This is a genomic window from Corynebacterium tuingiense (genome assembly GCF_046718165.1).
In the GTDB taxonomy this organism is placed as follows: domain Bacteria; phylum Actinomycetota; class Actinomycetes; order Mycobacteriales; family Mycobacteriaceae; genus Corynebacterium.
On record NZ_CP177101.1, the window covers coordinates 1 to 114,959 of the forward strand.

100 protein-coding genes, 4 tRNA genes and 7 pseudogenes (1 of these 111 running past the window's edge) are annotated in these 114,959 nt (G+C 59.1%); 60 read left to right on the forward strand and 51 right to left on the reverse strand.

The features are described from left to right. The 5 genes from dnaA to gyrB all read left to right on the forward strand — a co-directional run bounded on the left by dnaA (window position 1) and on the right by gyrB (window position 7,496). Window positions 1-1,701, forward strand: coding sequence for a chromosomal replication initiator protein DnaA (gene dnaA, locus ACLI1T_RS00005; protein ID WP_349886869.1), 1,701 nt, complete (start codon window positions 1-3; stop codon window positions 1,699-1,701). Window positions 1,702-2,320: 619 nt separating this feature from the next. Further along, on the forward strand, window positions 2,321-3,502 hold the full coding sequence (gene dnaN, locus ACLI1T_RS00010; RefSeq protein ID WP_239275422.1) for a DNA polymerase III subunit beta: 1,182 nt from the start codon (window positions 2,321-2,323) through the stop codon (window positions 3,500-3,502). Continuing rightward, entirely contained in the window at window positions 3,502-4,692 is a 1,191-nt protein-coding gene (gene recF, locus ACLI1T_RS00015) for a DNA replication/repair protein RecF (protein ID WP_023024609.1), read from the forward strand. Before dnaN ends, recF begins: the two co-directional genes overlap by 1 nt. After that, window positions 4,689-5,258: a DciA family protein gene (locus ACLI1T_RS00020; protein ID WP_023024611.1), complete on the forward strand. Its 570-nt coding sequence runs from the start codon at window positions 4,689-4,691 to the stop codon at window positions 5,256-5,258. The genes recF and ACLI1T_RS00020 overlap by 4 nt, the downstream gene beginning before the upstream one ends. Window positions 5,259-5,426: 168 nt before the next feature. Further along, window positions 5,427-7,496 (forward strand): DNA topoisomerase (ATP-hydrolyzing) subunit B, encoded by a 2,070-nt coding sequence (gene gyrB / locus ACLI1T_RS00025; RefSeq protein WP_411702706.1) that lies wholly within the window; start codon window positions 5,427-5,429, stop codon window positions 7,494-7,496. A 93-nt stretch (window positions 7,497-7,589) separates the two neighbouring features. Here the strand turns inward: gyrB and ACLI1T_RS00030 are convergent, their stop codons facing one another. The 4 genes from ACLI1T_RS00030 to ACLI1T_RS00045 are packed head-to-tail and all read right to left on the reverse strand — an operon-like array spanning window position 7,590 to window position 10,074. Then, a complete protein-coding gene (locus ACLI1T_RS00030) occupies window positions 7,590-9,089 on the reverse strand; it encodes an MFS transporter (protein ID WP_411702707.1) in 1,500 nt (499 codons plus the stop codon). A 60-nt stretch (window positions 9,090-9,149) separates the two neighbouring features. Continuing rightward, entirely contained in the window at window positions 9,150-9,587 is a 438-nt protein-coding gene (locus ACLI1T_RS00035) for a DUF6918 family protein (protein WP_411702708.1), read from the reverse strand. An 11-nt stretch (window positions 9,588-9,598) separates the two neighbouring features. Continuing rightward, window positions 9,599-9,856, reverse strand: a complete 258-nt coding sequence (locus tag ACLI1T_RS00040; RefSeq protein ID WP_023024620.1) for a hypothetical protein — start codon at window positions 9,854-9,856, stop codon at window positions 9,599-9,601. Next, complete coding sequence (locus ACLI1T_RS00045) at window positions 9,853-10,074, reverse strand: hypothetical protein (RefSeq protein ID WP_005276020.1); 222 nt, start codon at window positions 10,072-10,074, stop codon at window positions 9,853-9,855. The genes ACLI1T_RS00040 and ACLI1T_RS00045 overlap by 4 nt, the downstream gene beginning before the upstream one ends. Window positions 10,075-10,152: 78 nt before the next feature. Here ACLI1T_RS00045 and gyrA point away from each other — a divergent pair, with 78 nt between their 5' ends. From gyrA to ACLI1T_RS00075, 6 genes are all read left to right on the forward strand, one after another. After that, entirely contained in the window at window positions 10,153-12,708 is a 2,556-nt protein-coding gene (gene gyrA / locus ACLI1T_RS00050) for a DNA gyrase subunit A (RefSeq protein WP_005280481.1), read from the forward strand. 3 nt (window positions 12,709-12,711) lie between these two features. Then, complete coding sequence (locus ACLI1T_RS00055; protein WP_005280482.1) at window positions 12,712-13,050, forward strand: DUF3566 domain-containing protein; 339 nt, start codon at window positions 12,712-12,714, stop codon at window positions 13,048-13,050. Between the two features lie 173 nt (window positions 13,051-13,223). After that, window positions 13,224-13,300: transfer RNA gene (locus tag ACLI1T_RS00060), tRNA-Ile, on the forward strand. A gap of 9 nt (window positions 13,301-13,309) precedes the next feature. Next, a tRNA-Ala gene (locus tag ACLI1T_RS00065) sits at window positions 13,310-13,382 on the forward strand. A gap of 231 nt (window positions 13,383-13,613) precedes the next feature. Then, window positions 13,614-15,755 carry a heavy metal translocating P-type ATPase gene (locus tag ACLI1T_RS00070; RefSeq protein ID WP_411702709.1) on the forward strand — a complete coding sequence of 714 codons (2,142 nt, stop codon included), beginning with the start codon at window positions 13,614-13,616 and terminating at the stop codon, window positions 15,753-15,755. Window positions 15,756-15,877: 122 nt separating this feature from the next. Beyond that, window positions 15,878-16,363, forward strand: coding sequence for a MarR family winged helix-turn-helix transcriptional regulator (locus tag ACLI1T_RS00075; protein WP_005276035.1), 486 nt, complete (start codon window positions 15,878-15,880; stop codon window positions 16,361-16,363). Here the strand turns inward: ACLI1T_RS00075 and ACLI1T_RS00080 are convergent, their stop codons facing one another. Together ACLI1T_RS00080 and ACLI1T_RS00085 are read right to left on the reverse strand one after the other, a co-directional pair. Beyond that, entirely contained in the window at window positions 16,364-16,912 is a 549-nt protein-coding gene (locus ACLI1T_RS00080) for a DNA-3-methyladenine glycosylase (RefSeq protein ID WP_411702710.1), read from the reverse strand. It abuts the gene before it with no gap. Next, window positions 16,912-17,814: a polysaccharide deacetylase family protein gene (locus ACLI1T_RS00085; protein ID WP_411702711.1), complete on the reverse strand. Its 903-nt coding sequence runs from the start codon at window positions 17,812-17,814 to the stop codon at window positions 16,912-16,914. The genes ACLI1T_RS00080 and ACLI1T_RS00085 overlap by 1 nt, the downstream gene beginning before the upstream one ends. Before the next feature lie 168 nt (window positions 17,815-17,982). Here ACLI1T_RS00085 and ACLI1T_RS00090 point away from each other — a divergent pair. Then, window positions 17,983-18,055 (forward strand) — tRNA-Ala (locus tag ACLI1T_RS00090). A 53-nt stretch (window positions 18,056-18,108) separates the two neighbouring features. Here ACLI1T_RS00090 and ACLI1T_RS00095 read toward each other — a convergent pair. From ACLI1T_RS00095 to ACLI1T_RS00105, 3 genes are all read right to left on the reverse strand, one after another. Next, a complete protein-coding gene (locus ACLI1T_RS00095; RefSeq protein WP_411702712.1) occupies window positions 18,109-18,582 on the reverse strand; it encodes a GNAT family N-acetyltransferase in 474 nt (157 codons plus the stop codon). A gap of 35 nt (window positions 18,583-18,617) precedes the next feature. After that, window positions 18,618-18,821, reverse strand: a complete 204-nt coding sequence (locus tag ACLI1T_RS00100; RefSeq protein WP_005276046.1) for a hypothetical protein — start codon at window positions 18,819-18,821, stop codon at window positions 18,618-18,620. A 119-nt stretch (window positions 18,822-18,940) separates the two neighbouring features. Continuing rightward, entirely contained in the window at window positions 18,941-19,681 is a 741-nt protein-coding gene (locus ACLI1T_RS00105) for a hypothetical protein (protein WP_411702713.1), read from the reverse strand. 284 nt (window positions 19,682-19,965) lie between these two features. Here ACLI1T_RS00105 and ACLI1T_RS00110 point away from each other — a divergent pair, with 284 nt between their 5' ends. From ACLI1T_RS00110 to ACLI1T_RS00120, 3 genes are all read left to right on the forward strand, one after another. Continuing rightward, entirely contained in the window at window positions 19,966-20,898 is a 933-nt protein-coding gene (locus tag ACLI1T_RS00110) for a methylenetetrahydrofolate reductase (RefSeq protein WP_284850441.1), read from the forward strand. Then, window positions 20,885-23,155: a 5-methyltetrahydropteroyltriglutamate--homocysteine S-methyltransferase gene (gene metE, locus ACLI1T_RS00115; RefSeq protein ID WP_411702714.1), complete on the forward strand. Its 2,271-nt coding sequence runs from the start codon at window positions 20,885-20,887 to the stop codon at window positions 23,153-23,155. Before ACLI1T_RS00110 ends, metE begins: the two co-directional genes overlap by 14 nt. Window positions 23,156-23,275: 120 nt before the next feature. Continuing rightward, window positions 23,276-24,913, forward strand: coding sequence for a dihydroxyacetone kinase family protein (locus tag ACLI1T_RS00120; RefSeq protein ID WP_411702715.1), 1,638 nt, complete (start codon window positions 23,276-23,278; stop codon window positions 24,911-24,913). Here ACLI1T_RS00120 and ACLI1T_RS00125 read toward each other — a convergent pair. Further along, window positions 24,873-25,538, reverse strand: coding sequence for an HAD family hydrolase (locus ACLI1T_RS00125; RefSeq protein WP_411702716.1), 666 nt, complete (start codon window positions 25,536-25,538; stop codon window positions 24,873-24,875). The genes ACLI1T_RS00120 and ACLI1T_RS00125 overlap by 41 nt on opposite strands. A gap of 70 nt (window positions 25,539-25,608) precedes the next feature. Between ACLI1T_RS00125 and ACLI1T_RS00130 the strand changes: the two genes are divergently transcribed. The 3 genes from ACLI1T_RS00130 to ACLI1T_RS00140 all read left to right on the forward strand — a co-directional run bounded on the left by ACLI1T_RS00130 (window position 25,609) and on the right by ACLI1T_RS00140 (window position 28,608). Next, the gene (locus ACLI1T_RS00130) at window positions 25,609-26,139 is read left to right on the forward strand and encodes a peptidylprolyl isomerase (protein WP_005280498.1); all 531 of its coding nucleotides are present in this window, start codon (window positions 25,609-25,611) and stop codon (window positions 26,137-26,139) included. 99 nt (window positions 26,140-26,238) lie between these two features. Next, window positions 26,239-26,886: a rhomboid family intramembrane serine protease gene (locus ACLI1T_RS00135; protein ID WP_411702717.1), complete on the forward strand. Its 648-nt coding sequence runs from the start codon at window positions 26,239-26,241 to the stop codon at window positions 26,884-26,886. Window positions 26,887-27,192: 306 nt separating this feature from the next. Continuing rightward, window positions 27,193-28,608 (forward strand): phytoene desaturase family protein, encoded by a 1,416-nt coding sequence (locus tag ACLI1T_RS00140; protein ID WP_411702718.1) that lies wholly within the window; start codon window positions 27,193-27,195, stop codon window positions 28,606-28,608. Here ACLI1T_RS00140 and ACLI1T_RS00145 read toward each other — a convergent pair. Both ACLI1T_RS00145 and ACLI1T_RS00150 read right to left on the reverse strand, forming a co-directional pair. Further along, window positions 28,598-29,200, reverse strand: a complete 603-nt coding sequence (locus ACLI1T_RS00145; RefSeq protein WP_349852954.1) for a hypothetical protein — start codon at window positions 29,198-29,200, stop codon at window positions 28,598-28,600. The two genes, ACLI1T_RS00140 and ACLI1T_RS00145, sit on opposite strands and share 11 nt — an antisense overlap. A gap of 352 nt (window positions 29,201-29,552) precedes the next feature. Beyond that, window positions 29,553-29,861, reverse strand: coding sequence for a hypothetical protein (locus ACLI1T_RS00150; RefSeq protein WP_411702719.1), 309 nt, complete (start codon window positions 29,859-29,861; stop codon window positions 29,553-29,555). A 312-nt stretch (window positions 29,862-30,173) separates the two neighbouring features. On the opposite strand from ACLI1T_RS00150, the gene ACLI1T_RS00155 reads away from it, so the two are divergent. The 3 genes from ACLI1T_RS00155 to nagE are packed head-to-tail and all read left to right on the forward strand — an operon-like array spanning window position 30,174 to window position 34,268. After that, a complete protein-coding gene (locus ACLI1T_RS00155; protein ID WP_411702720.1) occupies window positions 30,174-31,349 on the forward strand; it encodes an N-acetylglucosamine-6-phosphate deacetylase in 1,176 nt (391 codons plus the stop codon). Window positions 31,350-31,359: 10 nt separating this feature from the next. Beyond that, a complete protein-coding gene (gene nagB / locus ACLI1T_RS00160; RefSeq protein WP_411702721.1) occupies window positions 31,360-32,124 on the forward strand; it encodes a glucosamine-6-phosphate deaminase in 765 nt (254 codons plus the stop codon). Window positions 32,125-32,180: 56 nt separating this feature from the next. Further along, complete coding sequence (nagE, locus tag ACLI1T_RS00165; protein ID WP_411703321.1) at window positions 32,181-34,268, forward strand: N-acetylglucosamine-specific PTS transporter subunit IIBC; 2,088 nt, start codon at window positions 32,181-32,183, stop codon at window positions 34,266-34,268. Between the two features lie 67 nt (window positions 34,269-34,335). On the opposite strand, the gene crgA is transcribed toward nagE, so the two are convergent. The 8 genes from crgA to ACLI1T_RS00205 all read right to left on the reverse strand — a co-directional run bounded on the left by crgA (window position 34,336) and on the right by ACLI1T_RS00205 (window position 43,604). Beyond that, complete coding sequence (gene crgA / locus ACLI1T_RS00170) at window positions 34,336-34,608, reverse strand: cell division protein CrgA (protein WP_284864825.1); 273 nt, start codon at window positions 34,606-34,608, stop codon at window positions 34,336-34,338. Between the two features lie 64 nt (window positions 34,609-34,672). Next, a complete protein-coding gene (pknB, locus tag ACLI1T_RS00175; protein ID WP_411702722.1) occupies window positions 34,673-36,646 on the reverse strand; it encodes a Stk1 family PASTA domain-containing Ser/Thr kinase in 1,974 nt (657 codons plus the stop codon). Between the two features lie 3 nt (window positions 36,647-36,649). After that, window positions 36,650-38,149 (reverse strand): serine/threonine-protein kinase, encoded by a 1,500-nt coding sequence (locus ACLI1T_RS00180; RefSeq protein ID WP_411702723.1) that lies wholly within the window; start codon window positions 38,147-38,149, stop codon window positions 36,650-36,652. Beyond that, window positions 38,149-39,579, reverse strand: a complete 1,431-nt coding sequence (locus tag ACLI1T_RS00185; protein WP_411702724.1) for a peptidoglycan D,D-transpeptidase FtsI family protein — start codon at window positions 39,577-39,579, stop codon at window positions 38,149-38,151. The genes ACLI1T_RS00180 and ACLI1T_RS00185 overlap by 1 nt, the downstream gene beginning before the upstream one ends. After that, complete coding sequence (locus ACLI1T_RS00190) at window positions 39,576-40,928, reverse strand: FtsW/RodA/SpoVE family cell cycle protein (protein WP_411702725.1); 1,353 nt, start codon at window positions 40,926-40,928, stop codon at window positions 39,576-39,578. Before ACLI1T_RS00190 ends, ACLI1T_RS00185 begins: the two co-directional genes overlap by 4 nt. Window positions 40,929-40,931: 3 nt before the next feature. Beyond that, on the reverse strand, window positions 40,932-42,296 hold the full coding sequence (locus tag ACLI1T_RS00195; protein WP_298695347.1) for a PP2C family protein-serine/threonine phosphatase: 1,365 nt from the start codon (window positions 42,294-42,296) through the stop codon (window positions 40,932-40,934). Next, on the reverse strand, window positions 42,293-42,745 hold the full coding sequence (locus ACLI1T_RS00200) for an FHA domain-containing protein (protein WP_239269696.1): 453 nt from the start codon (window positions 42,743-42,745) through the stop codon (window positions 42,293-42,295). Before ACLI1T_RS00200 ends, ACLI1T_RS00195 begins: the two co-directional genes overlap by 4 nt. 25 nt (window positions 42,746-42,770) lie before the next feature. Then, the gene (locus ACLI1T_RS00205; RefSeq protein ID WP_005276103.1) at window positions 42,771-43,604 is read right to left on the reverse strand and encodes a DUF3662 and FHA domain-containing protein; all 834 of its coding nucleotides are present in this window, start codon (window positions 43,602-43,604) and stop codon (window positions 42,771-42,773) included. A gap of 208 nt (window positions 43,605-43,812) precedes the next feature. Here ACLI1T_RS00205 and ACLI1T_RS00210 point away from each other — a divergent pair. Further along, window positions 43,813-43,897, forward strand: a tRNA-Leu gene (locus ACLI1T_RS00210). 524 nt (window positions 43,898-44,421) lie between these two features. Here ACLI1T_RS00210 and ACLI1T_RS00215 read toward each other — a convergent pair. Continuing rightward, complete coding sequence (locus ACLI1T_RS00215; RefSeq protein WP_046648644.1) at window positions 44,422-44,787, reverse strand: VOC family protein; 366 nt, start codon at window positions 44,785-44,787, stop codon at window positions 44,422-44,424. Window positions 44,788-44,905: 118 nt separating this feature from the next. Between ACLI1T_RS00215 and ACLI1T_RS00220 the strand changes: the two genes are divergently transcribed. Continuing rightward, entirely contained in the window at window positions 44,906-45,871 is a 966-nt protein-coding gene (locus ACLI1T_RS00220) for a helix-turn-helix transcriptional regulator (protein ID WP_046648642.1), read from the forward strand. A gap of 396 nt (window positions 45,872-46,267) precedes the next feature. Continuing rightward, window positions 46,268-47,603 (forward strand): annotated as a pseudogene (locus ACLI1T_RS00225) (IS256 family transposase). Between the two features lie 725 nt (window positions 47,604-48,328). Here the strand turns inward: ACLI1T_RS00225 and ACLI1T_RS00230 are convergent. From ACLI1T_RS00230 to ACLI1T_RS00270, 9 genes and pseudogenes are all read right to left on the reverse strand, one after another. Beyond that, window positions 48,329-49,545 (reverse strand): IS3 family transposase gene (locus tag ACLI1T_RS00230; RefSeq protein WP_411702629.1). Its coding sequence is split into 2 segments (ribosomal slippage): window positions 48,329-49,284 and window positions 49,284-49,545, totalling 1,218 coding nucleotides; the frame shifts between segments, so codons are not numbered across the junction. 325 nt (window positions 49,546-49,870) lie between these two features. Continuing rightward, a complete protein-coding gene (locus tag ACLI1T_RS00235) occupies window positions 49,871-51,115 on the reverse strand; it encodes an IS256 family transposase (protein ID WP_049377104.1) in 1,245 nt (414 codons plus the stop codon). A gap of 85 nt (window positions 51,116-51,200) precedes the next feature. Next, window positions 51,201-52,448 carry a hypothetical protein gene (locus ACLI1T_RS00240; RefSeq protein WP_411702726.1) on the reverse strand — a complete coding sequence of 416 codons (1,248 nt, stop codon included), beginning with the start codon at window positions 52,446-52,448 and terminating at the stop codon, window positions 51,201-51,203. Continuing rightward, a complete protein-coding gene (locus ACLI1T_RS00245) occupies window positions 52,445-52,993 on the reverse strand; it encodes an AAA family ATPase (protein WP_411703322.1) in 549 nt (182 codons plus the stop codon). Before ACLI1T_RS00245 ends, ACLI1T_RS00240 begins: the two co-directional genes overlap by 4 nt. Then, window positions 52,990-54,185: pseudogene (locus tag ACLI1T_RS00250) on the reverse strand (IS3 family transposase). The gene ACLI1T_RS00245 and the pseudogene ACLI1T_RS00250 overlap by 4 nt, the downstream one beginning before the upstream one ends. A gap of 42 nt (window positions 54,186-54,227) precedes the next feature. Then, entirely contained in the window at window positions 54,228-54,947 is a 720-nt protein-coding gene (locus ACLI1T_RS00255; RefSeq protein ID WP_411702727.1) for an AAA family ATPase, read from the reverse strand. A gap of 446 nt (window positions 54,948-55,393) precedes the next feature. After that, window positions 55,394-56,103 (reverse strand): annotated as a pseudogene (locus ACLI1T_RS00260) (IS6 family transposase). 267 nt (window positions 56,104-56,370) lie between these two features. Next, a pseudogene (locus tag ACLI1T_RS00265) lies at window positions 56,371-56,984 on the reverse strand (YdhK family protein). Window positions 56,985-57,031: 47 nt separating this feature from the next. Next, a pseudogene (locus ACLI1T_RS00270) lies at window positions 57,032-59,057 on the reverse strand (copper-translocating P-type ATPase). Window positions 59,058-59,066: 9 nt separating this feature from the next. Here ACLI1T_RS00270 and ACLI1T_RS00275 point away from each other — a divergent pair. Beyond that, a complete protein-coding gene (locus ACLI1T_RS00275) occupies window positions 59,067-59,312 on the forward strand; it encodes a hypothetical protein (protein ID WP_411702728.1) in 246 nt (81 codons plus the stop codon). Window positions 59,313-59,318: 6 nt separating this feature from the next. Here the strand turns inward: ACLI1T_RS00275 and ACLI1T_RS00280 are convergent, their stop codons facing one another. From ACLI1T_RS00280 to ACLI1T_RS00290, 3 genes are all read right to left on the reverse strand, one after another. Next, complete coding sequence (locus ACLI1T_RS00280; protein ID WP_005276120.1) at window positions 59,319-59,645, reverse strand: heavy-metal-associated domain-containing protein; 327 nt, start codon at window positions 59,643-59,645, stop codon at window positions 59,319-59,321. Between the two features lie 114 nt (window positions 59,646-59,759). Next, window positions 59,760-60,887, reverse strand: a complete 1,128-nt coding sequence (locus ACLI1T_RS00285; RefSeq protein ID WP_323463010.1) for a HAMP domain-containing sensor histidine kinase — start codon at window positions 60,885-60,887, stop codon at window positions 59,760-59,762. Continuing rightward, the gene (locus tag ACLI1T_RS00290) at window positions 60,884-61,606 is read right to left on the reverse strand and encodes a response regulator transcription factor (protein WP_284852601.1); all 723 of its coding nucleotides are present in this window, start codon (window positions 61,604-61,606) and stop codon (window positions 60,884-60,886) included. Before ACLI1T_RS00290 ends, ACLI1T_RS00285 begins: the two co-directional genes overlap by 4 nt. A 402-nt stretch (window positions 61,607-62,008) precedes the next feature. Between ACLI1T_RS00290 and ACLI1T_RS00295 the strand changes: the two genes are divergently transcribed. From ACLI1T_RS00295 to ACLI1T_RS00320, 6 genes and pseudogenes are all read left to right on the forward strand, one after another. Then, window positions 62,009-62,584, forward strand: coding sequence for a CueP family metal-binding protein (locus ACLI1T_RS00295; RefSeq protein ID WP_070767875.1), 576 nt, complete (start codon window positions 62,009-62,011; stop codon window positions 62,582-62,584). 71 nt (window positions 62,585-62,655) lie between these two features. Further along, window positions 62,656-64,136: pseudogene (locus tag ACLI1T_RS00300) on the forward strand (multicopper oxidase family protein). Window positions 64,137-64,208: 72 nt separating this feature from the next. Next, window positions 64,209-64,407, forward strand: a pseudogene (locus tag ACLI1T_RS00305) (hypothetical protein). A gap of 179 nt (window positions 64,408-64,586) precedes the next feature. Beyond that, window positions 64,587-64,949 carry an IS3 family transposase gene (locus ACLI1T_RS00310; protein WP_349887040.1) on the forward strand — a complete coding sequence of 121 codons (363 nt, stop codon included), beginning with the start codon at window positions 64,587-64,589 and terminating at the stop codon, window positions 64,947-64,949. Beyond that, window positions 64,861-65,142 (forward strand): DDE-type integrase/transposase/recombinase, encoded by a 282-nt coding sequence (locus ACLI1T_RS00315; protein WP_411702729.1) that lies wholly within the window; start codon window positions 64,861-64,863, stop codon window positions 65,140-65,142. The genes ACLI1T_RS00310 and ACLI1T_RS00315 overlap by 89 nt, the downstream gene beginning before the upstream one ends. Further along, window positions 65,024-65,494 carry an integrase core domain-containing protein gene (locus ACLI1T_RS00320; protein ID WP_411702730.1) on the forward strand — a complete coding sequence of 157 codons (471 nt, stop codon included), beginning with the start codon at window positions 65,024-65,026 and terminating at the stop codon, window positions 65,492-65,494. Before ACLI1T_RS00315 ends, ACLI1T_RS00320 begins: the two co-directional genes overlap by 119 nt. Window positions 65,495-65,542: 48 nt before the next feature. On the opposite strand, the gene ACLI1T_RS00325 is transcribed toward ACLI1T_RS00320, so the two are convergent. Genes ACLI1T_RS00325 through ACLI1T_RS00335 form a run of 3 tightly spaced genes read right to left on the reverse strand, consistent with a single transcriptional unit; the run spans window position 65,543 to window position 67,527 of the window. After that, complete coding sequence (locus ACLI1T_RS00325) at window positions 65,543-65,734, reverse strand: hypothetical protein (protein WP_411702731.1); 192 nt, start codon at window positions 65,732-65,734, stop codon at window positions 65,543-65,545. 49 nt (window positions 65,735-65,783) lie between these two features. After that, window positions 65,784-66,365 (reverse strand): LURP-one-related/scramblase family protein, encoded by a 582-nt coding sequence (locus ACLI1T_RS00330; RefSeq protein ID WP_005280529.1) that lies wholly within the window; start codon window positions 66,363-66,365, stop codon window positions 65,784-65,786. Window positions 66,366-66,393: 28 nt separating this feature from the next. After that, window positions 66,394-67,527, reverse strand: a complete 1,134-nt coding sequence (locus tag ACLI1T_RS00335; protein WP_411702732.1) for an HNH endonuclease signature motif containing protein — start codon at window positions 67,525-67,527, stop codon at window positions 66,394-66,396. Window positions 67,528-67,754: 227 nt separating this feature from the next. On the opposite strand from ACLI1T_RS00335, the gene ACLI1T_RS00340 reads away from it, so the two are divergent. From ACLI1T_RS00340 to ACLI1T_RS00350, 3 genes are read left to right on the forward strand one after another with little or no spacing between them, the layout of a single operon-like run. After that, window positions 67,755-68,096, forward strand: coding sequence for a heme transporter (locus ACLI1T_RS00340; RefSeq protein WP_349887036.1), 342 nt, complete (start codon window positions 67,755-67,757; stop codon window positions 68,094-68,096). Then, window positions 68,096-68,926 carry a hypothetical protein gene (locus tag ACLI1T_RS00345; RefSeq protein WP_239269685.1) on the forward strand — a complete coding sequence of 277 codons (831 nt, stop codon included), beginning with the start codon at window positions 68,096-68,098 and terminating at the stop codon, window positions 68,924-68,926. The genes ACLI1T_RS00340 and ACLI1T_RS00345 overlap by 1 nt, the downstream gene beginning before the upstream one ends. Then, window positions 68,904-69,209: a CHY zinc finger protein gene (locus ACLI1T_RS00350; protein WP_239269684.1), complete on the forward strand. Its 306-nt coding sequence runs from the start codon at window positions 68,904-68,906 to the stop codon at window positions 69,207-69,209. The genes ACLI1T_RS00345 and ACLI1T_RS00350 overlap by 23 nt, the downstream gene beginning before the upstream one ends. Window positions 69,210-69,225: 16 nt before the next feature. Here ACLI1T_RS00350 and ACLI1T_RS00355 read toward each other — a convergent pair whose 3' ends face one another. Next, a complete protein-coding gene (locus ACLI1T_RS00355; RefSeq protein WP_237792259.1) occupies window positions 69,226-70,533 on the reverse strand; it encodes a M20/M25/M40 family metallo-hydrolase in 1,308 nt (435 codons plus the stop codon). Between the two features lie 77 nt (window positions 70,534-70,610). Between ACLI1T_RS00355 and bioB the strand changes: the two genes are divergently transcribed. The 4 genes from bioB to ACLI1T_RS00375 all read left to right on the forward strand — a co-directional run bounded on the left by bioB (window position 70,611) and on the right by ACLI1T_RS00375 (window position 74,130). Continuing rightward, a complete protein-coding gene (gene bioB, locus ACLI1T_RS00360) occupies window positions 70,611-71,591 on the forward strand; it encodes a biotin synthase BioB (RefSeq protein ID WP_005276160.1) in 981 nt (326 codons plus the stop codon). Then, entirely contained in the window at window positions 71,591-71,854 is a 264-nt protein-coding gene (locus ACLI1T_RS00365) for a hypothetical protein (protein ID WP_023024778.1), read from the forward strand. The genes bioB and ACLI1T_RS00365 overlap by 1 nt, the downstream gene beginning before the upstream one ends. Window positions 71,855-72,074: 220 nt before the next feature. Next, window positions 72,075-73,196 carry an ATP-binding protein gene (locus ACLI1T_RS00370; RefSeq protein WP_139027178.1) on the forward strand — a complete coding sequence of 374 codons (1,122 nt, stop codon included), beginning with the start codon at window positions 72,075-72,077 and terminating at the stop codon, window positions 73,194-73,196. A gap of 10 nt (window positions 73,197-73,206) precedes the next feature. Further along, window positions 73,207-74,130: a Sir2 family NAD-dependent protein deacetylase gene (locus tag ACLI1T_RS00375; RefSeq protein WP_411702733.1), complete on the forward strand. Its 924-nt coding sequence runs from the start codon at window positions 73,207-73,209 to the stop codon at window positions 74,128-74,130. On the opposite strand, the gene ACLI1T_RS00380 is transcribed toward ACLI1T_RS00375, so the two are convergent. Continuing rightward, the gene (locus ACLI1T_RS00380; protein ID WP_411702734.1) at window positions 74,131-75,144 is read right to left on the reverse strand and encodes an esterase/lipase family protein; all 1,014 of its coding nucleotides are present in this window, start codon (window positions 75,142-75,144) and stop codon (window positions 74,131-74,133) included. Window positions 75,145-75,584: 440 nt separating this feature from the next. Between ACLI1T_RS00380 and amn the strand changes: the two genes are divergently transcribed. The 6 genes from amn (at window position 75,585) to ACLI1T_RS00410 (ending at window position 80,887) form a co-directional block, all read left to right on the forward strand. Continuing rightward, complete coding sequence (amn, locus tag ACLI1T_RS00385) at window positions 75,585-76,988, forward strand: AMP nucleosidase (RefSeq protein WP_237792262.1); 1,404 nt, start codon at window positions 75,585-75,587, stop codon at window positions 76,986-76,988. 72 nt (window positions 76,989-77,060) lie between these two features. Further along, on the forward strand, window positions 77,061-77,573 hold the full coding sequence (locus ACLI1T_RS00390; RefSeq protein ID WP_005276176.1) for a phosphoribosyltransferase: 513 nt from the start codon (window positions 77,061-77,063) through the stop codon (window positions 77,571-77,573). Window positions 77,574-77,594: 21 nt separating this feature from the next. Continuing rightward, window positions 77,595-79,076: a SulP family inorganic anion transporter gene (locus tag ACLI1T_RS00395; protein ID WP_411702735.1), complete on the forward strand. Its 1,482-nt coding sequence runs from the start codon at window positions 77,595-77,597 to the stop codon at window positions 79,074-79,076. 285 nt (window positions 79,077-79,361) lie between these two features. Then, a complete protein-coding gene (locus tag ACLI1T_RS00400) occupies window positions 79,362-79,850 on the forward strand; it encodes a ferritin (RefSeq protein ID WP_005276181.1) in 489 nt (162 codons plus the stop codon). 74 nt (window positions 79,851-79,924) lie between these two features. Beyond that, a complete protein-coding gene (locus ACLI1T_RS00405) occupies window positions 79,925-80,278 on the forward strand; it encodes a hypothetical protein (RefSeq protein ID WP_349837042.1) in 354 nt (117 codons plus the stop codon). Window positions 80,279-80,290: 12 nt separating this feature from the next. Beyond that, entirely contained in the window at window positions 80,291-80,887 is a 597-nt protein-coding gene (locus ACLI1T_RS00410) for an HAD-IA family hydrolase (RefSeq protein ID WP_284831726.1), read from the forward strand. On the opposite strand, the gene ACLI1T_RS00415 is transcribed toward ACLI1T_RS00410, so the two are convergent. Next, entirely contained in the window at window positions 80,870-82,003 is a 1,134-nt protein-coding gene (locus ACLI1T_RS00415) for an ROK family transcriptional regulator (RefSeq protein ID WP_411702736.1), read from the reverse strand. The genes ACLI1T_RS00410 and ACLI1T_RS00415 overlap by 18 nt on opposite strands. A 108-nt stretch (window positions 82,004-82,111) precedes the next feature. Between ACLI1T_RS00415 and ACLI1T_RS00420 the strand changes: the two genes are divergently transcribed. Together ACLI1T_RS00420 and ACLI1T_RS00425 are read left to right on the forward strand one after the other, a co-directional pair. Continuing rightward, the gene (locus ACLI1T_RS00420) at window positions 82,112-82,681 is read left to right on the forward strand and encodes a TIGR00730 family Rossman fold protein (protein WP_034653731.1); all 570 of its coding nucleotides are present in this window, start codon (window positions 82,112-82,114) and stop codon (window positions 82,679-82,681) included. A 71-nt stretch (window positions 82,682-82,752) separates the two neighbouring features. Next, window positions 82,753-84,423 (forward strand): DUF885 domain-containing protein, encoded by a 1,671-nt coding sequence (locus ACLI1T_RS00425; RefSeq protein WP_411702737.1) that lies wholly within the window; start codon window positions 82,753-82,755, stop codon window positions 84,421-84,423. A gap of 22 nt (window positions 84,424-84,445) precedes the next feature. Here the strand turns inward: ACLI1T_RS00425 and ACLI1T_RS00430 are convergent, their stop codons facing one another. Then, complete coding sequence (locus ACLI1T_RS00430) at window positions 84,446-85,552, reverse strand: AbrB family transcriptional regulator (protein ID WP_411702738.1); 1,107 nt, start codon at window positions 85,550-85,552, stop codon at window positions 84,446-84,448. 58 nt (window positions 85,553-85,610) lie between these two features. Here ACLI1T_RS00430 and ACLI1T_RS00435 point away from each other — a divergent pair, with 58 nt between their 5' ends. After that, the gene (locus tag ACLI1T_RS00435; protein ID WP_411702739.1) at window positions 85,611-86,381 is read left to right on the forward strand and encodes a TSUP family transporter; all 771 of its coding nucleotides are present in this window, start codon (window positions 85,611-85,613) and stop codon (window positions 86,379-86,381) included. 1 nt (window position 86,382) lies between these two features. On the opposite strand, the gene hrpB is transcribed toward ACLI1T_RS00435, so the two are convergent. Both hrpB and ACLI1T_RS00445 read right to left on the reverse strand, forming a co-directional pair. After that, window positions 86,383-88,653, reverse strand: a complete 2,271-nt coding sequence (hrpB, locus tag ACLI1T_RS00440; protein ID WP_411702740.1) for an ATP-dependent helicase HrpB — start codon at window positions 88,651-88,653, stop codon at window positions 86,383-86,385. Further along, on the reverse strand, window positions 88,654-89,319 hold the full coding sequence (locus ACLI1T_RS00445) for a sugar O-acetyltransferase (RefSeq protein WP_239269670.1): 666 nt from the start codon (window positions 89,317-89,319) through the stop codon (window positions 88,654-88,656). It lies immediately after the preceding gene. Between the two features lie 45 nt (window positions 89,320-89,364). On the opposite strand from ACLI1T_RS00445, the gene ACLI1T_RS00450 reads away from it, so the two are divergent. The 3 genes from ACLI1T_RS00450 to ACLI1T_RS00460 are packed head-to-tail and all read left to right on the forward strand — an operon-like array spanning window position 89,365 to window position 91,388. Next, complete coding sequence (locus tag ACLI1T_RS00450; RefSeq protein WP_411702741.1) at window positions 89,365-90,054, forward strand: alpha-ketoglutarate-dependent dioxygenase AlkB family protein; 690 nt, start codon at window positions 89,365-89,367, stop codon at window positions 90,052-90,054. Between the two features lie 38 nt (window positions 90,055-90,092). Then, on the forward strand, window positions 90,093-90,632 hold the full coding sequence (locus ACLI1T_RS00455) for an NADPH-dependent FMN reductase (RefSeq protein ID WP_411702742.1): 540 nt from the start codon (window positions 90,093-90,095) through the stop codon (window positions 90,630-90,632). A gap of 36 nt (window positions 90,633-90,668) precedes the next feature. Beyond that, a complete protein-coding gene (locus tag ACLI1T_RS00460; RefSeq protein ID WP_411702743.1) occupies window positions 90,669-91,388 on the forward strand; it encodes an SDR family oxidoreductase in 720 nt (239 codons plus the stop codon). 68 nt (window positions 91,389-91,456) lie between these two features. Here the strand turns inward: ACLI1T_RS00460 and ACLI1T_RS00465 are convergent, their stop codons facing one another. Then, window positions 91,457-93,034, reverse strand: coding sequence for an aldehyde dehydrogenase family protein (locus tag ACLI1T_RS00465; protein WP_411702744.1), 1,578 nt, complete (start codon window positions 93,032-93,034; stop codon window positions 91,457-91,459). 58 nt (window positions 93,035-93,092) lie between these two features. Continuing rightward, window positions 93,093-95,333 (reverse strand): choline BCCT transporter BetT, encoded by a 2,241-nt coding sequence (gene betT / locus ACLI1T_RS00470; RefSeq protein WP_411702745.1) that lies wholly within the window; start codon window positions 95,331-95,333, stop codon window positions 93,093-93,095. Between the two features lie 333 nt (window positions 95,334-95,666). Here betT and betA point away from each other — a divergent pair, with 333 nt between their 5' ends. The 8 genes from betA to ACLI1T_RS00510 all read left to right on the forward strand — a co-directional run bounded on the left by betA (window position 95,667) and on the right by ACLI1T_RS00510 (window position 101,661). After that, on the forward strand, window positions 95,667-97,439 hold the full coding sequence (gene betA / locus ACLI1T_RS00475; RefSeq protein ID WP_349852990.1) for a choline dehydrogenase: 1,773 nt from the start codon (window positions 95,667-95,669) through the stop codon (window positions 97,437-97,439). Between the two features lie 28 nt (window positions 97,440-97,467). Continuing rightward, window positions 97,468-98,151 (forward strand): LysE family translocator, encoded by a 684-nt coding sequence (locus ACLI1T_RS00480; protein ID WP_411702746.1) that lies wholly within the window; start codon window positions 97,468-97,470, stop codon window positions 98,149-98,151. Window positions 98,152-98,257: 106 nt separating this feature from the next. Beyond that, entirely contained in the window at window positions 98,258-98,905 is a 648-nt protein-coding gene (locus ACLI1T_RS00485) for a LysE family translocator (RefSeq protein WP_232208541.1), read from the forward strand. 9 nt (window positions 98,906-98,914) lie between these two features. After that, on the forward strand, window positions 98,915-99,244 hold the full coding sequence (locus ACLI1T_RS00490; RefSeq protein ID WP_005276253.1) for a YbjQ family protein: 330 nt from the start codon (window positions 98,915-98,917) through the stop codon (window positions 99,242-99,244). 57 nt (window positions 99,245-99,301) lie between these two features. Continuing rightward, window positions 99,302-99,583: an RNA-binding S4 domain-containing protein gene (locus ACLI1T_RS00495; protein WP_411702747.1), complete on the forward strand. Its 282-nt coding sequence runs from the start codon at window positions 99,302-99,304 to the stop codon at window positions 99,581-99,583. Further along, window positions 99,584-100,411, forward strand: coding sequence for a VOC family protein (locus ACLI1T_RS00500; RefSeq protein ID WP_411702748.1), 828 nt, complete (start codon window positions 99,584-99,586; stop codon window positions 100,409-100,411). A gap of 20 nt (window positions 100,412-100,431) precedes the next feature. Next, window positions 100,432-100,740 carry an MGMT family protein gene (locus tag ACLI1T_RS00505; protein ID WP_411702749.1) on the forward strand — a complete coding sequence of 103 codons (309 nt, stop codon included), beginning with the start codon at window positions 100,432-100,434 and terminating at the stop codon, window positions 100,738-100,740. Window positions 100,741-100,857: 117 nt separating this feature from the next. Further along, window positions 100,858-101,661: a hypothetical protein gene (locus ACLI1T_RS00510; protein WP_232208537.1), complete on the forward strand. Its 804-nt coding sequence runs from the start codon at window positions 100,858-100,860 to the stop codon at window positions 101,659-101,661. A 20-nt stretch (window positions 101,662-101,681) separates the two neighbouring features. On the opposite strand, the gene ACLI1T_RS00515 is transcribed toward ACLI1T_RS00510, so the two are convergent. The 3 genes from ACLI1T_RS00515 to ACLI1T_RS00525 all read right to left on the reverse strand — a co-directional run bounded on the left by ACLI1T_RS00515 (window position 101,682) and on the right by ACLI1T_RS00525 (window position 104,599). Then, window positions 101,682-103,013 (reverse strand): septum formation initiator, encoded by a 1,332-nt coding sequence (locus ACLI1T_RS00515; RefSeq protein ID WP_349887013.1) that lies wholly within the window; start codon window positions 103,011-103,013, stop codon window positions 101,682-101,684. Window positions 103,014-103,165: 152 nt separating this feature from the next. Beyond that, on the reverse strand, window positions 103,166-104,017 hold the full coding sequence (locus ACLI1T_RS00520; RefSeq protein ID WP_411702750.1) for a PrsW family intramembrane metalloprotease: 852 nt from the start codon (window positions 104,015-104,017) through the stop codon (window positions 103,166-103,168). Next, window positions 104,018-104,599 (reverse strand): hypothetical protein, encoded by a 582-nt coding sequence (locus tag ACLI1T_RS00525; protein ID WP_023024872.1) that lies wholly within the window; start codon window positions 104,597-104,599, stop codon window positions 104,018-104,020. It lies immediately after the preceding gene. Window positions 104,600-104,641: 42 nt separating this feature from the next. Here ACLI1T_RS00525 and ACLI1T_RS00530 point away from each other — a divergent pair, with 42 nt between their 5' ends. Beyond that, a complete protein-coding gene (locus ACLI1T_RS00530) occupies window positions 104,642-106,576 on the forward strand; it encodes a M13 family metallopeptidase (RefSeq protein WP_411702751.1) in 1,935 nt (644 codons plus the stop codon). A 57-nt stretch (window positions 106,577-106,633) separates the two neighbouring features. Further along, on the forward strand, window positions 106,634-107,512 hold the full coding sequence (locus ACLI1T_RS00535; protein WP_411702752.1) for an alpha/beta hydrolase: 879 nt from the start codon (window positions 106,634-106,636) through the stop codon (window positions 107,510-107,512). Window positions 107,513-107,549: 37 nt separating this feature from the next. Here the strand turns inward: ACLI1T_RS00535 and ACLI1T_RS00540 are convergent, their stop codons facing one another. The 4 genes from ACLI1T_RS00540 to ACLI1T_RS00555 all read right to left on the reverse strand — a co-directional run. After that, window positions 107,550-110,996: an arabinosyltransferase domain-containing protein gene (locus tag ACLI1T_RS00540; protein ID WP_411702753.1), complete on the reverse strand. Its 3,447-nt coding sequence runs from the start codon at window positions 110,994-110,996 to the stop codon at window positions 107,550-107,552. 75 nt (window positions 110,997-111,071) lie between these two features. Beyond that, entirely contained in the window at window positions 111,072-113,048 is a 1,977-nt protein-coding gene (locus tag ACLI1T_RS00545; RefSeq protein ID WP_411702754.1) for a galactan 5-O-arabinofuranosyltransferase, read from the reverse strand. A gap of 132 nt (window positions 113,049-113,180) precedes the next feature. Next, on the reverse strand, window positions 113,181-113,939 hold the full coding sequence (locus tag ACLI1T_RS00550) for a decaprenylphospho-beta-D-erythro-pentofuranosid-2-ulose 2-reductase (protein ID WP_411702755.1): 759 nt from the start codon (window positions 113,937-113,939) through the stop codon (window positions 113,181-113,183). A 33-nt stretch (window positions 113,940-113,972) separates the two neighbouring features. Beyond that, a protein-coding gene (locus tag ACLI1T_RS00555) for an FAD-binding oxidoreductase (RefSeq protein WP_023024884.1) crosses the window boundary here: on the reverse strand, window positions 113,973-114,959 show its 3' portion. It continues 429 nt past the right edge of the window; the window shows 987 of its 1,416 coding nt (coding positions 430-1,416); its start codon lies beyond the right edge, outside the window — the gene reads right to left on this strand; it ends in the stop codon at window positions 113,973-113,975.

Genomic DNA, 114,959 nt, shown 5'->3' on the forward strand with positions numbered 1-114,959 from the left:
GTGACTGAACCACAAGCGAACCTAGAAGCTGTCTGGCGCGCGATCGTCGATGATCTGCTCGCGCAATCCGAGCAGCCCAACTCTGAGGTCCCGAGCTTTTCGCATACGCAACGCCTCTACCTGCAGTTGGTTCGCCCGATCATGATGGTGGAAGGCTACACGCTGGTCGCAGCGGAAAATGTCAACGCCAAAGAAGTTGTAGAAAATGAGCTCGGCGGATACATCTCCAAGGCCCTTACCCGCCACCTTGGCCGCCCGTGTTCCTTCGCCGTCACCTTGGCTACCCCGCAGGAGCCGCAACCCCCGGCTAACCCGTCGAATTCGCAACCGGCACCGGGAGGGGCATCGCCAAGCGGGCAGGCTCCTTCTTCCCAGCCCGACCCGCAGGCACAGCACATGCCGCCGGCACAGACTGATACTTCTTCCGCGCAAAATTACGTCTCCCGCCCCCAACAAACGGATGCGGCGGCAGCCCGCGGAAACAACAACCCCACCGCAGGTCAGGCCCCGCCTAATTGGCGCTCCAGCCATGCCCCGGCAAGCCTGGATGAATTGGCGGAGCACTACACCAGCCAGCAGGACTATAACCGCCAGCAACCAGAGTTCGGCGGATCTGCGAATGCCGCGCGCATTCCGCGAGAGGCCCCAGCGCACGATCCCAACCGGGAGACCTCGCTAAACCCGAAGCACACTTTTGAAAGCTTCGTCATCGGCTCTTCGAATCGTTTTGCCAATGGCGCGGCGGTGGCGGTGGCGGAAAATCCCGCCCGCGCCTACAACCCGCTCTTTATCTGGGGTGGTTCTGGTCTAGGAAAAACGCACCTTTTGCATGCCGCGGGCAACTACGCACAGGTGCTGCACCCAGGGCTGCGCGTGAAATACGTGTCCTCGGAAGAATTTACGAATGACTATATTAATTCCTTGCGCGATGACCGCCAGGAATCCTTCAAGCGGCGCTACCGCAACCTCGATATCTTGATGGTGGATGACATCCAGTTCTTAGAGGGCAAGGAATCCACGCAGGAGGAGTTCTTCCACACCTTCAATGCGCTACACCAGGCCAATAAACAAATCATTTTGTCCTCGGACCGCCCGCCAAAACAGCTCACCACGCTGGAGGATCGCCTGCGCACCCGCTTTGAGGGCGGGTTGATTACGGATATTCAACCGCCCGATCTGGAAACCCGCATTGCCATTTTGATGAAGAAGGCCGCCGCCGATGGCACTGAGGTGGATCGCTCCGTCCTGGAGCTCATCGCTTCGCGCTTCGAGTCTTCCATTCGCGAGCTTGAGGGCGCGCTCATTCGCGTATCCGCCTACTCGTCCCTGGTCAATGAGCCGATCAACGTGGAAATGGCAGAAATTGCGTTGCGCGATCTCGCGCCGGATTCTGCTGACCGGCAAATTACCGCAGCCTCCATCATGGAGGTCACCGCAGAATACTTCGATATTGATGTTGAAACCTTGCGCGGTGCCGGCAAGAAGCGCGCGGTGGCCCACGCCCGCCAGCTGGCCATGTACCTCTGCCGCGAATTGACCGAGCTATCGCTGCCCAAGATTGGCGAGCAATTCGGCGGCAAGGACCACACCACAGTGATCTACGCCGATCGCAAGATCCGCAAAGAGATGACGGAAAAGCGCAATACCTACGACGAGATTCAGTCCCTGACCCAACGCATCAAGAATCGCGGTCGCGGCTAGCGCAAACAAAACCACCCGGTGGCGTCTTCCTTAAATAACAGGAAGGCGCCATTTTTGTAAGCAGGCGGTGCGCTTGCCGATGCCCCCACCTTCCACCACCTCCTACCAGCGCCTATGTCCAGGTGAAGACCGCATAAACAGCTATCCACAGAGTTATCCACACCTGTGTAATTTCACGGATGTAATTTGTAGATTTTGCTCACAGTTTTAAATTCCACAGGCCCTATCCAGCACAGACGCGCCTGTGATCAGCACTGTGTGCAGATCCGTGGATAACTACTACAGGCTGTGGATAAAACGATGACCCGCTTATTTATCCACACTCCGGGCCAATTGATCACAGCAAGATCACAAGAATTGGCACACCCCGGATCGCCGCGCTGAACTAGTCATTTACCCCGTTGATCACAGATCCCACAGCGCTTATTACTACTACTAAATTATTTCTCTGATCTTGTAAGTAGAAAGGGGATGTGTGGAATTGTGCTCCGCCCCGAGCGCGCGGCGCTGGCTCGGACCGGCGGAGGGAAAATTACAAGGTTCACCGGATGCGGTAAGTTGGAAGCCAGCTTTTGAAAGTTACACATTCCTACCCCGCCTAAGAGGAGCTCTTCGCACCATGGATGAAGCCGTGTCATTTCGCGTTGCCAAAGATGACCTTGCCAACGCCGTAGCGTGGGTTGCCCGCAGCCTGCCTTCCAAGGTCACCCAGCCAGTGCTGCGCGCAATGCTCATCACCGCTGATGACAACGGCTTAGAGTTCACCGGCTTTGATTACGAGGTTTCTACCAAGGTGCGCATCGCCGGCATGGTGGATGAGCCCGGACAGATCGCCGTCGCCGGTAAATTGCTCTCAGATATCGTGGCTACCTTGCCCAATAAGGAAGTTGAGATCTCCCAGGTAGATTCCAAGGCTTTGGTTGCCTGTGGTTCCTCCCGCTTCGAGCTACCACTCATCCCGCTCGATGATTACCCGCAATTGCCGGTCCTGCCTGAGGTCACCGGCACGATCCAACCGCAGCTCTTCGCAGAGGCCATCCAGCAGGTGGCATCCGCCGCCGGCAAGGATGACACCCTGCCCATGCTCACTGGCGTACACATGGATATCCACGGCAAAGATATTGAGATGACGGCTACGGACCGCTTCCGCTTGGCCATGCGCACCCTAGAGTGGGAACCGGCTGCTGAGGACGTTGAGGCTAAGCTCCTGGTCCCGGCAAAGACCTTGCAAGATACCGGCCGCAGCCTGGATCCACACTTGAATATTCCCATCGAGATCGCGGTGGGCTCCGGCGATAATATCGGCGCCGATGGCCTCTTTGGCCTGCACGCGGATAACCGCGAAACCACCACGCGCATGCTGGATGCGGACTTCCCAAACGTCCAGCCTTTGCTTCCCAAGTCGCACACGAATATTGCCTCGGTTGAGGTGGCGCCGCTGCAAGAAGCCATTCGCCGCGTTTCCTTGTTGACGGATCGCAATGCGCAGATCCGCATGGAATTTGCCGATGGCCAGGTCACCCTGTCCGCCGGCGCCGATGCCGGTAATGCCACCGAGACCCTTCCGTGCGCATTCCACGGCCGCGATGAATTCTTGATCGCCTTCAACCCGGGCTATCTGAAGGACGGCCTAGCGGTCATCAACACCGACCGCGTGGTCTTCGGATTCACGGAGCCTTCCCGCCCCGCCATCATGATCCCGGAGCCAGAAGAGCTGCCGGAAGCCGATGAGGATGGCAATTTCCCCACGCCGCAGACCAACTTCACCTACCTCTTAATGCCGGTTCGCCTGCCAGGTTAATGTTTATACGGGATCTCGATGTTCGGGATTTTCGCTCATGGCCCGAACTAAAGCTTGAGCTGGGCCCGGGGATCACTCTGTTTGTGGGCCGCAATGGCTTTGGCAAGACCAATATCGTGGAAGCCGTGGGCTATACCGCCCACCTGTCTTCCCACCGCGTCTCCCATGATTCGCCGCTGGTGCGCCAGGGCGCGCAGAGCGCGCGGGTGTCCCTTACTGCCGTGAACCAGGGGCGCGAATTAACCACCCACCTGCTGATAAAACCCCATGCCGCAAACCAGGCGCAGATTAACCGCACGAGGCTGCGCAGCCCGCGCGAGTTGCTCGGCGTGGTGAAAACGGTGCTGTTTTCCCCTGAGGATTTGGCCTTGGTGCGCGGTGAGCCCGCGGGGCGCCGCGCGTATCTCGATAGCATCATCGCCTCGCGCACCCCGCGCCTAGCTGGGGTTAAGGCGGATTATGACAAGGTATTAAAGCAGCGCAATGCGTTGTTGAAGTCGGCATCGGTAAGCTTGCGGCGCGGCTATGGCGATAGCGATGGCGCCTCGGCGCTATCGACGCTGGATACGTGGGATGCCCAGCTCGCGCGCTTAGGCGCACAGGTCATTGCGGCGCGCTTGGCGCTTGTCGATGCCCTCTTGGACCACATTCCCGCCGCCTATGCCGGCCTCGCACCGGAGTCGCGGCCTGCGCACGTGGAGTATAAATCCACCATTGATACCTCTGACCGCGAGGTGCTGGAGGCGGTCATGCTGACCGAGCTGGCTAATGCGCGGCAGCGCGAGATCGAGCGCGGAATCTCTTTGGTGGGCCCGCACCGCGATGACCTCGTGCTCCACCTGGGGGATCAGCCAGCCAAGGGTTTTGCCAGCCACGGCGAAACCTGGTCTTATGCCATCGCCCTGCGCTTGGCTGAGTTTGAGCTACTGCGCGAGGAGGGGGGATCCGATCCGGTCCTCATCTTGGATGATGTCTTTGCCGAGCTCGATGCCAAGCGCCGCACCCAGCTGGTTCACCTGGCCGCCACGGCAGAACAGGTGCTAATTACCGCCGCGGTGGATGAGGACTTACCGGATAACCTGGAGCCCATCGTGCGTTACCGGGTAGGAGTGGAAGATACGGACCAGGGGCGCATTTCCACCCTGCACACGGAAGAAACCGCGGGAGAGGATAGCGAGGAAGAGGCATGAGTGAGGAAGAAGGGGAAACCGGCACGCAGCGCACGGATCCCGTCACCCAATACTTCCGCTTGGTGCGCTCTACCTCGAAGAACCCGCCGAAGCTTACGCGCCCGGTGCCGAAGATGCCGGTGCCCTCCTTGGAGGATGCCCAACAGCAGAACTATCGCGGCTACCAGGTAGGCAGGCCTACCGGCGCCGATGGCAGGAGGCCGCGGCGAAAGATCGACGTGCCGAGCCTGGGCGCACAGATTAAAAAGGAGATTTCCCACCGCGGCTGGGAGCATGAATTAGCGCACGGCTGGGTGATGGGAAATTGGGAAAACCTGGTGGGCGAGCGCATCGCCGCCCATACGCAGCCGCAAAAAATCAAGGACAAGATCGTCTACATTTCCTGCGATAACTCCACCTGGGCCACGGAATTGCGCTACCTGCAGCGGGAAATCCTGCGCAAAATTGCGGACCGGCTCGGCCCCGATGTCATCGCTGAACTGCGGATCCATGGCCCGCGGCAGCAGCGCAATTACGAGGGGCGGCAGTGGGTGAAACCGCAGGGATCGCAAGATACCTACGGCTGATAAGTGGCTGATAGGCGCAGGTTAGCTCTGCCCTTTAAAAGATAAATAACCACAGAGCGCGCCACATAGCTACCTCTGGCCGGTGTGGGGTGTCATTCAGTAGGGGGTATGCGTGTAGAATAGTGAAAGTCTTAGAATTAGCTATAGCCAAAAGGAGAGCACGAATCCGTGGCTGAAGAACACGCATATGATGCTGGATCAATTACGATCCTGGAAGGTCTAGAGGCCGTCCGCAAGCGCCCCGGTATGTACATCGGTTCTACCGGATCGCGCGGTTTGCACCACCTTATCTGGGAGATCGTCGATAACTCCGTCGATGAGGCCATGGCAGGCTTCGCGGACAAGGTCACCGTCAAGCTTTTGGAAGACGGCGGCGTCGAGGTCATCGATAATGGCCGCGGTATCCCGGTGGAGATGCACGCCTCCGGTGCGCCGACCGTCCAGGTGGTCATGACGCAGCTGCACGCCGGCGGTAAATTCGACTCCGATTCCTATGCCGTTTCCGGCGGTTTGCACGGCGTCGGCATTTCCGTGGTCAACGCCCTGTCCACCCGCGTGGAGGCGGAGATCAAGCGTGAGGGCAAGCACTGGTACCAAAACTTCCAGAACGCCATCCCGGATGACCTTGTAGAAGGCGGCAACGCCCGCGGTACCGGTACCAAGATTCGCTTCTGGGCGGACCCGGAGATCTTTGAAACCACCGAGTTCGACTACGACACCATTGCGCGCCGCCTGCAGGAGATGGCCTTCCTGAACAAGGGCCTGACCATCGAGCTTATTGATGAACGCGTGACCGAAGAGCAGATCGAGCTCGAGGAAATCGCGGATGCGGAATCCGGTGAGGCGAGCGCGGATGAGACCTCCTTTGATGATGTCCCCGATGCCGGCGATACCTTCAACGAGGAATCCGACTCCAAGAACGTCACCAAGGCCGATAAGAAGCGCCGCAAGAAGATCACCTTCCACTACCCGGAGGGCCTGACGGACTACGTAAAATTCCTCAATAAGTCCAAGAGCGCAATTCACCCCACCATCGTGTCCTTCGAGGCAAAGGCCGAGGACCACGAGGTCGAGGTGGCCTTGCAGTGGAACCAGGGCTACAAGCAGTCCGTGCACACCTTTGCCAATACCATCAATACCCACGAGGGCGGCACGCACGAAGAGGGCTTCCGCGCAGCTTTGACCTCCTTGATGAACCGCTATGCCAAGGAGCACAAGCTCATTAAGGACAAGGACGGCAACCTTTCCGGCGATGACTGCCGCGAAGGCTTGGCCGCCGTCATTTCGGTCAAGGTGGGCGACCCGCAGTTCGAGGGCCAGACAAAGACCAAGCTGGGCAACTCCGAGATCAAGGGCTTTGTGCAGCGCTCGGTCAACGAGTACGTCAACGACTGGTTTGATGCCAACCCGGCAGAGGCAAAGGCCATTATCAATAAGGCCGTCTCCTCGGCGCATGCCCGCATGGCAGCGCGCAAGGCGCGCGAGATGGTGCGCCGCAAGTCCGCTACCGATCTGGGCGGATTGCCCGGCAAGCTCGCGGATTGCCGCTCTAAGGATCCGCGGAGTTCGGAGCTTTATATCGTGGAGGGTGACTCTGCGGGCGGTTCCGCGAAGGCCGGCCGTGACTCCATGTTCCAGGCCATCTTGCCCCTGCGCGGCAAGATCCTGAACGTGGAAAAGGCCCGCATGGATAAGGTCCTAAAGAACGCCGAGGTCCAGGCCATCATCACCGCGTTGGGTACCGGTATCCACGAGGAATTCGATATCAAGAAGCTGCGGTACGACAAGATCGTGCTGATGGCGGATGCCGATGTGGACGGCCAGCACATCGCCACGCTGCTGTTGACCCTGCTCTTCCGCTTTATGCCGCAGCTGGTTGAGGATGGCCACGTGTACCTAGCTAACCCGCCGCTCTACAAGCTGAAGTGGTCCAAGGGTACGCCTGGTTACGCCTTCTCTGATGACGAGCGCGATAAGCTGCTGGCGGAAGGCCTGGAGCAAAACCGCAAGATCAACAAGGATGACGGCATCCAGCGCTACAAGGGCTTGGGCGAGATGAACGCCTCCGAGCTCTGGGAGACCACCCTGGATCCCTCCACGCGCCTGTTGCGCCGCGTGGACCTGGAAGACGCACAGCGCGCCGATGAGTTGTTCTCCATCCTCATGGGTGATGACGTGGCCGCCCGCCGCTCCTTCATTACCCGCCGCGCGAAGGATGTCCGCTTCCTGGATATCTAAATCGCTGGCCTAGCCCTGTGTGTGCAGTGGCTAGAGCAATAGAGCCCACCGTGAATAATTCCACGGTGGGCTCTAGCTATGGGGTGAGGAAATTTAGCTGCGGGAAGAGTGCTGATCAGCAAACCCAAAGCTCAAGGACACCAGGCAAACGGCGATGATGACGCCGAAGCCGGTCATGATGGATACGGGCCAATCTCCGGAGGTGCTTTGGAGCATGGCAAAGACGATGGCGGTAATGACGGCCAGGCCAATGGCGGTGCCGATGCGCTGGCCGGTTTGCAGGACCGCGCCGGAGGAACCGGCGTAGTTGTCTGGTACCTGCGCCAAGGTCAGGGTTTGGTTAGGCGAGACCACGGCACCCTGGCCAAGCCCGATAAATGCCAAGGAGAGGATGAGCCACCATTCGCTTATTCCCCAGTGCGTGGTGCCCCAGACGAGTGCCACCGTGGCGATGAGGCCAAAGATCGTGGTCAGCATGCCGATGATGACCACCATGCGCCCGTAGCGCGAAATCTTGCGGCCCGCGATGGTAGCGGTAATGGAGTTGAGAAGCGCGGATGGAATGCCCACCGAGCCGGCCGCCAGGGCGGAGTAGCCCAGGCCATTTTGGAAGTACAACGCAACGAGCACCCAGATGCTGGTAATGCCCATAAACCACAACGTGGCGATGATGGTGCCATTGCGGAAGCTCGAGGTGGCAAAGATATTGAGATCCACCATCGGCGGGTGGCCGGTGGCCTTGTGGTGGCGCTCCCACAGCACCCACACGCCAATAAGCACGGCACCCGCCAGAAGCAGCCACCACACGGCAGGGGAACCAGTGGAGTCCATGAAGGGAAAGAGGATGCACCAGACCGCGGCACCAAGGATGAGCGCGCCGATGGGATCCAGGGTGGCCAGCGCCTTGAAGATGCCCAGCTTATTGCCCGCGGCATCGCGGACGCGTGAAAACAGCGGGCGTGGGAACCACATGAGGCCCAAGATGATGGCCAGCAGGCCGATCGGGGCATTGACCAGCATGGTCAGCCGCCACCCGTGGTCAGGGCCGCCGATCTTGATGAGGAAGCCACCCAGTACCGGGCCGATAGCCACCGCGATTCCCACGGTGGCGCCAAAGTATCCAAAGGCGCGGCCGCGCTCTTCCCCGCGGAAGTATTGCTGAATCATTCCCACGCCTTGGGGGTTCAGCAACCCGGCACCAACACCCTGCACAAAGCGCGCGATATTCAGAGAATGCGCATTCGGCGCGAAACCCGCCACGGCGGCGCTGATGGTGTAGACGGCGATGCCGAGGAGGAAGATGCCCCCGCGCCCCACGAGATCGCCGGCGCGCCCGGCGGCGACGAGGACCACGCCGAAGGTAAGCGCATAACCAGATAGGACCCATTGCACATCCGAATCCGTGGCACCAAGCCCAGACTGGATCGACGGCAGCGCCACGTTCACGATGGACACGCTAATTAGTGACATGAACACCGTGACCAGCACAATAATAAGAACCCGCCAGCGGGCGGGGTCTTGGCCGGCGGGGTAGTCGGTACGGTTTGCTTCTGATGCCGACGATTTATGATGCGGGGAATAAGTCACTTCCACACTTATACTCCGCAGCCCAGATAACCTTCAACCGCAGGAAAACCGGTGGAAATTATTTATTTACATGTGCTTTTGCACGACGCGGCCGAATGCAGGAACTTCCGGGCTTAAGATCTTGGTGGCCTTGCCGCGCAGGGAATTATAGGGCTTGCGCAGTGCGGCGGAGTTTACCTTTTCCACGTGCTTATCTGCGATATTCATAATCTCATCGCTGACCTCTTCCTGGTGCGGTTCAAGGAAGGCGCCGAAATCCTCCTTCCCGCTTTCCACAAAGTCCTGCCACCGTTGATCCAGGGCATCGAGGACATCCGGCAGGATCCGCTCCAGCGCCTTGGGGACGACATTGGCATCGGCCTTTTTGGCGGCGGCCAATCCGCCTTTAATGGCCATGCCGGAAATGCCGGATTGGGAGGCGGCGACTTTTTCAACGAGATCCCCGCACTCGGCGATGAACTCGGTGCGGGTGGATCCATGCATCAAGGTCGAAAGGTGAGACATGGTGCCATACTTTACGCGAATTTAGTGGCCATATAGACGCGGGCGCAGTACTGCGCGAAGGTCTGGTTTCCAGCATTTAACGCTGGCACCTTTTCTAAAACCTCCGCCATGGCTTGAGCTGCCTGCTGCTCATCGCCGTGAATGGCTATGCCCTCCAAGCGCGCGGTGCTGGCAGCCGCGGCGGCCACCAAGGCGGAGTAATTGATGATGCGGAGCTTAAAGCGGGCACAAAACTCTTGGGCCACTAGGTACAGCTGTTCGGGGCTCATGACTGGGTCTTCCGCGCCCTGCGGATTTCTGCTTCTAGGTCCGCGCGGCCGGGGAGGAGATCGCGGGCGGTGGCTTGCACGTGGGCATCGGCAAGCGTGCGCGAGGCCGCCGCCACGATGGCACGCACCACCGCCTCGTGCTTGGAGGTCCCTTGCGCGGAGGCCAAGAGGGTAAGGGCGTGATCTTGTTCTGCGGTGAGCCGCAATGTCATTGCCATGCCTCAGTGATACCACAGTGATACCACCGGTGCGGCAAATAAGGCCGATAAAGCCCGGAGAAGGTAGAATTTGGCCTTATGAGTGACAATAACGACGATCTTTTTGATCGGATTTTTCCCATTGACATTAATGAGGAGATGGAGTCGAGCTATATCGACTACGCCATGTCCGTCATTGTGGGCCGCGCGCTGCCTGAGGTGCGCGATGGCCTAAAGCCGGTGCACCGCCGCATTCTCTACGCTATGTTCGATTCGGGTTACCGCCCCGAGCGCGGCTACGTGAAGTCCGCCCGCCCGGTCTCTGACACCATGGGTCAATTCCACCCGCACGGTGACTCGGCCATCTATGACACCTTGGTGCGCTTGGCGCAGTCCTGGAATATGCGCTACCCGCTTGTCGATGGCCAGGGTAACTTCGGTTCCCGCGGTAACGACGGCCCCGCCGCAATGCGTTATACCGAGTGCAAGCTCACCCCGTTGGCCATGGAAATGGTCCGCGATATCCGCGAAAATACCGTGGACTTCTCGCCCAACTACGATGGCAAGACCAGCGAGCCGGACGTCCTGCCGTCCCGCGTGCCTAACCTTTTGATGAATGGTTCCGGCGGAATTGCCGTGGGCATGGCCACCAATATCCCGCCGCATAACCTCAATGAGTTGGCTTCGGCCATCTATTGGTTGCTGGAGAACCCAGACGCGGACGAGGATGCCGCGCTCGCGGCCTGCATGGAACGCGTGAAGGGCCCGGATTTCCCCACCGCCGGCCTCATCGTGGGCGATCAGGGCATCAAGGATGCATATACCACCGGCCGCGGCTCCATCCGCATGCGCGGTGTCACCTCCATCGAGGAATCCGGTTCCCGGCAGACCATCGTGATCACGGAGCTGCCGTTCCAGGTCAACCCCGATAACCTCATCTCCAATATCGCGGAGTCCGTAGCCAACGGCAAGATCGCCGGCATTTCCAAGATCGAAGATGAGTCCTCTGACCGCGTGGGCATGCGCATTGTTGTGACCCTGAAGCGCGATGCCGTCGCCCGCGTGGTGCTCAATAACCTGTACAAGCACTCCCAGCTGCAGACCTCCTTCGGTGCGAATATGCTTTCCATCGTCGATGGCGTACCGCGCACCCTGCGCCTGGATCAGATGCTGAGCAATTATGTTGCGCACCAGATTGAGGTCATCGTTCGCCGTACCCAGTACCGCCTGGATGAGGCCGAAAAGCGCGCGCACATCTTGCGCGGCTTGGTCAAGGCGCTGGATATGTTGGATGAGGTCATCGCCCTGATCCGCCGTTCGCCCACCGTTGATGAGGCGCGCGAGGGCTTGAAGGAGCTTCTCGATGTCGATGATATCCAGGCCGATGCCATCCTGGCGATGCAGCTGCGCCGCCTGGCCGCCCTGGAGCGCCAAAAGATCGTCGATGAACTGGCAGAAATCGAAGAGGAGATCGCAGACCTCAAGCACATCCTCGCCCACGAGGAACGCCAGCGCCAGATCGTCCACGATGAGCTGGAGGCGATCGTCGAAAAGTACGGCGACGAGCGCCGCACCGAGATCCTGCCTGCCTCCGGCGAGGTCACCGATGAAGACCTCATTGCCCGCGAAAACGTCGTGGTCACCATCACCGCTACCGGTTATGCCAAGCGCACCAAGGTCGATACCTATAAGTCACAAAAGCGTGGCGGCAAGGGCGTGCGCGGTGCGGAGCTCAAGCAAGATGACATTGTGAAGAACTTCTTCGTCTGCTCCACGCACGACTGGATCCTGTTCTTTACCAACTTTGGCCGCGTCTACCGTCTGAAGGCCTACGAGCTACCAGAGAGCGGCCGCGCCGCCCGCGGTCAGCACGTGGCCAACCTGCTGGAATTCCAGCCGGAGGAAAAGATCGCCCAGGTCATTCAGATCCAGTCCTACGAGGATGCGCCATACTTGGTCCTGGCCACCCAGCAGGGCCGCGTGAAGAAGTCGCGCCTGACCGATTACGAGTCCGCTCGTTCCGCAGGGCTTATCGCCATCAACCTCAACGAGGGCGATGCGCTCATCGGTGCCCAGCTCGTTTCTGAGGGCGATGACATCCTGCTGACCTCTGAGCAGGGCCAAGCCATCCGCTTTACTGCCGATGACGACCAGCTGCGCCCCATGGGCCGCGCTACCGCCGGCGTGAAGGGGATGCGCTTCCGCGGCGATGACCAGCTGCTGGCGATGTCCGTCGTCCACGACGGCGAGTTCCTACTCGTTGCTACCTCGGGTGGCTACGGCAAGCGCACCGCCATTGAGGAATACACCCCGCAGGGCCGCGGTGGCTTGGGTGTCATGACTTTCAAGTACACCCCGAAGCGCGGCAAGCTCATTGGTGCCATTTCCATTGACAAGGACGATGAAATCTTTGCCATTACCTCTGCCGGAGGGGTTATTCGCACCGAAGTAAACCAGATTCGTCCGTCCTCGCGCGCCACGATGGGCGTACGCTTGGTTGACCTTGCCGATGACGTCGAATTGCTTGCCATCGACCGCAATGTTGAAGAAGATGGTGAGGAAGACGCGCAGGCTGTGGCCAAGGGCGAAAAGACCGTCGATGAGGTCCAGCAAGAGCACCACAAGGTAAGCGATGCCTCCAAGGATGAGGAGTAGGGCATGGAACGACGAGACGTAACCATCCACCACATCTCGCCCACCTCGGCGTTTCGCGTTGGTCTGGCCCTGTCACTCGTCGGACTCATCGCGTGGTTGCTGGCCGTGTGCCTGTTGTACATCGGTTTGCACCAGGTGGGCATATGGGAGTCAGTCAATAGCCTTGTTGGTGGCGTCGGCGGCGGCTTTGAGGTCACCTTTGGCGTGGTGATCGCAGCCAGCGCGCTGATTGGCGTTATTTTCGCCGTCCTGTTCACCTTGCTCGCACCGCTGATGGCCGTCATCTATAACGCCATCGTGGATGTCTTCGGCGGACTCAAAGTTAGCTTGGATGATATCTAGGACACTGTGAGTGGGAGACAATGCCGGCAGCACACGTTGCCGGCATTTTCTGGTTTTAAGCGCGAAGTAGCGTACTCATTAGGCCCACGAAGCGTGCCTCTGAAAACCTCTTTGAGCTGCCGATTTGTGTTCTTTCCGGGGTAGTATGTAAAGTTACATCTCGTTCCGCTAAAGGGCCTATAGCTCAGTCGGTTAGAGCGCATCGCTGATAACGATGAGGTCGCTGGTTCGATTCCAGCTAGGCCCACCACGGAACAATGGGGCATTAGCTCAATTGGTAGAGCATCTGCTTTGCAAGCAGAAGGTCAGGAGTTCGATTCTCCTATGCTCCACAGTATTAGTCCGGCGCTTCCTTAAGGGAGCCGGACTTTTTCGTGTGTCCAAGTCGGTGCCATTAGGCGGGGAGGCCTTTTCGGCAGCTCCACTTCACCTCTCATGCGAAAAGGGCTCCTTTCGTCCTGTAAATATACCTCCCCGGGGTATATGGTGGGGAGAGTAACCATCACTGTGTTCCACCGACGCTAGGACTCCTCTCGGTGCAGGGAGGAGAAGAAAGGAATTTTATGAGTACTTCCCACCAACACGGTGAGCATTCCGGTGCTCACCAGGCCGCGGAAGCGGATCATACGCAACACACAGATCATGGCGGCCACGAAGGGCACTCTCACGGTGACCACCACGGTCACGAGCACGGGCATGGCCACGGTCACGGCGATCACGCGGCGATGTTCCGCAGCCGCTTCTGGTGGTCGCTGCTGCTATCGGTACCGGTCGTCATCTTCAGCCCTATGGTCGCAGACTTGCTCGGCTACGGCGTACCCGAATTCAATGGTTCATCCTGGATTCCCCCGGTGCTTGGCACCATCATCTTCATTTATGGAGGCACGCCATTCCTGCAAGGCGGCTGGTCGGAACTGAAATCCCGCCAGCCCGGGATGATGCTGCTTATCGCCATGGCTATTACCGTGGCGTTCGTCGCCTCATGGGTCACCACCTTGGGGATTGGAGGATTCGACCTAGATTTCTGGTGGGAGCTGGCCCTCCTGGTCGTCATTATGCTGCTGGGCCACTGGTTGGAGATGCGCGCACTCGGCGCGGCCTCCTCCGCTTTGGACGCCTTAGCAGAACTTTTGCCTGACGAAGCCGAGAAGATCATCGATGGGCAGGCCCACACCGTGCCAGTCTCTGAGCTGGCGGTGGATGACATAGTACTGGTCCGCGCTGGAGCGCGGGCGCCTGCCGATGGCACCATTGTTAAAGGCTCAGCCGAATTCGATGAATCCATGATCACCGGTGAATCCCGCCCAGTCTACCGCGATAAAGGTGAGCGCGTGGTCGCCGGTACGGTGGCCACCGACAACACCGTCCGCGTCCAGGTAGAAGCCATCGGAGGAGATACGGCCCTGGGCGGTATCCAAAGCATGGTCGCCGAGGCGCAGGAATCCTCCTCCCGCGCCCAAGCTCTTGCCGATCGCGCCGCAGCGTTGCTCTTCTGGTTTGCGCTAATCGCAGCCCTCATTACTGCGGTGGTCTGGGCCATTATCGGGAGCCCAAGCGACGCCGTGGTGCGCACCGTTACCGTGCTCGTCATCGCTTGCCCCCACGCCCTCGGTTTGGCTATCCCACTGGTCATTGCGATCTCTACCGAGCAGGCCGCACAGTCTGGGGTACTCATCAAGGAACGTATGGCGTTGGAGCGCATGCGCACCATCGACGCCGTCCTCTTCGATAAGACCGGTACCCTGACCGAAGGCGCTCATGCCGTTACCGGTGTCGCAACCGTTGAGGACATCAGCGAGGGGCAGCTGCTAGCAGTGGCCGCCGCGGCCGAGGCCGATAGTGAACACCCGTTGGCCCGCGCCATCGTCAAGGCAGCCGAAGACCACGCGGAAGCATCCCAGGAGCAGCTGCACAGCACCGATTTCAGTGCTGCCGCCGGCCGGGGAATCCAGGCCACCGTAGATGGGGCAGAGGTCCTCGTCGGTGGACCGAATATGCTGCGCGAGCTAGAGCTTGCCACCCCTGGGGTGTTCGATGCGCAGGTTGAAGAGTGGTCCCAGCGCGGCGCAGGTGTCCTGCACGTCGTGCGCGATGGTCAGATCATCGGCGCTCTCGCGGTTGAAGACAAGATTCGTCCCGAATCCCGCGCGGCCGTACAGGCCCTCCAAGAGCAGGGCGTTAAGGTTGCGATGATCACTGGCGATGCCACGCAGGTCGCCGAGGCCGTTGGCGAAGAATTGGGTATTGACGAGGTCTTTGCCGAAGTCCTGCCGCAGGACAAGGACTCCAAGGTCACCGAATTACAGGAGCGCGGCCTGGCAGTGGCTATGGTTGGCGATGGCGTCAACGACGCCCCAGCCTTGGCCCGCGCGGAAGTCGGCATCGCCATTGGCGCCGGTACCGATGTCGCCATGGAATCCGCCGAGGTGGTGCTCGCCAGCGATGACCCGCGGTCGGTGCTTTCAATGATCAGCTTGTCGCGCGCTAGCTACCGCAAGATGATCCAAAACCTTATTTGGGCATCTGGCTACAACATCATTGCCGTGCCCTTGGCGGCAGGCGTACTCGCACCCATCGGTGTCGTGCTCTCCCCGGCGACCGGTGCGGTATTGATGTCGCTATCGACCATCGTGGTGGCATTCAATGCGCAGTTGTTGCGCCGGATCGAATTGGACCCAGCTCGCTTGGCACCCACGAGCCAGTAGGCGGAAGAGACCATGCTCGGATCGCCTGTCCCCGTCGGTCACCAAATTCCGGATAACTGGCACTGGAATCCGGATACTTGGGATTATTTTAGAATTGAAGTCCAGTTGCTAAAATAATCCTCATGACCGAGCGGGACGACTTTTGGCTGGAAGAGGATGAACTAGCAGCATTCATGTCCCTGATGAGCGTGAATGTCCGGCTCACCAATATTCTGGACGCGCAGCTGCGCGATGATGCCAAGCTAAGCTTCTTTGAATATACGGTGCTCTCACGCCTATCAGAGGCCGAGAACCATGAAATGCGCATGCGGGATCTTGCGATTACCGCAAATGGCTCGCTGTCCCGCCTGAGCCAGGTCGTCACCCGCCTGGAGCGCCAGGGCTGGGTCGTGCGGCGTCCTTGCCCCAATGATGGGCGGACGACGATGGCGCACCTTACCGATAGTGGCTGGGACAAGGTAGTAGAAACCGCCCCAGGCCACGCTAAGCAGGCCCGCCGATCCGTTATCGATAACCTGACCCGCGCGCAGATCCATCAGATGACCCAAATTAATGAGCGCATCATCAAAGCCATCGAAGCCGACGAACGTTACGGCGGCCGCTATTAATTACTTCTTGGGATAGCCGCGGCGGCCGGAGACGGTCTTATCAAAGGGAATCCAAAACCGCAGGGCTGCATCCTGGTTTTTAGAGATGCCAATGCGCGGGCCGCGCACCCATTCCGGTGCAGAGTCGCGGCCGGAAAGCTGCACTGGCAGGTGATTATCTTCCAGCGTTGCTCCCAGAGCTTTTCCAAGGTTCCCAGGGCCGCGGGCTAGGTTATGAAAATCGCTGGTGCCGCGGCGCTCGAATGCAGTATCGATCCCGGATAGCACCTCACCGCCGCGCAGAAGGCACCCTTGACCCACGCCCTCGGGTGCGCACACGATATTGACATTGCGGTGGATGCCGTAGGAGGCGTACACGTACAACCGGCCCGGCGGGCCGAACATAGCGGCATTGCGCGGGGTTTTCCCACGAAAGGTATGGGCGGCGGCATCGTCTGTGCCCAAGTAGGCCTCGACCTCCGTAAGGCGAATGCTCACCCCAGCGTGCGTGATGACGCAGCCAAGGAGTTGCGGCGCTACGACATCAGCAGTGTGGGAAAAGTCAATCATTAACGGGAGTAGTAGCGCTTTCCGTCTACCGGGGTGCGCAGCAACTCATCGAGGCTGACCGGCTCCAAGCCCTTGGCGCGCAGGCCATCGATAATGCACTCGGCCGCATTGACGGTGGTCGGGTGAATATCGTGCATCAGGACGATGGAACCTGGGTTAGCATCCTGGACGGCGGCATTGCAGACGTGCTGCGAGTCGCGGATCTTCCAGTCCAAGGTATCCACGTTCCATAGGGCCTGCGACAAGCCCTTATCCCTGGCTACCTGGTCAACCGTCTCATTGGTGGCACCGTAGGGCGGGCGCAGCCACTTTGGATTCTGCCCGGTGGCATTGCGGATCGCTGCATTGCCGGCGTCTATTTCTTGGGCAATATCGCCGTAAGCTAGTTGGTTGAGCTGGCGATGGGTCTTGGTGTGATTGCCAATGGTGTGACCTTCTGCCTGCATGCGCTGGAGCGCCTCGGGGTATTGGTAGGCGTGATCCGCTAGCACCATGAAGCTGGCGTGAGCGTTTTTTGCCTTAAAGGTATCCAGGAGCTGGTTGGTATAAGGACTTGGGCCATCGTCAAAGGTAAGGGCCACGCAATTCGGGCAATCGACGCCATTGCCCTGTGGCTGCGGGGCTGGTTGCGGTGCGGCCCCAGCTTGGGGATCCGGTGCGGGTGCAGCCTCATTCTGCGGCTCGTCTTGTGGCGCTACCGAGGAAACAAGATCCTGTGCCTGCGCGCGGGTGCTGTCGATGCGACTTTGAATATCGGTCTGAATCTCAGAAACCGCGGATTGGATATTTGGTTCTGAGGACCCAGCTACTTTCCGGGTGCCTTCGAGGAATTGCGCATTGGCGCAGGCAGGAAGGGCAGCGGTGGCGAGCACGGTGAGCGCAGAGGTAAGAAGACGATGCATACTTTTCCTAGGAACGAGGACAGATGGGCACGACTAGCCAGCCTACTCCACTGCGAAGGGAATTATGGATTAAACGCGTGTGATAAATGTGATAGAAGTAAATCACTGTGCCGCGGTGTCTTCGGCATTTTTGGAATGAGCGGCTGCAGTAGTAGAGTACAAGCCACTGGGGCATTAGCTCAATTGGTAGAGCATCTGCTTTGCAAGCAGAAGGTCAGGAGTTCGATTCTCCTATGCTCCACAGGAAAAGTCCGGATTCTGGTCAAAGAATCCGGACTTTAGTCATGCATAGGGTTATAAAAAGCGTTTGACCATGATGTGATGCTCGGCGTAAACACCTACATGCTCGAAGCCCAAGCGTTCATAAAGCCGTAGCGCACGCGGATTATCGGGGTGGACGGCCAAGGAAATACCGGGCGCTTTGAGGGTGCGGGCGAGGGAAATGGCGGCATCGATAAGCGCGGTGGCAATGCCCTGGCCCGCAAAGCGGCTTTCTACCGCGATGGCAAATTCTGGGATGGCCGGTTCCACGAACCCGTAACCGTGATTGTCCTCGGTGCCCCAATTGAGCCACACCCCGCCGGCGGGCACGAGGTCCTCCCAAGCAATGAAACCTCCCTGGTTGGGCTCCCAATTTTCCACGTAAAAGGAAAAATCATCGGCAAAACCGGAAGAAAGCTCGCCTCGTTCATCACCGAAGGTATCGGTCAGGAAGTTGAGGCGAGCTATATAAGTGCGATCGGATTCTTGTGTCGCGCGAATTTCCATAATCCCCAGGATATATGAAGAATCCGCCGGGCTAGTTAAGCCAAGTGGTAGTTATGCACGTCCGCGCCGTTGAATTCGCGCATTTCACCGGATTCGTCAACGGAGCGGAAGGTAGCGCCGTTATCGATGGCAAAGCGGAGGTTATCCACGCGCGGGGAGGGATCATCGGTTACTGGGCCTGCGGGGAAATAGTACGTTGAACCGTCTTTGAGCTTGACGGTGAGAGACTCAAAGCTCATTGTTTATCTCCTTGTAGAAAGCCTTAATGGGTGAATTCAAGCAGGAGATTTTTGATTAGGCAAAGCAATGAGATCTAGGCAACGCCTACTGCACCCCCACCGCGGGGGTGCGAAAGGAACTACTGCTCGTCAGATTGCAGGCGGTGCTTGCCCTCGCTCTGGTGATCATCGGTGATGCGGGTGGTATCCGCTTCCTCCGCGGCGGCTTCTTCTTCCTCGCGGTGCTTGGCCAGCTGCTCATCGATGGAACCCAAGAGCTCCTCATCGCGCACGGCACCCTCTTCAGCGAGGTCCGAATCGTTTTCGGGCTTAGCTTCACTGGTGGAGGTGTAGACCAAGGTAGATTCTGGGGCGGTGTTTTGGGTGTTACCGCGGTAGTCATCTACGCGCGGTGGTGTCTGAGAAGGCTTGTCATTGGAGCGCAGCCAAGCGTAAATCGCACCGGTTGCCGCGGCGAGCAGGGCAACGATTCCGGCAACGGTCCAGAACTTGGAAGACTTCTTGTCCTTCTTGGTCTGCTTCTTTGCAGCCTTGGTGGCCTTCTTCTTGGCCTGCTTGCGGGCCTTCTTTGCCTTCTTGGTGGCTTCCTTTTTGGCCTCATCGAAACGCTCGACGGCGTCTTCGCGGTAGTTATTGAAGTCCTCTAGTGCGCGCTCGAGGCGGGAGTGTGCGGCCTGGGTAACGGCGCCTGCCTGCTTGCGGGCCTCATCGAAGGCGTTGTTGTCTTCCTTTTGCATCTGTTGGGCAGCCTCTTCGAGGGCGGTATAAGTTTCGCGGGACTTTTCTTGCCGGTAATCGCGCAATTGCTTCCACATATTGGAACCGGTCTTGAACGCCATTTTCACTACGGTGGGGTTCATTGGTGCAGGTGCTCCTTAGGTGAGATTTATTTGTCTTTTCCATCCAGCATAGTGGTCAGCCTGACACCCCACCACTGTTTTGGCGGGGGATTCAGGGGTGGAAACAACCGTAAAATAGACCGCTTGGTTCAGAATGGAGGATTAATATTCACGTCGATTTTGGCTAACCGCGCTGTTTATGGGCCTGCAAAGGTAATACCATTAGCGTCGCGCTACCCCGCAAACTGAACAGCTTGGTACGTTTTCCTCCAGACAGCAATTGAGATCGGGAAAAGGAGGTGACTATGAGCCCGCGATTTTCGGCGTCAGCACCATTGGATTCCATAAGTGAAGAAGAACTGATGGTGCCGGAGCGTTTGGCCCTATCTTTCGAGGTAATTCCACCGCGCCATGACGCCGATGAAGCCAAAATCGACCGTTTGCTGGAAACCTTGGAAAGCTACCACCCGGATTATATTGCGGTGACAAGTTCCAAACGGTCCGGTTGGCTCGAAGGGACGACGGCCTTTATCGAGCGGATTTCGCGCACCACCTCGATGCGCCCGCTTGCGCACTTGGCCTGCACGGCTGGTTCGCGCACGGAACTAATCGGTTGGATCAACCGCTTGGTCGATGCCGGTGTCCGCGGCCTGCTGGCCCTGCGCGGGGACCTGCCAGAGGAAGGTTTGCCGGAGTACTATCCGCAGCATGCCGATGAATTGATAAGCCTCATCCGGCAATTGGAAAGGCAACAAGCCGCGCGGTTCGCCGCTGGCCGCCTGGCCGTCGGAGTCGCGTGCTATCCCAGCGGGCACGTCGAATCTAAAAACGAAGATGAAGATTTTGACGTCTTGCTCAAAAAGCAACGCCTCGGCGCGGACTTCGCCATTACCCAGCTATTCTTCGATGCCCAGGATTACCTGCGCTTTACCAAAAAGGCCCAACTGGCCGGGGTGCATATTCCCCTTATTCCGGGAATCATGCCCATGACCAGCCTGCGCCGGGTGGAGCGAATGGGAGAGCTGTCCGGGCTCGCCGTGCCCGAAAGGGTGCGGTCGGCGCTCGCGGCAGCGACAACCCCAGAAGAAGAATACGAAACCGGCATGGAACTGACCGCCGAACTAGCCCGCGACATCGTGGCTGGTGGGGCGAGCGGGCTCCATATATATACCCACAACAACCCCGACAATACTCACGACCTACTAACCCGAATCGGAGTAGACAATGACCAACGCTAATTTCCCCAAGGCGACAATTGAGGGCTATCCCCGCATTGGCGCCAACCGCGAGTTGAAGCGCGCGCTCGAGTCCTACTGGGCGGGCCGCATCGATGCGGAGACCTTCGAGTCCGCCGCACACTCGCTGCGCCTGGATACCTACAACCGCCTGCGCGACCTCGGTCTGACCGAGGACTACGCCATCCCGGCGGACGTCGCTTACTACGACCAGGTTCTCGAAACCGCACTGACCGTCGGTGCCGTTGCCGGTGAAACCCTGGATGATGAGTTCACCTTGGCCCGCGGTAATAAGGACACCGCGCCGCTGGAGATGACCAAGTGGTTCGACACCAACTACCACTACATCGTGCCGGAAATTGCTGATGACCACGCTTTTAAGGCGCACCCACAGCGCATTATCAAGCTGGTAGAAGAAGCCCGCGAAGCAGGCCACACCGTGCGCCCGTACCTCGTTGGCCCGGTTACCCTGTTGGCCCTGTCCAAGCAGACCGAGGGTGCTGTCAAGGCCCCGCTTGAGCGCCTAGATGATGCCGTTGCTGCCTACCAGGAGGTCCTGGCGGAGCTGCACAAGGCAGGCGTGGAGTGGATCCAGTTGGCAGAACCTGCCCTCGTTGCAGACCTGACCAACGCCAGCGATGAGGACTTGGCTGCATATACCAAGCAGGCTTACTCCGCCATCCTGGGTGCAGAAGAGCGCCCACAGGTTTACCTGACTACCCCGTACGGCTCTGCGCGCAAGGGCCTCGATGTCATCGCAGAGCTCAAGCCAGAGGCCGTCCAGGTTGACCTTTCTGTCGGCACCCTGGCCCTGGATGAGGGCTACCTCGAGCGCGTCAAGAACCTGAACACCCACGTCGTTGCCGGCCTTGTCGATGGCCGCAATGTCTGGGCCGCCAACCTGCGCGACCTGCGCTCCAAGTACGAGGACCTGGCCGGCAGCATCGATGAGCTGTCCGTATCCACCTCCGTGTCCTTGCAGCACGTGCCGCACTCCGTCGAGGCAGAATCCAAGCTGCCTGCCGATGTCGCCCCATGGTTCTCCTTCGCCAATGAAAAGGTCAAGGAAGTCGTCGCCCTGGTACAGGGCCCAGAGGCAGCCGAAGAGGCTTACAGCGTCAGCGACCGCGCTGTTCGTACCCGCGCCGAGTCCGAGCGCATCAACAACGCCGCCGTGCAAGAGCGCATCTCCCAGCTGCCGGAAGGCGAGGTCAAGCGCGAGCCGGCCTTCAACGAGCGCAAGGAAGCACAGAAGGAGCTCGGCCTGTCCGAGCTGCCGACCACCACCATCGGTTCCTTCCCGCAGACCAAGGAAATCCGCCAGGCGCGTGCCGCGCACCGCAAGGGCGAGCTTTCTGATGCTGACTACAACTCCGCCCTCAAGGACGAAGTTAAGTCCGTCATCGAACTGCAGGAGCGCCTCGGCCTGGACGTCCTGGTTCACGGCGAGCCGGAGCGCAATGACATGGTGCAGTACTTCGCGGAGCTGCTCGATGGCTTCGTCACCACCGAAAACGGCTGGGTACAGTCCTACGGTTCCCGCTGCACCCGTCCGCCAATCGTTGTGGGTGACATCTCCCGCCCGGCTGCCATGACCACCGAGTGGTCGAAGTTTGCACAGTCGCTATCGGAGAAGCACGTCAAGGGCATGCTGACCGGCCCGGTCACCATCCTGGCGTGGTCCTTCGTCCGCGATGACGTGCACCAGTCCGTATCCGCGGACCAGCTGGGCGTGGCCTTGGCAGACGAGGTCCGCGACCTGGAGGAAGCCGGCATCGACATCATCCAGATCGATGAGCCAGCCCTGCGCGAGCTCCTGCCGCTGCGCGAGCAGGACCGCAAGGCCTACCTCGACTGGGCAGTGCGTTCCTTCCGCCTGGTAGCCCTCGAAGCCAAGCCCACCACCCAGATCCACACCCACCTGTGCTACTCGGAGTTCGGCCAGATCATCGACGCCGTCGCCGGCCTGGATGCAGACGTCACCTCCATTGAGGCAGCACGCTCCCGCATGGAGCTGCTGGAGGATATCGATGAGACCTTCCACTCTGAGATTGGACCTGGCATCTACGATATCCACTCCCCGCGCGTGCCTTCCGTGGAGGAAATGGCAGAGCTTATCCGCGCCGCACTCAAGAATGTGCCGCTGGATCGCCTGTGGGTTAACCCGGACTGCGGTCTGAAGACCCGTGGTTACGAGGAGACCGAAACCTCCCTGCGCAACATGGTGGAAGCCCGCGATGTGGTGCGCAACGCCCTCTAAATAGAACCTGAGAAATTCTAGGTTCTGAAAGAAAACGCTATGCAGCCGGTCTGCATAGCGTTTTCGTGATCTTGTACCCACCCGCGACGCTATGGCCGGAACCGGATTACCGTGGGCGCCATGAAGCACTCAGCATTTCGCAATAGCCAAGAATCCTTCCTGTCTGATTCCCTTGCCGGGTTCATAGCCCAGCATCCCGATGCCACCTGGCACGATGCGGGCTTCATTGGACGCAGCACCCCGCTGCGCACGGCCGATGATAAACCGGCGGTTGCGGTCATCTCCGGTGGCGGATCCGGCCACGAGCCCATGCACGCCGGCTTCATTGGGCAAGGCATGCTCGCCGCAGCCTGCCCGGGCCTGCTCTTTACCTCCCCGAATGCGGTCCAAGTCAGCGAAGCCACGCAGTGGGCCGACCAGGGCAGGGGAGTGCTGCACATTGTGAAGAACTACACCGGCGATGTCATGAACTTCACCGTGGCCCGCAACGCGGCAGAGGCCGTGGATACGCGTTCCGTCTTGGTTGCCGATGATATTGCTACCGAAGGCACCGGCGAGGGCCCAGGACGGCGCGGTACCGGCGCCACGATCTTGGTGGAAAAGGTGGCAGGTGCCGCGGCGTATCGCGGCGATGACCTGGACCAAGTAACGGAGCTAGCGGAGAGGACCGCGGATAAGTCCCGCAGCATGTCCGTGGCACTGGGATCCGGCTTTTTGCCCACCACTGGGCGCGATACCTTTGATTTGGACGACGGGCACATGGAAGTCGGTGTGGGCATCCACGGCGAGCCGGGCACGCACACGGAAAAGGTTGATAATGCCCATGCCATCGTCGCCACCGTACTGGAAAAGCTGGGTGCTGCCCTTGATATCAACAGCGGCGATGAGGTGGTGTGCCTAGTCAATGGTTTGGGCGGCACCACGCCATTGGAGCTGAGCCTGGTCTTCGGCGAGGCTTCCGCGCAGCTAGCGGAGAAGGGAATTACGGTAGTGCGCTCCATGGTGGGCAACTACGTCACCGCGGTCAATATGCACGGCGTATCCATCACGCTGCTCAAGGCGGACGATGAGCTGCTCGAGCTTATCGATGCCCCAACTTCAGCCCCCGCCTGGCCCCATACCTTGGGCGGTGCCAAGCAGGTGGAATCGGCGCGGATTACCTTCGAGGATGAACTGCCCTCCGAAGGCGCAGAAAACGAGTGGTTAAGCGACTTCGTCGGCCGCGTGCAATCCTCCATCGAGGAGTTGACCGAGCTTGACCGCAAGGCCGGCGATGGGGACTTTGGCACCAATATGGAGGCGGCGCTTGAAAGCATTAAACTGCCGCTGCGCGGCTCGGATGATGAGATTTTCACCGGCTTGGCCAAGCGCTTCCTCGTCCTGGCGGGCGGAACCTCGGGCGCGGTTTTCGGCAGCTTCTTCAACGACATGGCCCGCGCGGAGACCTTAGCGGAAGGTTTGAGCAGCGCGGCAGAGTTCATTCAAGAACTGGGCGGCGCGCAGCGCGGGGATTGCACCATGCTGGATGCGCTCATTCCGGCCGCGGAGAAGGCGCAAGAAATCGGCGCCGAGCGCCCAGACGAGCAAACGCTCCAGGCCCTGTACGAGGCCGCACGGGAGGGTGCGGAAGAAACCGGAAAGATCGCCGCCAAGAAGGGGCGCGCGTCCTATCTGGGCGATCGCAGCAAGGGAGTCATTGATCCCGGTGCTCTCGTGGTTAGCTGGCTATTTGGGGGACAAGCCTTGTCAGCTGACTAAGGGAAGACACATCGCCCTCTCCCTTTCCGGACCTGTCGAGGTACACAGCGCGCAGGCCCGCCCTGCGCGCACCGAGCACATCATTTTCCAGTGAATCGCCCACCATGAGCGTTTCCGCGGGCGTGACATCGAGCCGTTCGCAGGCGGCCAGGTAGGCCTGGCGCTGCGGTTTGGGGTATCCGAGTTCGACGGTGGGGATAAGGGGGACATCGGCAAGCGCGAGGCCTCCCGCCTCCAGTTTTGCCTGCTGCATCTCGCGCTGGCCATTGGTGAGGATGCCCACCCGGAAGCCGGATGCGAGCGCCCACTCGAGGGTGGGGCGGGCATCGGCAAAGGCGCGCCACTGGCTCTGGTAGGCGGACAAGTAGCCGTCGTAGGCGGCAAGGGCTGCGGCATCGTCCATGTCCTCGCCCAAAAATTCACGGCAACGGGCGATGCGCTGGCCTTGGTGGGATACCTCGCCGCGCTCATAGGCGGTAAACCACTTGCGTTCAATGGCGGCAAAACGCTGGTGCTGCCCAGTATTTAGCCCGCGCTGCCGGCACCATTCATCCACGCCGGCCCGCGCTGCGGCGGTGTGATCCATCAGGGTGTCATCGAGGTCGAAGAGCAACGCGCGAATCATAAGGATAACGATAGCGCGATCGCTGAGAGCGTTATGTCTTGCACAGCGGAGAGGAAGTAAATTCTTTACAATGGCTGGCATGACTCAGAAGACCGCAACTGCAACGATGCATACCAACTACGGCGATATTGTTATCGATCTCTTCGGTAACCACGCACCGGTAACCGTTGAAAACTTCATCGGTTTGGCCAAGGGCGAAAAGGACTACTCCACCCAGAACGCAAAGGGCGAGCAGTCCGGCCCGTTCTACGATGGCGCCATCTTCCACCGCATCATCGATAACTTCATGATTCAGGGCGGCGACCCCACCGGCACCGGCCGCGGTGGCCCGGGCTACCAGTTCCAGGACGAGTTCCACCCAGAGCTGCAGTTCGACCGCCCATTCCTGCTGGCCATGGCGAATGCCGGCCCAGGCACCAACGGCTCCCAGTTCTTCATCACCGTGGCGCCGACCCCGCACCTGAACAACCACCACACCATCTTCGGTGAGGTTACGGATCCGGCTTCGCAGGAAGTCGTCTCCAAGATTGGCAAGGTCGACACCGACCGCATGGACCGTCCGCACGAGGACGTTGTCATCGAGTCCATCGATATCGCCTAAGCGTTTTCCTCGCTCCGCGCCCGGCACCACACTCCTTCCTGTGGTGCCGGGTTCGTTTAGTTTTTATCCGATTGCCAACAAAGGGTCAGCTTTCACACCATGGTGAAAAATTATTTGCGCACCGCCCCCGTTACCTCGACTATTGCCGCGATCTGCATCATCGCGTGGTCAATTACCGCTGTACAAGCTCGAACTTTGGGCGAGACCTTCTTTCGCTCGACGCTGAGTCAAGACTGGGCCCTGTGGGGCCCGCAGTACGCCGATGCGCCGCTTACGGCGCTGTCCTCGGAATTCATGCACTTGGACGGCGGGCACCTCGCGGTCAACATGGTGGTGCTCCTGCTTATAGGTAGGGAAGTAGAGCGCGCCCTCGATACTGGGCTATACATCGCCGCGTACCTGGTTTCTTGTCTGGGCGCTTCCGCCATGGTGCTGTGGTTCGATTTTGGCACTCCCACGGTAGGGGCCTCCGGGGCGATCTTTGCGCTGATGGGCATGCTGGTGGGCGCCTTCCGGCAACGCGGGATGGATCTGCGCGCGCCCATCGTCCTCTTATTGGTCAATGTGGGCTATACCTTCGTCGCAGAGGGTGTCTCCCTGTGGGGGCATCTTGGTGGCTTGTGCACCGGCATCATCTTGAGCTTGTTCCTCTTCCATCGAAACAATTCCGTGCGCTGGGCGGGTGTCGCTCTCACCGCTGCGGTCATCATTGTGTTATTAGCCCTGCGAGCTGGGGTTTGGGGATAACTGTGGAATTTGATCACCGGAATGGGTGTGCGAAAGAAATCCACAATAGTTATCCACATTGTGGATAACCACATTCTTGTAATTTACCGAACGCTTTTCCGGAGTTTTCCCTGATCACACAGGTTATAGCGGTATCGGCGGCCGAAAAATCACCTGTGGAAGCCCGTGAAAACACTTATCCACAGGGTGGGGATAAGTCTGTGAAATAAATATTCCACAGGTTTCTTCCACAGCCTGTGGATAACTTTGTACCCATCGTGTGGGCGAATAGGTAGATTGGGGCCACTGACCTGCACAAGGAGGACTGTGGATAAACAACCGCATGCTGTGATCGTCGGCGCAGGGCCCAATGGGCTGACCGCTGCGGCCCGCCTCGCTACAGCCGGTTGGCGCGTGGATGTGTATGAGCGCGCCAGCCACCCGGGTGGGGCAGCGGCATCGTCGACGGAGATCTTTCCGGGCACCATCGTTGATCTTGGCGCGGCCGGTCACCCCTTCGGCATCGCGAGCCCGGCCTTCCGCGCACTCGATCTGGAATCCCACGGCCTGCGCTGGCGCCATGCGCGCTATCCCATGGCCCATCCACTGGAGAGCGCGCCGGCGGGCATTCTCCACACCTCCCTCGAGGAAACCGCTGCGGGGCTCGGCACCGATGCCCGGGCGTGGACCCGCCTGCACGGCCACGTGGTGCGCAATATCGACGCACACGTGAATAACGCGCTCACCCCGCTGGTGCGCTGGCCCGAGCACCCGGTCCGCTTGGCGCAATTCGGCGCGCCGGGCCTGCTTCCGGCGAGCGCGCTCGCGCGGGCGGCGTTTTCTTCCCCGCAGGCCCGCGCCTTATTCGCCGGTAGCGCGGTACACGCCATTACCTCGCCTACCAGGGCTTTTACCTCCGCATTCGGCCTGCTCTTTGGTGCGCTCGGCATGACCCGCGGTTGGCCAGTGGTGGAAGGCAGTACGCAGGCGCTTGCCGATGCTCTCGTCTCCCTCCTCCGCTCCCACAACGCCCGCATCCACACCGACGCCGACATCACCGATGTGCGCAGCCTGCCCCGCGCCGATGCCCTTATCCTCAACCTCACCCCGCGTCAGGTTCTCGGGCTGGGCGGGCTCGACCTTCCTGCACGGACCCGGCGATCCCTGGGGCGCTGGCGCTATGGCAGCGCGGTCTACAAGGTGGGCTTTCACTTAAGCGAACCCGTGCCGTGGGCCGATCCCCGCGTGGGCCAAGCGGGCACCGTCCACGTGGGCGGCAGCGTGGAGGAGATTGGTGGGGCGGAAAGGGACATCGGTAAGCGCCGCATGCCCGAACGCCCCCTAGTCATGGTGTGTCAACAGTACGTGGCCGACCCGTCCCGTGGGCTTGTGCTGTGGACCTATGCGCACGTGCCGCGCGGCTATGAGGAGCGTTATCCGGGGGAGGTGGCCGGACTCATCGCGTGGCAGATCGAGCGCTTCGCACCCGGTTTTCGCGATACCGTCCTGGCCACCCACACCACGAGTCCGGCCGATCTGGAACGCTGGAACCCCAACCTGGTGGGCGGCGATATCGCCGGTGGCGCGATGACCGGGCTGCAGACCGTGCTGCGCCCGCGCCTCTCCGCGCACCCGCACCGGCTCGCGCCGGGAATATTCATGGCTTCGGGGTCCACCGCGCCCGGGGCCGGCGTCCATGGCATGCCCGGCTGGTGGGCCGCGGGGGATGTGGCTACCCCTTAATAGGAGCCCGGCGTTCACAGTAGAGGAATACCGCACCGATCATCCACAGCGTTACTGCGGCTAGATATCCAGGGGTGGTCGTGGTCTGCGGCTCGATACTATTGCCGGGAATGAGGCCGGTGACTAATGGCTCCAGTACGAAACCGAGCACGGCAACGTAATCTAGCCAGCCCAACCTGTGGGAAAATGCCCCCGCCGCGCCGAAAAGTGGCCCGGCGATAAGGGCAAAGAGGAACCACGCGGCATTGGAGGAAAAGGCCGTCTGCCAGTCGTAGATGCCAAAGGCGAAAAGCAGCCCGTAGTGCACCGCCAACATGAGCAGGAGTATGCCGGCTCCTGCGAAAAAGGCCGTGGTCCACCGGTGGGAGCACGCCTTGCCCATGAGGTAAGCAAATAGCGCCCACACCATGCCAGAGCCCAGCACTGGGCCAAGGTAATTGCGTAAGGACAGGCGCGCGGGTGCGGTGCCTTCGATCAGGGCGGGATCAGAAAACGCGATATGGACGACGGCATAGGCCACCGAGACGGCTAAGCCGGCCAAGAGAACGTACTGGGACCGGTGCCGCGGCGGTGCGGGTGAACGACTGGTCATGGTGTGCTCCTTGAGATGAGGATCCCGCCATGTCCGAGGCGAGTACTTGTGAAGGACATGAAACGGTTATAATTTCAATAATAATAATTGCATGCGCGATATCGCGGAAGAGCACTCTTAGTGGTCATTTAGACAGTAGATCGCACCCAATTTATCCCTGCGCTTTTGCAGGGTAGCTGCTTGATGACAAAACCGGAGGGTCCAGTTGAGCAGACTGATTATCAAGGCAATGAGCATGGATATGTCTCAAAATGCACATATAGGGCTAGTCATGAAGCAACAACCACAGTGCTAAGGGCTACGTAACTTAAAGGAGATACGTGGTCAGTTTTCATCTCTATTCTTCCGTAGGTCATTCATTGGTCGGGCGCATAAAGATATCCATCATCGAGAAGATGGGATCTGACGAGGCAAAGATCCGGTCTGTTATATCACGCGGCGACCAGCTATCAGGGAAATCCTTGAACTCATTTGTGACAGTTCCGAGGGCCAAATCGGGACTATTTTTAACAGCAGTGAGGATGGTGAAGACCTCGTTAGGGGTGGCGTAGGAAGCATTTATGTCATTAGCGCCGGTGGCATCAGCAATGCTGGCCCAATCATTTACTTCCGCAATATCGCTTAAAATATTAGAAACAATAGTTTCTGGTTTTAAATCCATATTTACGTTCTCCTGACGTGATGCGGTGGTTGGCGTTGGCAGCGCGCTTGCTCGAGAGAAACCGAGGGTAGAGGTGGCATCGGCAAGCGATACTTCCTAAAGATCAGTGTAGTCCAGTGGCTGGTGCGGATCTATGGCTAAACGAAGTTGAGCATCACAGTCGATAGGCCTCGACAATCTCACATAAAAAAGCGAACGTGACGTCATTGACATCGGCTTATGGTACCGATAGGTTATAACATAGTTCTGCGCTGGGATATCGGCGCTATTTTGGGACGGTGCCTGCCCGGACAAAAGATAAGTGAATGACATATGCAGACACAGACGAAGGGCCACGTAGAAGGCCTGTACATCGACGAGAACGTCGAGCTGGGCGCTGGTGCGCTGAACTTTGGCGGGCGCATTGAAGACATCTCGCTTGGCGATGTCCCCGCAGCGCACGCGGCCTGGCAATCCGGTGACCCAAACGTTTTGCTGTGGGTCCCAGGTTTTGTGGACCTGCACAATCACGGCGGCAATGGCGGAAGCTTTCCTAATGGTGATTATGACCAGTGCCGCGCCGCCGCGCGCTTTCATCGCGCCCACGGCACCACCACCCTGATAGCCAGCATGGTTTCTGGAACGCAGGCGGAGCTGTGCGCGCGTGCGGAGTTGCTTGCCGCGCTGGCAGATGAGGGGGATATCGCTGGCATCCATATGGAAGGCCCGTTTATCGCCGCGGCCAAATGTGGCGCGCAGGATCCATCGCGCATCGTGCCAGGGAACCCAGACTTTTTCCGCGCGGTGATCGATGCCGCCCGCGGCCACCTGCGGTCCATTACCTTCGCCCCAGAAACCCAGGCCGCGGCGGAGCTCCTCGAGGTTTGCGCAGAGCACGATATTATCGCCAGCCTGGGCCATACCGAAGCTGATTACGAGACCACGTTGCGAGTCATGGCGCAGGCGAAAGACTTGGGCGTCACCGTGACCGGCACCCACCTTTTTAACGCCATGCCGCCCATCCACCACCGTGCACCCGGCACGGTGGCCGCGCTCCTTACCGGCTCGAAGGCGGGCGATGCGGGAGTAGAGCTCATTGCCGATGGCGTGCATCTTGCCGATGGCACCGTGGATATGGCCTATAACCGCCGCTCCTTTGCGGTCACCGATGCGATGGCCGCTGCCGGCATGGCCGATGGCTCCTATGAGCTGGGCTCCCTGCCCGTTACCGTGACCGATGGTGTGGCGCGGGTGGACAGTGGCGCCATCGCCGGTGGAACCTCCACCTTGGCGCAGCAATTTGCGCGTTTTGCCGCGCGCCACGGCGCAGAGGAGGCGGTTCGGTTTACCTCCACCACGGCCGCAGACGTGTTGGGGGATAAGGACGTGGGCCGTTTGGCTCCCGGCAAGCGCGCCAACCTCGTGGGCCTGAATGCACACTTCGAGCCCGTACGCGTCATCGCTGATGGTATCGACGTCACCGACGCGGCAGATACTGATTCACGTTAGGAAATACTGCATGGACATCCTCATCCGTTCCACACCAGCAGAGGTGGCTACAGCCGCCGCCGACATCTTCGTCCGTTATGCCAATGCCGGGGCAACCTTGGGCCTGGCCACGGGTTCTACTCCGGTCGCGATGTATCAAGAACTCACCGCCCGCTGCGAGCGCGGGGAGGTGAGTTTCGCTCGCAGTCGCGCCTTCCTCCTAGATGAATACGTGGGGCTAGATCGCTCCCATGAGCAATCGTATTACTCCACCATCCGGCGCATATTTACCAGCCACGTCGATTTCATTGATGAGTTAGTACAGAGCCCGGAGGGCGATGCCGCGGATCCGAACCGCGCCGCAGCAGCCTATGACCAGGCTATTCGCCATGCCGGCGGCATCGACATCCAGCTGCTTGGCATCGGTGGCGATGGGCACATCGGCTTTAATGAGCCCTCTAGCTCCTTGCAATCGCGCACCCGCCTGGAAACGCTGCACCCACGGACCGTGCAGGATAATGCCCGCTTTTTCGAGAACACGGATAGCGTTCCTCGCTACGCGCTGACCCAGGGGCTCGGCACGATCAGCGAGGCCCGCCACCTATTGCTGCTGGCCACCGGGACCGAAAAGTCCACCGCGGTCCGCAACATGGTGGAGGGTCCGCTATCCGCGCACTGCCCGGCCTCAATCCTCCAGCTGCACCCGCGGGCCACGGTGATTCTCGATGAAGATGCGGCCTCCCAACTGGAGGATCTCGAGTACTACCGCTTCGTGGATGAGCACCGTCCGCACTAAATCCCTCTTTACTTCTTTACGCCTTTGAAAGGACTCCTGCCGTGAAACTTAATATTATGGGGCCGCTGCAGCGGCTCGGAAAGGCGCTGATGGGCGCCGTGGCAGTGCTGCCTGTCGCGGCGATCCTCGGTGGCGTTGGCTACTGGATAGCCAGCGTTGCTGGCCAGGATAACGTGGTCGCGCAGCTACTCGTCAGCTCCGGTGGCGCCGTTCTGGATAACCTTGGCTGGATCTTCGCCGTCGCCATCGCCTTTGGCTTGGCCAAGGACTCCAATGGTGCCTCCGCGCTGTCCGGGTTCCTCGCCTATGCCACCTTCATGAAGCTCTTGGGCCCCGATGCCGTTGCCGGTTACCGCGGCATCGAAGATCCCGCGGCGCTTACTGGCGATGACGCCGTGGAATGGGCTGCCGAGGGCTGGAATGCCGTCGGTGACGGCAACGTTCTTTTCGGCATTCTCGCCGGCGTCATGGCCGCGATGGTCTATAACCGCTTCCACGGCACCAAGCTGCCGGACTTCCTGGCCTTCTTCTCCGGCCGCCGCCTCGTTCCCATCCTCACCGCGCTTTTCGCCATCGTGGTCTCCGCCATCCTCTACTTTGTATGGCCCTTCATCTACCACGCGCTCTTCAATTTCGGTACCTCCATCCAGGGCCTTGGCGCCGCGGGTGCGGGCATCTACGGTGTGGCCAACCGCCTGCTCATCCCGACGGGCCTGCACCACGCGCTGAACTCCGTCTTCTGGTTTGATGTCATTGGCATCAATGACATCGGTGAATTCCAATCCGGCCAATCCACCATCGACGCGGCCGCCGCGGCCACCTCCGCCGCAGAGTGCCCCGGCATCTGGGAGAACGGACAGTGCACCGTGGATGGCGTCGTTGGACGCTACCAGGCAGGATTCTTCCCGGTCATGATGTTTGGCCTGCCAGGTGCCGCCCTGGCTATGTACCTGCGCGCGGATAAGGGCCGGCGCAAGGTCATCGGCTCCCTCATGGCCGCCGGCGCCCTGGCTTCCTTCTTCACTGGCGTGACCGAGCCGCTGGAATTCTCCTTCATGTTCGTCGCCCCGCTGCTCTACGTGGTGCACGCGCTGCTGACCGGCCTCTCCGTCTTTATCGCCGCCGCGATGGAATGGACCGCGGGCTTCGGCTTCTCCGCAGGTTTCGTGGATATGCTGCTGTCCTCGCAAAACCCGCTGGCCAATAAGTGGTACATGCTGCTTCTCATGGGCGTTATTTTCTTCGCCCTCTACTTCGTCATCTTCTACTACCTCATCGGCTGGTTTAACCTGAAGACCCCAGGCCGCGGCGATGACGAGGGCGCTCCTGAAGAAGACGATTCCGCCACGGGCGATGATAAGACTGCGGCTTCCGCCGCCCGCATCATCGAGGGGCTCGGCGGCAAGGACAATATCGATTCCCTGGATTACTGCACCACCCGCCTGCGCGTGGGCGTGAAGGATCGCGCGCTTGTCGATGACCCCACTATCAAGCGCGCCGGCATATCCGGCGTCATCCACCCCTCCGAAAAGAACGTGCAGGTCATCGTGGGGCCTTCCGTGCAGTTCATGTTTGATGAGGTCAACCACCAGCTGCGCACCGGCTCCGCATCGGTAGCTACGGCCACCGCGAAGCCCAGCGAAGACTCTCGCCCTGCAGAGAAGATCGGCACCGATGTCGAGCTTCACGCCCCATTCGAGGGAACCGTCGTGCCGCTTTCTGAGGTTCCCGATGAGTCCTTTGCCCAGGGCATGGTGGGTGAAGGCTTTGCCGTTATTCCTACCGTGATCGATGCCTTCGATGTCTGCGCCCCTGTCGATGGCACCATCACCATGGTCTTTAAGACCGGCCATGCCTTCGGCATGCGGACCGAAGAGGGCCTCGACCTGCTCATCCACATCGGCATCGATACCGTGGAACTGAAAGGCGAGGGCTTTACCAAGCTCGCGGCTAAGGGCGACGTCGTCCGCGCCGGGGCCCCCATCATCGCTGTGGAGTCAGAGAAGCTGCGCGAACGCGGCATCAACCTGATTACCCCGGTGGTCTGCCCCACGGGAAAGCAGATCGCTGGAGTGGACATTGAACACGAGGGTGGCGCTGACCAGAGCGTTGCCGTCGCCCGCGTGCGGCCGGCTGAACACTAAGGTCTAAGCACGAGAAACCCTCGCGGTCACCTTGCGGTGGCGGCGAGGGTTTCTTTTTGGCGGCGGTCTAGCGCCAGCCCATGGTCATGAGCAAACCAACAAGGGCGAGGCCGAAGCCAATCCCGTAGTTCCAACCGCCGAGCTCTGCCATGAATGGGATGGATTCACCGGCGAGGTAATTGACCACGAGCCACAGCAGGCCGAGGACCATCAGGCCAAGCATGATGGCCACGTACCACTTCGGGGTGCCTTCAGAGTTGATTTTGACCGGAGTGCGATTCGCCCCGGCAGAGCTCGATACCTGGGTGGCAGAGCTCTGGGTGATCTTTGACTTTGGCATAAGAGACCTTCTCTAGATTTCAGTTCTTATCTCAGTGCTTACTGATGAATTACGATACCAGTAGCTATGGCTGCGGCAGTAGCGCCGAGGCTTCGAATTTCCAGATGCGGACCTCCACGTCCTGATCCTTGCGGATGGTATCGCCAGGATTAATAGACGCCCAACCGATCTTATTGCTATCGACCAAGGCGCCGGTAGGAATGGGCTCGCCCACGCGCAGTTGGCCATCCCAGCCCGCCTGGCGCAGGGCATTTTCGGCTTGTCCTTGATTCTTGTGCATGACCTCGGGTGCCTTCATGAGCATTCCATTGGATACCTCAATGGTGACAGTCTGGCCTTTTTCCAGCTGCGCGCCCTGGTTGGAGACGCTTAGCACTGTTCCTTCCGGCTCTAGGGAATCGACTTCGCGGACATTGACGTCGAAGTCATTGGCTTCGAGGCGGCTGCGCGCATCCTCCTCGTTCAAGCCGGAAACATCAGGAACGCGCTTCTTTTCGATGCCCTTAGACACCGTCACCCGGACCTTCGAGCCCTTGGACAATTGCGTACCACCTGCGGGGTTCTGCTGGATTACCTGACCGGCGGGGGCTTCATCGTTGCGCTCAGAAATATCTGAGTTCAGCTCCAGGCCGGCCTCTTCCAAGACCTGCGCCGCCTGATCCAGGTTCATGCCGGTGATATCGGGGACATCGATGATTTCCTTGCCGGAGGAAACGGTCAGGGTCACCGAGGCATTCTTCTGCAATTCCGAGCCAGGGGCCGGATTGATGCGAATCGCGTTATTGCGATCGATATCCGGGTTAGCCTCTTCGTTCACGGTGACGAGAAGCCCCAAGTCCTCGAGTTCTTTGACCACTTCATTGCGCGGGCGGTTTTCTACTTCCGGCACGATGACGCTATTGTGCTCGGCTACCTCGGTTTGGTTCCGGCCGTCCCTATTCTTTTCATCGTCGCTACGCCAGAAATCCCAGGCAAAATAGCCCAAGATGGCGACCAACAGCGCGACGAGAAGCAGCGCGAGCCACTTCATCCAGCCGCCGCCCGCTTCCTCTTCGGTTTCTCCGGTAGGGCGCGTCGATTCGATCGGTGCCCGGTGGGACGCAGCCGCAGGGGCAGCAGCAGTGGCGGTCGCCGGCGCGGGCATCGCCGTTGTGGCTTCATCCTCGTTGACGTGCATGCGGGCAGCTTCGGTGACCTGGCCCGTGCGCAGGCGATCCAAATCGCCGGCCATCTCCCAGGCGGACTGGTAGCGGTCCGCGGGGTGTTTGGCCATCGCTGTCAGTACCACCGCATCGATATTGACCCGCTGGGTGGGGGTCAACGAGGGGTCATCGATAAGCTCCGAAGGCGGGGCCGGTTCTTCCTGCACATGCTGGTAAGCCACGGCAAAGGGGGTTTCGCCTTCGAATGGGGTGCGGCCGGTGAGTACCTCGTACATGACGCAGCCCAGCGCATAGACATCAGAACGCGCATCGGCGTTCTTGCCGCGCGCCTGCTCCGGGGAAAGGTACTGGGCGGTACCGATAACGGCAGAAGTTTGGGTCATCGCCGAGGTCGAATCATCCAATGCACGGGCGATGCCAAAGTCCATCACCTTCACCTGGCCGGTATTGGTGAGCATGATATTCGCCGGCTTGATATCGCGGTGAATGATTCCCGCCTCATGGGATGCCTGCAAGGCCTCAGCGACCGGCTTGAGGATCTCCGCCGCCTCTTGGGCAGGCAGCGGGCCATCTTCGCGAATAATATCGCGCAGCGTAGCCCCATTGACCCGCTCCATGACGATATACGGGATGGTCATGCCATCCACCTCGGTCTCGCCGGTGTCATAGACCGCCACGATATTGGGATGGTTTAGCTTGCCGGAGTTCTGCGCCTCGCGGTAGAAGCGCTCGCGGAAGTTGATATCGCGAGCCATCTCCGTGCGCAGCATTTTTACCGCTACTTGCCGGCCTAAAGTGGTGTCTTCTGCGGCAAATACCTCGGACATGCCGCCGGAGCCGATGATCTCACCGAGCCGGTACCGGTCATTGACCATGGCTTAGTCACCATCCTGTCTTAATAAATCAGATAAATCCCCAGGAAGTTCATCGGGCTGTGAGTTTACTGTGTTGTTTTGCTCAGGTGTATTTTCGACGTGCGTCTGCTGGGGTTGGCGTTGCTGCGTCGGAGTATTCGGACGCTGCTGGTTTCGCGTCGGAGCCTGCTGGTTCGGGGTCTGCTGCTGCCGGCGATTATCACGCGGTGCCTGATTGCCCTCCTGATCAGTAGGCTCCGTCTCCGTTACCGTCACTTCCTGCGGCGTCTCATTCGTACCTTCGTCCTCCTCCAGGGTTTCTACCTGCGTGGTCGTGGGATCCCGGTACTCGGTGACCACGGAAGTTTCCTGGGTAGACGAAGGCTCGCTGTCGCCACCCTCGCTACTCATGAGGTTCATAATGGCGTAGCCGCCCGCGGCAAGCACGGCGATGGCCGCGACGATACCCAAGCCCTTGAGGAAAGACTTCCCACCCTTCGAATCATTGCCCGGAGCTGGTGCTGCCTTGCGTTGCGGCGCGGGAGCACTCGCCGCCGTCCCCGCCGCCGGATGAATGGTGGTGGGCTGGGCGACATCGGCAAGCATCTCGGTCGATGCCGAAGGCGAAGGCTCTGGGGCCTGCTGGTGGGGCGGAATGGACTTCGGACGCGGCGGGCGTTTGCCCAAGCGCACATCGGATACCGCGACCGTGAATTCATTGCCATCGGCATAGCGGGTATTGGGATCCTTGCGCAGCGCGATGCGGATGAGCTCGCGCGCCGGGGCGCTAATCGTGGTCGACAGCGGTTCTGGCTCCTGGTTGATGTGGGCAAGAGCAATGGACACGGAGGAATCGCCCGAAAAGGGACGCTTGCCGCCGAGCATCTCGTAACCCACGACGCCGAGCGAATAGATATCTGAGGCAGGGGAGACTTCCTTGCCCTGTGCTTGCTCAGGCGAAACGTACTGAGCGGTCCCCACCACCATGCCGGTGCGCGTGAGCGGTACCGCGGCGGCGGCCTTGGCGATGCCAAAGTCCGTAATCTTTACCTGCCCATTTTGGGTAATCATCAGGTTGCCGGGCTTAATATCGCGGTGCACCAAGCCCATCCGGTGGATAATGGATAGGCCGTGGCCCGCCTGCTCAAGCACGTCCAGCGCGAGTTCTTCCTGCAAGGTGTTCTCGCGCGCAAGCAGATCCGCGAGGGATTCGCCCCGCACGTATTCCAAGGCCATGAAGCAGAATTTGCGGCCATTATCTTCCAGCTCGCGGTAGTCATAGGTGGCCACCACGTTATCGGACTGGATAGATTCAGCGGATTCCGCTTCATTGCGGAAGCGGGAGAGGAATTCCTGGTTATCGGAAAACTCTGGCCGCAACACCTTAATGGCTACTTCGCGGTCATTACGAGTGTCATCGGCAAGCCACACCGTGGACATGCCACCGTGGCCAATGATCCACTGCAGTTCGTAGTCGCTGCCGATGAGTTCCTGGAGATGGTCTTTGTTCTCGGTATTCTTCATTACTGTTCCCCCTGGTATGCGCTCAGGATGGCACGACCAATTGGGCCAGAGACTCTGCCGCCCGTTGCGGATTCGCCCAAGTTACCGCCATTCTTAACGACGACCCCGACGGCAATATCGCGGTCCGGGTCAAAGGCGACGTACCACACGTGCGGAGCCAAGCCTTCGCCGTGCTCGGCGGTACCGGTCTTGGATGCGAAGCCATTGCCGTCGTAGCCCCACGAAGAACGCTCGGAGGCAAACATCAAGTCCTTAATGGTCGATGCAGTCTCTTCCGTGACGGCCTCGTCGGCCTTCTTGGGCTTCGTGGTGCGGATTTCCTTCATCTGGGCATCAGTAATGCGATTGACTAGGTAAGGCTCCATGCGCGTGCCCTTATTGGCCACGGTGCCGGCCATGACTGCCGCTTGCAATGCGCTCATGGTGACATCGCGCTGGCCGATGGCCGATTGCGCCGTCGCCGCACCATCCGGAAGGTCACCCAAGGTGCCTGCGGAAGAAGAGACACCCAAGTCGTACTTCTTGCCGATGCCGAAAGCCTCCGCGTACTTGCGCAACTCATCCGCGCCGATCTGCTCAGACATCTGCACAAATGCGGTATTGCACGACAGTGCAAAGGCGGTCTGCAGGGTCACGGAATCCTGGCCGTTGCACTTTTCATTGCCGTAGTTCGTCAGCTCCGTGACGGTATCCGGCAAGGTAATCACGTTGGAACCGGTCAGGCTCGACGAGGGATCGAACCCATTATTCAATCCGGCCGCAGTCGTAATGATCTTGAAAATAGATCCCGGCGGCAAGGTATCCGCCGCTGCGTGATTGACCAGTGGCTGACCGGCCTGTTCCTGCAAACCTGTCCAGGCCTCATCAGCGGACTCGCCCACCAGTGAATTTGGGTTAAAGCCTGGGTTGGAGGCCATGGCCAAGATCTTGCCCGTCGACGGCTGGATGGCCACAGCCGAACCTTCGTATCCGGGACCCGCCAACTGGTCATATGCGGCCTGCTGCAATGCCGGATCGATGGTGACTTCTACATTGGCTCCCTTGGTGGGCTTATTCGCAATGGTATCGAGCCAGTGCTGCTTGAACAGGGAATCATCCGTGCCATTGAGAATTTCATTTTGCGAAGATTCCAATTCCGAAGCACCAAATTGGCTGGACAAGTAGCCAGTGACATTGCCAAAAGCGGGCGAATCGATGGGATAAGATCGGGAGTAGGTCTCATCAGGATTTTCCGTGGATTGCGCCAGCACCGTATTTCCGGAATAGATCTGGCCGCGCGGGGTGTTCTGCAGCTCAATGAACCCGCGCGAGTTCTTAGCATTATGTGCGTATTTATCGTCCGAAAATGCCTGAATGACCGTCAGGTTCACCAACAGAACCGCGGTCAAGATGATGGCAAATAGGGATACTAGGCGGATGGATTTGTTCATCGGTAAGCCTCCTGAACCGACGGGAACATGGAGGTGTCACTCGGAGCATTGCTCGAGTTCTCCTGCATGGGTCGGCGAGCTGCGTTAGAGATCCGCAGCAAAATCGCCAACAGTACATAGTTAGCCATGAGAGAGGAACCACCGGCGGACATGAAAGGAGTGGTCAAGCCGGTCATCGGCAGCAGGGCGGAAATGCCACCGGTGACGACGAAGACCTGTACCGCCAAAGTAAGAGAAAGGCCTGAAGCGACCAGTTTGCCGTACGTATCGCGGGTACGCAACGCGGTATTGAATCCGCGGGTCACCAACATGCCAAAGAGGATCAAAACGGCAGCTAGACCAATCAACCCCAATTCCTCACCGATGGCGGCAAGGATGAAATCTGAGTGTGCCACCGGGACCAATTCGGGGTGTCCTTGGCCCAGGCCGCTGCCGGAAATGCCGCCGGATGATAAGCCAAAGAGGGACTGGGACAGTTGGAAGCCGGTGACATCATAATTAGCTAGCGGATCCAAGAAGTTGGAGAAACGCTGCTGGATCTTTTCAGAAACTTGGTAAATGCCAAAGCCGCCGATACCGACGAGGATGAGGCCGATAAATAGCCAACTGACCCGGCCGGTAGCCATAAATAGCATGCCCAGCACCGTGCTGAAGAGCAGCAGCGCCGGACCAAAGTCATTGGAAATTCCCATGATGATGATGGCGATGGCCCACACGATGAGAATGGGGGCGAGGTCGCGCAAGCGGGGCAGGGAAATCCCTAGGAAGCGATACCCAGCCACAGTAAAGAGGGATCGCTTCTGCGTCAGCAGCATGGCAAAGAATAAGATCAGCATGATCTTGGAGAACTCACCCGGCTGGATGGAAAAGGGCCCGAAGTTCAGCCAAATGCGAGCTTCAACGTCATCAGGTTGTGGCCATACTAACGGCAGCGCCAACAGTACGAGGCCAGCCGCGCCCAAGATATAGGAATAGCGGGTGAGTGACCGATGGTCCTTGACAACCGCCAGGACCAGCACAAAGAGCACGAGGCCAACGACGGTCCACATGACCTGGCGGACCGCGAGTCCCCGGTCATTGACCAAATCCAGGCGGGCCAAAACGATAAGCCCAATGCCATTAAGGATGGCAACGATAGGCAACATGATCTGGTCCGCGTAGGGCGCCAAGAAGCACATTGCCAAGTGGGCAATGGTAAAGACACCAATGAATCCACCGATGAGGTAGATCAAGTCCGTCGTGAGCGCATTATCCTGCGACAGCTCCAAACTGACCAAGGTAATGGCAAAGACGACCGCGGCGAGAATAAGGAGGCCGAGTTCGATTCTTCGGCTAAAAAACTTCTGCATCAGCTACACCTCCCTACAAGTGACCCCAGGTTTGTTTTCCTTGGTGTCTTTATTATCTTTTTGGCTCGGCGCAGTGATACATGGCTTGAGTGCCTTTTCACCCAAGTCATTAATCTGATCCTGAACCTCGCTCAGGTCACCGGCGGAAATGTGGTTTACCGCGCCGCGCTCAGACTCGGGCAGGTCAGAGACCTTCAACGGGGTGAAGTCTCCCTTGCACTTCTGTGCAGAAAACAGCAAGGAGTTCTTGTCATTAATGCACACGTATTGGTGCGTGGAGCTTAGATCCTTGCCAAATAGGGAATAGTCCGCGCCTTTGAGGATGGTGATCTCTTGTGCGTCGTTGGTCTCGGCATAATAGTTATTGGACAAGAAATTCTTGACCCACAGCCCTGCGCCGATAACGAGCGCCAAGATGATGATGAGGGCGATGAGGACCTTCCACCCAATTTTTCGTCGAGGGGGCTCGTCCTCTGCCTCTTCTTCATCGGAGTCCGAAGCCGCGTTGTCTTCATCGGCCATAACGGCCGGCGGAATCACCTGGGGTTTACGGGTGAGTTTGGCGGCGCGTGATGCAGAAGAATCCGGGTGAGTGGGCTCTTCTACCGAACCCGCCAGCGCACCAACGCGAAAAGGCTCGTGGGTGGCGGGTTTTTCTTCCGTAACCTCACCGATGACGACCGTGACATTGTCCGGTCCGCCCGAACGTATGGCGAGATCCACGAGGGTGGAGCCCGCCTGTTCGATGCTTCCCTGGCCAAGGGCGGTTTCAATAGTGGAAGCCGTAACCGGGTCAGACAGTCCATCCGAGCACAGCAGGATGCGGTCACCCGCCTTGGCTTCGAACGTGAAGAGCGTCGGCTCCACCGCACGGCCGGTATAGGCCTTCAAGATGAGGGACTTTTGTGGGTGGGAAGAAACATCTTCTGCAGCCAGCTCCCCCTTATCCACCAAGGACTGCACGTAGGTATCGTCCTTGGTGATTTGCTCGAGCTTGCCATCGCGCAGCAAATAAGCGCGCGAATCGCCCACATGGCAAACACCAAAGGTGGTGCCATTGAACAGCATCGTGGACAGCGTCGTGCCCATGCCTTCGGTCTCAGGGTGGGCGGTGACGTGCTCGCTGATGGCCTCATTGGCGTCATCGGCAGCAGCCGCAAGGAGCGCCTCCGTGTCCTCCTTACCCGGATCCTGATCCAAGATTTCGAGGTGGTTGACCATGAGTTGGGAGGCGACCTCACCCGCGGCATGCCCGCCCATGCCATCGGCCAAAATCAGCAGGTGGGATCCGGCGTATCCGGAGTCCTCATTATTTCCGCGGATAAGCCCGCGGTCCGACTTGGCAAAAAAGTTTAGCTTCAGTGTCATGCGTTCAACCTCACGGTAGTGCGGCCTAGCTTAATTTCGGAGTTCGCGCCGACTACCTCAGGTTGGTCGATGCGCACACCATTGACGAGGGTTCCGTTGCGCGATTCCAAATCCTCCACTACCCACTCGCTGCCGCGGCGAAATAGGCGTGCATGATGGCCGGAGGAGTAATCATCCCCAGTGACAAAATCACAGTCGGCGGCACGTCCCAAGGTACATTCCTCGAGCGTGCCCAAATCCATGTGGGATCCCTGCAAGGGGCCCTCCACAATAGAAAGCTGCTTTACCGCAGCGTGACTGCGCGGGGACGCACCCATTTTTGACGACTGTGGCATAGCACCTGCGGATTTATTGGTATCCCGCCGCATGGCATTCAAGGCCACCAGGACAAATACCCACAAAAGAGCCAATAAGCCGATGCGAAGCGCCAGCATGATGACTGCATCCATGGCGGCCTCCCTTCCTCAGTGTGAATTAGTAACTATGCGAATCAAGGCCCGTAATGCGGACCTCGACGTGGGAATGGCCCATGGTGATCACATCGCCATCGGCAAGCAGCCAGTTATCAATAGGAGTGTCATTGACCGTGGTGCCATTGGTGGACTGCAAATCCACCAATACGGCATCTTCACCGTTCCACGTGATTTCCGCATGCTGGCGGGACACGCCCGTATCCGGCAGGCGCAAATCCGCATCATTGCTGCGGCCAATAATATTTGACCCTTCCTGCACGTGGTAGACGCGGGAAGAGCCATCCTGCAACATCAAATTGACAGCGGGGCCCTGCGTTTGCGGCGCGGGTTGGTCATCTTGCGCAATGAAAGCGGTAGTAGCTGCGTCATCCGCATTATTTTCGTGCGGGTTGGTCATCTGGTCCTCCTGACCATCAAAGTCGTGGAAAATCGCCTCGAAACCGGTCTCTTCTGTGGGCTCGTGATCTATAAACGAGGACACACGAAGTTGGCCCGTGCGCAGGCCCGATTCCTCCGCTATCCGCACAATGACGGGACCAGCGAGGGACCATCCGTTATTGCGGATAAAGCGAGATAATTGGTCTGCGCAATCGGCAGGCAAATCGGGGTCTTGCGACAAGTTCTCCAAATCCTTGGAGGAGACACCTACAGTCATGACATTGGGACTATAGAGTTTGTCATCGTCCCCGTGGCCGAGATTGTCCTGGGCTTCTTGCTTCAAAAGCTCATCAATCTCTGCAGGAACGACCTTGCCGCCGAAGACAAAAGCCATGCCGTTATCAAGGCCGCGTTGCATAGCGGAATCGAGCTTCGCCAGCCTTTCTAAAAACGCCACGAATTTTGCTCCTTTCCGCTATACAGCGATCAGTAGTGATCAGTAGTAGCCATTATAGTTTGTACACCCCTTTCAAACGTAGACGGCGGCGCGAAAGTTCCTAGATTTTCGCCTTTAAATGCGCAAAATAATCCGCTTTTCCTGCTGATTTGTAATTGCACGTGCTTCCTGTGCTATCTTTATCTAGTCGCACTGACAACCACACCCTGCCCGGGTGGCGGAATTGGCAGACGCGCTGGCTTCAGGTGCCAGTGTTCGATAAGGACGTGCGGGTTCAAGTCCCGCCCCGGGCACAATGAGCAGTTGAACAAACTGCGACACCGGAGGTAACAAACTCGAAAGGGTTAGTGACCTCCGGTTTCTTTCTTTTTCTGAACTTTAGTGGTCGAGGATTGTAAGTGTGGGGATTTACATCCTAAATCCCGCCCGAGCCGGTCGACACGTCTTTCGAATTTTGTTTTCGATGGTGTCAACAAGTCATCTTGATCTGACACCCTTCTTTTGAGTTTCGGTTTATTGTGTAGGCAGTCAGTCCGAGGCTTGATGTTTGCTTAGGTTTGGTTGGCAGGGTCGAGAGGATAATAGTTTTATTGCATGATCTCGATCTCGTAGTTCGATTTGGGACCGGGCCATTACTTTCGGTGGATCTCTGCTGCGCCCATAGGCCAAGCAGTTTTAGGGGTTCGTTGTACGGGAAAGCTGGTGTGCCTAAACCATCCTTGATTTGAGATCCTACTTAGGGTCACTTGGAATCCTCCAACTGAGGTGTTTCCCGGGTGTTGGAGGATTTCCTAGTCGTTGAATCCTGATCTAGGAGTTAATCGACTGGGCTGACGCGGATAAGGTTTCCATCAGGGTCGGCAACAACGAAGGTGCGGCCGAAGACATCATCGTAGGGTGGCTGCACAATTTGGATTCCTTTCGATTTCCATAGACGGTATGTCTCATCGATGCGGCTTGCCGGTCCATCCAGCATCAAACCTATTTCGCTCGTTCGCGGTGTCTGTTTCTCCATGTGGGTGTTATGGCCGGTCCACACAGCAAACAGGACATCCTTTGAAATCTCGAATGCTACATATCGAGGACTGATGAACGATGGCTGCATATCGAATAAGTCGCTGTAGAAGGCAGTCGAGATCTCTGTATCGGAGACATAGGTTAGGAAAAGATTGGGGGTTGGCATCGCCATTCTCCTTTCGGTGAGTGGTGTTGTTTACGTGGACGCAGTGCATTGGAGCAAACAAACCTGACAAGGAGTGTCATATTCCGGAAAATATTGTGGTTCCAGTGATAATTACGGCATGAGATCGGCGCGCTTGTTGTCTATGCTCTTGCTATTGCAAACCCGAGGCCGTGCTACGTCTGCCGAGCTGGCTTCGCATTTTGAGGTTTCCCAGCGCACAATACTGCGTGACGTTGATGCACTCTCGGCCGCAGGAATACCTGTTTATACGGAGCAAGGTATGCATGGTGGGATTGTGCTCGATAGGCGCGCTCGATTGAACGCTTCTCGATTGGATCCGACTGAGATTCAGCTGATGAGGATTCTTGGCGTCGGGGCAGATTCACTCGCACACTTGGGTTTTGGCCAAGACATCGCCCTGCTGCAGAAGAAAATGAACGCAGTCTCATTCTCTAAAGCGTCCGATACTCATAATTTGGAAGAAAAGGTCCTACTTGATTCCAGTGGCTGGTTTAGCAATGAAACCCAAAACGACTTAGAAGAGTTGCTAGAGGCTGTACGGAAAGAAGCTCGAATTGAGGTGTCCTATCGCCGAAGCGGGGACAAGAAGCAACAACGTGCTGTGGCTGATCCTTATGGGCTTGTACACAAGGGTAGAAGTTGGTACTTGGTCGTCGATATCGATGGGGAACCAAGGATGTTGGCAGTCTCGCGTTTAGAAACCTTTCGCGTTTTAGGTCAAGCTGCTCAGCTTCGTCCAGGGCAAAGTTTGGCAAGGGTGTGGGCGCAGCTCGTTGAGCAATTAGAAGAAGACATGCCAGTTCGAATCACCGCACTTCTTCGAGCGACTCGGCTTGATATGGCATCTCGTATTTTGGGATCACGGCTTATCCATTATGAACCCGTGGACGAAAACTTTGTCCGTATCGTGGTGGGATATGCGGATATTCAGGGGGTAAGGCAATTGCTTCAGTTTGGGGATCACATCTGGGTCACCGATCCCCCGGAAGCAGTAAAAATCACTGCTGATCTAGCTAATGAACTTGCGAAACGACATAGTGGGACCACAAATCCTGAATCGTAGAGACCGAAGATGGGCACTGGGATGCCGTCGTAACAGGCCTGCTGAAAACGGTAAGAGGTGCGCTAACAATCTAGGAGCTCTCGTGGATCTTATGATTGGAGAAAAGTAAGTAACGATGGCTTTCGCTTCACTCGCAGGGTGGTGGAGTAAGGGCTTTGGAGGTTCAGAGCGCCTTCAAGGCGGGCGAGGGCTTCTTACCACTGGTGAAGCCGCAGCGTAGTGTGGGCATCTTAGCCGGTCTACAATCTTCCCACTTCACATTGAGGGTCTTTACCATGACGATTCTGTGTGTTCTACCAAGGGTGTGAGAGCAGGTTTACATGTCACTCAGAGAGTGTCTAATGGTTTGTGTGTGGGAACCTAACCCGCATAAGGAGATGAACCAGAATGACTACTATGGCGAGACGAGATCCGGCTGATAAGGCCAAGGTTGATGCGATTGAAAAGAAGCTGCTTGCTAACCCAGAAATCGCGAAACTGATTGATGAGCTAGGCACGTCCACCACGGATGCCAACGACCTAGTTCGGGGCATGTTGCAAGCCTCAATTACCCGGGGTTTGAATGCTGAAATGGATGCCCACCTAGGCTATGAGCCCGGCGATAGAGCAGCTAAAGCTACTGCTGAAACAGACAATCACCGCAACGGCACCTACCCGAAAACCGTGGATTCTAACTACGGGCCAGTAAACATTGATGTTCCACGAGACCGGGCCGGGACGTTTATCCCAACCATGGCCCCTCAAAGGCTCTAGGCGGCTAACAGATGTTGACGATATGATTGTCAGCTTATATGCCGGCGGAATGACCATCCGGGATATCCAGCACCATATGGCAACTGCGATGCGGGTTGATATCTCCCATGAGACGATTTCGGCGGTTACAGACGCAGTCTTGGATGAGGTCATGATCTGGCAAAACCGCCAGTTAGACGAGTTCTACCCCGTGATATTCCTGGATGCGTTGCGCATTAAAGTCCGCGACGGCGGCCGGGTAGTTAACAAGTCTGCGTACATGGCAATCGGGGTGGACCTCGACGGGATCAAGCATATTTTGGGATTGTGGATTGCCAAAGAAGAAGGTGCTTCCTTTTGGGCACACGTGTGCGCCAACTTATCTAACCGCGGGGTCAAAGACGTCTTTATCGTCTGCTGTGACGGGCTGAAAGGCCTACCAGAGGCAGTGGAGGCAACCTGGCCGAATTCCATGGTACAAACCTGCATCGTGCACCTGATTCGCGCCGCGAATCGGTGGGTGGCCTACGGGGATCGCCGGGCTGTATCAGCCGCGTTGAAGAAGGTTTATACGGCTACTGATGAATCCACGGTAGAAGCAGCGTTGAAGGAATTTTCCGAGTCTGAACTGGGTGTGAAGTATCCTCAGTCGGTCAAGGTCTGGCAGGATGCATGGGATAGATTCGTGCCATTTTTGCAGTTCCCACCAGCAGCAAGGAAGGTCATCTATACAACGAATTCCATTGAATCGTTTAACAACCAGCTGCGTAAAGCCACCCGCAACAGGGTGCAGTTCACTAACGATGAATCCGCGCTCAAGACGCTGTGGTTGATGATCTGCAACATTGAAGACAAACGAGCCGCAAAGAGAGCGAAACAAGGCAAACGAGCCTCGGCTACCGCCAGCAGGCTCGTGGAAGGAGCCCGAGTTTCCGGCTGGAAACAAGCCATCAACCAAATGGCCGTGGCCTTTCCCGCCCGCTTCGACAAATACCTATAAACCTAGCCCCACACACAAACAACTTGACACGCTCGTCACTCATGAGAATTCAGGTGAGCACGACTTAGAGGTTGAGGTACGCAAAATATTTCGGCCACAGTGTTGCGGATTATGCGCCCTTATCAGATTGTGGCCACTGAGCGCATTGCCACCAAGGTGCTAGCCGGTATCCACAACCACAAGTTGCTCGGCACGGTTAACGCTGGTGGCTATATTTGGCACACGACGGGATCAGGAAAACACAGACCTCGTTTAAGACGGCGCAGTTAGTAGCGCAGTATCACTTCACTTCCCCGAGGATTAATGCTGGCATGAGCAAAACGACCACAGCGACAAGGTGCGTCGTGGCTGCTGTTTCCCAGCGCTCGTGCGCGATAAAATATATCCCCATGCGGTGAATGCTATTGCCGTGGGGAAGAGCCCAAGGTATATGACTCCGAAAGAGGCGGATGCGGGCGCGGTCGATAGGTCATATATCAGTGTGTTGGTCCAAGGTGACAGGCCTATTGTCCCTGCAGCGGCTCCAGTTATGCTTGTGCTGTCTGTGTCTTGTAGGAGACGCTTTGTAAGACTGTTGCTCCGCTATAGAGGAAGGCTCGATTTTCTCACGTGTGGGGAGCGCGGTGCGCGCTTTCTGCCGTGACTGAGGAAGTAGCCCTCATACGCAAAGCTTCCGATCTGGGGTTGCCCGCAAATCGTGGACACCTAGTCAAGCTACCTAGTGGTTAGGCAGCTATTTCTTCTTCGTTTCTGGTTTGGGTGGTGTGGTTTTCGAAATCGACGGGGCTGACCATCCCGAGGGCGGAGTGCCGGCGGCGACGGTTGTAGACCACTTCAATCCAGTAGGCAACGGCCTTGCGGGCAGCATCGCGGGTTGGCCAGCGCTTCCGGTCGTAGAACTCGGTTTTCAGCGTCGACCAGAACGACTCGGCCATCGCGTTATCGAAGCACACCCCGGTACGCCCCACAGACTGAACAACACCTAGGTTGCGGCACACCTCCCAGAGCTTCTCACTGGTATATTGCGTCCCCCGGTCAGCGTGAAACACCAGCCCGTCAGGAACATCACCGCGCAGCGTATGCGCCATCCGCAGTGCTCGTTCGACCAAACTTGTATCTTGCACGCTATCCATAGCCCAGCCCAGTACCCTGCGGGAATGGCCATCGCGAACTGCGCATAAGTACAACCAACCCTCGCCGGTGCGCAGGTAGGTAATGTCCGACATCCATACCCGGTTGAGTTCGCCGGTATCAAACATGCGCTTTACCAGGTCAGGAAGACTCGACTTACGTTTAGATTGAATCGTTGTCACGGGCACAAAAGCACGCGGTGAAATCCCTTCAATTCCCATCAGGCGCATCCGCTTAGCCACAGTCTTACGATTCACACTGATCTGGTAGCGATCGGCGAGTTCTGCGGTAATCCGCGGAGCACCATAGACCTCATCGGAGTCTTTCCAGATCTGATGAATCTTACGATCAACATCATCGTAAAAAGATGTCCGATCATCATTACCGGATAAGCGTTGCTGCTGCATATGGGCCCATTTGTAGTATCCAGACCGAGATACCTTCAACAAGCGCGCCATGCGCTTGATACTGAAATTCGCCTTCTCCTGCTGCATTAACTCGAACTTTTCTGATCGCGTTGCTTTGCGGCGAAGAAGGCTGTCGCTTTTGACAAAAACTCGTTATCCATCTTGGCTTCTGCCAGCTCACGACGCAGACGAGCGTTCTCAGCACGAAGATCCGCCTCGCTTAGCCCATCAGAGGATCCTCGGCGTTGACGCTCATTTTTCACCCACCGGCCTAAAAGGCCAGGTGCGACACCAATTTCTTTGGCTACATGAGCAATCGGGCGTTCTGACTCGATTACTAGGTTTGCGGCTTCACGCCGGTACTCAGGCGTGTATTTCTGGCGTTGTTGACTCACAATGAACATCCTCTCCTACGGACACAAAATCCGCACTAATCGGGTGTCCACCAAACGAGGGTAACCTCAGATCCCTCTCTTGCGAATGACGGTGAAATAGTCACTACGGGTTAAATAGTCTTTACCAGTACAGAGCGATGATATCGCCTACCAAATAGAGATCTGAATCATCGTTCGGTGGGCGTAAGACGTTTTCCCCGCTCTTTAGTGGAGCTCCGGTTCCTCGGCCTAATTTAAGGTCAAGTCCTGGGTAGTGGTGTATCTGTTTTCGAATCTGGGGTTAGTTTCATGGCGGTGGTTTAGGGGCCATCTCGGGGATAAGGGGTGAGGGTATTCACGCGGCGATCTCCTGGTTGTTGTCGCGGTCCTCGTCGATGACCCCAGCGGCGATGATCTCTTTGGTCTGTGCCAGGCTGGTCAGTGACATATAACGCTTCTGTTGGATCCAGTCATCGTGCTGTTCGGCCAAAACCGCCCCAACAAGGCGCACAACAGCGTCTCGGTTTGGGAAGATTCCTACGACATCGGTACGCCGGCGGATCTCCCTATTGAGCCGTTCAGTGGGGTTATTCGACCAGATTTTGGTCCACACCGCTCTCGGCGCAGCGGTAAACGCCAACAGCTCGTCGAGACACTCCTCGAGGTAGGTGGCAACGTGAGGGAATTTCTGCTGGCAGAATTCAATAACCTCACGAGCTTGGGCCCACACACTAGCGGCATCGGGTTGCTGAAAGATTGTGTGAAACATCGCTGACAGAGTCGGCCATTGGGTTTTGGGAACCTGGGCCGAGAGGTTCTTCGCGAAGTGTGTTCGACACCGCTGCCAACTAGCCTGCGGCAGGCAGTCACCCACGGCTGCTTGAATACCAAGATGGGCATCACTAGTAACGAGGAATACCCCGGTCAGGCCACGGGCGATGAGGTCCCGAAAGAACCCGGTCCACGACGCGGTAGATTCCGCGGTGGCAACCTGCATGCCCAAAAGCTCTCGGTAGCCGTCAGCGTTGACACCTGTGGCCAGCAACACGCTGGTCTTTACGACACGTCCGCCTTCCCGCACCTTCATTGTCAGCGCGTCGCAGGAGACAAAGTGGTAGGGGCCTTGGTCAAGCCGGCGGGTGCGGAAGTCATCGACCATGTCATCGAGTTCTTTGGCCATCTGGCTGACCTGAGACTTCGACAAGTTGTTGATCCCAAGGGTGGCCACCAGGTCGTTCATCCTGCGAGTGGAGACTCCTTTCAGGTAACAGGTGGCGATGACTGTGGTCAGGGCACGCTCGGTGCGGCTGCGGCGCTCTAGCAGCCAGTCAGGGAAAAATGCGCCGGTGCGTAGCTTCGGGATTGCCACATCAATGCTGCCGACTCGGGTATCAAGTTGGCGATGACGGTAGCCATTACGTGTGTTGGTGCGCTCGGCTGACACGGTGGCGTAATCAGCCCCGCAGACGGTGTCTGCTTGGGCGGAAAGAATCTGGTTGATGAAGTCAGTGAGCATTTGGCGCATCAAATCTGGGGACGCTTGAGTCAGTAGCTCTTCGAGATACGCGGTCGGATCGATATGATGAGGGTCAGCGGCCATCGCAGGGTACTTCCTTTCGAGGATAGGTAAGAGTTGATTCGAAAGGTACCCGCGATGGTCGCCTTCATGCACACCGGCACAAGACTTACCGCGGGCTACAGATACACCACGTTAGGGGACGCAACCCTAATTTAATTGCCTTGCTTCGCAAGTTTCCGATCTCATCGGGAGTGGTTTCTGTGCTTCCCGACGACGAAAGTAAAACATCAACTTGGTTAAATGCATCATTAAGTTGACTTTGAGAACTATTGGGAACCATTTGAGCTATTTCGTTAACTCGTGGCTCTAGTTGAACCTTGAGCTCCTCATTGTCGGTTCTGATTTGTAGGTAATGGCTGAGGATTCTTTCCACTGCATCTGAAAGCGGTGTTTCTGCTTTCTGCTTTCCGCTTAACAAGGAATTCAACTCGGCGATTTTTGTATCAAAGCCGTCGAAGCCAGGCAATCCCCTAGCAGCATCGAAGAGCTTGAGGGGAGACCAGCTAGTCGAGGGGGTATCTTGGCTAACTCGAACCAGGGCAATGCACTCGGATTGGTCGAAAAGAAAGCCTCGAACATCTCCCCAATAGTTGTCGAGTTGGGTAAGACCGACAAGACGAATAGGACTATTTGCCTTGTCATCAGATCGACGGATGAGTGTGCTAGCTTCTTCGTCCCAGTCCCAATCAACGAGCTCCGAGTTTATTGGAATTTGGCCGATTAGCATTTGCTGAATTAGTTGGGCGGCCTGGATAAAGGTGTCATCCTGGGAAATTCCAAGCGCTGGAGTATTGGCCGAGGTTTCGACAAGCGCGTTAGCAATGGTGCTATAGGCATAAATTGAATGGGCTTCTAGGCGTATTCTGACCTGAATTAGTTGCCCGCGGTGTAGTCGACCAGGCAGTAACTCTCGTTGAATGCTGGATTGCGGCACGCCGTCCCAGATCTGACTTTCTTTTCCGGCATAGGATTCTCTCGACACAAAATCTCTGAAAAGAGACTGTTCTGAAGAGACTTGTTCGATCTGTAGGGCTCTGCTTTTTCCAGATCGGAAGCTGATAGATGATCTGCCATTCGAGGCCCTATCATTGAGGTGAGAAATGGACGCACCGCCTCCGAGTGTTAATCCTAAGTCCTTTGTTCTCGTCTGAGTAAGGGTCGTTTTGGCATCCTCAGGACCGAACCGGGAGATATACAAGCTACGAAGAGCCAATTCATCGAGATAGAGGAACTGTCTTATGTCGCCCAGCGGTGACGCTTTACGGGAAAGCCGCTCGATTTTCCTTAGAATCCGTGAGCGACGGAAGCTTTCCTGCTTCTTCCTATAGTTTCGGAACCAACTCTTAATATTCACTTTTCTTCGCCCTTTCGAGCATTTCGCGCGGTAGTCGCTTTTTCAAATCCCAAAAGAAAGTGATCATTATATATTCTTGAACGACCTTCGATGACAGCTAACTCTCCTGAGTACTGGAGAATCGACCGTAGTTCTGCGGCAGTCCATCCTTCGGTTTGTGACGAAATTTTATCGAAATCAATATCGTTGGCTAGCGTTGGCGTGCGAGACTTTAAAATCTCAAGACGGTCCATTTGATTCGGTAGACGAAAATATACTTCGCGGTCAAACCTCCCGGGTCGGCGCAGTGCGCGGTCAATGTCGGAAATACGGTTGGTTGCCCCGATAGTTAGGACATTTTCAGGTGCCCCTACTCCGTCCATGTTCGTGAGAAATACATTAACGAGACGGGAACCGTTTTCATACGCATTCGAACGGTCTTTAGTTAAAACATCAATCTCATCAACAAAAATGATTGACATTTCTTGTTTAGCAGCGTCCTCGTATATTGCTTCAAGTCGTTCGGGCCTGACCCCCGGAAAGTGGACACGTCGGGGGTTAGCTATGCTGCTTTAGTCAGTGTAGCTGAAGTCTCGGCTTCAAAGACATCAGGCGCTACAAGATTGCACCAGGAGTGCCGCCGGCGCGTGTTGTAGCGCATGCACCACCGGAAGACTTCCCGGCGGCAGGAGATCGGATTGTCAAAGACTTTCCTATCGCGCAAGACTTCCCGCTTTAAGGTGGCGTTAAATGATTCTGCTAGGGCTTCTATCAGCACTCGTTCCTACCGCTCCCATGGACTGGCGCACACCCAACGACGAGCAATAGTTCCTAAAGGCTTGTGAGGTGTACACGCTGCCGTGATCGGAATGGAATATAGCCCCGTCAAGACTGCCGCGTACACCGTGCGCGTGGGCTATTGCATCGACGACCAGTGACACTCGCATGTTGTCTGCGAGCGCATAACCTGCAAGTTTGCGTGAATACGTGTCAATGACTGTGGCCAAATACATGTTCTTTCCACCCTTACAGGGCAGGTAGGTAATGTCGCCAACATAAACGCGATTCGGCTCGTTGGCTGTGAATTTACGGCCTACTAAGTCCGGCATGACGCGGTGGCCAGGCTTGCGCCTGGTAGTGACACATCGGCGGCGTTTGGTAAAGCCTTTAAGCCCCATGGCTTTCATAATTCGTGCAACTTTCTTGTGATTGATCGGGACATACGCCGTGTCCTCGTTCAGGCTTGCAGCGATGCGTTTAGCGCCGTAAAGCCCAAGCTCATCATCAAAGATGGTTGCGATCCTTGCACCAATAACAGCATCAGAATACATCTTTAACCTGCGATTTTTACGGGTTTGGACCCACTTATAAAACGAGGACCGATTCAGCTTTAACACATGGCACATCCGCTTGACCGAGTACTCGGTTCGGTGGTCATAGACACACTGGAAACAGAACTCCCGTGAGTCTGCTTTAAACAAAATATGTGGCGGCCTTGCGCAGGATGTCACGTTCTTCGCGCAGCTTTGCGTTTTCTTTTTCTAACTGGCGGATCCGTTCGGAATCATTCGCCGCTTGGGCTTTATCATGCACAGCTTTAATGCGGGCACGTTTGCCGGTGCCGTACTTCTTGACCCATGAATGCAGCGAGGCACGGTTGATACCGAGCTCGGCTGATGCTGAGTTCAGCGAGAGGTCCTCATTGTTCTCATAGAGGGCCACGGCATCGCGTTTGAACTGTTCGGAGTACCTGGACATGGTGGTAGATTACCTTTCTTTCCAGCCCGATTGGGCTGGATATCAGGTGTCCACCAAACAGGGGTCAGGTCCTTCTTCACTTTGCCCGACTAGCTGACCACCTAGAGACGCGGTTGTAACCAAATAGAAGGCGGACCCAGACTGGGCTGCCATTATTTGAGCTAAAAAGGTCTTCCCAGTTCCCGGTGGACCTGCGAAAAGGATCCCGTGTACAGGATCAACCTTCATCTGTGAGATTAACTCTCGTCCCTCCAGCGTGGTGTACAACTCTACTATTTGTTTTGCGCCGGTCAGTATCTCCTGCGAGCCGACAAAATAGTCCCACTGAAATCTCTCAGGGTCTAGGTCAATACGAAACTTCGAGGCACTGGCTTCATCCTCGATAGTGCTTTTTCGCGCTGCTTCTTGTGGGATGACTCTCAAAATCGAAGAACTCTCATTGAAGAGGGCGTAATCTCCCAGACTCCATCGAGCATTTTTATGCACCAACTTGTGGGCATACCCGTCTGGAGTCTTCATAAGAATTTCGTCGGGGCCGGACTTTTGTTCGATAACCCCAATTTGGGCCTTAACCTCCCAGCTCTCGTCGGATGCGATTTCCCAGCCCGAGGAATACACGAGGATGTCGCCTACCTTAGGGCTCAATGTCTTGATCTCTTGATTCCCGGCTAAAAGCAGCCCATTTGGTAAACGCACCATCGGCGTTCCTTGGGGTGTGAAGTGATCGAGCTTAACCGTGAGTGTTGTTAACGGTTCGTCCAATGATTCGCTTCTTCCGATTGCTCCCGCGGCATTACATGCGAGGTTGATGGATGTTTACGGCCTGAGTGGGCTTCACTCTATAGGTTGAGATTTATTAGCGTCTCAGTATATCCGCATCGTTTAACAGGAAGCACGCGATTCCTTTAGTCATTTGCATCCGCAGGATGCTTAGGATTCCGATTCGACGTGTTGCTGTAATTTTGTGTGCCAAACATTTGAGGTGGCGATGAATGAAGCATTGGTTGCGGATTTGATTTTCTGACGGCGGGTTGCCGTCTGGATAGATCGCGGGCCGATACTCGAATTCTGACTGGGATCGCTGTGTGGTGAAAGTTTGAGCAAATGCGCAGGTCGTTGAGTGATTGTTTAGTGCTGTTGCAAAGTTGGGCGGAGAGTAGCGAAGACTCAGTTTCTCATTCCCTGATGGCCGCTGCGTGTGGGCGTTGTTAGGCCGTCTCGAAGACCTGGTTGGCGATCACCGCGTCCGGGTTCGGTTGCCCGTAGGCAAACATCGTGCCTTGCCCTTTCCGCAATGAGTGCATCGCCTCCATCCCTTTCAACGTCCGATATGCAGATGTCCGGTTCTTAAACGCGCCTTTTGGCCCGAGGATCCGCTTCAGCCGACCATGGTCGCCTTCTAGGATGTTGTTGAGGTATTTCACCTGCCGGTGTTCCACTGTTGGCGGGCAGATTCCCTCTGACTTCAACTCGGTGATTGCCCTGGCTAGGGAGGGTGCTTTATCGGTGTTGATCACTCTGGGATACCCGGCTGATGCATTGGATCTGAGGGCCTTGGCCAGGAAACGCTTCGCTGCGGCCACGTTCCGCTTCGGGGAGAGGTAAAAGTCCAGGGTCTGGCCACCGGCGGTGATCGCCCGATAGAGGTAGCACCACCTGCCGCCGACCCGGATATAGGTCTCATCCACCCGCCAGGAACTAGCTTGCCAGTCAGGTACCTGCCGGTACCACCGTGTTTGCTTGTCCAGCTCAGGGGCGTATTTCTGGACCCAGCGGTAGATCGTGGTGTGATCGACCGGCACGCCCCGCTCGGTCATCATTTCCTCCAGAGCGCGGTAGCTCACCCCGTAGCGGCAGTACCACCCACTGCCCACAGAATAATGTCACGGGGGAAATGACGACCCGAGAAAATACCCATGGCTGTGATTAGTTCACGTCGCCCTTCCTACTGCCCCAACTTTGCAACAGCACCCAAAGCCCTGGAATGAACTCCTGTCACCAGGGTCATTCCAGGGCATATTTCCCTGACTAAGAGAAGCAGTGACACAGAAGGTCTACCTCAGCGTGGGCCCTGTGGGCGTGCAGGTTCCGTGTGTGGCTGGTGTGCTGCGGCATGGTCGGCAGCGATTGATGACCGACTCTGGAGCGGGTGCCTTGTCTGGTCTCGCGGTTCAGGGTGGGTGGACTATTCGGCGGGTTGGATCTCGCTCTCGGTGACCCACTTGTGGTTGGTCATCGTCATCCCGTCGACGGTGAGATCAACCATGTAGACCGTCTCCTCGGTGGAGTAATCGATGGTGGCCTCAGCACCCTTCATGCCGGACATGTGCTCGGCATCCAGGACAACGCTCGCCCCGTCGGGCAGGGGGCCTGACCCGGATCGACGAGCTCCTCATGGACGACCCAGCGGTGGTCGGTAACCGGGGCCCCACCCTCGGCGGGGGTGTAGCTGACCGAATAGGTCGTGGTGTCAAACGCCCCGGAAATGGTGGCGGTGGCCCCGTCCATGCCGGGCATGTGGTCAGCGGTGAGGATGACCTCGGTGCCCACCGGGTACGTGGGATCCTCGGCCTCTTCAATGCCTGCCGGCGGTGCCCCGCCGTCGGCAGGGTGGTCGTGCCCGCCGTGCTCTTCGTCGGCAGTGGTGGTGTCTTCCTGGTGGGTCTCGTTGGTCTCTGCGGTTGCCGTCGTGGTGCTGGTGGTGTCGGCATCGTCGGAGTTGTCGGTGGCGTCGCTGCAGGCGGTCAGCGCCAGGGTGGAGGTCAGTACCAAGGCGGCGAGGGTAATGCTGCGTTTCATGAGCGTTCCTTTCAAAGGTGGTGTGAGTTAGGGGTCGAGAGACAAGGTCAGTCAGTAACGGTTACGGGGGATATCGACCTACTGTGTTCCTCCTTCCCGTCGGTCGGAGCCAGGTGAGCCGGCTCCAGATCAATGCGGCGCAACAGCTGGGCGTTCAGGGCCACCACGATGGTCGAGGCAGACATCAAGATCGCGCCCACGGCCGGGGACAGCACGAACCCGATCGAGGCGAGCACTCCGGCGGCCAGCGGCACAGCGAGGATGTTGTAGCCAGAGGCCCAGATCAGGTTCTGGATCATCTTGCGGTAGCTGGCCTGGGACAGCTCAATCATCGACAGCACTGCCCGCGGGTCATCACTGGCTAGGACCACCCCGGCAGATTCCATGGCCACATCCGTGCCGGCACCGATGGCGATACCGACGTCCGCGCGGGTCAGAGCGGGGGCGTCATTGACACCGTAACCGACCATGGCCACGCTCAAACCCCGGTCCTGTAGCTGCGTGACCTTGGTGTCTTTGTCCTGAGGCAGGACCTCGGCGAAGACCTCATCAATGCCTAAGTCCTGACCGACGGCGTGGGCCACCTGCTGGGCGTCGCCGGTGATCATCGCGACCTTCACCCCGCGGTCCTGCAGGGCTTTCACGGCGGCGCGGGATTCGGGGCGGATCTTGTCCTCGACGGCCACCGCACCGATGATCTGACCGTCGCGGACAATATGGAGCACACCGGCCCCACGCCCGGTCCAGGCGCTGGTGGTGTCGGTGAGCTCGGCCGGGGTCGTGAGGTTGAACTCGCGCAGCATGTTCGGCCCGCCCACGAGGATCTCAGCGCCATCGACAGTGGCCCGGATCCCCCGGCCGGAGGCGGCGCTGAAACCAGTTGCACGGATTTGCCGACGGGAGGCCTCGGGATGGGCGGCCGCGGCCGCCACGATGGCGCGGGCCACGGGGTGCTCACTGTCGGCCTCCGCAGCGGCGGCCAGGGCCAGCAGCTCACCCTCGGTGACGCCGACAGCTGCCGCGACACCGGTGACCGCGTGCGCACCCTCGGTCAGGGTGCCGGTTTTGTCGAAGAGCACCACGTCGATGGTGCGCATCCGCTCGAGCGCCATACGGTCCTTGATGAGCACCCCGGATTTCGCGGCCCGCTCGCTGGAGATCGCAATGACCAGCGGAATCGCCAGGCCCAGGGCATGCGGGCAGGCGATGACCAGCACCGTGACCGTGCGCACGACGGCATCGTCCGGGCTGCCGATAATGGTCCACACCACCGCGGTGATCAGAGCGGAGATCAGCGCGAACCAGAACAACAACGCCGCCGCCCGATCCGCCAGGGCCTGGGCCCGGGAGGAGGACTCCTGGGCGTCGGCAACCATGCGTTGGATCCCGGCCAAGGCTGTGTCCCCGCCGGTAGCCTCCACCCGGATGCGGACGGTGTTGTCGGTGGCCACGGTACCGGCGACCACCTTGTCACCGGTGTCGCGGAAGACGGGACGGGATTCGCCGGTGATCATCGCCTCATCGAATTCGGCGGCTCCGTCGATGATGGTTCCGTCGGCCGGCACCCGGGCACCGGCCCTCACCAGCACGACGTCGTCGACGACCAGCTCGGAGATGGCCACGGTGCGGGTGGTCCCGTCGATGACTTTCTCGGCCTCATCCGGCAGCAGGGCAGCCAGCGCGTCAAGCGCGGAGGACGCGGCCCCGAGAGCGGACATCTCCAGCCAGTGGCCTAGCAGCATGATGGTCACCAGCAGGGCCAGCTCCCACCAGAAGTCCAGCTCAAAACCGCCCAGCCCCAGAGTGGTGACCCAGGAGGCGACAAACGCCACGGTGATGGCCATGGCGATCAGGAGCATCATGCCGGGTTGGCGGGATTTCAGTTCTTTCCATCCGCCCTTGAGGAAAGGCGTTCCGCCGTAGGCGAAGATGATCGTGCCCAGCACCGGGGGGGATCCAGGTGGATCCGGAGAATGCCGGGAGGTGGTAGCCGAGCAGGTGGGCGACCATGGGGCTGAAAATAACGACGGGAATGGACAGAATCAGCGACCACCAGAACCGGTTTCGAAACATTGCGGTGCTGTGTCCGGCGTGTTCGCCGTGACCATGAACGTGGTGGTCTTCGTCCGGGGCGGAATGCGGGTGATCGTGGGGCATCGCCTGGCCGTGGGTGTCGGCATCTGCGTGGTGTTCGTGGCTGGCATGATCCGGGTGGTGAGTGTGGTCTGTTTCCGGAGCGGGGTGATCACCATGGTGATCACCCGAATGGTGGGGAGTGCTCATGACGTTCCTTTCGCTCAACCCGGTCGGGGTCGAGATGATGGGTAAAACTAATCAGGATAAGACGGTGTAGCCAGCCTCCTCGATGGCCCGGCGAACCATCTCCGGAGGTACGACACCGGTGACCGTGACGGTGGAAACACCACCAGCAGCGAGATCAATCTGGACGTCGTCGACCTGGGGGAGGGCCTGAAGGGCCTGGGTCACGCTTTTCGCGCAGTGCCCGCAGGTCAGACCGGTGACCTGGTAGCTAGGGGAGGACCCTCCTGCTGACGAGTCGCTGGCGGCAGGGATGGAGGCGGTGTCGGCACGTGAGGCAGGTCCGCAACAGCTGCAGCCGTGGGAGGCCATCGGCAAGAGGCGGGGCGGGGAGGTGATCATGGGAAAGCTCCTACGAGTCGGTGGGATGCGGCGATGCCACTCTCTAGCGTATACCCCCCCGGGGTATATTTTCAATGGGTGGAGGGCATGACCCTCACGCGGAGCAGGGTATGGTCACCGAGCAGCCTCCTCACTGTCGGGAGGGGACAGCGGGAGGCGGAGGGCAAACACCGCTCCGCCACCGGGTCCGGGGGAGGTGGCGGTGAGAGTGCCGCCATGGGCCTCGATCAATGCCTTGGAGATGGTCAGACCGATACCGGCCCCGCCGTTGTCCCGGCTGCGGGCGGCATCCCCCCGGTAGAAGCGTTCGAAGATGTATCTGAGCTGGTCAGGTGGGATGCCCTCGCCGTCATCGGCGACGTGGATGAGTACGGTGGACGCCCCCTGTCGGTGGACGCTGATCCGGACCTGCCCGCCGGCCGGGGTGTGCCGTAGCGCGTTCGACAGGAGATTGCTCATCACCTGGCCGAAGCGTTGCCGGTCCACGAGCACCCGGGTGGTGTCCGTAATGGTCTCGACCTGTAAATCGACGCCTTTGTCAGCATAAGCTTCCCCCGCGGCAGCAGCGGCGGTATGGAGCAGATCCCCGAGCCCTTCCTCCGCCAGGTCCAAATCGATCCGGTGTTCCTGGGCCCGGGAGACATCGTCGATGTCTTCCATCAACCGGGTCAGGCGGGTGAGTTGGTCAGCCATGATCGTGTGGGTGGCATTATTCCAGTCCACGACCCCGTCTTGGAGACCATCGAGGTAGACCGTGAGCACCGATAAGGGGGTGCCCATTTCGTGGGCCAGATCAGAGAGCATCTGGCGACGGACCTGTTCGGTGTGTTCCAGCCGGTCGGCCATGGTGTTGAAGGCATGCGCCAGGGTGGTGACCTCGGGGCCTGCTTTTCCGGCGGGCACGCGGATACGGGAGTTGCCGGCCGTCAGGCTGGTAGCGGCGCGGGTGAGATCCTGCAGGGGGGTGCGCAAACGACGCGATAACCACAGGCTGGCCAGCAGGGCGCTGATCAAGGCGGTGGGCAGGGCGACGACCAGGGTGATCAGGTTAGCGCCCCGGTAGGCCTGCTCGGCATGGAACAGCTCCAGCGAGGGGTCCTCCCGGCCGGTCATCAACATATGATCATGGAACAGGGACGGGCCCACCATCGTGGCCACGGCCGCGGCCACCAGCAGGCTAATCACCACGACCAACACCTGGGCGGCCAGGAAGCGGAAGGTCAGGCCGGGTCCGTGATTCATGGCTGCCCCACCCGGTAGCCCACGCCACGCACGGTGTCGATAAACCCCCGGCCCTGGGTGTCGGTGCCAAGCTTGCGACGCAAGTTGCCGATGTGGACATCGACGATGCGTTCATCACCGACCCAGGTGGTGTCCCAGACCTCGGTGACCAGGTCGTGGCGGGTCAGCACCTGGCCGGGGCGCAGGGCCAGGGCAACCAGCAGCTCGAACTCCGTACGAGTGAGCTCCACGGTCGTCTTCCCCACCCGCACCTCATGGGCGACGGGGTCAAGAATGAGGTCACCAACGATCAAGGGGGTGGTCACCTGCGGTGGGGTGGTGCTGGTGCGCGGGCGGCGCAGCACCGCATGCACCCGGGTCACCAGTTCCCGGATGCTAAAAGGTTTGGTGATGTAGTCATCCGCCCCCAGGGTCAAACCGCTGATCTTGTCGTCCTCGCTGCCCCGTGCGGTGAGCATGAGGATGTAGCAGTCCGAGAAGGTGCGGATCCGTCGGCACACCTCTAGGCCGTCGAGTTCGGGCAGCCCCAGATCCAGCACCACGACATCGGGGGAAAAGCGACGGGCCTCGTCCACGGCCTGGGTACCGGTGTGCGCCTGGAGGGTATCGAAGCCGGCCCGGATGAGGTAGGAAGCCACCATCTGAGCCAGGGGTTGTTCATCATCGACGACCAGCACCCGCCCCGGGGGCGTGGCGGTGGTCGGTGTGCGGTCAGCCATAGACCCCAGTATCGCTCCGGCTAGGGGGGAATACCACTCGCTCAGTACCCGGCGGGAAAATCTTCATCAAATCTTCAAACATCACCCTTCGACCGCCGTCACCCCTGTGCCCCACCCCGGGCCGGCGGCATCGCCTCCCCTGGTCGGTTCAGCAGGCGCCACCAGGGATTTCACTGCGTGCACCGCATACCCAGGGCGGGTAAAAGGACATCGCCCACGGCTGTGGGGTGGTGTTCCGGTGGTGACCCAGCCCACCGAATTCACCCCCTTTTTCGCCCTGTTATAAGGCTGCGAGCAGGGTTTTGAATTCTAGTCCGTCAGGCACCCGTGCTAGATAAAGGTATGGCATCGACCTTGAGGCGGTGTCTTCTTATGGCCTTACCACGATCCAAGGAGATTGACGTGAAACGAGCAGCGATCGCAACCGCCGCCCTTGCCCTCGCCCTCACGGGGTGTTCGGCCGCCGACCCGGAACCCACCGCCGATGGGACGGTGTCCCAGGACACATTCCTGACTGCCCATGGCCTGGTCGACATGGACGCGGTGGAGATCATTGATCACCTCGACCGGCAGAAGGTCACTGAGCGTCCCACGGATCTGATCGCCTCAGTACGTGCCGATGAACTGCTGCTCTCGAGCGATGACCAAGAAGTTGTGCTCGATCTTCCCGACAATCAGACGTATGTCTCGATCGCACCCTATCTCACCTCCACCCACGACTGCTTCTACCACAGCCTCACGACCTGCCAGGGGGAACTCGACAATGAGGATATCCAGGTCACGATCACCGATGAGGCGACCGGTGAGGTGCTGGTGGACGAGGCGACAACCACCTTCGACAACGGGTTTATTGGCTTCTGGCTTCCCGATGATGCCACCGGCCTGATTGAGGTCAGCTACCAGGGGCGTACCGGCACCGCGGAGTTTTCCACCGCCGACGACGGTGCCACCTGTGTCACAGACCTGCACCTGACGTGATGGCTCAGCAGGGTCCTCACCTGCGCCTGTCTCCCGTGTCACTGAAATCTAACACCAAGGAAGGTTAAATCATGATGAACGGATTTTCCCGACGACGGTTTCTGCTCGGCGGGCTCGTCCTCGCCGGCACCGGGGCCGTGGCCGCCTGCACCAGCGACCCTGGACCCGCTGCCTCGGCACCAGGTTCTTCTCTTCGCCCCACTCCCACCCCCACTTCGCTCGGTGAGTCGACGGTGCGCCGGACACTGACCGCCCGGCCCCTCTCTCTGGATATCGGCGGTATCGAAGCCAAGACGTGGGGATACGTCTCTGACACCGGGGATGCGGCCATTGAGGCCACCGCCGGCGACGTCCTCCAGGTCGATATCACCAATGAACTGCCTGAGAGCACCTCCATCCACTGGCATGGCATCGCACTCCACAACGCAGCCGATGGTGTGCCCGGCATGACTCAGGACCCCATTGAACCTGCCGAGTCTTTCTCCTATGTTTTTGAAGTCCCCCACGGTGGCACCTACTTCTACCATTCCCACTCCGGCCTGCAGCTTGATCGCGGCCTCCACGCCCCACTGATCGTCCGTGACCCGCAAGACGCTGAGGACCAGGACGTCGAGTGGACCATCGTGCTCGACGACTGGGTCGATGGCATTCAGGGCACTCCCGACGATGAGCTCGACAAGCTCACCGGAATGGGTTCGGGCGACCATAACGGGAAGAAGGGGATGGGAGGTCACGGCCATATGATGCACGGCACCCCGGACCGGGTACTGGGCGGGGACGCCGGCGATGTGATGTATCCGCACTACCTCATCAACGGACGTATCCCCCGTGCTCACCGGACCTTCGAGGCTCGCCCGGGCGACAAGGCCCGCCTGCGGTTTATCAACTCCGGCGGTGACACCATCTTCAAGGTGGCCCTCGGTGGTCACCGCATGACCGTCACCCACACCGACGGCTTCCCGGTCCAGCCCCGGGAGACCGAATCGATCTACCTGTCGATGGGTGAACGCGTCGACGTGGAGGTGGTACTCGGTGATGGTGTCTTTCCCCTGACCGCCCTGGCCGCCGGCAAGGACGACCGGGCGTTTGCCGTCATCCGCACCGCCGGCGGCCAGGCCCCCACCCCGATGTCGACTTCCCCGAGTTGTCGTCCACCGGACTGCTTCTGTCCTCCCTGAAGCCAGCAGACCGTGCACTCCTGCCCGAGGACACACCAGACCGAGAAGTCAGCATCGACCTGGGCGGGCAGATGATGCCGTATGAATGGAGCATTCTCACCGACGGCCAATCCTCCTCCGCGACCGTGCAGGAGGGCCAGCGCCTGCGGATGGTCATGCGCAACAGGACCATGATGCCCCATCCCATGCACATCCACGGCCACACGTGGGCGCTGCCCGGCAGCGGCGGGCTACGCAAGGACACCGTCCTTCTCCGCCACGGTGAAACCATGATCGCCGACCTGATCGCTGACAACCCCGGTGAGTGGGCATTTCACTGCCATAACGCCTATCACATGGAAGCCGGGATGCTCAGCTCGCTTCGCTACGAGTAACCCCCACAGCAGGGTTGAGTGCCGAGGTGGGCGGGGGTGTCCCCCGAGTAGTGGACACGGCGTTGGTGTGAAGTGTCCCAGGTTTTGTTCCGTTTGAGTAGATGGGAAAATCTGGAACGTGCCGAGAAAATTTGACCAGGATGCAAAGGATCGTGTGGTCCGTCTCGTGGAAGATCGCATCGTGGCGGAAAATATGTCGATGCACCCCGCGTGCCAGGCAGTAGCTCCAAAGCTGGGGGTTTCATGGCACACGGCTCGTCAATGGACTTAAGCCTGCCCGTCGTGCGGGGAGCATCCCAGAACCTGTGTGTGAAGATTTGGCTGCCGAAAACGCGAGGCTACGTCGTGAAAATCAAGAGCTACGCGATACTAATGAGTTGTTGAAGGCTGCCTTGGCTTTTTTCGCCTCATGACTCGACCCGAAACGTTAAGAAATGATCCGGTTCATCGATGAAAACCGGAATTATTTCTCTGTCGAGTTCATCTGCACTGGCGTTGAAGAATAACCGGGCTGGTGGGTTTATCACCTCGCGTGGGTATCGCCAGTCCAAGGCCCGTGGGTTAAGTGCTCGTCGACTTCGCGATGCTGCGTTGGTTGAACGCATTAGTGCTGTTCATCGGGATAATGACGGTGTTTACGGCGTGCGGAAAATGTGGCATGCGCTTCACCGTGACGGAATCGATATCGGTCGTGAACAAACCGCTCGGCTGATGCGCCTGGCTGGTGTTTCTGGCACAGGCACAGGCGGATCACCAATCACAACGCGTACACCTCAACGTGCCGGATCTGCGCCCGGATTTGGTCGAGCGTGAATTTAAAGCCCGGGGCCCGAATAAGCTGTGGGTGGCCGACATTACCTACGTGCGCACGAAGAAAGGCTTTGTGTATGCCGCGTTTGTCACCGACGTTTACTCCCGACGGATCGTTGGGTGGGCGTTATCAGACTCGATGCGGACTTCAAGCACTGCCGCTGCAAGCTCTCAACCAGGCAATCGTGTGTGCTGAGGAAACAACAGGTCTCATTCACCATTCGGATCACGGATCGCAGTATGTCAGCGTGGTCTACAACCAGCGACTTGCCCAACACGGGATCACTGCTTCCACCGGAAGTGTGGTGACTTATATGACAATGCACTGGCTGAAAACGTTAACGGCCCCTCATAAGAACGAACTCATCCATACTCGCAGGTGGAATGATGTTATCGAGGTAGAAATTGCGACGTTCGAGTGGGTGTCATGGTGGAACGAGACAAGGCTCCACCAAAGCTTGGGATACCGAACCCCAGCCGAGGTGGAAACCGAGTTTTGGAAGCAGAACCCGCCACAGGCAATAATAGAAATCAAGGCAAATGCCTAGGAGCAAAACTCGGGGCACTTCATTCCTTGGCGGAGTATGCAATGCCATTCAAGTGGCCGCACTGCGAATCATCGTGGTGGGAACCGTAGCTGATGGGGTGAAGCCCAAAGCCCTTTCTACGATGGGATCGATAAATAGCTCTGCAATGCTTATCGGGTACATCATCGGGGCGCCTGTCGTGAGCGCCATAGGCCCGGCCGCGGCACTGGCCGTATCCGGGATTGGAACCTCCGTGCTCACAGTAGGACCGGTCCTGAAACACCGTTTGCAATGATGCCCATGTGCGCACCTAGTTGCTGTTTTTCTTTTTCTTCGTGCGCAGCATATCCATGCTCATTACGGCGCCGATGATGGCGGCGTGCTGCTGCTCGTTGAGGTCTGGCGCGATCCGCAGGAGATACGTGTTTTTACCCATGAAGTAGTTGCCCATGCCGGTCCACTTATTGGAGACATCGGCAAGCTGGTGATCCTGGGAGGTGATGGTGAGGTTCCAATCCCAGAAATCGCCGTGCACTTCGACGTCGGCAAAGCCCTCCATTGTTAATTCCATCTTCGTTTTGAACATGGAGAAGCGCTTGGTGATAACGGCCATGGGCTGTTCAATTCCCGGTAGGTGTACTTTGTAGGTATCCCTCAAAAAATTCGCCGGATCCGAGATTGTCATGACTGTTTGTTGGGGGTTGCCTTCGGCATCCGTGAGCGCGACCTCCAAGCTGCGGGAGGGTTTAAACACCATCTCCTTAAGGCTGGTGGATTGCACAATGGTGCCCACTGGGGTCCCGTTGACATCAGAAATCATGAATCGATCTTTGAGGAGGGACTTGGTTTGGGAAATAACCAGCTCGTCGAGCGTGAATAATTTTTGCATCATGCCAGCCAATGTATGGCAGTGGGCGTTTTTAATCCTCCTCCCTAGGGGTGGTTTTTGCTTCTTCCTGTGCTTCGTGGGCCTCTTCGTAGGCTCGCACGCGGTGGGCGGTCATGGTTCGTGCAAAAGTTTGCACCCAATTCTTATTCTTTTCCGCTAGTGGGCCGGAGGGCTCGGTGACGGTCCAGGTGCCGTCCTCGAAGAGCCAAATAATGTCCCGGGTGTGTGGGTCCATGACGTAGAAGACGCGGCCATCGGTCTTTATGTTGTGGTGGTGCTGGCACAGGCAGGCAAGGTTTGCGGGCGTCGTCGGCCCGCCATCCGCGTGGTTGATGCGGTGATCCTTCTGGCACACCGTGGCAGGGCGGTTGCAGCCAGGGTAGCGGCAGGTGCCGTCGAATCCTTCGAGGTAGGCTGCCATATCCGGTGGGGTGACGTATCCCTTAACCTCCTTATCCGGGTTCATGTCCCGGATCTTGGAGTAGGGCAGCGCGTTGGAGCGCGCCGGGTCGAGCCACCCAACGGATTCAATGAATGCGGGGGAGTTGGGGACATCGGTTGCCTTGTAGGCATTCAGGATGACCTGGGGCGCTTCGGTATTGCCGGTGAGGAGGGAAATGGCGGCATCGGCAAGCGAGCAATCCAGCTTGAGCGCAGTCTCCTTGATGCACTTATCTACGCACGCCATTACCGAAGGCTCCGCGCTCAGCGTCATTGCTGCGGTATTGTTTCCCCAATTCTCCATGGTGTAGCGCGGCTGGGTCGGCCCCTTTTTGACCGCAAGGGTGTCATCTTCAAGGTTGATGAGCTCATTAATCTTCCTTTTAATCTGCGCTTGCGTCCGCATGGACTGGTTGGCGCGGGTGGGGGTGAGGTAGGCGGTGAGCTGCTCATCGATGCGCGCGACTACCTCCGGGGTCGGGTTGCCCAGGCGGTTGAGGGATTTATTGATGGCAATGAGGCGGTCTAAATCTAAGTGGTAGAGCTGGTGCTGCAGTTCTTTCAGCTGGGGCAGCTCTTCTAGGCGGTACAGGGCCATTAGGATATGGCCGATTCGCCCTTCATTAACTCCGGTGGTGCGGTAGAGGGATTGGGTTACTAATTCGAAATCAGAATCGAGATCAGGGATCTGTTCAGTCCAGAACTCATATTCGGCCTTTCGCATTTCAAAAGCTAAGCGTGTAGTGGGGTCTTTGGTGTTGGTCGTGGAAAAGTAGGGATCTTCCATGGCGCTTAAAACCTAAATTTGTATTGTGAACGTGTGTACGAAAAACACTATAGAACACCCGCCGGACATTCGCCTGTTTTAACGCGTTTTCGCAGGTAGGACTGCATATTCTTCGGTCAGGATAACCAGCTTAAAAGCAAATTATGTGCTAGCTTGAGGAAGGTATGAGTCAGGAGCAGGAAACGCAGGAAGAACCCGGCCGCGCGTGGTGGCAGTGGTGGGCACCCTTGGCAATGATCGCTGTCTTCTTGGTGCTCCCGCCGGCGATTTACCAGGCGGTTTCCGGCACGGTATTGCTCGGCATCATGGGTGGGCTTACCGTGCTTATTGCTCTTATCGATGCCACCACATTCCGCTACTCATGGACCATCTTCTGGGTTGCGGGCATCGCCTATTTCGCAGCCATGGCGATGTACTTCAACGAGGGGACATGGATTTACCTGCCGGTAGTGGTCCTTTTGGCGTTGGGAGCTAGCAAATTGGGCGCCAAGTTGAGGAAGCGCTGATGGAAATCTGGCGGTTGGATCACCCTGAGGCTGGCCTGCTCGAGGTTGAGCGCGGCTACGATGCCGAGTTCGCTGAGCAGGGCGAATGGCCCAAGGAGCCGAAGGAATTTACGCCGGTGCTTGGCGATGCCCCCTTTATCCACCGCATCCAGCTCTGGCGCAAGAATCCTGCACCCCGCATGCAGATCGTGGTCAATGGCGAGGTTCGCAGCCGGCACGACAAGCCGCGTGGCGGCCGTTATTCATTGCAGAAGAATCTGGAAAACGATCTCTCATTCAGTGAGAATAGTGCGCCGCTGACTAAGCCTTATGTAGATATCCAAGCCACGCCCTTCGGGGAGATACAGGATGTCTACTACCGCGATGGGGAGGAGGCCGTGGCCTTTGATCCGCCGCCGGGCTCCTTGGGTGAAAAGCGGCGCCGGGCAATGGAAGAAAGCCCCTTCAAGCGCGTGCTGTATCCACTGCTCGGTGGGCTGGGGAAGTCCGGGTGGGCCATCGCGATGATTGTTTTGGCTCCTATTATTAGCCGCATCCTCTCGCGCTTGCTGCCGGATTGGGAGCTGCCAGATGTAGATTTCCCAGAGATTTACCTTCCGCTGCCAAATTTGCCGAACCTGCCGGAGCCACCGCAGATTACCTTGCCCGCGCCGCAGTTTGCGGTGCACTTTGTACCTCCGGAATGGGTGGTTTTCCTTATGGATTACAGCAGGGTGTGGATGCCTATAGTTATTGCCATTGCCTTTGGGGTGATGGCGGTGCGCAATGCAAAGAAGTCGGAGGCGAAGAAGAAGGAGTGGCAGAACCATGAAGATTCGCGGCGCGATTGATGCGGAGGGCCGGTGCAAGCATTGGCATTCCCCGCTCGACGTGGTGGCCAATAAGTGCGCGACCTGCGGCGAGTACTTCGCGTGCGCGCTGTGCCATGCGGAGCTGACGGATCATGAGTTTGGGCCCATGCTTGTCGATGCCCCCGCTGCCCTCTGCGGTTCCTGTGGCCTCGAGATGGATTACCGGCTGTATTCCTCTGTCGAGGCATGCCCGAAGTGTGGGCATATGTTTAATCCCGGCTGCAGTGCGCATGCCGGGATCTATTTTCAGGTCACCGCGTAAAAGCGAGGGGAGAGTGCTACTGGTTCAGACCCAAAAAGCGGTTGACCAAGCTGTGGTAGGCGCGCACGGTGAGATCTAGGTCCTCGAGGTAGAGGTGCTCATCGTGGCTGTGTAATTGCGAGTTGGCGCTGGCCATATCGCGGCCCTCGGCGTGCATCGCAAAGCCATAGGCATTGCCGCCCTTGCGGCGGGCGAAGCGGAGGTCGGAACCACCGGTGGCGTGGACGGGGACGACGTCTTTATTGGGGAAGAACTCTTTGGCGGTGGCCTCAATGGTGCGCCAGAGCTCGGTATCGGTGGAGGACTGGGTGGCGTTTTCGGTAATGAGGTGTTCGATTTCTACCTCATCGGCAAGATCGCCCAGTGCGCTGCGGAGGAAATCGTCCAAGTCTTCCTGGGTTTGCCCAGGGAAGGGGCGGATATCCATCTCAAGGTAGGCGTGGGAAGGCAGCACATTGATGGCCCCGCCGGCACGCAGGACGGTCTCGGCGATGGTGGTGTGGCTAAAGGCGTGGGCGTAGGCATCGAGGTTGCCGAACTTGGTGTAGTCACCGGTGCCATCGATAAGCTCTTTTTCGGTCTCAGGATCGAACTTGAAGGTGCGGACGAAGCCCTCCCAGATCTCGTTGGAGGCTGTGGGTGGCTCGGCCTCGGCGATGCGGCGGGCGACCTCGCCAATCTTTACGATGGCAAAGTCCTTGCCGTAGGGCGTTGAGCCGTGCCCGGCATCGCCGGTGACGTGGAGGCGGCGCTGACCGGCGCCCTTTTCGCCCACGTTGAAGCCCACCGCGCCGGGCAGGTGGCTACCGCCGGTCTCGGAGAGGCAGTTCTTCCAGGAGAAGGCATCGGGGTGGTTTTCTGCCATCCACCGCACGCCCAAGCCACCGCGGGCCTCTTCATCGGCCATGCCCACGAAGGCAAGCGTTCCGCCGGGGTTGCCGGCGCGCGCTACCTCGCGGGTGACGGCTGCCATGGTGGCGGTAATAAAGAGCATGTCTACGGAACCGCGGCCGTAGAGCTTGCCGTCTTCAATGAGGGCCTCGAAGGGCGGCTTGGTCCACTTGGGCTCGTCGACGGGAACGACATCGGTATGCCCCATAAGGGTGAGGGGCTCCTTGGCGGGATCGCCGGGAACGGTGACCACGATGGACACGCGGCCGGGGTGGGATTCAAAGCGCTCGATGGAGACGTCTTCACCGGCAAAGAAGTTCTCTAGCGTATCGGCATTGCGCACCTCAAAGCCGGAATCCGGGGTGAGGTCGTTCACGCAAGCATTGCGGATGAGTTCTTGGAGGAGCTCGAGGGTGTCATCGTAAAGCGTCATGCCCCTTAGGGTAATCCCGCGAAAAAAATTTTGTGATTTTGGCCAAAGTTGAACGGCGTTCAAGTATGGTTCACTGCATGAGCATCATCGACATCGCCCGTGAGAAAGCTCTGGAGCAAGGCAAAGGCCTTAACCAGGAAGAACTACTACAAGTACTGCAGGTTCCAGATTCCCAGCTGGAAGAAATTGCTGATATCGCCCACCAGACCCGCCTGAAGTGGTGCGGCCCGGACGTATCGGTGGAAGGCATTATCTCCATCAAGACTGGTGGTTGCCCAGAAGATTGCCACTTCTGCTCCCAGTCCGGCCTTTTTGAGTCCCCCGTGCGTGCAGTGCGCCTGAACATCCCTGAACTGGTGGAGGCGGCACAGAAGACCGCCAAGACCGGCGCCACCGAATTCTGCATCGTCGCCGCGGTGAAGTCCCCGGATGACCGCCTGCTGGACCAGGTGGGCGAGGCCATCGCCGCCATTAACGATGCCGTTGACATCGAGATTTCCTGCTCCCTGGGCACCCTGACCCGCGAGCAGGCACAGCGCCTGAAGGACATGGGCGCACAGCGCTACAACCACAACCTGGAGACCTCCCGCTCCTACTTCCCCAACGTGGTCACCACCCACACCTGGGAAGAGCGCAAGAAGACCCTGGACTACGTGCGCGAGGTAGGCATGGAAGTCTGCTGTGGCGGCATCATCGGCATGGGCGAGTCCCTGGAGCAGCGCGCCGAGTTCGCAGCCCAGCTGGCAGAGATCGATCCGTGCGAGGTTCCGATGAACTTCCTCGACCCTCGCCCGGGCACCCCGTTCGCTGACCGTCCGCTGGTTCCGCTGGGTGAGGGCCTGCGCGCCGTTGCTGCATTCCGCTTGGCGATGCCCTCCACCACCCTCCGCTTCGCTGGCGGCCGCGAGCTTTCGCTTGGCGATGACGGCACCGAGCGCGGTTTGCTCGGCGGCATCAACGCCATCATTGCCGGCAACTACTTGACCACCTTGGGTCAGGAAATCGAAAAGGATGTGGACATGCTGGGCCGCATCGATCTCCCGATCAAGGCTCTGTAGTGTCCGAGCCGAACTCTGAGTTGGCAACCGCCGTCCTGGCCGGGGACGAGCCAATTTTCCACCCCAATACCGGCAAGCCGATCGAAGAGGTCTTCACGCTACACCCCGCTGCAGCCGCCGGCCTCGACGTGCCGCGCTACTGCCAGATCTGTGGCCGCCGCATGGTGGCCCAGGTGCGCCCCGATGGCTGGCACACTAAGTGCTCGCGTCACGGGGAGCTAGATTCTGAGTGGTTATACGTAGAGCAGCTACCAGAGAGTTAGCACTACCAAGATAAGGAGCCGCTGCCGCAAGGCAGGCGGCTCTTTTTTCTATTGAAAAACAGCCGTGAACTGCGGGTAGGTAATCCTACTTGCGAAATTTGGTGCGTCCTACTTTAGAGATTTGGTACTCTCTACTTTAGAGATTTGGTGCGTCCTACTTGCGAAATTTGGTAAATTTATGTTTGTTCCTCGGCAGCTCAGTGGATCTATAACGCAGTTAATGAAATGGTTTCCAGTTGTCAGCGTGACGGGGCCGCGGCAGTCTGGGAAGTCGACTCTTCTGAGAGAAATGTTTCCGGACTTGTCATACCTCAATCTTGAGGATCCAAGTATTCGAAGGGTGGCACAAGAAGATCCTGTGGGTTTCCTTTCGAGCCAAAGTGGACCGTTGATTATAGATGAGGCTCAATATGCACCGGACCTGTTTTCCGTTGTCCAACTTCGCTCGGATGAAGTGGGAAGCCCTGGGCAATATATCTTATCCGGATCGCAAAATTTCTTGCTTATGGAATCCATAACGCAATCGCTGGCGGGCCGCGTTGGGATCAGTCATTTGTTGCCCTTCGGCCTCATGGAAGCTCGCTCTATATCAGCTGATCTGACCGTTGATGAATTTATGGTTCGTGGTGGATATCCGCGCTTGTACCAGGCTCAAATTCCTCCGGAAATCTATTTTGAAAACTACGTGCAGACTTATCTCCAACGGGATGTGAGTGGGTTACTCAATGTTCGGAATAGTGATAGCTTTTGGCGATTCATTAAGGTCTGTGCGCTGCAAGCTGGAAACTTAATTAACTATTCCGCAATCGCAAATGAGATTGATGTTTCTTTCCAGACGGTAAAAAATTGGGTCTCAATTCTGGAGTCTAGTTTCATCATATTTTCTTTACCCAGCCACCATTCCAATCCCCGGAAGGTGCTTACTAAGACCGCGAAGTTGTATTTCTATGATACTGGCCTGTTGTGCCACCTTCTTGGTATTTCTTCACCAGAAGAACTTTCTGTGCATCCACAGTCAGGTGCAGTGTGTGAAAATATGGTGGTAGCAGAAACCATGAAAACGCATATTCACTCTGGTCGCAAGCCGGATCTACGGTTCTATCGGGATAGTTCTAAAAGAGAAATCGACCTATTGGATTTTACGGGCGGCGATCCTAAGGCTTATGAAATCAAGGCATCGCAGACCTATCATTCCAAATACACGCGTCATCTCGCGACTGTAGGTGAAGAGCTGGAGATCAAACCCGCAAACCGCACAGTGCTATACCGCGGCCAGCATTCCTTCGAAGCGAATGGTGCGCAGGTAGTCCCCGTTGAGCAGTACTTGAAGGCGCTTGATTAGATTGGTGGGTATGGATCCCGCTGTAGCCCATGCTCATCAGTCCGCGCTGCGATCGATTGCGCGTGTCGTGGAGGAGACGGCGCCGCGCACGGAGGCGGGCAAGGCATTGGGGGACATCGCCAAGCAGCTGCGAGAAGGGCCGGTGATGGTGCTGACGGGGGCGGGGGTATCGACGGAATCGGGGGTGCCGGATTATCGCGGACCGCGGGGCTCGCTGAGCAGGCACCGGCCGATGACGTATCAGGAATTTCGCCATGATCCGGCCGCTAGCCATAGGTATTGGGCGCGCAGTTTTGTGGGCTGGCGCGTGATGGATTCCGCGGCGCCGAATCGCACGCATTATGCGCTCGTGGAGTTGGAGCGCGCCGGGCTGGTTAATGGTGTGGTCACCCAAAACGTGGATGGCCTGCATAAACGGGCGGGTACGGAGAGGTTGGTGACGCTGCACGGTGATATGGAAACCGTGGTGTGCCTGCTGTGTGGTCACCATGAGGATCGCGGGCACTTCGACGCGCGATTGGCTGCCGCGAACCCGGGATACCTGGAGCGCCTAGTCGTGGAAAGGGACCAAGTTAACCCGGATGGTGACGTGACGCTGGATGAGAAAGATGTTGCGGCGTTCCGGATGGCTGGCTGCGAGCGTTGCGGATCGGAGCTGCTCAAGCCGGACGTGGTGTATTTTGGCGAGCCCGTGCCAGCCACGCGGCGGGATGCGGCCTTTGCGCTATTGAACGAGGCTAATTCGCTGCTGGTGGCCGGTTCTTCGCTGGCGGTGATGAGCGGATACCGCTTCGTGCTTGAGGCGAAGAAGCAGGGCAAGCGCGTGGCCGTTATCAATTGCGGGCCAGGCCGCGGGGATAAGAAGGTGGATACGCTGTGGCGCACGCAGGTGGGCCCGGCTTTTGATGCCCTGCTCGATGAGTTGGAGATTTAATCAACGCGGCGTGTGCTCTACCATCCTGAGCAGCGTGCGCACGATGGCGTGCACGCGCCTATCCATGGGCATATCTTCGTGCATGACCACGGCGTGGCGGTCAAAATCTTGGATATAGATATTGCGCACCGCACCCTCAGGAGCGCCCTCTGGGTCGAGGAAGCAGGTCTCGGGCGGGACGACGACGGCATCGGAACGCGTGGCGATGCAGGTGTAGCTCACGTCGGATTCGAGGTCGCCGTCGCGGTTGACATCGCGAAGCACCTCGCTGCCTACCACCTGGTCCATGCCGGCGGGGCCAAACCAGCCATCGATAATGGAGCGGATCACCGCCTCTTGGCGTTGGGTACGGATGAGGCGACTGGCGATGCCCCCGTGGGTCGTCCCATGATTAGGTGCGCTAATGCTCATGAGGTGGATGACCTTCTCGGCGCCGCCGTCCATGCGCATCCAGTACCGCGCGAGCAGTCCGCCCTGGGAGTGGCCTACCAAGATGACCTTTTCTGCTCCGGTGACGGCGAGCACGGTATCGATATACGCGCCGAGCTGCTGCGACGATTCCGGGATGGTCTGCGTGGCGCGGTGACCGTAGTCAGGGGCAAAGACCGCCCAGCCGTCCTGGCGCAAGATATTGCCCATAATCTGCCAGACGCCCTTGGTATCGCAGGTGCCGTGGATCAGGATGACCGGCCAGGGGCGCTCGTCGCTTGGGCGGGCGCCCCAATCGTCTTCGAAAACGCCGCGCGGCTTCGTGCGTGCGCCGAGGGGCAGGGTCCTTGCGGCATCGGCATCGAGGGCGGAATCGCCGGGACTGGACTTGTCCTTTTCGGCCTTGAGGCGGTCAACGATCTCGTCGGCGACGTCATCCTGCAAAGCACTGGCCGCGGCCGGGGAGGCGATGCCAAGGCGTGGCGAATCTTTTTCTTCGGGTGCATCTTCCTCGTTCACGCGCCCGAATTTGAGGAGTTGTTCAGAAATAATGCTTTTCAACTCTGCAAGAGATTCGACAGCCATGCCTTCCAATCATACGCGTTAATGCAGGTAAATGGCCTCTTTAGAAAAGTTGAAGAAATTTATGGAGAAAGCCCTTGACCTCACGCCATAATCTTTGTAAACTTAGGCTTGCCTAATCACGGGCGGTGCTTACGGCGTAGGGCGCTCCACTCCTTGCCGCTAAGTGCCAGAGATTAGTCATGGGGAGAGGGCCCGCCGATGCGCAGTCGGCGGGCCTTCGTTTATGCCTCGGGAGGGTTAGTCGTCGAAGCAGGCGGCGGGTGCTTCATCCTCACGCGGGGGAATGGGAAGATCAACGGGAAATTCACGGGTGGCGACAAAAAGCTCCACCCCAATATTAATGGCAGGCATAGAGCTAACGATACCAAGTGGGTGTTCCGGATTCAGAGCTGGAAAAGACTCCGCTGCCGTACTGCGCTGTCCCCGCTAAACTCGCGGTTATGACCGATCTGCAGCATGTCCACTCCGTAGATGAAGCGGTGACTCGCTTAATTGAGCATTATGAAACCTCGTGCGAGATGGCGCGCGAGGCTCTTGCCTCCGGCACCCTCGATGATTATCGCCACGTGGTCTATCCCAAGGTGACCGTGGAGATCCGTAAATGGCAGCCGATCGACCGCTCCGAGCCCTTTGGCTATGTGGACGAGGCCGGCAAGTATTCTGCGGTCGTCTCCAAGCCGCACATCATCCGGGAGTACTTGCACGAGCAGCTGACGCGGCTGACCAATAACTATCCGTGCGATATCTTCGTGGGCCAATCGGATGAGCGCATTCCGCCGGAATACATCAAGGATGCCCCGGCGGCCCCGCAGGAGCGCGGACCCATCCCGCGCCCGACCTTGGATGAGGTCAACGATGCGATTATTGATGGTGAGTGGGATGCCTTCCACGGCGAAGAAAAGCCGCTCTTTCACTTCGGAGCGCAGCGTTTCGATATTGCCTGTGCGCGCATTGAGCACTACACCGGCATCGAGGTCGATACGGTGCAGAAATACATTCTGTTTACCAATTACGCGATGCACACCACGGAATTCGTGAAATTCGGCCTGCGCGAGTTGACCAAGGAGGATTCGCGGTATACGGCGCTCGTATTGCCCAATGGGGAGACCATTCACCCTAATGATGCGGTGGACCTCGACCTAGATGGGCTGACGCTGACCTCGCGCTTTCAGATGCCCCGGTTCGATCTCATTACCGCGGGCGGCGATGGCATCACGATGATCAACATTGGTGTAGGGCCATCGAATGCCAAGACGATTACGGATTGCTTGGCCGTGCTGCGGCCGGAGGCCTGGATCATGATTGGCCACTGCGCCGGCATGGATGGGCGCATGCGCATCGGAGACCTGATCTTGGGCAATGCCTACGAGCGCCACGACCACATCTTGGACCGGCAGGTGGTTTCTTCCACGCCGATTCCGGCCATTCCAGAGGTCCAGCGCATGCTGGAGGCGGCCGTGGATGAGGTCTACGGCAGCGATAATTCGCTCATGCGCACCGGCACGGTGCTATCGACCGATGACCGCGATTGGGAGTGGCGCACCAGCCGGGATCTGTGGGAGTGGTTGCGCACTTCTACCGCGGTGGCGGTGGACATGGAATCGTGCGCCTTGGCGGCAAATGGGTACCGCTACCGCGTGCCTTATGGCACGCTGCTTTCCGTATCGGATCTGCCGCTGCACGCCGTGCCGAAGCTGCCGGCGCAGGCCCAGGCGTTTTATTCTAACTCCAAGGAAGCCCACGTCATGTGCGCGGTGCGCGCGGTGGAACAGCTGGCAGAAAACCCGGAGCGCCTGCGCACGCGCAAGCTGCGGCGCACGTTGGGAGAGGTTCCTTTCCGGTAGCTGCTTTCCCTTGGTAGGTATCGCTAGTTAAACTACAAAGAAAGCCCATGACGCAAAAGGAGCCGCGCAATCGTGACTGAGAATTGGATCCACCCGGACCGGGAGAACCTCACTTGGGAAGTCTTCGGCGAAGCGAGCCGGAATCTTTCGGAGCAAATCGTGGAATCCGGCTGGTTTCCTGACTTGATCGTGGGCGTTGCCCGCGGCGGCCTGATCCCGGCCGGTGCCATTGGTTATGCCATCGGGGTCAAGGCCATGGGCGCTATCAACGTGGAGTTCTACACCGATATTGGCCAGACCTTGGATGAGCCGATCATCTTGTCCCCGCAGTTGGATACGGATTCCCTCAAGGGCAAGAAGGTGCTCGTCGTTGATGACGTGGCCGATTCCGGCAAGACCTTGGATCTGGTGGTGAACTTCTTGGAAGAAACTGCCGATGAGGTGCGTTCCGCTGTCGTCTACACCAAGCCGAAGACCATTTTCGAGCCGGATTATTCCTGGAAGAAGACGGATAAGTGGATCAACTTTGCCTGGTCGGTGCTGCCGGTCATCACGGCGGATGGCTCCTTTCAGGAAGGCTCGTAGTAGCTACTAGTATGTGCAGGCGTGATTAACGAGCAGCCTGCACCCACCGGCGTCATCGCCAGTTTCCGCTTTGCCTTTTCCTCACCTGCGCGTTTGCGCAAGGAGGCGCTCGGTGGACTGGCGGTGGCGCTTGCTTTGATCCCGGAAGTTTTAAGCTTTTCTATTCTCGCCGGCCTCGACCCGCGGGTGGGGCTGTATTCCTCGGTGATTATGGCGATGGCCATCGCCTTTACCGGCGGGCGCCCCGCCATGATTTCCGCGGCGGCCGGCGCGGTTGCCCTGGTGGTGGCCCCGCTCGCGCACGAGTATGGGCATGATTATGTGGTGGCGGCAGTGCTTGCGGCCGGTATCATCCAGGTGCTGTTGGCGTGGGTGGGCATCGCCAAGCTCATGCGCTTTATCCCGCGTTCGGTGATGACGGGATTCGTCAATGCGCTGGGCATTATGATGTTTACCGCGCAGCTGCCGCACCTTATTGATGTCCCCTGGATGGTCTATGTGCTGGTGGCCATTGGCCTGGCCATCATGATCATTTTGCCGCGGTTTACCCAGGCAATTCCGGCGCCGTTGGTGACCATCGTGGTGGTGAGCATCATCGCCGGCGCGGCTGGGTGGAAGGTGCCGGATGTGGCGGACCAGGGCGAGCTGCCTACGACGCTGCCGGGACTATTCATTCCAGATATTCCGTGGAACCTGGAGACCCTGCAGGTAATTGCGCCCTATGCCTTTGGGATGGCGCTGGTGGGCCTGATGGAATCGCTGCTGACGGCGAAGCTTGTCGATGACATTACGGATACCCATTCCGATAAGACCCGCGAGTCCTTTGGCCAGGGCATTGGCAATATATTGGCCGCAGCCATTGGTGGCATGGGCGTGTGTGCGATGATTGGCCAGACGATGATCGGCGTCAAGGTATCCCAGGCGCGCACGCGCTTGTCGACGTTCCTCGCCGGCGCCTTCCTCCTCGTGCTGTGCCTGCTTTTCGGCGAGGCGGTAGGCCGCATTCCGATGGCCGCGCTGGTCGCGGTGATGATCCTCGTGGCGGCGACGACGGTCAATTGGCATTCCATCCGCCCGCGCACGCTCAAGCTGATGCCGCTTTCTGAAATCCTCGTCATGCTGCTGACGGTCGCGGGCACGCTGGCCACGCATAACCTGGCGGTAGGAGTGGTCTTAGGCGTGGTGGCTGCATCGATTGGCTTTGCCCGCCGGGTGGCGCACCTCGTGGAAGTTGAGTTGGTAGATGGATATACCTACGTGGTGCATGGCCAACTCTTCTTCGCCTCCTCGAATGATTTGGTTTACGCCTTTGATTACACGCTTGATACGGACTTCGTGGTGGTGGACCTTTCCGATGCCGAGGTCTGGGATGCCTCGACGGTGGCGACGCTGGATGCGGTGCAGAAAAAGTACGCGGACCGCGGCATTGAGGTGGAGTTTCGGGGCCTCGATGGGGCGAGCGCGCAGCGCCTGGAGCGCCTGAGTGGGCAACTGGGTGATTAATATCACATTGCGAGCGTGATGTGCGTAAGCGTACCGGCTGAGAAGCGTTGGATGGAGTGGACTAGCGCGGCGAGATTGACCGTTTAGGGCAATGACCTCGAACTATTAGGCGATATTAACTTCGTGCCGTGGAGCAGCTTTGTCTTAACTAACTTAGGTGATCCAACCTGAAAAATGCCCCTGAGGTGCGGGTTTGATTAAGCATACCTTGCTAGACGGGAGATTTTATTTGGGTATTGTAGTGCCTACAACCAATTAATTGATTCCTACAGAAAGGATTTAGCAATGGATGAGAAGCTGCAAACTCTGCTAAACAATCAGGTCATTAACGAGCACGGCGCCGCTATGGTCTACACCCAGCTGGCCTACGAGATGGACAACCTGTCCTTCCCGGGCATGCGCGACTGGTTCATGGCTCAGGCTAGCGAAGAGCGCGTCCACGCACAGAAGCTTGCGGATCACCTCTTGGCACGCGGCTACCGCGTAGAGCTTAACGATATCCCGGTTGGCTCCATCAAGGCTGCCACCCCGCTGGATGCGTTCGAGGCTTCCTTGGCACACGAGCAGAAGGTCTCCGAGCAGATCCGCGAGATCGCCCGCGTTGCCCTTGACATCCAGGACCTGGACTCCCGTCAGCTCATTGACTGGTTCCTGGCTGAGCAGATCGAGGAAGAGGACACTGTTTCTGAGATCATCGACCAGATCAAGCTGGTGGGCAACGATGGCGCTGGCCTGCTGCGCATCGATTCCCGTTTGGCTAACCGCAACTCCTAAGTTGTGAATAACAAACACATCAAGATTTAAATCAATCCTCCCATAGCACTGGGCTGCTGTGGGAGGATTGACGTATGTCTGCACACCTCAAAGCAACCCTCTCTGCCACCCTGGCGGTATTGGCATTAAGCCTCATCATCGGTGCTGCGGTCATCTCAAGCCACGTGACCCTCGGCATCTTTTTGACCACCGCGGCGCTCATGCTGAGTCCGTTTGCGGGGGTGGTGATGCTGGCGTGTGGGGTCATCGGCAAGCGCGGGCTGGTCAACCGCTCCTTATATTCCTTGAGTGGAATGCTGATTCTGGCCTCGTTGGCCGTGCTCATCGTGTTACCGATGGCGCAGGCAACGGCGGCGCTGGTGATTTTTATCGCCGGTACCGCGGTGGGGATTGTGGCACTGCAGACCCAAGCTACTAGGCGCGCATAAACTGGACGCATTATGCCGAAGTTGCTGTTTGATCTGTACGGCGTGCTGCTGCGCCCCGCCACGCCGGAAGCGCACGCTGAACTGGAGCGCTTCCTCGCGCCTGCGAACCCGGAGGCATTCTGGGAGGCCTATAACTATTTCCGGCCCGATTACGATGCCGGAATTTTTAGCGATAGCCACTACTGGAACGAGATAGCCGCCCGTGCGGGTATGGAGCCCATTGACTGCGCTGGGGCCGTGGCCTGCGAGAATCAGTACCTGCTCGAGGCGGACCCAGAGATGGTAGCGCTGGTCAAAGGGCTCATCGGGGAGGGCTTTAGCGTCGGGATTTTATCCAATATACCCACGACCCTGGCGGAACAGGTGCGCGCGCAGCACCCGTGGTTGGCAGAGTGTGCGGCGGTAACGCTGAGCTGCGATATCGGGGTGGCCAAACCGCATCCTGAGGCCTACCGGGTGGCGGTGGACGCGCTCGCGGCGCAGCCTAAGGACACGCACTTCTTTGATGACCGCATCGACTACATCGAGGGCGCTACCTATTGCGGGTTGCAATCCCACCTGTTTACCGGCATCGACTCCGCGCGCGAGGTATTACGCGGTCTGGAGTGAGCGGCCGAGCTCCAATGGCTCGCGCAATAGCTGATCGGTGGCCACGGTGCGGGCGACGGCTCGCACGATTTCTTTGTGGCTTGGAATCATGCGCAGCTCCAGATCGTCCGAGGCAGAATCGCGCACGGTGGAGGCAAAAAGCTGGGGCGCGCGGGAATCGCCGGTAAAGGCCCCGCCGGCAATGACCACGGTTTTTGGTGCGTATTCGTGGACCATGTCCGCCGTAATCTGGCCCAGCTGGCGGGCGCGCTCATCCAAAATGGCGCGCACGGCTGAATTGGACTCGGCGATGGTCGCGACCTCGGGCAGGGTACTGGCCTCGATGCCGTGGCGGCGCACGGCCTCCAGGATGGACTGGGTGGCCAAGAGGTGTTCGGAAGCGCCGTGGCCCAGCACGTCAGAGTGGGTCTGCGGGAGCGGGATGATGGAATTGACCTCGTCATCGACGGAGAGCGCAGATCCTAAGGAATCATCCGCGAAGAGCAGGAGAACGCGCTCGTTCGTGCCAATCTCGGCAGCCTGGGTCTCCGAGCCCAAAATGGCGGAAATGGCAGAGGTAACAACCACGGGAACGCTAAATTGGAAGCGCAGGCGCGCGGCGATATCCACGCCGTGCCAACCCAGGTTATCCGCGGTGACTAGGCCCTCTTCATCCACGGTGCCCGAGGTGGTAATCCCCAAGGCCACGAGCCGGCGATCTAGGCCCGTCATCATGCGGTTGATGCCGGCCATGATGTGTTCAAGAAAGTCTTCCTCCGTCAGGCGGGCGACAGGAGTGGCGATCTCTTCTTCTGAAACGGTGCGGCCCTTGATGTCATAGAGGCCGATATAGGTCTCAGAGGTGCCGACAGCGATGCCGCCGAGTACCCAGTTATTATCCGCGGCCTCGAGGGGAACGGTAGGGCGGCCCCGGCCCTGGGATTGGGTGAGGTCGGTGCGCTCTTGGATGAGTCCTGCGTTGAGGAGCGCGGTGGTAGCGCGGGTAATGGTGGGCTGGGAGAGTCCGGTGGCTTCTACCAGCTCACTACGGGTAATGATCGGATTCAGGCGCACCAGGTGAAGGCACTTAGCAGCCGGTGTACGGGGGCGCGTGAACACGGGGCCAGGTTTGATCATGAAAGAAAGTATATGTGTCACAGACTGCTTTGTCTAATCTATTCATAGGTGTATGTACCGAATGGTCTAAAGGTGGAGGTAGGCCGAAAATTCCCTATGCTGGGGCGCATGAAATCAGTAGCGGTTTATTGTGGTTCCGCCGTGGGCAATTCGCCCGCCTATAGCGCAGCGGCACAACACTTGGGCGGCGAGCTTGCCCGTCGCGGGCTGAACTTGGTCTATGGCGGCGGAAATATCGGCCTCATGCGTGAGGTTGCCAACTCCTGCTTGAAGGCCGGCGGCACCGTCACTGGCGTCATGCCGCAATCCCTGGTGGATTTAGAGATCTCCCACCCAGGCTTGACCCGCCTCGAGGTCGTGGATTCTATGGCCGAGCGGAAAACCCGGATGGAGCAGCTGGCGGATGCCTTTATCTGTTTGCCCGGCGGCGTGGGCACGTTGGAGGAAGTGACAGAGGTACTGACCCAACAACAGCTGGGCAGCATTCGTGGGCCCGTTGGCTTGGTTGACGTGGAAGGTTTTTGGCAGCCCTTTTATGACATGTATGCCGCCATGGCTGAGGCGGGCTTCATCCTGCCTCGCTTTGTAAAAGCACTGGTCATAGAGGAAAATCCCGCGGCCGTGCTGGATGGTTTTGTCCAGTGGCACTACCCGGGCACGAAGTGGAACAACGATTAGCTAACAAGTTTGCAACATTTGGGTGGGGCTGGGTGGCTTATCAACAAGATAAAGGGTTAGACTTCCCTCTTATGAGTTCTGAGCAGACCGCTAAGCGCCAGCCCTCTCTACTGGACGCTTCGTGCGATAACTTCGTTCACGACCTAGCCGAGCTATCCCCAACTGATGCAACCGCGTGGGGAATTGACGGTTTTGAAGGCGAATTGCAGGATTTTTCCCCTGACTATTTTGAGGCGGTCGCTGATCGCACCCGCGATATGGTTGCGGATCTAGATGCCTTGGATGACACCACCGATGAATCCGATGATGAGGATGACTTCGATGATGTGGATTATGTCACCGCCGCCGTCTTGCGGGATCGTCTCTGCTTAGATCTGGATTTGCACCACCACGGCGAGGATATTCGCAGCCTAAATAATATTGCCTCGCCCGTGCAGACCATCCGGGATTCCCTGCTGCTTATGCCGCAGGAGACCCAGGAGGACCGCGAGGCCATTCGCTCCCGCCTGTCCAAGGTCAAGGGTTCCCTCGATGGCTACCGCGAGTCCCTGAAGGAAGCGGCCTCCCACGGCATGGTGGCACCGCACCGCCAGATCTCTGAGGTCATTGTGCAGTGCGAGCGGCTTGCCGATGCCGATTCCATGCTCGAGGGCCTCGGCCTCGACCCCGACTCCGCCGAGGTAAAGAAGGCCAAGGAGGCCTTTGGCGAGTTCTCGGATTGGCTGTCTAATGATCTGCAGCCGCAGTCCTCTAATAAGGACGCGGTGGGCCGCGAGCGCTACGAGCGCTTTTCCAAGCTTTTCGTCGGCGATTCCGTGGACTTGGACGAGGCCTATGAATGGGGCCTTGACCAGGTGCGTTACCTGCGCGGCGAACAGGAGAAGATCGCGCACGAGCTTTATGGCTCGGAGTGCTCGGTGCGCTCTGCCATGCGCAAGCTGAACCACGAGGAACGCTATACCCTGCGCGGTACCGATGCCTTGGTGGAGTGGATGCAGAGCAAGGCCGATGCGGTCATCGCCGAGCTCAACGGCAAGGAATTCGACATTCCGGAAGAAGTCGAAGAGATCGAGTGCTGCATCGACCCGGCGGGCACCGGTGGCATCTTCTACACCCCGCCGAGCGATGACTTTTCGCGCCCGGGCCGCATGTGGTGGTCCGTGCCGGAGGGCCAAGACACCTTCCACACCTGGCAGGAGCTGACCACCGTGCACCATGAGGGCGTACCGGGCCACCACCTGCAGCTGGGTTCTGCCCTGGTACAAGAGGATCTGAACCTGTGGCGCCGCGCGGTGACCTGGAACTCCGGCCACGGCGAGGGCTGGGCCCTATACGCCGAGCAGCTGATGGCGGAGCTGGGTTACATGGACGATCCTGGAGTGCGGATGGGGCTGCTCGATGCCCAGCGCCTGCGCGCGGCCCGCGTCGTGGTGGACATCGGATTGCACCTGGGCAAGAAGCTACCGGACTGCACCGTATCCGGCGCGTGGGATAAGGCCCACGTGAAGACCTACATGCGCGAAAACACCGCCATGGATGATGCGAACCTCAACTTTGAGGTCAACCGCTACCTGGGTTGGCCGGGCCAGGCCCCGTCCTATGCCTTGGGCCAGCGCCTGTGGCAAGAAACCCGCGCCGCCGCCGAGGAGCAGGGCATGAGCGCCCGCGAATTCCACTCCGAGGCGCTGGCTCTTGGCTCGGTGCCCATGTCGGTGCTGCGCGAAGCCGTGCTCAATAACTAAGCGCGCCGGCTAGCCGCGCACGCTAGCGCCTTTTAGCAAACTTGCCGACGGCCCTAATGAGCTGCGGCAGGTACCCCGCAATGACTAGCACCGCGATGAGGCGGGTAAGCTGCACCGCGATAACCACCGGGCCAGCTCCGCCTTCCGCGGAGAGCGCGAGCACGGTCTCTAGCGCGCCGGGGCTAGTAGCTAGGTAGGCCTCGAAGTAGCTGATATTGAGCCAGTGCATCAGCGGCCACGCCGTTGCCGCACAGAGGCCGAGGACCGCGGCGATGGAAAGAATCGTCGCGGGAAGCTGCTTGGCAAAGGCTTTGAGCGATGGGAGAGACAGCCCGCCGCCGCAGACCCAACCGATGGATAAAAAGGCGATGACCTTAAAGGCATAGATCGGCTCTAACGTATGGCCCTCCGGCAGGAAGAACGAGGCCAGCACCGTCAAGATCAGCGGGCCGAGGACCGCAGCGGCGGGCAGGTGCAGGAATTTGCCAAGGCTTTCGCCGACCAGCGCGATAACGAGCACTAGTGCGATGATCCACCAGGTGGTTTCCGCCTCCAGCCTTAAGTCACCGCCCCTTCCTGCAGGCGTATCGAGGAAGGTCACGACGGCGGGAAGGGATACGGAAACGATCAATAACCGCAGGTATTGGGTGAGCGCGACGTAGCGGTAGTCGGCACCGAGTTCATCGGCAAGCGCGGGCATGAGCGAGGCACCCCCGGGAAGCATGGACAGGATGCCGGTTTCGGAGGAGACGTCCCGTGGCTGCTGGCGGTGCAGCATGACGCCGCAGAAGATGCCCAGCGCGATGGTGACAAAGGACATGGTTATGGCCGCCGGCAGGTATCCCACCAATTGGCCAAAGGAGACCACCGTTAGCGGCAGCGCGGCCATGATGCCGATGAATCCGCGCGATAGACCATAAAATTTGCGGTTGACCTTGAGGTCTTCGCCGGTGATAAGGGCCATGGCTCCAGAGGCGATGATCGCGGCCAAAATCCACGCGGCCGGCACGTGCCACATGCTAAAAAGCCAGCCCAAGAGGATGGAGACGGGGACGACGATGCCCCACCGCAGGATGGTGTGGGTGTCTACGCTTATTCCCCAGTGCCGTTTAGCCACGTATTCTCCCATCTTCTGCTCGTCCTCGATCGAGTCTAGACCTCCCCGCCGCGGGGTTTATGATCTCCTCATGGATATCGACGTGGCGCAGTGGGCGGTGCTCCTTATGGGAGCGGCGGGGGCAGGCTGGATCGACGCGGTCATTGGCGGGGGAGGCCTCGTGCTTATTCCGCTATTGCTTGCCGTCGTGCCGGGGCTTGCACCGGCAACGGCGCTGGCCACCAACAAGCTTGCGGCGGTATCGGGCACGGCATCGGCGGCGGTAACCTTGGCGCGCCGGGTGCGCCCACCCGCAGGGGAGCTCGTTCGTTACGCCCTCATCGCCCTCGTGTGCGCCGGGCTGGGCGCGAGTGTGGCGGCGAATCTAAATAGCGACATCATGCGCCCGCTGATCATCGTGCTGTTAGTGGTGGTGGGCGTCTTCGTGACCTTTAAACCGAGCTTCGGCACCACCGAGTCACCCGGTATCCGCGGCGGATGGCGCGCCTGGGCGGGGATTGCGGTGGTAGCGGCCATCTCCTTTTATGACGGCATCTTTGGCCCGGGTACCGGCATGTTCCTGATTATGGCCTTTACCTTTATTTTCTCCCAGAACTTCTTGAAATCCGCGGCGATGGCCAAGGTGGTCAATACCGCCACGAACCTTGGCGCGCTGGTGACCTTTATCCTTGGCGGCCACGTGTGGTGGACGCTTGGCATCGCGTTGGCCGCCGCCAATATCCTTGGCGCCCAGGTAGGTGCGCGGACGGTGCTCAGCGGCGGGACGAAGTTTATCCGCTACGCCCTGCTTACCTTGGTCGTGGTCATGAGCTGCTATTTATCCTGGCAGCAGTGGGGCTAAGCTACATCCGGTTCTTGGTCCGGGCGGTGGCGATGGCATTCCACGGATCCTCGGGCCACGGGTGCTTGGGGTAGCGCCCGCGCATATCGGCGCGCACCCCGGCGTAGGGGCCGGACCAGAAGCTCGCGAGGTCATCGGTGACCGCCAGCGGGCGGCCGGCGGGGGAGAGCAAGTGAAATTGCACGCGGTTGCCGCAGTACTCTGGGGATTCGGCCAGGCCGAAGCATTCTTGCAGCTTGATGTGGACCACGGGGCGCTCGCCCGACCAGTCGATTTTGGCATCGCGGCCGGAGGGCACGGGCAGGCGCTGAGGTGCGAGCTCATCCAGGCGCGTGGCTTCCGGCCAGGGGAGCAGGCGCTGCAGGGCGGGGTACATGTCTATCTTGGCGGTGGGGGTTCCCGCGGCAATCTGGTGCAGCTCGGGCCCGAGCCACTCGGCGGGATCGGCGGCATCGACATCTGGCCACGGATCACCGTAGTGCGCGCGCAGGTGGCGGAGCCTATCTTTTAAGCTCTGGGCCTTTTCGCTGAACGTAAATAGGCCAAGGCCTTCTTCGCGGATGCCGGCGGCTAGTGCCTGCGCGGCGGCATCGCCGGTGATCTTAACTGGGGTCTCGGAGAGCACAATCGCTCCGGCCGCCCGGACCTTGACCCCGCGCACGCGGCCTCCATGCAGGAAGGCGCGGGTTTCTTCGGTCACGCCGATGGCATCCAGCGCGGCGGACTCTGCGATGCGCGCGGCGGTGCGGATGATGGGGTTTCCGGCATTGGAGAGGGTGACCTCCGCGATGGCGAGCCACGGCGAGCCTGCCAGCCCGGAGTTATCCAGCAGCCGGGCGCGGGTGCCGCTGGCCAGCAGGTAGTCTTCGCCCACGCGCTTGGCCACCTGCTCGGGATAAGCGGTGGCGACGACCTCGCCGGGGTCTGCGGGGCCGAGATCCTCCACCAGGCGGGACAGGCGCTTGACTTCCTTCTGCGGTGCGGGGCGGCGGGTGAGATCGGTGGTATTGGTGGGGGCATCGGCAAGCGCGGCGATGGTGGGCGCCGCCTGGCTGCCGTGCCGGATAAGGGCCGCGCCGAGGCGGGGATCGGTGGGCAGGAGGGCGAGCTCCTGCGTCGCGCCAATGCGCTCGAGGGTGGCGCGCGCGGCCGCAAGGGCCTGGGCGGGCGGCGGATCGAGCAGCGGGAAATCCGGGCCCGCGCCCCAACAATCCAAAAACAGCGCAGCCTGCGTGAGATCCGCGGACAGGATCTCCGGAGTGGTGTGCGGGGAAAAGTGTTGGTAATCGTCCTGGGAATAGCAACGAATGACCGTACCTGGCGCCTCACGCCCGGCACGGCCCGCGCGCTGGTCCGCGCTCGACTTCGACGTGGAGACCGTTACCAAACCGGACATACCGCGCTGCGCATCGCGCCGGGGAACGCGGGCCAGCCCCGCATCTACCACCACGCGCACGCCAGGCACCGTCAGCGAAGACTCTGCGATGGATGTCGCCACCACAATGCGCTGCTCATCGGTATAAAGCGCGGCATCCTGCTCCGCGGTGGTCTGCTTGCCGTGCAGCGGGAAAACATTATGGCCCTGCAGCTCCTCGCACACCAGGTTGACCTCGCGCACGCCGGGCACGAAGACCAGCGTGGATTCGTGTTGGCGGGCCGCTTGCTTGGCGATGCCCCCGTAAAACTCCCGCGATCCCGCCGCGCGCCCCGGCTGCGGCGCGCACTGGATATCCAGGGGATAGGTCACCGCCTCGGTGGTGTGGACGGGCGCGCCCATGAGCTGGGAAAAGCGCTGTGCGTCTACCGTGGCGGACATGGCGATGACGCGGAAGTCCTCGCGCAGCTCGGCCAGTTCTAGGCACATGCCGAGCACCAAATCCGTATCCAGCTGGCGCTCGTGGACCTCATCGATGGCCACGGCAGCCACGCCCTCGAGCTCCGGATCCTTTAACAGGCGGCGCAGCAGCACGCCCGGGGTGACGAATTCGACCTCGCTTCCCGTGCGGGATTCGCCGCGGATGGCGAAACCGACCTTATCCGGGGTGCCGCTGAGGGTGCTCAAGCGCTGGGCGGCCGCGCGCACGGCCACGCGGCGCGGGGCGGTGACGATGACCTTGCCGCGCCCTGCAGCGTGATTGGCTAGTGCTGGTGGCACGAGCGTGGTTTTACCCGTGCCGGGCGGTGCCTGAATGACGACGTTTCCGGTGCGAGGCAGCGAATCGATGGTCTCGGCTACGGGCAGACCCGCGCCGATGCTGGCAAGATCGAACATTTAGTTGGCGGCCCCAAAACCTTCCACGGGGCCGTCCAAATCCTTGCGCTCCCACGAATCCTCATCGCCGTCCAGCGTGCGTACCACGCGGCCGGGCGTGCCCAGGACCAGCGAATTATCCGGAATATCCTTGGTCACCAGCGTGCCGGCGCCAATAACGCAGTTTTCACCAATGGTAACCCCCGGCATGACGGTGGCATTGGCCCCAAACCAGGTATTGCGCCCCACGGTGATGGGGTGGGCGATTTCCCACCCGCCCTCGCGCATCGCGTGATCGTTAACGGGGTGGCCCACCGTAATGAACGAGCAATTGGGTCCAATCAGCACGCGGTCACCGAATGTGACCTTGGCCTGGGCCAAAATGCTGCTGCCAAAGTTGATGAAGACGCCTTCCCCACAGACGATATTGCAGCCATATTCCATATTCAGCGGCGCGTGCGCCCCCGGCACGTGTGATTCCTCCGGCAGGATCTCCCGCAAGATTGCCTGCGCCTGCTCCTTATCGGTGTTGTGCAGATCGTTAAACTGCCCAATCAGCCCAAAGGTGCGCTGGTGCTCCTTATCGATGTCCCCCATGCCCGGCAGGTGCCACTGCCCACCGGTCATTCGCTCCCAAGTGCCGTAGCGTTGCAGGTCGTGCAGCTTCTGTTCATCCATGGTGGCCATTGTAGAAGGAGCGTGGCCTAACCGATTAGCGGCTAGGGTGGAGGAATGCTTTTTGATTCACTGCCGCGGCCGAATGCGTACGTCGCGCGGGGCGTGGGGCACGTGCCGGGATGGGTGGGCATCGGCAAGCAAAAGGCCTTGGTAGAAGAGACGCGGGAGATTGCTCGCGCGTATGCGCATACGCCGATGGCGATGGTGCAGCCGCGGCTGAAATCGGGTGGGCAGATGAGCGTATTTCAGCTGCATCTTGGCCGGTATTGGCATTATCCCAGCTACCGGTACGTGGACAATATGGAAGGCACGCGGGTGCCGCCGGTGCCGGATAGCCTGCGGGAATTGGCCCCGGCGGCGCTGCGGCAGGCGGCCCAGGTTGCCCCGGAGCTTGAACCATGGGTGGATAACTTCGTGCCGGAGATGGCGTTGGTGAATTATTATCCGCCCGGCTCGGCGATGGGGATGCACGTGGATGACTCGGAGGAATCGCCTGCGCCCGTGATTTCGCTTTCGATTGGGGATGAGGCCCTCTTCCGCATAGGCCATACCGAAAACCGCACCAAGCCCTGGGTCGATGTGACCTTGTGCTCGGGTGATTTGGTGGTCTTTGGCGGCCCAAAGCGCTTTGCCTACCACGGGGTGGTGCGGGTAAATGATGGCACGCTGCCGGAGGGTTGCGGGCTGCAGGAAGGAAGAATCAATATCACCATCAGACAAGTTTCGGCGAGCGCGGTAGGCTAGGGCGGGTTACATAAAGGTTGAAGAAAAGAGGTTTTCTTATGTCCCGAATTGGCATCATCATCGGCTCTACCCGCGATAAGGCGGCAGGCCAGGCAGTAGGCGAGTGGGTCAATGACCTCGCCCAAGGCCGCGAGAACGGCGTGGAGTACCAGCTGTTGGAGCTCAAGAAGTTCAATGTCCCCATCCTTACCAGCGAGGTTGTTCCGGGTGCGGCGAATAAGCAGTACGATGACGCCAACGTGCAGGAGTGGTCCAAGGCCGTCGATGCCTGCGATGGCTTTGTCTTCGTGACCCCGGAGTACAACCACTCCGTGCCTGGTCCGTTCAAGAATGCATACGACTCGCTCGGCGCGGAATGGGCCGGCAAGCCGGTGGCCTTCGTGGGCTATGGCTCCGTCGGCGGCGTGCGCGCGGTCGAGGCATGGCGCAATGTCGTGGCTAACTTCTCCATGCCACAGCTGCGCAACCAGCTGGACTTTAATATCTTCACCGATTGGAACGATGGCGAATTCCGCCCCAGCGATGACTCCTACGAGCGTGCAAACTCCCTGCTTTCTGAGCTCGAGGGCGCACTCTAAGCAAAAAGCCCCGCACCGTGCCGCGCGCTGCGTAGCATGGGGTGCATGACTGAAAAGAAAGTAGCAGTAGTAACCGGCGCCTCCTCTGGCATTGGGGAGGCCACCGCGCGCTCTTTGGCCAAGGACGGCTGGCGCGTCGTGGTGGGAGCGCGCCGCACAGACCGCCTGCAGCAGCTTGCCAATGAAATCGGTGGCGAGGCCTATGAGCTGGACGTTACCTCCGATGTCTCCGTCTCCAAGTTCGTCTCCCACCTCGACCGCGTAGACCTCTTGGTCAATAACGCCGGCGGTGCCAAGGGCTTGGAGCCGCTTGTCGATACCTCCATCGAGGACTGGCAGTGGATGTACGAGACCAACGTGCTCGGCACCGTGCGCATGATCCAGGCGCTTATGCCCAAGCTCGAGCGGGTGCCGGATCTTTCCGGGCTAATTATTAATGTCGGTTCCATTGCCGGCTGGACCGTCTACGAAGGCGGTTCCGGCTATAACACTGCTAAGCACGGCGTGCGCGTGATCTCTCGCGCGCTGCGGCTAGAAAATCACGATGTGCGCGTTACCGAGATTGATCCTGGCCGCGTGGCCACGGACTTTTCCTTGGTGCGCTTCAAGGGCGATGAAAAGCGCGCGGCCAAGGTGTATGACGGCCAGCTCAACCTCGTGGCAGAGGACATCGCCGAGGCCATCCGCTGGGTTGCTGCCCAACCTGCTCACGTCAACGTGGATACAATGACCATCAAGCCGCGCACGCAAAGCTAAGGCCCCGCGGGCCTCTGCAAAGAGCAGCGGCGGGGCGGGGCCTTAGGCCTTATGGTCTTGCTTGCGCCTTATTGCAGGCCAAACTGATCCCATGCGGCAGGGGCCAGGTTCTGGTACACGTGCTTGTGCTCCTGGTATTCGGCAAGGCCGGTCGGGCCTAGCTCGCGTCCATTGCCGGACTGCTTGTAGCCGCCCCATTCCGCCTGCGGCAGGTACGGGTGGAAATCATTGATCCAAATGGTGCCGTGGCGCAGGGCGCGGGCAACGCGCTCGGCGCGGCCGGCATCGGAGGTGTACACCGCGCCGGCCAGGCCATACTCGGTATCGTTTGCGATCTCGATGGCCTCCTCCTCAGTGGTGAAGGTCTCGATGGTCACGGTCGGGCCGAAGGCCTCGTCGTGGACGCAGTCCATCTCGCGGGTAGCGCCATCGATAATCGTGGGCAGGTAGTACACGCCCTGGCCCAGATCCGTGGTGCCGGTGCCGTGCTGGCCGTTGGTGTCCTCGCTGGTGGCGGCGCGGCCGCCGGTGAGGATCTTGGCGCCTTGTTCGCGGGCCTTGTCCACGTAGGCTGCTACCTTCTCGCGGTGATCGGCCGAAATGAGCGGGCCGGTCTCGGCCTTGTCATCGGTGGGGCCACCGATCTTGATCTTCTCGGCGCGCTCGACCAGTGCGGCAACGAACTTATCGTGCAGGGACTCTTCCACCACGATGCGCGAGCCGGCGGAGCAGACCTGGCCGGAGTGGAAGAAGGCGCCATTAAGCGCGTTATCCACGGCGACGTCGAAGTTGGCATCGGCGAAGATAACGTTCGGGTTCTTGCCGCCAAGCTCCAGCGCGGTGCGCTTGACGGTCTCTGCCGCGTTCTTTGCAATCAGCTTGCCGGTAACGAGGCCGCCGGTGAAGGAGACCATGTCCACGTCGGGGTGCTGGGAGAGCGGATTGCCGCAGTTAGCGCCGGCGCCGGTGATGAGGTTGCCCACGCCATCTGGCAGGCCGCATTCCTTCAGCGCAGCCATGAGCAGCATGGCGGTGTGCGGGGTCAGCTCCGCCTGCTTGAGCACGAAGGTATTGCCGGCAGCAAGGGCTGGGCCCACCTTCCAGGACACCTGCAGCAGCGGGTAGTTCCATGGGGTAATCAGGCCGCAGACACCCACCGGCTCGGCGTCGATGCGCGAGCGCAGGTTGGGATCTTGCGGGTCGACCACGCGGCCGGCTTGGTGCTGGGCCAAGGTGCCAAAGTACTCGAAAGCATTGGCAATATCGTCCATATCGCCCAGGGATTCCTCGTAGCGCTTGCCGGTATCCGCGGATTCGGCTTGAGCGAAAAGCTCCTTGTGTTCCCGGATGAAATCCGCCAGGCGGATGACGATCTTGCCGCGCTCGGCGGACGGCGTTGCGGCCCACTCGCCCTTATCGAATGTTTCACGTGCAACCTGGATGGCGCGCAGGGTATCTGCCTCGAATGCCTCGGAGACGACGCCGACGGTGGAGCCATCGGCAGGGCAGATAATGGTGCGGGTCTCGCCATCCTGGGCGGCCTCCCACTGGCCGTTGATGAAGAGCGACTTCGGGGCATCACCGGAGTGCACGCCCTGGAGCAGTTCGGTGGTCGTGGGATCGAACAAAGTGTTCTGGGTGCTCAAAGTGCAAGCAACCTTTCTCTAATTGCGGCGGTATCTTGCGGCGGTATCGCCCGCCAGTTTAACTATCTTCGCGCCAGGTGCGTTCCGGCTCGGCGCCATCGGAGACATCGGAATCGCCCGGCTGACTTTGCTGCATGTAGAGGAATGCCAGGTGGCGCTCGTACAGGTCCAGCACGTTATTGATGATCTGGTTTTCGGAGTAGCCGTAGACGTCATAGCCCAGCGAACCGGTCATGTCATAGACCTCAAGGCGGTAGTACTCGCCGTCGCCCTCGCAGAAGTCCGGGCGCTCCGCGGAAACCGGGAAGAGCTGGTAGCGGAATTGGCGCTCGTTGTGCAGCCGGACTTCGAGATCGAGCTGGGGCAGCTCGGCATCGGGAAGCTCACTGGTGAGCAAGATGGCGTCATAGCCGCGGGTGCGCATTTGCGTGGCCACCTGCTCGAGGGCGTAGGTGGCGGTTCCCCGCAGGTAGTCATCCATGTCCTGTTTGGTGGGGAAGGAATTGGCGCGGTCCAGGCGGTTCTTCCACAGGTTGGAATCGCTCGGCTCGCGCTCGGTGCGGCTGCTGATGGCGCCGTGCAACGCGGTTTTCCGGGCCTCACGCTGGAGGATTTCCAGGCGCAGCGACTTCCAGAGCGAGAACATGATGAGGTAGACCACGAACGCGAAGGGTAGGCCCATGACCACGGTTGCAGACTGCACGGTGGCAATGCCATCGAGCTGTAGCAACGCCAAGGTGAGCGCGCCGACGGTGATGGACCAGAAAATGCGCAGCCACCGGGCGCCATCTTGCCGGTTATCCGTGATGCGGGAAGTGAAGTTCGACATGACCAGCGCACCGGAGTCGGCCGAGGTGATATACAGCAGCAGGCCGATGAAGGTGGTCAGGAAGATGACGATGGCGGAGCCAGGGAATTCCTGGAGCATGTCATAGAAACCCTGCTCAGGAACGTTGATGGCGTTTTCCGCAAATTCCGGATAGTCACCAGAGCGCACCATGTCCAGGGCGGTATTGCCAAAGAAGGACATCCACATCAGGATGAACAGGAAGGGGAAGGTCAGCGTGCCCAGGATGAACTGGCGCAGCGTGCGGCCGCGGGAAATGCGGGCCAGGAATAGGCCGACGAAGGTTGCCCAGGCAATCCACCAGGCCCAGAAGAAGAGGGTCCAAGACTGCATCCAGGTATCCACGCTGGCTTGGTCCTCAGCAAAGGCGAAGGTCTCTAGCGTCCAGGAGGGGAACTTGGAGACGTAATCACCGATATTGGTGACGATGGCGTCGAAGAGGTAGGCGGTCTTGCCAAAGACCACGACGTAGATCATCAGCGCGATGGCCAGGTAGACATTGAGCTCAGAGAGGAAGCGAATGCCTTTATCCACACCGGATACGGCAGACAACGTCGCAATGGCGACCGCGATAATGATGAGCCCTGATTGCAGCCCCAGTCCTTGCTCGATGCCGAAGATGAGGTGGAAGCCGTAGGACAGCTGCACCACGCCGATGCCCAGGGATGCGGTAACGCCGAAAACGGTGCCCAGCATGGCGGCAATGTCCACGGCCGCCCCAATGGGTCCGTGCACGCGCTTGCCGATGAGCGGGTACAGCGCCGAGCGAATAGCCAACGGCATATTCAGACGGTAGGCGAAGTAACCAAAGGCCATGCCCATCAGCGCATAGAGCGCCCAGCCGGTAAGCCCGTAGTGGAACATGGCGTAGACCACGGCCTCTTTGGCGGCCTCCATGGTTTCACCATCGCCCACCGGCGGATCCATGTACATCGTGACCGGCTCGGCCACGGCGAAGAACATGAGGTCCACGCCGATGCCGGCGGCAAAGAGCATGGATACCCATGAAAAGGTATTGAATTTGGGCCGGGAGTGGTCCGGGCCCATGCGGATGCTGCCGGTATTGGAAAAGGCGATGTAGAGGACAAAGACCACGGCGATGGTGGCGGTCAGGACGTAGAACCATCCCAGGTTTGTGCCGATCCATCCGGTGACGCTGGCGAGGGTATTCGCCGCGGATTCTTTGCCAAAGCCCGCATACAGGGCCATGGCGATAATCAGGACACCGGAAATGATAAAGACCGGCCAATTGGGCTTGGGCGCGGCCACCTCGTCTGCGCCGACATCGTCGCCGGTTTCGGCCTTGTAGCTGCCGACGATGGCGCGGACTTGGTTGCGCGGTTTATGGCCCTTGTCCCCAGTTGGGTGAGTCTCCCCAGTGGAGTGAGCGAGAGAGGTGTCGGAATCCCCTGTGTGGGACTCTTCATGGTCGTGCGGACCACGGTTTGCCATCTACTTCTCCTAGTCTTGATCGATTAAGTGCCGAATCTTTCGCAAGGCTGCCCCACAATTCCCCGAAAAGAGGGGTAAGAGATAGGTTGGTGGCATAAATCATATGCGAGCAATCTATGCGTAAAGACCCCGGATTTCATCTACTCAGATGCATATCCGAACACCGTAAATATACATTAATCTGGGAAAACGTCCACCAGATGTGTATTCTGGGGGCGCTATTGTGCATAAATGAAAGCGGAAAAGCGCAGATTTTTTGCGCAGGATACAATGGATCCGCCCGAAATACGGCGAGAACTACGTGTGAGATGGCTCACAGAAGGAAGGGGATTTATGGGTATTGTGGACAAGTTGACTAAGAAGCGCTCGACAAAGAGGGCGACGGATGAGGTCAGCGATGTGGTCGTCGTCGGCGGTGGCTCTGCCGGCTCCGTCATCGCGGCTCGCCTGACCGAGGACAAAGACACCCGCGTGCTCGTTCTTGAGGCCGGCCGCCCGGATTCCCTGTGGGACCTATTCATCCACATGCCTTCTGGTTTCTCTTTCCCCATCGGGGCAAAGAACTATGACTGGATGTATGAATCCGATCCGGAACCGGAAATGAATGGTCGCCGCATCTACCACGCCCGTGGCAAGGTGCTTGGCGGTTCTTCTTCCATCAACGGCATGATCTACCAGCGCGGCAACCCCATGGACTACGAAAAGTGGGGCCAGAACCCAGGCATGGATAACTGGGACTTTGCCCACTGCTTGCCCTATTTCAACCGCATGGAAACCACCGCTGCCGCAGACGACGATGATCCGCGCCGCGGCCACGATGGCCCGCTCTACCTGTCCCGCGGCCCTGCTACCTCGCAGCTTTTCCAGGCGCTATTTAAGTCGGTGCAAGAAGCAGGCTATAACCTGACCAATGACGTCAACGGCTACCGCCAGGAAGGTTTTGCCCCCTTCGATCGCAATATCAAGCACGGCAAGCGTTGGTCCGCTGCCCGCGCCTACCTGTACCCCAACCAGGACCGCGACAACCTTGAGGTGCGTACCCGCGCATTTACCACCAAGATCCTCTTTGAAGGCACCAAGGCAGTGGGCGTGGAATACGAGTGGCAGGGTGGCACCCACCGCGTATTCGCAGACAAGATCGTCTTGTCCGCCGGTGCCATCAATACCCCGCAGTTGCTAGAGGTCTCTGGCGTGGGCGACCGCGAGATCTTGGAAAAGCACGGCATCGATGTGGTCAAGCACCTGCCAGGCGTGGGTGAGAACCTGCAAGACCACCTCGAGGTCTATATCCAGTACGAAACCACCAAGTCCACCGCTTCCTCCCAGCCTTACCTGGATAAGTGGCGTTGGCCATTCATGGGCTTGCAGTGGCTGCTGACGAAGAAGGGCCCAGTGGCTACCTCGCACTTTGAGGGCGGCGGTTTCGTGCGCTCCAACGAGGATGAGGCCTACCCGAACTTGATGTTCCACTTCCTGCCCATGGCGGTGCGCTATGACGGCCAAAAGGCCGACGTGAAGCACGGCTTCCAGTGGCACGTTGGTCCGATGTTCTCCGATACCAAGGGCCACGTGCACATCAAGAGCTCCGATATCCGTCAAAAGCCCTCCATCCTCTTTAACTACCTGCGCACCGAGCAGGACCGCCGCGAATGGGTAGAAGCCGTCCGCGTCGCCCGTTCCCTGCTGGATACCAAGGCAATGGAGGAAGTTGGCGCCCGCGAGTTCAGCCCGGGCCCAGAGGTCCAAAGCGATGAGGAAATCTTGGAGTGGGTCCGCAATGACGGCGAGACCGCACTGCACCCATCCTGCACCGCCAAGATGGGCGATGAGTCCGATCCCATGGCTGTGGTGAACCCAGAGACCATGGGCGTATGGGGCATCGATGGCCTGTATATCGCCGATGCTTCCGTATTCCCCTCGGTTCCCAACGGCAATATCTACTCCCCAACTATGATGGTGGGCGAGAAGGCTGCGGACCTCATTGCCGGCCGCACGCCGCTCGAGCCTAACTACACTCCGTGGTACAAGGCTCACGAGGATATGCCGCTCTACGCCGAAGGCGAGGCGATCCGTGACCACAAGGAGGCACCGAAGGGTGCTTACTAACGCCCGCTTATATTAAGGAGACAAAGCCGTGACCATTTCCTCACTTCTTACCCTGATGGGGATTTGGCTCGCGGCTTTGGTGTCTCCGGGGCCGGATATTGTGCAGGTCATCCGCGTGGCCCCGCGTTCCACGCGCGCCGGGCTAATGTGCGCGGTAGGGGTATTTAGCGGGACGGTCTTTTGGATCGTTGCCTCCCTGGCCGGTTTATCTGCGCTGATTGCGGCGCGCCCGAGCGTGCTGAGCATCTTGCAATTGCTCGGTGGCCTGTTCCTGCTCTACATGGGGGTATCCTCCCTGCGCAGCGGCGTAGCCGCACGTCGCGCTCCCGCCCGCGAGGTGGACGCGGAAGACTACGCGGAGCAGGCGCGGGCCGCTGGCGATGCCGATGTCGAAGACATGACCAACTGGCGGGCCTTCAAGCTGGGGCTGGTGACAAACCTGTCGAATCCCAAGGCATTGGTATTTTTCGGGGCGGTATTCGCCCAATTCATCCGCCCGGAAATGTCTGTGGGGTGGACCATCGCGGTGGCGTTGATCCTTGCCGCCATGTCCTTCGTGTGGTTTTCTTCCTTCGCGCTGCTCGTGCGCGCGGCCGCGCGGTGGGCGGCGCGGTATTCCGCCGGCATCGATATGGTCTCAGGCCTCGTCTTTGGCCTGCTTGGTGTGGTGATGGCCGGGGAGGGTGCCACCGCGCTGCTGAAATCACAGTAGTTACCTGTTTCGCTGCAGGTGAGACACTTCCTACAGTTGTTTGCGTTAGTAAAAATGCATACGAATGTGGAGGTGTTAGGTGGCTATAGGTGCCCTTGTGACCCTGATGGGTATATGGTTCGCGGCCATGGCTTCGCCGGGGCCAGATGTGGTTCAGATTATCCGCCTGGGTGCGCGTTCCACCCGCGCGGCAGTGTGGGTGGCCATTGGTAGTACAACGGGCCTTGCCCTGTGGACCATCGCTTCACTCGCCGGGCTTTCGGCATTGATCTCTACGCATGAGGGCATTTTGGTGCTCCTGCAGGTCCTAGGCGGCAGCTATCTGCTGTGGATGGCCTATAGCGCGATTTCCTCCGGCCTGCGGGAGCGGCGCGCACCAGCCACCGTCGTGGGCACAGAGAAGCAGGCACCACAACCGCGCGGATTCACCCCGGACGGCATCATCAAGGCGAAGACGGCCTACCGCATGGGATTAATCTGTGACCTTTCGAACCCCAAGGTGGTCATCTTTTTCGGCGCCATCTTTGCCAATTTCATCGACCCCGGCATGGGGGTGGGCGGAAACGTCGTCGTCGCCGCGGTATTGGTACTAGAAAGCTTGGTTCTCTTCGTCGGCGTCGGCTTGAGCACGCGCGCGGTATCGAAGTGGATGGCCAAGAACTCGGCGTGGGTGGACATCGTCAGTGGCATTGTCTTCCTGCTCCTCGGCGTGGTTATCCTCTTTGAAGGCATCCGCGGGCTTATTGCGATGTAGCCTGAAGTTATGATTTTTACTACCACAAATACCGTCGACGGTTATGAAATTACCAAATACCTGCGCATCATCGCTGGTGAGACCGTTACCGGCATCAATATGCTCAAAGACTTCGGGGCATCGATACGCAATATCACCGGCGGCCGCGCCTCCGGCTATGAAAGCGAAGCCATCAAGGCCCGCGAGGCGGCGCTGGATGAATTGTGGCGCCGCGGCCAGGAATTGGGCGCTGATGGCGTGGTGGGCATCGCCTTCGACTATTCCCCAATGGGCACCAATAATGACATGCTGTTGGTCACCGCCACGGGCACGGCGGTCTCGCTGCGCGCGCGTGACTAAGCCCTTGCACCCCCACCCATAGCCGCGCGGGAACGGGCTCTGGGTAAGCTGGGCGGCATGCTTGAGGTTGCAATTTCTGGCGAGTCCATCAAATTGGGCCAGTTTATTAAACTGGCCAGCTTGGTCGGCACCGGTGGTGAAGCCAAGGAACTTATCGCAGAAGGCGCCGTCACGGTCAATGGCGAAACCAAAACACGCCGTGGCGCCACGCTGCAGATTGGCGATGAGGTGTGCATCGAAGGCACCTGCGCGCGCGTGGGCGAACCCGACGATGATGACTATTTTGATGAAGCCACCGCAGACGATGACTTTGATCCGGAAAAGTGGAGGAATCTATAAATGCCCGCATTTGAAGCCGAAGTAGGCATGCCCTACTGGATCGATCTGACCACCTCGGATCCGCGCAAGTCCGCCCACTTTTATGAGCAGGTCTTGGGCTGGGAAATCTCGGCCGAGTCCCAGGAGGAAAACCCCTACCAGATGGCGCGCCTGCAGGGCCTGCCTATTGCTGGGCTCATCCCGCAGCCGGACGAGGCACCCATGCCGGATACGTGGGTGACCTATTTTCTCTCCAAGGACATCGACGGCGATTGCCAGCGCACGGAGAACCTCGGCGGGCGCATCTTGGCCGCGCCCCAGCCCGTAGAACTGGGCCACATGGCCTTGCTTGCTGATGCCGCCGGTGGCATGTTCGGCCTCATCCAGCCCTCCGGCCCCGAGCACTTCGTTGCCGGTGGCGAACCCGGCACCCCGGTATGGCACGAACTGACCGCCACAACGCGATTCCAGCAGGCCATGGACTTTTATGGCGAGCTATTCAACTGGGAAATTCGCGCTATGGAGTCCGAGGACAAGAATTTCATTTACGCCACCGCGGAAGAAGACGGCGCCCCGTTTGCAGGCTTGTGGAATGCCGAAGGCCAGTTCCCACCCCAGGTGCCAAGCTTCTGGCAGACCTACCTAGGGGTGCGCGATATCGATGCCGCCGCCAAGAAAGCGGTAGAGCTCGGCGGTGAAATCATCCGTGAACCATGGGATTCCCCCTTTGGCCGCATGTGCTTGCTCGCGGATTCCACCGGGGCCACCATCACCCTGACTGAGGTAGAAGACGCGCCCGAGGATGAACCCACCGAATCCGATGACGTGCTCAACCCCACCAGGGACTAAGCACGGGGAAAGAGGCGTTTATGTCAGACTCCTCTGATTTGGCACAGCGCGTGCTAACCATCGTGGCCGTTATCCCGCCCGGCAATGTGTCCTCCTATGGGGAGGTGGCAAAACTCGCTGGGTGCGGGGCCCGCAATGTCGGCACCGTGATGAATAGGCACGGTGGTAACGCCGCCTGGTGGCGCGTGGTCCGCGCCAATGGCGCCTCCCACGATCCCGTTCGTGCGGAAGAATACTGGGACCGCGAGGGCATCGAGCATTCTCACGGGCGCGTCGCCATGCATAAGCACGGCATGGATGCGCGGGACCTAGCGGTATTGATGCGATAGATAGTGCAGTAGGAAAACTTTTTGCAGTTATAGACTGCGGTGCGGCACCTCTCCAGCTACGCTATATGCGTTATGAAAAAATTAGCTATTGGTTCTTTCGTTACCGCACTTTCATTCGTGACCATTCCCGCTGCCCAGGCGGTCAGCCTCGATCCCCAATCCGTGCCTGATCGTACGCAAATCACCGTTAGGCACGATTCCGGCGCCACGGTCTCGACCGCCAATAGCCACGAGTCCCGCCCGGCGCTGTCCTTGAGCAAGCTCTACCTGGGATATTGGGTGCTCAAGTATGGTTCTGCCGCCGATAAGGACCAAGTGGAAAATATGATTCGCTACAGCGACGATAACGTGGCCAGCGACCTGGACCGCCGCTACCCGCAGGCCATTCCCAGCATCATCCAGGAATTCGGGCTGAGCGAGACTCATTATACCGGCTACTGGGGAACCACGAAGACCTCGAGCGAAGATGTCGCGCGGTTTACTGCCGAGATCCAGAACGATCCCATCGCGGCGCCCATTTTCGCGGGAATGGCTACCGCCGCTCCCGTGGCTGCGGATGGATACCGCCAGGATTTCGGCACCGATCACATTCCCGGAGTATGGGGTACTAAATTCGGTTGGTCTGATGACCGCACCATCCACGCCTCCGTATCTACTGGGCATGGGTTTACCGTAGCCGCCAATACCTACGGCGATGCGCAGACCCATACCGCGGATGTCACGCGCGGCGTCAACAATTCGCCAGCCGGCGGATCCAGCGAGGCCATCGGCGCACGCATTGAAAACGACCTCAACCTGCAAGGACCTGCGCAGCAGGCGGTCCGCGATGCCACCCAGACCGCGGCCGAGCTTGAGCGCCAAGCGTGCGCGAGTGCTAATCAAGCCCTAGCGCAGGTGAGCCAAGTGCGGGTGTGCCAATAAGCGCCGAGGGGGGCTGGCGTTTAGATCAGGTTCCAGACGGTCACGGCCATGATGACTAGGCCCATGCCAAAGACGAAGTAATTCCAGATGTCGTTTTTGAACTGGGAATAGTCATCAACCTTTTTAAACATGTAGACCGGCACCAGATAGACCAAGAATGCCACGAAGATGCCGCCAACCACCGAAATCATGTCCATGATGGAGGGGTTGAAGACGGCGACGAGCGTCGTTGCCACGAATACGATGACATAGATGGTGTTGAGCAGTGCGCGGCGCGAGAGCTTATTGGCCATGCGGGGCACGGCAATGCGCAGTAGATATTCTGTACCTTCCTCGGAACCAAGCATGTGTCCAAAGTAGGAAGAAATGATTGCACACATGGTAATAAGCGGTGCCATATAACCAATGAATGGCGTGCCCGTGACGTTGGCGAAATAAGACAGCACCGGGATGTTTTGATCGACCGCCTCCTTCATCCCGTCCGCGCCAAGTGCGAGAACGCAGGACCAGACGAAGAACATGGTAAATACCACGAGCATTGCAGCGGTATAGAGCTCTACGCGGGAGACGAACTTCTCCGTCTTCTTGCCGTAGGCCGGCTGCACGTCGACGGAGAACTGTGATAACGCGGCCATGTGGGAAAAGGAAAAGACCAGCACCGGCAGGATAAGCAGGATGCCCTTAAGGATTCCCCAGAGGCCGCCCTCGTATTCAACGTTGAGGAAGCTTTCGAAATCCCACTTGGGGATCAAATAAATGGAGGTTGCCGCCAGGGCGACGATGAGCGGGTAGACCAGCATCTGGGCCAGCCACAGCATGGGGCGGCGGCCGATGGCAAAAAGGCCCGTCATAACGCCCACGCAGGCAATGGACAATATCCACCGATTGATGCTTGGCCCGCCGAGCTGGTTGACGATGAAACTATCGACCACATTGGTAATGCTGATGCCGTAAATGAGCACAGTTGGCACGATGGCCAGCCAATACAAAACGGCGATGAAAAGGCCGCTATTGCGGCCAAGGTAGTAGCGCACCAGTTCCAAGACATCCTTGCCGTGTTGTTCTTGTGGTGCGCCGCTGACTATGCGGGCGTAGGTCCGGTGGGAAAAATACACCAGCGGAAAGATAAAAACGGTGGCGAAGACGAGCGGCCAAAATCCGAAGGCGCCGGCGTTGAGCGGCAAGAAGAGGATGCCGGCACCAACACCGGTGCCAAAAAGCGCGATGACCCAAGACAGGGTGGAGCCCACTGCCTTTTGCCGGTTGGCTTCCTCTGCGGAATTTGTCGGAGCTGCCCCCTTAGTACTTTCCGTGCTGTCATCCGTGCGGGACTCGTGGGTTGGGGCATTCATGAAGGTCCTCAGTCCTTAAAATGGAGGATAGGTGGCAAAAGTGCCTTGTAGTGAGTGTAGCGAAGCCCACTACCAACATGTGCCTTAAACCACAGATTTTTGCGGAATGCGGTTGTTTTGGACAATTTTGGGGGAACAAGCGCGCTGGGTGATTAGCGCGTGAAGACGAGCGCGTCCTCTGCGCTGCTGTGGCTATAGCTGTCATCGTTGTTTGCGTATTTATTGCCGCGCAGGATGATCCAGATGCTCAGCGGGTACAAGATGATTGCCACGGAAAGGGCTTGGATGACGGCCGCGGTATCGGAATCATGCAGGTAATTCCAGCCAAAGTGCAGGAGGAAGGATACCGCGAGGCAGCCGAGCGCCACACCAATGCGCCACCAAAGAGGCTTGGCCGCCGCGTAGAGCGCCCAGCCGATGCCCCAGCCGGCCAGTGCCGTAAGCAAAACGTGCAGGCCAGGGCCAGCGACAAGGCGCAGGCCCCACATCTGTAAGAGCCCCGCAAAATCGCTATCCGGGTGAGTGGTAGCGCCCATAGAGCCGTAGAGGATGTTTTCGTTGGCCTCAAAGCCTAGGCCAACGACGGCGCCGACCATCCACCCGTGCCAGGGGCGGTTGAGTTGGCGGAAGGACATCAGGACAAATAAAACGCCTGTGGCCTTCGAAATCTCTTCGGGATAGGCACCGCTCCATGACATGAAGGAATCGACCCACCCGGAATTGATGGCGAGCTGCATGACCGGCGTGGAGCTTATAGACGCCAAGCTAATGGCCATGCCAGAACCCCATAAAAAGGCAAGCGGTGCCCATACGCGCGCCGGGCGGGCCCACATGGGGCTCAGCTGCAATACCGCGATGACTATCGCGACAAGGATCGCTGCGATGAGGATGCTGATAATACCCATCAGCGGTGAGATCAATAGGGTGATGACCGTCTGGGAGATAAAACCGATAAGGCCCAGACCGGAGAAAATCCACAGCGCGGTGCGAAAAAGTTTAGACATTTAAACCAAGGCCTTTCCAGAAAACTCCGCGATATCAGCAGTGACTTCTTCCGGTAGTTCGTCTTGCCCAAAGGCTTTCCAGAGGCGTTCAGTGGTCGTGCGCGTTGCCGCGGAATCCCCGGTGACGGTGACCACCCAGTCCTTATTCTCGTCCGCACCGGTGCCGTCGATGGAGATGGCGGCGGTGGAGGAGGGGGCATCGGCAAGCGCGAGGGCACCATCTTTTCCTTCATGGACCTCGCCCTCTGGAAGGCCTGGGGCCATGCCATAGGCCCGGACCATGCGGCGCAGGGTGTGCTCATCGTCGTCGGTATCTTCCACGATGACCGCCTGCACGGAGGTGTCACCGCAGGTCCAGCCAACGCTAGCCAGCGAAGTATAGTCGCGCTCGCAGTACAGATCAGGCACGGTAATATCCCAGTCCTGGCTGGGATCAGACAGGGTTACTTGCTCCACATCGGCGGGGTGCGGCGGTAGCACCGCGTGGACGATGGCGGGCAAGGCGAGGACCACCGTCACGAAGGCAAGGACGGCGATAAAGAGGACGCGCGGCCGGGCTGGTGGAAAGCGGAATTTTTCCATAGTCCATACCTTAACTGGAAGGTTTGGCCTACAGTGGCAACCATGAAAGATCTTTATCAATTAGTCAACGGACCTTGGGTAGAAAATCACGTTGTCCCAGATGATCGCGGTGTGGATGGCACCTTCCACGCGCTGCGCGATGAAGCAGAAGAACTGGTTCATGACATCGTCAAAGACAACGATGCTCGCCCCGGCAAGCTGTATGCATCCTTCATGGATACCGCGGGCGTCAACAATGCCGGCATGGCTCCATTGGATGCGGACCTTGACCGCTTGAGCGCCGCCGATCCCACGGAATTGGCGCACCGCTTGGGCGAGCTCGAGCGCGAGGGCGTGGGGGCGCCGGCGACGTTCTGGGTGGAAAAGGACTCCGGCTCGGAAGAGGCCGTTGCCTATATCGTGCAATCCGGGCTAGGCCTGCCGGATGAGGCCTACTACCGCGAGGAAGCGCACGCGGAAACGCTGACCGCCTACGAGAAGCACGTGGCGGAGATGCTGGGCTTTATCGAGCCCACCCGCCTATTTGGCCTCGGCACCGAAGTTGCCGCCGAGCGCATCGTCGGTTTGGAAAAAGAACTGGCGGCGGGCCACTGGGACGTGGTTTCTACCCGCGATGCGGTAAAGACCAATAACCCGTGCGAGTTTTCTGAGCTGCCCTCCATCACCCAAGCCTTGCTCGCCGGCGGAAAGCTGCCGGAGCACCGCGTGGTCAATATGATGCCGTCCTACCTGGAGCACCTGGAAAAGCTCTTTACCGCTGACCGCATGGCTGATTGGCAGCTGTGGGCCACCTGGCACATCCTGCGCTCCCGCGCGGCCCTCTTGCCGGAAGAAGTAGGCGCAAAGAACTTCGAGTTCTACGGCACCCGGCTCTCTGGTGCGACCCAGCAGCGCGACCGCTGGAAGCGCGCGGTGGGCCTGGCAGAAAGCCTGGTAGGAGAGGAAATTGGCAAGGAGTTCGTGGACGCGCACTTCCCAGAATCCTCCAAGCGCGAGATGGATGAGCTGGTGGATTATCTCATCGCTGCCTACCGCGAGCGCATTTCCCAGTTGGAGTGGATGACCCCGCAGACCCGCGAGCGCGCCCTAGAAAAGCTTTCCCAGTTCAAGGCCAAGATTGGTTTCCCCGATACCTGGCGCGATTACTCCGGGCTGGAGATTTCTGACCAAGGCGCGGATCTGATTGCTAATGCCCGCGCCGGGTCCGCCTTTTCCCACGACTATGAGCTGGCAAAGATTGGCAAACCCGCCAACCGCGATGAGTGGGTCACCACCCCGCAGACCGTCAATGCTTTCTATAACCCGGTGGTCAATGACATTACCTTCCCGGCCGCCATCCTGCGCCCGCCGTTCTATAACCCGGATGCGGATGTCGCAGAGAACTTCGGCGCCATTGGTTCTGTCATCGGGCACGAAATCGGCCATGGCTTTGATGATCAGGGCTCGCAATTCGATGGCCAGGGCAACCTGAACTCCTGGTGGTCAGATGAGGACCGCGCGGACTTTGAAGCGCTTACGGCAAAGCTGGTGGAGCAATTCGATGGCCAGGTCCCCACGGTGCTGAAGGAGGCTGGCACCGAATCTTCCGGCGTCAACGGCAAGTTCACCTTGGGTGAAAACATTGGTGACCTGGGCGGACTGGGAATTTCCGTGGTGGCTTACAAGAACTACTGTGCCGATAAGGGCATTGACCTGCTGGGCCAAGAAGAGGAATTTGTGGTCGATGGCGCCGAGCCGGAATTGGCCGAGCACACCTATAACGGCCTGCAGCGCTTCTTCTTGTCCTGGGCTCGCGTCTGGCGCACGGCCATCCGCCCGGAGATGGCGACCCAGTACCTGGCCATTGACCCGCACTCGCCCGCGGAGTTCCGCTGCAACCTCATCGCCGCGAATATCGCGGAGTTCTACGAGGCCTTCGACGTAGACAAAGATTCCACGATGTACCTGGCCCCAGAGGACCGGGTGACCATCTGGTAAATCAGCTCTCCCCGAGCCCGCCTTGTGCACATCATGTGCACGCGTAGGCTCGGGGATATGACTGATGCACACGATAAAGATCCGCACCGGCCGCTAGAGCCCGGCCAAGAATGGCACATCGGCGGGCAAGACCGCCAGATGAGCGAAGAAGAACAGCTAGAGCAGCTGGTTTCTTATATTGATGCCCATTATGAGACGCCTGATTTCCGCCCGCCCTGGGCCGGCGGCGGTTCGCCGGAGGCGGACCAGTATTGCGCGCTGCTGCCAGACCGCATCACCCACGCCGCCATGATGGTTTTGGGCGCCGGGGTTAATCACGCGCTGCCCGGCACGGCGTTTACGGACGGCATTGCCGTGGAGCCTGCCGAGGTCGGCGTCATTTTCCGCCCCTCCGAACCCACCGGCCGGTGGGCGGTATCGCTACACTCCGGCGGCTGGTGGCGCGGCGATGGTAAGGCGCTGGAGATGCAGTGGCGCCCCGAGGTTGCTGCCGCCGCGCAGCTTTCCGGCACCACGATCATTGACGTGGATTATCCGCTCGCCCCGGAGCATACGGTCAAAGACATGGTTGCGGCGGTCAACCGCGCCATTGATTACGCCCGCGAACAGGGCGCCTCCCACGTCACCACGTGGGGATATTCTTCCGGCGGTGCGTTAGCAGCACTCGCGCCTGCCGATGCCCTCTTGCTCACCTTCCCCGACTTCGGCGCCCTGGCCAACCTGCCGGAGGACTACCGCGTGGGCTATGAACTTCCCCCGCAATTCCCTGAGACTTTCGTGCAGACCGCGACCGAGGACGAGATAGCCGATCGCGTCCACATCCCCCAAGCTAAAGAGCGCGATTACGTCTCGACCCACCGCGTATCCACCCCAGCCGTGGCGCGCCAGCGGGTACAGGATGCAGCCGAATTTTTGCGCGGTGAGCTGACGCAATAAAACCGGCTGCGGCTGGCTGCACAGCTAGGGGCGGTCGCTATTGCTCGCCCTCTGGCCGGATCTTCATCTCGGACTCTTTCCACAGTCCAGAACGAGTAACGTCCTCATAATCGATCTCTGCCTTGGCCGGGGTATTGCCCTGTGAATCGGTACGCAATTCGTACTTTTCAATGGCGCCCCAGTCGCGCGCCCAATCGTTATTGAGGTAGCTCGGGATTTCGTAGGAGTAGTTCACCGCTTCCGCAGTGGACATGGCACCGCCGCCGGAGAAGGATTGGAAATCCGTCAGGGAGGTTTGCGCCGCCGCATCTGGGAGGATGCGATACTCCGGAATCTCGGTTACGCCGGCGTAGTGGTCAAAGGTGCGCTGGCAGGGGAACTGCAGAGCCACCGCCCAGTCCAAGAGTGCGGGTTTTTCCGCAGGGAACTGGTTATTGATGCTGTCTAGTTCCGGCACGCGCGGTGGGGTGAAGGCTAGCCAGTCGTCTTCATCGGTGGAATCATCCTCGGCCACGAGGCGCACGACATTGGCTTCTTCCGGCAATTCATCCATGGGCAAGCGTAGGTTGCGCCACTTGGGGGTGGCGCCGACATCGGAAAGCTCTTTTTCTCCCTTATCGGTGACCTTGCCATCCTCATCGATGGTGCCGTATTCCAAGGTGAGCTCCATACCCTCTTGTTCCACATCATTGACATCGTGGTGATAAATCTTGCCTGCGGCACTGACAGCCAAAACCGGGGTATTTTCCGTGGTCTCCGGAAGGTGGTACCACTTCGTGGTTACCTGGGACAGCGACTCTTGGCTTTCGGTGTAGGAGCCCAAGACTGGCACGCTGGTGTAGTCCAAGTTGAAGGGCAGGTGCATGGTCGAGCCATTGACGCCCTTCGTACCGCGGACACCGCCTTCAGAAGTATCGGTGCTTTCTGAAGCCTTCTTCCCAGCACGGCGGGACTCCTGCGAATCATCAGAAGAATCCCCGCCGGATTCCTTATCCGTACCAGCGGTGGCATCGTCTTGGCTGGTGGAGTCGGAGTCTTGGGAGTCATCTCCAATAGCGCCCACAGAAGCAGAATCCTGATCCTCAGGTTCGATGGATTCGGGGATATTATTCGGCCCGAACCCATTGCTGGTTTCATCCTTGTCTACCAAGGAATCGCCCAAGTCACCATCTACCGGGGTGAGGAAGGAGTCATTGGTATTGGTTTCTACCAGAGTTTCATTGGCTAGCGAGCAGGTATCACCACGCAAGGACGCCAGGTTGCCCTTGCCCACTGAGTAGGAATCCGCCTGGGTAACGGTGGCCTTGGCAAAAGAAGCCATCGAAAAGGCCACCACAATGGCGCAGGCTACCGCGATGGGAGCGGACATGATGCCCGCCGAGCGCGATACCTTCGCTGCGGCTTCTTGCTTGAATTCTTTTTCCGTGCCTTCCTCTTGGGCCTGCAATTTGCGATGGCTGTGGCGCAAGGATTGCACCACGCCGACCGCGAGGACGACCAAGGAGATGGCGAGCAGGATCGAGTTGGCCTCAATACCCTTGAACTGCACCGTGCGATCCCACCACGGGATGCCGAAGGAAGATACATACCACCAGGCATTCCAACCCGCGAAAGAGATGGCAAGCAAGAAGAGCACCGCAGCGATGCTAAAGGTGCGGGCGCGCGGGGAGCGCAACGCAAACCTGGATAGCACTACGGCAGCCAGCGCGGCGATCACCCCGGCGACGCCGGCATAGATACCAAAGTGGTGCGTCCACTTAGTCGGGGTGAACATGAGGAAGAACATCGACAGCGCGACGATGATAAGCAGGCGCTGGGTGGGGCCGACTGCGGCACCAATAACGCGGCGATCCTTGATAAACGCAGCCAAGATGAGCACCAAGCAAAATAGCATGGTGAGTACCGCGAAGCGGCGGGTCAGCGAGCCATCCACGGATTCTTGGAAGAGCGTGGAATAACGGGCGTATTCGGAATACCACGGCAGCGACGGGCCGACCTCCGAGCGCACCCGGGTGGATTCGGCAACGCTGGCCAAGGTTTGATCCCCAAAGGCGGCGACGATGATGGCAGTGCCGGAGGCCAAAAATGGGGCAACCAGGCTAAGCCAACCGGTAGCGCCGCCGCCCATGGCAGGCACGCGCGCGGCCATGGCACGGAATAGGTGTGGCAGGCTCACGAGGAATACGCCGACCGCAAAAAGGCCAGTGGGGCCGGCGGCGAGCGTAATCGTGGCAGCGATGGTGCCCACGGCGGCCGGCAGCAAACGGTGGGTGGCAATGGCGCGCTCAAAGGATGCCCATGTCACCATCACGCCTAGGGCCACGATTGGCTCGGGGCGGGTGCCGTTGTTATACGGCAGCCAGAAGGCCAGGAACATCAGTGCGGCGGTCCAGTGGCTGACGCGGCGGGCATCGACGATGTCCCCAAAGCGCGGCAGCATTTCCCGCGAGAGAATGAACCAGATAATGAGCCCCGAAATCAGTCCGGGTAGGCGGACGAAGACCGACGCGGTGGAAATCTGCGAAAGTAGGGCGACGAGGTCATAGTACGGTGAGCCGAATGGCGCCTCCGGCACGCCGTACCACCGGTAGTAGTTGGCCATGTAGGTGGCGTTATCGAAGACGCGGCTCATGGAGAAGATGAAGCCATCGTCAGAGGTATTGGCGCCGAAGATATACCAGAGGCCCAAGACCGCGGCGACGACGCCATCGAGGGGGCGAATCTTCTTCCACGTCTCTGGCATGAAGCGCAGCTTTTGCCCATCAAGGCGGTCAATGCGCCACAAGCAGAATAGCGAGACAATCACCATGGCGACGCCGAGCCACATCGCGATGGACTTAATCAGCGAGGGAGAAGAAGTAAACCGCGAGTTGATATCGACGTGGATATTCAGCCCGTCATCGACCAAGCTCTGCACATTGGCATCATCTTTGAGCTCGGTATACACACCGGTGACCTGCGGGCGCAGATCATCCTCGGTGGTCTTTTTGTGCTTGCCGACGCTGACAGTGGTGCCGTCACCGGTAGCGGAGATGTGCAGCTGGGCGTCATCGGAAAGCTGCGCTACTTCTTTAGCGCTTAAGGTCAGCAGGACCTCATCGAGCGAGACCACAGACAGGCCGTCATCACCGGAGCGGACAAATAGGCCGCGGTTTGAGGCCTTCTTAGACTCAGGTGGGACGGTGCTGTAGACCATGTTTTGGCCATCGCGGAGCTCATCCACTGCGGACATGGGGATGGTGGCCTCCAGGTTTTCTGGCGCCACGGAGATAAGCGGTGCATTGATAGATTGCAGCGAATCATTCTGCGGCCAATCAAAGGAAGACTGGGTTTGGTTTACTGGCAATAGCGGGGTGGCTATAAAACACAGGAAACCAATTAACCCGGCGATGATCGCGGTCCAGCGCAGCCCGGCAGGGGCTGTGGCGATACTTAGCCCGGAGGGGCGCGCTTCTTTCGATTTCGTTTTAAGGCTATCTGACACGGCGATTAGTGTACGTCAGTCTGGCCCAAGTTCCCGTGTGCACGCCCCGATAACCCCGGGGAAGTGTGGGTGAACTTACTTGGTTCGCACCGCCGTTACGAATGGACCCGTTTGCTCCAGCTCCCAGCCTTCCGCAAAGACCTCAGGGTTGAAGAAGACTGCGCGGTAGCGAATATTCGGCTGGTTAGGATAGATATCCTCAGCCAAGTGCACCTTGAACCCATCATCCTTATTGTCGAGGTCGCCGCGGAAGATGATGGCATCCGGCCCGCGCCACGGTGCGGAGTCGAGGGATTTTTGGAACTCTGCAGGAGTGGAGTCCCACGATTCATCCGCCCAGGCTTCAATCTGGTCATTGCGGTGCTTGAATTCCCCGAGGGGATTAGCATAGTGGCTGGTAAAGGCGTTAAAACCCCAGTATGGGTAGTAGGCCATGAAGGTTTTTTCGTCCGTGAGGACTACCGTCTCATTGGGCGTATATCCCTGATCCTGGATGAAGTTATGGATATCCAGATAATAATGGGCGGAATCGCTGGTGAAGCGATCCGCGCGCTCGCCGTAACCATCGGTATCGCTATAGGCGTGGTCGATGGCGTCCTCGTTTGCTTCGGGAATCTGCTGAGCATAATGGATACCAGCCAAGGCGAGGAAAATGCCAAAGACTGCCGTAATCCGCTTATTAGCTGCATGGGAGAAACTAGCAGGATACAGGCGGTGAATACCGGCTGCGCGGACTTCTGCAAGGGCAAGGATGCCCGCCGTGGCGAAGAGCAATACTACGATGACCTCGAGGCGGAAGCTCAGCAGGGTTGTGCCGACTAAGGTCATCACCATGGACAGGACCGTCCACAGGTAAATGCCAATGATGGACAACCCCAGCGCGCGGACTTCCGCATCCCGCAACCGGGTGACGATAAAGATCAGGCCGGCAAGGCAGAGGAATCCCACGATGCTCATGGAAAGGAAGGGCACCGGAATTTGCGTACCTTCTTCAGGGAGGTAGTGCTGCGCGGTGGCTTGCAGGGGTGCGGTCGAGTGCAGCACTTGCCAGAGGTACGGCGCCCAGGCGATGGCCGCGATGGCAAGCGATCCCACCGCGATGATGACTAGGCGCACGATGGGGCGCCACGTGCGCTCGTACAGCGCGGTGAAAATGGCGATCAGGCTGACCACAGTCAGCGCTGCCGCGCCGGTAAATAGGGTATAGAAAGTGGCGGAAATCCCGAGGTAGATAGCCACTGCGGCGGTAGATAGCCACGATCCCTTGAATGCGCGCGGGCTCAAAAACGCGATGGCGGGCATGCCCATGGCGATGACGGCAGAGTACGGCTCTTCTGCCGCGATGGTCAGCGTGATGGCGGTGGTGGTAAGCGCAATAGCGGTTCCCACCGGCAGGGATTTAGTGAGGTGCTGCCAGATGGGAACGAGGATGCAGCCTGCTACCGCGATGGAGATCAGGCCCCAAGGCTGGTAAACCTCCCAGCCGGGAATGCCCAATATGGAGCCGAGGCGCCCGCCCAACCAGAACCAGCCCAGCGGGTAGAACGTGGGCATGTCTAGGTAGTTCATATCCGCATAGCCCATTTGATCCACCGAACGGGTAAGGAACTGGGTGCGGAATGCCTGGTCCACCTGCACGCCATCGAGCCAGAGGCGTGAGGCCGAAAGCGGAAGGCCGATAGACGCGAGGGTTAAAAGGGCCGGTGATAGGTAGGTCACCGCATACGTGACCCACGTGCGCCACCGCGGCCGAGAGAAAGTCTCCTTGTAATGGTCATAAATCCACCACGCGCTAAATCCACCCGCTAGCGCCAAGGTGATGACAACGCCGACGGTAGATAGCGCGCGGGTGACCATGGAGGTACTAAAGGACGGCAGGGATACCGCCTTGAAGGCATACCAACCAAGGAGGGTGACGGCGCCGCCGCCCAAGGCGGCAAAGAGGATACCCAGCAGGGTAGAGCGGTGGGGTAGCGCATCTGCGTGATACGCGGTGGTGCGTTTCTTCTCGCTCACTGGAGCTGTTTGGGAAGGCATAGCTGGGCTTGTCATGCCCTTTAGTTTCGCATACCTTAATCACTCTTCTGGGATTGGGCGCGGTGTGAGCTGTGGCCTATTAGCTAATAAAGCGCAGGGCGAAGGGCCTTTTAGGGCCCTGCGTACCGCAGGGCACAGGGGCAACGGTTAGAACGGCAGCTTGCGGAAGATGGGCTGCGGGATGAACTTGAATGCCAGCGATACGTACTTGAACAGCGGGTGGACGTAGATGGACTGCTTGCCATCGAGTACCGCCTGCACGGTGGCCTTGGCCACGTCAGCGACATTGACGGTCAGCGGGGCATCGCCGGCCTCGGCCGACATCTTGGTGCGAACCTGGCCCGGGCGGACGACGAGCACGTTGGCGCCAGAGCCGCGCAGTGCTTCATCCAGGTTGATGTAGAAGCCATCCACGCCGGCCTTGGAAGCACCGTAGACAAAGTTGGAGCGGCGCACGCGCATGCCGGCCACCGAGGACATCGCCACGATGGTGCCGTGGCCCTGGTGCCTGAACTTTTCACCCAACAGCACGCCGACGGAGACGGGCGCGGTGTAGTTGGTCTGGGCAGAAGCCACGGCCTTGTCGTGGTTTTGCCACAGCTCTTCCTGGTCCCCCAGGGTGCCAAAGGCCACGATGGCGATATCGACATCGCCGCGCTCCCAGGCCTTATCGATGACCGCCGGGTGGGAGTCAAAGTCGGTGGCATCAAAGTCCACGACCGCGACATCCGCGCCGCGAGCCTCTAGGTCAGCCCGCGCCTTCTCGATGCGCGGGGACTGGGCGCGGGCAGCCAGGGTGACCTTGGCAGGGCCACGCTCGAGGAATTCGGCGACGACGCCGAGGCCGATTTCAGAGGTACCGCCCAAAAGCAGGATGTGCTGGGCTTGGCCTACTGCATTAAGCATGGTTTAAAAAATCTCCTTCATGAGGGGTGGTGATTAGTGCAGCTCGAGGCGGCGGGACATATCGGAGGCAAAGACCCCGGTGGGGTCGATGTCATTGCGGGTCTTGAGCCAGCCTTCTAGGCCCGGGTACATCTGGTGGAAGTTTTCGGCAGAGGTGCGCGATTCCTTTGCCAAGTACAGGCGGCCGCCAAACTCCATGACGCGGCGATCCAGGTCATCGAGAAGCTCGCCCAAGCCCGGGCGGATGGGGAAGTCCACGCAGACGTTCCAGCCCGGCATCGGGTACGACAGCGGCGCGCGGTTTCCTTCGCCGAAGAGCTTGAATACGTTCAGCGCGGAGTAGTGGCCGGAGCGCTGGATATCGCGGATGATCTCCTTGAATGGCTCCACGGCCTCCGTGGGAACGACGAACTGGTACTGCAAAAAGCCCTTGGAACCGTAGCCGCGGTTCCACTCGCCAATAAGATCGAGCGGCTGGTAGAACTGCGTCAAGTTTTTTACCTGGTTCTTCGCCGGCGCGCCCATGGTGTAGTAGGCCAAGCCCACAGCGGACAGGCTGAGCTTATTCAGCGTCCAAGACGGGAAAATATCCGGCACGGTCATCAGCTGCGGCGCGTTGAACTTCAGCGGATCCTTCGCCAGCTTGGGGGCCAATTCTTCGAGCTGCGCCAAGGTGGCCAGCGAGCCGCGGGAAATGGTAGAGCGGCCCAGCTTCGGCTCTGGGGAGATGACATCGAACCAGGCGGAGGAATACGTGTAGTTGTGCTCCGAACCATCCGAGTGGAAAGCAATGGTTTCTTCCAGGTTATCGGTGCGATCCGTATCCGCGATGAAGTAGGCGGTCTCCGTCTTAGTCATGCGGATGGTAGCGCGGAGGACGATGCCGGTAAGGCCCATGCCACCGATGGTGGCCCAGAAGAGGTCACCGCTGGGGTCATCGTCGCTGCCTTCTGGGGTGAGGTGGAGAACGCGGCCATCAGCAACGAGCAGCTCGATGGAGACCACGTGGTTGCCAAAGGA

Coding starts and splice junctions, on each gene's coding strand:
- ACLI1T_RS00455 (WP_411702742.1), top strand. CDS start 90,093: ATGTCCCGAATTGGCATCATCATCGGCTCTACCCGCGATAAGGCGGCA.
- ACLI1T_RS00355 (WP_237792259.1), bottom strand. CDS start 70,533: ATGACGCTTTACGATGACACCCTCGAGCTCCTCCAAGAACTCATCCGC.
- ACLI1T_RS00320 (WP_411702730.1), top strand. CDS start 65,024: ATGCCGCGTTTGTCACCGACGTTTACTCCCGACGGATCGTTGGGTGGG.
- ACLI1T_RS00535 (WP_411702752.1), top strand. CDS start 106,634: ATGACTGATGCACACGATAAAGATCCGCACCGGCCGCTAGAGCCCGGC.
- ACLI1T_RS00280 (WP_005276120.1), bottom strand. CDS start 59,645: ATGATCACCTCCCCGCCCCGCCTCTTGCCGATGGCCTCCCACGGCTGC.
- ACLI1T_RS00185 (WP_411702724.1), bottom strand. CDS start 39,579: ATGAACAAATCCATCCGCCTAGTATCCCTATTTGCCATCATCTTGACC.
- ACLI1T_RS00105 (WP_411702713.1), bottom strand. CDS start 19,681: ATGAACCCCACCGTAGTGAAAATGGCGTTCAAGACCGGTTCCAATATG.
- ACLI1T_RS00435 (WP_411702739.1), top strand. CDS start 85,611: ATGGATATCGACGTGGCGCAGTGGGCGGTGCTCCTTATGGGAGCGGCG.
- nagE (WP_411703321.1), top strand. CDS start 32,181: ATGGGGCCGCTGCAGCGGCTCGGAAAGGCGCTGATGGGCGCCGTGGCA.
- ACLI1T_RS00200 (WP_239269696.1), bottom strand. CDS start 42,745: ATGGATGCAGTCATCATGCTGGCGCTTCGCATCGGCTTATTGGCTCTT.
- ACLI1T_RS00515 (WP_349887013.1), bottom strand. CDS start 103,013: ATGAATGCCCCAACCCACGAGTCCCGCACGGATGACAGCACGGAAAGT.
- ACLI1T_RS00215 (WP_046648644.1), bottom strand. CDS start 44,787: ATGCCAACCCCCAATCTTTTCCTAACCTATGTCTCCGATACAGAGATC.
- ACLI1T_RS00405 (WP_349837042.1), top strand. CDS start 79,925: ATGTCTGCACACCTCAAAGCAACCCTCTCTGCCACCCTGGCGGTATTG.
- metE (WP_411702714.1), top strand. CDS start 20,885: ATGACCAACGCTAATTTCCCCAAGGCGACAATTGAGGGCTATCCCCGC.
- recF (WP_023024609.1), top strand. CDS start 3,502: ATGTTTATACGGGATCTCGATGTTCGGGATTTTCGCTCATGGCCCGAA.
- ACLI1T_RS00400 (WP_005276181.1), top strand. CDS start 79,362: ATGGATGAGAAGCTGCAAACTCTGCTAAACAATCAGGTCATTAACGAG.
- ACLI1T_RS00310 (WP_349887040.1), top strand. CDS start 64,587: ATGAAAACCGGAATTATTTCTCTGTCGAGTTCATCTGCACTGGCGTTG.
- pknB (WP_411702722.1), bottom strand. CDS start 36,646: ATGGTCAATGACCGGTACCGGCTCGGTGAGATCATCGGCTCCGGCGGC.
- ACLI1T_RS00125 (WP_411702716.1), bottom strand. CDS start 25,538: ATGATTCGCGCGTTGCTCTTCGACCTCGATGACACCCTGATGGATCAC.
- ACLI1T_RS00425 (WP_411702737.1), top strand. CDS start 82,753: ATGAGTTCTGAGCAGACCGCTAAGCGCCAGCCCTCTCTACTGGACGCT.
- ACLI1T_RS00330 (WP_005280529.1), bottom strand. CDS start 66,365: ATGATGCAAAAATTATTCACGCTCGACGAGCTGGTTATTTCCCAAACC.
- ACLI1T_RS00220 (WP_046648642.1), top strand. CDS start 44,906: ATGAGATCGGCGCGCTTGTTGTCTATGCTCTTGCTATTGCAAACCCGA.
- ACLI1T_RS00190 (WP_411702725.1), bottom strand. CDS start 40,928: ATGCAGAAGTTTTTTAGCCGAAGAATCGAACTCGGCCTCCTTATTCTC.
- ACLI1T_RS00035 (WP_411702708.1), bottom strand. CDS start 9,587: ATGTCTCACCTTTCGACCTTGATGCATGGATCCACCCGCACCGAGTTC.
- ACLI1T_RS00370 (WP_139027178.1), top strand. CDS start 72,075: ATGAAATGGTTTCCAGTTGTCAGCGTGACGGGGCCGCGGCAGTCTGGG.
- dnaN (WP_239275422.1), top strand. CDS start 2,321: ATGGATGAAGCCGTGTCATTTCGCGTTGCCAAAGATGACCTTGCCAAC.
- ACLI1T_RS00020 (WP_023024611.1), top strand. CDS start 4,689: ATGAGTGAGGAAGAAGGGGAAACCGGCACGCAGCGCACGGATCCCGTC.
- ACLI1T_RS00345 (WP_239269685.1), top strand. CDS start 68,096: ATGGAAATCTGGCGGTTGGATCACCCTGAGGCTGGCCTGCTCGAGGTT.
- ACLI1T_RS00290 (WP_284852601.1), bottom strand. CDS start 61,606: ATGGCTGACCGCACACCGACCACCGCCACGCCCCCGGGGCGGGTGCTG.
- crgA (WP_284864825.1), bottom strand. CDS start 34,608: ATGCCAAAGTCAAAGATCACCCAGAGCTCTGCCACCCAGGTATCGAGC.
- nagB (WP_411702721.1), top strand. CDS start 31,360: ATGGACATCCTCATCCGTTCCACACCAGCAGAGGTGGCTACAGCCGCC.
- ACLI1T_RS00235 (WP_049377104.1), bottom strand. CDS start 51,115: ATGGCCGCTGACCCTCATCATATCGATCCGACCGCGTATCTCGAAGAG.
- ACLI1T_RS00430 (WP_411702738.1), bottom strand. CDS start 85,552: ATGGGAGAATACGTGGCTAAACGGCACTGGGGAATAAGCGTAGACACC.
- ACLI1T_RS00085 (WP_411702711.1), bottom strand. CDS start 17,814: ATGCATCGTCTTCTTACCTCTGCGCTCACCGTGCTCGCCACCGCTGCC.
- ACLI1T_RS00545 (WP_411702754.1), bottom strand. CDS start 113,048: ATGACAAGCCCAGCTATGCCTTCCCAAACAGCTCCAGTGAGCGAGAAG.
- ACLI1T_RS00180 (WP_411702723.1), bottom strand. CDS start 38,149: ATGAAGAATACCGAGAACAAAGACCATCTCCAGGAACTCATCGGCAGC.
- ACLI1T_RS00490 (WP_005276253.1), top strand. CDS start 98,915: ATGATTTTTACTACCACAAATACCGTCGACGGTTATGAAATTACCAAA.
- betT (WP_411702745.1), bottom strand. CDS start 95,333: ATGGCAAACCGTGGTCCGCACGACCATGAAGAGTCCCACACAGGGGAT.
- ACLI1T_RS00120 (WP_411702715.1), top strand. CDS start 23,276: ATGAAGCACTCAGCATTTCGCAATAGCCAAGAATCCTTCCTGTCTGAT.
- ACLI1T_RS00340 (WP_349887036.1), top strand. CDS start 67,755: ATGAGTCAGGAGCAGGAAACGCAGGAAGAACCCGGCCGCGCGTGGTGG.
- ACLI1T_RS00075 (WP_005276035.1), top strand. CDS start 15,878: ATGACCGAGCGGGACGACTTTTGGCTGGAAGAGGATGAACTAGCAGCA.
- ACLI1T_RS00505 (WP_411702749.1), top strand. CDS start 100,432: ATGTCAGACTCCTCTGATTTGGCACAGCGCGTGCTAACCATCGTGGCC.
- ACLI1T_RS00410 (WP_284831726.1), top strand. CDS start 80,291: ATGCCGAAGTTGCTGTTTGATCTGTACGGCGTGCTGCTGCGCCCCGCC.
- ACLI1T_RS00530 (WP_411702751.1), top strand. CDS start 104,642: ATGAAAGATCTTTATCAATTAGTCAACGGACCTTGGGTAGAAAATCAC.
- ACLI1T_RS00485 (WP_232208541.1), top strand. CDS start 98,258: ATGGGTATATGGTTCGCGGCCATGGCTTCGCCGGGGCCAGATGTGGTT.
- bioB (WP_005276160.1), top strand. CDS start 70,611: ATGAGCATCATCGACATCGCCCGTGAGAAAGCTCTGGAGCAAGGCAAA.
- ACLI1T_RS00040 (WP_023024620.1), bottom strand. CDS start 9,856: ATGAGCCCCGAACAGCTGTACCTAGTGGCCCAAGAGTTTTGTGCCCGC.
- amn (WP_237792262.1), top strand. CDS start 75,585: ATGACCGATCTGCAGCATGTCCACTCCGTAGATGAAGCGGTGACTCGC.
- ACLI1T_RS00415 (WP_411702736.1), bottom strand. CDS start 82,003: ATGATCAAACCTGGCCCCGTGTTCACGCGCCCCCGTACACCGGCTGCT.
- ACLI1T_RS00525 (WP_023024872.1), bottom strand. CDS start 104,599: ATGGAAAAATTCCGCTTTCCACCAGCCCGGCCGCGCGTCCTCTTTATC.
- ACLI1T_RS00500 (WP_411702748.1), top strand. CDS start 99,584: ATGCCCGCATTTGAAGCCGAAGTAGGCATGCCCTACTGGATCGATCTG.
- ACLI1T_RS00045 (WP_005276020.1), bottom strand. CDS start 10,074: ATGGCAATGACATTGCGGCTCACCGCAGAACAAGATCACGCCCTTACC.
- ACLI1T_RS00550 (WP_411702755.1), bottom strand. CDS start 113,939: ATGCTTAATGCAGTAGGCCAAGCCCAGCACATCCTGCTTTTGGGCGGT.
- ACLI1T_RS00460 (WP_411702743.1), top strand. CDS start 90,669: ATGGGGTGCATGACTGAAAAGAAAGTAGCAGTAGTAACCGGCGCCTCC.
- ACLI1T_RS00095 (WP_411702712.1), bottom strand. CDS start 18,582: ATGGAAATTCGCGCGACACAAGAATCCGATCGCACTTATATAGCTCGC.
- ACLI1T_RS00195 (WP_298695347.1), bottom strand. CDS start 42,296: ATGACACTGAAGCTAAACTTTTTTGCCAAGTCGGACCGCGGGCTTATC.
- ACLI1T_RS00055 (WP_005280482.1), top strand. CDS start 12,712: ATGGAACGACGAGACGTAACCATCCACCACATCTCGCCCACCTCGGCG.
- ACLI1T_RS00420 (WP_034653731.1), top strand. CDS start 82,112: ATGAAATCAGTAGCGGTTTATTGTGGTTCCGCCGTGGGCAATTCGCCC.
- ACLI1T_RS00070 (WP_411702709.1), top strand. CDS start 13,614: ATGAGTACTTCCCACCAACACGGTGAGCATTCCGGTGCTCACCAGGCC.
- betA (WP_349852990.1), top strand. CDS start 95,667: ATGGGTATTGTGGACAAGTTGACTAAGAAGCGCTCGACAAAGAGGGCG.
- ACLI1T_RS00375 (WP_411702733.1), top strand. CDS start 73,207: ATGGATCCCGCTGTAGCCCATGCTCATCAGTCCGCGCTGCGATCGATT.
- ACLI1T_RS00110 (WP_284850441.1), top strand. CDS start 19,966: ATGAGCCCGCGATTTTCGGCGTCAGCACCATTGGATTCCATAAGTGAA.
- ACLI1T_RS00135 (WP_411702717.1), top strand. CDS start 26,239: ATGGTGAAAAATTATTTGCGCACCGCCCCCGTTACCTCGACTATTGCC.
- ACLI1T_RS00145 (WP_349852954.1), bottom strand. CDS start 29,200: ATGACCAGTCGTTCACCCGCACCGCCGCGGCACCGGTCCCAGTACGTT.
- ACLI1T_RS00335 (WP_411702732.1), bottom strand. CDS start 67,527: ATGCGAAAGGCCGAATATGAGTTCTGGACTGAACAGATCCCTGATCTC.
- ACLI1T_RS00450 (WP_411702741.1), top strand. CDS start 89,365: ATGCTTTTTGATTCACTGCCGCGGCCGAATGCGTACGTCGCGCGGGGC.
- ACLI1T_RS00100 (WP_005276046.1), bottom strand. CDS start 18,821: ATGAGCTTTGAGTCTCTCACCGTCAAGCTCAAAGACGGTTCAACGTAC.
- ACLI1T_RS00150 (WP_411702719.1), bottom strand. CDS start 29,861: ATGGATTTAAAACCAGAAACTATTGTTTCTAATATTTTAAGCGATATT.
- ACLI1T_RS00495 (WP_411702747.1), top strand. CDS start 99,302: ATGCTTGAGGTTGCAATTTCTGGCGAGTCCATCAAATTGGGCCAGTTT.
- ACLI1T_RS00080 (WP_411702710.1), bottom strand. CDS start 16,912: ATGATTGACTTTTCCCACACTGCTGATGTCGTAGCGCCGCAACTCCTT.
- ACLI1T_RS00520 (WP_411702750.1), bottom strand. CDS start 104,017: ATGTCTAAACTTTTTCGCACCGCGCTGTGGATTTTCTCCGGTCTGGGC.
- gyrA (WP_005280481.1), top strand. CDS start 10,153: ATGAGTGACAATAACGACGATCTTTTTGATCGGATTTTTCCCATTGAC.
- hrpB (WP_411702740.1), bottom strand. CDS start 88,653: ATGTTCGATCTTGCCAGCATCGGCGCGGGTCTGCCCGTAGCCGAGACC.
- ACLI1T_RS00285 (WP_323463010.1), bottom strand. CDS start 60,887: ATGAATCACGGACCCGGCCTGACCTTCCGCTTCCTGGCCGCCCAGGTG.
- ACLI1T_RS00155 (WP_411702720.1), top strand. CDS start 30,174: ATGCAGACACAGACGAAGGGCCACGTAGAAGGCCTGTACATCGACGAG.
- ACLI1T_RS00130 (WP_005280498.1), top strand. CDS start 25,609: ATGGCTGGCATGACTCAGAAGACCGCAACTGCAACGATGCATACCAAC.
- ACLI1T_RS00445 (WP_239269670.1), bottom strand. CDS start 89,319: ATGGCCACCATGGATGAACAGAAGCTGCACGACCTGCAACGCTACGGC.
- ACLI1T_RS00380 (WP_411702734.1), bottom strand. CDS start 75,144: ATGGCTGTCGAATCTCTTGCAGAGTTGAAAAGCATTATTTCTGAACAA.
- ACLI1T_RS00350 (WP_239269684.1), top strand. CDS start 68,904: ATGAAGATTCGCGGCGCGATTGATGCGGAGGGCCGGTGCAAGCATTGG.